Origin of the sequence: Rosistilla ulvae (assembly GCF_007741475.1) — a bacterium.
Classification (GTDB): Bacteria; Planctomycetota; Planctomycetia; order Pirellulales; family Pirellulaceae; genus Rosistilla; species Rosistilla ulvae.
The window spans coordinates 2,133,848-2,249,190 of record NZ_CP036261.1 but is presented as its reverse complement, the minus strand read 5'-3'; the positions used below and the strand labels follow the sequence as shown (position 1 = coordinate 2,249,190).

General features: G+C 58.0%; 80 protein-coding genes (2 of these 80 running past the window's edge). 26 read left to right on the top strand and 54 right to left on the bottom strand.

What is annotated here, in order from left to right; genetic code table 11:
* The 6 genes from EC9_RS08150 to EC9_RS08125 all read right to left on the bottom strand — a co-directional run.
* Window positions 1–1,809 carry the 5' portion of a bifunctional SulP family inorganic anion transporter/carbonic anhydrase gene (locus EC9_RS08150; RefSeq protein WP_145343936.1) on the bottom strand. 471 nt of this gene lie to the left of the window's left edge, so 1,809 of the gene's 2,280 nt are visible here — the first part of the coding sequence; the start codon lies at window positions 1,807–1,809; its stop codon lies beyond the left edge, outside the window.
* A 447-nt stretch (window positions 1,810–2,256) separates the two neighbouring features.
* Window positions 2,257–4,239: a polysaccharide deacetylase family protein gene (locus EC9_RS26905; RefSeq protein WP_246106019.1), complete on the bottom strand. Its 1,983-nt coding sequence runs from the start codon at window positions 4,237–4,239 to the stop codon at window positions 2,257–2,259.
* A gap of 486 nt (window positions 4,240–4,725) precedes the next feature.
* A complete protein-coding gene (locus EC9_RS08140; protein ID WP_246106018.1) occupies window positions 4,726–5,859 on the bottom strand; it encodes a leucine-rich repeat domain-containing protein in 1,134 nt (377 codons plus the stop codon).
* 137 nt (window positions 5,860–5,996) lie between these two features.
* The gene (locus EC9_RS08135) at window positions 5,997–7,532 is read right to left on the bottom strand and encodes a DUF6798 domain-containing protein (RefSeq protein WP_218934674.1); all 1,536 of its coding nucleotides are present in this window, start codon (window positions 7,530–7,532) and stop codon (window positions 5,997–5,999) included.
* A gap of 113 nt (window positions 7,533–7,645) precedes the next feature.
* Window positions 7,646–9,205 (bottom strand): AMP-binding protein, encoded by a 1,560-nt coding sequence (locus EC9_RS08130; RefSeq protein ID WP_218934673.1) that lies wholly within the window; start codon window positions 9,203–9,205, stop codon window positions 7,646–7,648.
* Between the two features lie 13 nt (window positions 9,206–9,218).
* Window positions 9,219–10,511 carry a glucose-1-phosphate adenylyltransferase gene (locus EC9_RS08125; protein WP_145343928.1) on the bottom strand — a complete coding sequence of 431 codons (1,293 nt, stop codon included), beginning with the start codon at window positions 10,509–10,511 and terminating at the stop codon, window positions 9,219–9,221.
* Between the two features lie 286 nt (window positions 10,512–10,797).
* Between EC9_RS08125 and EC9_RS08120 the strand changes: the two genes are divergently transcribed.
* A complete protein-coding gene (locus tag EC9_RS08120; RefSeq protein WP_246106017.1) occupies window positions 10,798–12,969 on the top strand; it encodes a Tex family protein in 2,172 nt (723 codons plus the stop codon).
* 73 nt (window positions 12,970–13,042) lie between these two features.
* Here EC9_RS08120 and EC9_RS08115 read toward each other — a convergent pair whose 3' ends face one another.
* Window positions 13,043–16,159: a WD40 repeat domain-containing protein gene (locus EC9_RS08115; RefSeq protein WP_145343926.1), complete on the bottom strand. Its 3,117-nt coding sequence runs from the start codon at window positions 16,157–16,159 to the stop codon at window positions 13,043–13,045.
* Window positions 16,160–16,365: 206 nt separating this feature from the next.
* Entirely contained in the window at window positions 16,366–18,366 is a 2,001-nt protein-coding gene (locus tag EC9_RS08110) for a hypothetical protein (RefSeq protein WP_145343924.1), read from the bottom strand.
* Between the two features lie 343 nt (window positions 18,367–18,709).
* On the opposite strand from EC9_RS08110, the gene msrA reads away from it, so the two are divergent.
* Complete coding sequence (gene msrA, locus EC9_RS08105; protein ID WP_246106016.1) at window positions 18,710–19,357, top strand: peptide-methionine (S)-S-oxide reductase MsrA; 648 nt, start codon at window positions 18,710–18,712, stop codon at window positions 19,355–19,357.
* 368 nt (window positions 19,358–19,725) lie between these two features.
* Here the strand turns inward: msrA and EC9_RS08100 are convergent, their stop codons facing one another.
* The 18 genes from EC9_RS08100 to rsmG all read right to left on the bottom strand — a co-directional run bounded on the left by EC9_RS08100 (window position 19,726) and on the right by rsmG (window position 41,350).
* Window positions 19,726–21,069, bottom strand: a complete 1,344-nt coding sequence (locus tag EC9_RS08100; RefSeq protein WP_145343922.1) for a mandelate racemase/muconate lactonizing enzyme family protein — start codon at window positions 21,067–21,069, stop codon at window positions 19,726–19,728.
* 46 nt (window positions 21,070–21,115) lie between these two features.
* On the bottom strand, window positions 21,116–21,970 hold the full coding sequence (locus tag EC9_RS08095) for a fumarylacetoacetate hydrolase family protein (protein ID WP_145343921.1): 855 nt from the start codon (window positions 21,968–21,970) through the stop codon (window positions 21,116–21,118).
* Between the two features lie 94 nt (window positions 21,971–22,064).
* Complete coding sequence (locus EC9_RS08090) at window positions 22,065–23,099, bottom strand: alpha/beta hydrolase family protein (RefSeq protein WP_218934672.1); 1,035 nt, start codon at window positions 23,097–23,099, stop codon at window positions 22,065–22,067.
* A 68-nt stretch (window positions 23,100–23,167) separates the two neighbouring features.
* Window positions 23,168–24,061, bottom strand: a complete 894-nt coding sequence (locus tag EC9_RS08085) for a cell division protein FtsQ/DivIB (protein ID WP_145343917.1) — start codon at window positions 24,059–24,061, stop codon at window positions 23,168–23,170.
* A gap of 40 nt (window positions 24,062–24,101) precedes the next feature.
* Complete coding sequence (murB, locus tag EC9_RS08080) at window positions 24,102–24,980, bottom strand: UDP-N-acetylmuramate dehydrogenase (protein WP_145343915.1); 879 nt, start codon at window positions 24,978–24,980, stop codon at window positions 24,102–24,104.
* Between the two features lie 167 nt (window positions 24,981–25,147).
* Window positions 25,148–25,492 carry a BBP7 family outer membrane beta-barrel protein gene (locus EC9_RS08075; RefSeq protein WP_145343913.1) on the bottom strand — a complete coding sequence of 115 codons (345 nt, stop codon included), beginning with the start codon at window positions 25,490–25,492 and terminating at the stop codon, window positions 25,148–25,150.
* Between the two features lie 57 nt (window positions 25,493–25,549).
* A complete protein-coding gene (locus EC9_RS08070; protein WP_218934671.1) occupies window positions 25,550–27,079 on the bottom strand; it encodes a DUF2961 domain-containing protein in 1,530 nt (509 codons plus the stop codon).
* A 117-nt stretch (window positions 27,080–27,196) separates the two neighbouring features.
* A complete protein-coding gene (locus tag EC9_RS08065) occupies window positions 27,197–29,995 on the bottom strand; it encodes a hypothetical protein (protein ID WP_145343910.1) in 2,799 nt (932 codons plus the stop codon).
* Window positions 29,996–30,186: 191 nt separating this feature from the next.
* A complete protein-coding gene (locus tag EC9_RS08060) occupies window positions 30,187–30,675 on the bottom strand; it encodes a carboxypeptidase-like regulatory domain-containing protein (protein WP_145343908.1) in 489 nt (162 codons plus the stop codon).
* 67 nt (window positions 30,676–30,742) lie between these two features.
* On the bottom strand, window positions 30,743–31,720 hold the full coding sequence (locus tag EC9_RS08055; protein ID WP_218934670.1) for a DUF1559 domain-containing protein: 978 nt from the start codon (window positions 31,718–31,720) through the stop codon (window positions 30,743–30,745).
* Window positions 31,721–31,888: 168 nt separating this feature from the next.
* Window positions 31,889–32,347: a hypothetical protein gene (locus tag EC9_RS08050; protein WP_145343904.1), complete on the bottom strand. Its 459-nt coding sequence runs from the start codon at window positions 32,345–32,347 to the stop codon at window positions 31,889–31,891.
* 55 nt (window positions 32,348–32,402) lie between these two features.
* Window positions 32,403–33,386, bottom strand: a complete 984-nt coding sequence (locus tag EC9_RS08045; protein ID WP_145349054.1) for a DUF1559 domain-containing protein — start codon at window positions 33,384–33,386, stop codon at window positions 32,403–32,405.
* Window positions 33,387–33,415: 29 nt separating this feature from the next.
* Window positions 33,416–34,834: a FecR domain-containing protein gene (locus tag EC9_RS08040; protein ID WP_145343902.1), complete on the bottom strand. Its 1,419-nt coding sequence runs from the start codon at window positions 34,832–34,834 to the stop codon at window positions 33,416–33,418.
* Window positions 34,831–35,379, bottom strand: a complete 549-nt coding sequence (locus tag EC9_RS08035; protein WP_145343900.1) for a sigma-70 family RNA polymerase sigma factor — start codon at window positions 35,377–35,379, stop codon at window positions 34,831–34,833. Before EC9_RS08035 ends, EC9_RS08040 begins: the two co-directional genes overlap by 4 nt.
* A 239-nt stretch (window positions 35,380–35,618) precedes the next feature.
* Window positions 35,619–37,187: a BBP7 family outer membrane beta-barrel protein gene (locus EC9_RS08030; RefSeq protein ID WP_145343898.1), complete on the bottom strand. Its 1,569-nt coding sequence runs from the start codon at window positions 37,185–37,187 to the stop codon at window positions 35,619–35,621.
* 304 nt (window positions 37,188–37,491) lie between these two features.
* Window positions 37,492–39,441, bottom strand: coding sequence for a sulfate adenylyltransferase subunit CysN (gene cysN / locus EC9_RS08025; RefSeq protein ID WP_145119469.1), 1,950 nt, complete (start codon window positions 39,439–39,441; stop codon window positions 37,492–37,494).
* A gap of 141 nt (window positions 39,442–39,582) precedes the next feature.
* Complete coding sequence (cysD, locus tag EC9_RS08020) at window positions 39,583–40,494, bottom strand: sulfate adenylyltransferase subunit CysD (RefSeq protein ID WP_145343896.1); 912 nt, start codon at window positions 40,492–40,494, stop codon at window positions 39,583–39,585.
* Between the two features lie 196 nt (window positions 40,495–40,690).
* Window positions 40,691–41,350, bottom strand: a complete 660-nt coding sequence (rsmG, locus tag EC9_RS08015; protein ID WP_145093424.1) for a 16S rRNA (guanine(527)-N(7))-methyltransferase RsmG — start codon at window positions 41,348–41,350, stop codon at window positions 40,691–40,693.
* A 230-nt stretch (window positions 41,351–41,580) separates the two neighbouring features.
* Here rsmG and tsaD point away from each other — a divergent pair, with 230 nt between their 5' ends.
* A complete protein-coding gene (gene tsaD, locus EC9_RS08010) occupies window positions 41,581–42,603 on the top strand; it encodes a tRNA (adenosine(37)-N6)-threonylcarbamoyltransferase complex transferase subunit TsaD (protein WP_145343894.1) in 1,023 nt (340 codons plus the stop codon).
* Window positions 42,604–42,705: 102 nt separating this feature from the next.
* On the opposite strand, the gene EC9_RS08005 is transcribed toward tsaD, so the two are convergent.
* The gene (locus tag EC9_RS08005) at window positions 42,706–44,412 is read right to left on the bottom strand and encodes an alpha-keto acid decarboxylase family protein (protein WP_145343892.1); all 1,707 of its coding nucleotides are present in this window, start codon (window positions 44,410–44,412) and stop codon (window positions 42,706–42,708) included.
* A 202-nt stretch (window positions 44,413–44,614) separates the two neighbouring features.
* Here EC9_RS08005 and EC9_RS08000 point away from each other — a divergent pair, with 202 nt between their 5' ends.
* Both EC9_RS08000 and EC9_RS07995 read left to right on the top strand, forming a co-directional pair.
* Window positions 44,615–45,910 (top strand): thymidine phosphorylase, encoded by a 1,296-nt coding sequence (locus EC9_RS08000; protein ID WP_145343890.1) that lies wholly within the window; start codon window positions 44,615–44,617, stop codon window positions 45,908–45,910.
* Window positions 45,907–46,338: a cytidine deaminase gene (locus tag EC9_RS07995; RefSeq protein WP_145343888.1), complete on the top strand. Its 432-nt coding sequence runs from the start codon at window positions 45,907–45,909 to the stop codon at window positions 46,336–46,338. The genes EC9_RS08000 and EC9_RS07995 overlap by 4 nt, the downstream gene beginning before the upstream one ends.
* Before the next feature lie 736 nt (window positions 46,339–47,074).
* On the opposite strand, the gene EC9_RS07990 is transcribed toward EC9_RS07995, so the two are convergent.
* Both EC9_RS07990 and EC9_RS07985 read right to left on the bottom strand, forming a co-directional pair.
* A complete protein-coding gene (locus EC9_RS07990; RefSeq protein ID WP_145343885.1) occupies window positions 47,075–48,481 on the bottom strand; it encodes an undecaprenyl-phosphate glucose phosphotransferase in 1,407 nt (468 codons plus the stop codon).
* Window positions 48,482–48,697: 216 nt separating this feature from the next.
* Window positions 48,698–49,075 carry a hypothetical protein gene (locus tag EC9_RS07985; protein WP_145343883.1) on the bottom strand — a complete coding sequence of 126 codons (378 nt, stop codon included), beginning with the start codon at window positions 49,073–49,075 and terminating at the stop codon, window positions 48,698–48,700.
* Between the two features lie 411 nt (window positions 49,076–49,486).
* On the opposite strand from EC9_RS07985, the gene EC9_RS07980 reads away from it, so the two are divergent.
* The 6 genes from EC9_RS07980 to araD all read left to right on the top strand — a co-directional run bounded on the left by EC9_RS07980 (window position 49,487) and on the right by araD (window position 56,220).
* On the top strand, window positions 49,487–50,815 hold the full coding sequence (locus EC9_RS07980; protein WP_145343881.1) for a lipopolysaccharide biosynthesis protein: 1,329 nt from the start codon (window positions 49,487–49,489) through the stop codon (window positions 50,813–50,815).
* Between the two features lie 42 nt (window positions 50,816–50,857).
* The gene (locus EC9_RS07975) at window positions 50,858–52,072 is read left to right on the top strand and encodes a glycosyltransferase family 4 protein (protein WP_145343878.1); all 1,215 of its coding nucleotides are present in this window, start codon (window positions 50,858–50,860) and stop codon (window positions 52,070–52,072) included.
* Entirely contained in the window at window positions 52,065–52,871 is an 807-nt protein-coding gene (locus tag EC9_RS07970) for a WecB/TagA/CpsF family glycosyltransferase (protein WP_145343876.1), read from the top strand. Before EC9_RS07975 ends, EC9_RS07970 begins: the two co-directional genes overlap by 8 nt.
* Before the next feature lie 228 nt (window positions 52,872–53,099).
* On the top strand, window positions 53,100–53,849 hold the full coding sequence (locus EC9_RS07965; RefSeq protein ID WP_246106015.1) for a uracil-DNA glycosylase family protein: 750 nt from the start codon (window positions 53,100–53,102) through the stop codon (window positions 53,847–53,849).
* 4 nt (window positions 53,850–53,853) lie between these two features.
* Window positions 53,854–54,420, top strand: a complete 567-nt coding sequence (locus EC9_RS07960) for a hypothetical protein (RefSeq protein ID WP_145343874.1) — start codon at window positions 53,854–53,856, stop codon at window positions 54,418–54,420.
* Between the two features lie 63 nt (window positions 54,421–54,483).
* Entirely contained in the window at window positions 54,484–56,220 is a 1,737-nt protein-coding gene (gene araD, locus EC9_RS07955; RefSeq protein WP_145343872.1) for an L-arabinonate dehydratase, read from the top strand.
* A 70-nt stretch (window positions 56,221–56,290) separates the two neighbouring features.
* Here araD and EC9_RS07950 read toward each other — a convergent pair whose 3' ends face one another.
* Window positions 56,291–57,262 (bottom strand): glycosyltransferase, encoded by a 972-nt coding sequence (locus EC9_RS07950; protein WP_145343870.1) that lies wholly within the window; start codon window positions 57,260–57,262, stop codon window positions 56,291–56,293.
* 722 nt (window positions 57,263–57,984) lie between these two features.
* Here EC9_RS07950 and EC9_RS07945 point away from each other — a divergent pair.
* Window positions 57,985–61,308 (top strand): beta-ketoacyl-ACP synthase 3, encoded by a 3,324-nt coding sequence (locus EC9_RS07945; RefSeq protein ID WP_145343868.1) that lies wholly within the window; start codon window positions 57,985–57,987, stop codon window positions 61,306–61,308.
* A gap of 277 nt (window positions 61,309–61,585) precedes the next feature.
* Here the strand turns inward: EC9_RS07945 and metG are convergent, their stop codons facing one another.
* The 11 genes from metG to EC9_RS07890 all read right to left on the bottom strand — a co-directional run bounded on the left by metG (window position 61,586) and on the right by EC9_RS07890 (window position 73,015).
* On the bottom strand, window positions 61,586–63,631 hold the full coding sequence (gene metG, locus EC9_RS07940) for a methionine--tRNA ligase (protein WP_145343866.1): 2,046 nt from the start codon (window positions 63,629–63,631) through the stop codon (window positions 61,586–61,588).
* 168 nt (window positions 63,632–63,799) lie between these two features.
* Entirely contained in the window at window positions 63,800–64,663 is an 864-nt protein-coding gene (locus tag EC9_RS07935; RefSeq protein ID WP_145343863.1) for a hypothetical protein, read from the bottom strand.
* 131 nt (window positions 64,664–64,794) lie between these two features.
* Window positions 64,795–65,535, bottom strand: a complete 741-nt coding sequence (locus EC9_RS07930; protein ID WP_145343861.1) for a hypothetical protein — start codon at window positions 65,533–65,535, stop codon at window positions 64,795–64,797.
* Complete coding sequence (locus EC9_RS07925) at window positions 65,532–66,083, bottom strand: RNA polymerase sigma factor (RefSeq protein WP_145343859.1); 552 nt, start codon at window positions 66,081–66,083, stop codon at window positions 65,532–65,534. Before EC9_RS07925 ends, EC9_RS07930 begins: the two co-directional genes overlap by 4 nt.
* A gap of 359 nt (window positions 66,084–66,442) precedes the next feature.
* Window positions 66,443–66,700, bottom strand: coding sequence for a type II toxin-antitoxin system RelE/ParE family toxin (locus tag EC9_RS07920; RefSeq protein WP_246106014.1), 258 nt, complete (start codon window positions 66,698–66,700; stop codon window positions 66,443–66,445).
* On the bottom strand, window positions 66,678–66,929 hold the full coding sequence (locus tag EC9_RS07915; RefSeq protein ID WP_145343854.1) for a hypothetical protein: 252 nt from the start codon (window positions 66,927–66,929) through the stop codon (window positions 66,678–66,680). The genes EC9_RS07920 and EC9_RS07915 overlap by 23 nt, the downstream gene beginning before the upstream one ends.
* A gap of 474 nt (window positions 66,930–67,403) precedes the next feature.
* Entirely contained in the window at window positions 67,404–68,609 is a 1,206-nt protein-coding gene (locus EC9_RS07910) for a nucleoside monophosphate kinase (RefSeq protein WP_145343852.1), read from the bottom strand.
* 64 nt (window positions 68,610–68,673) lie between these two features.
* Window positions 68,674–70,104 (bottom strand): oxidoreductase, encoded by a 1,431-nt coding sequence (locus EC9_RS07905; RefSeq protein ID WP_145343850.1) that lies wholly within the window; start codon window positions 70,102–70,104, stop codon window positions 68,674–68,676.
* Window positions 70,101–71,060, bottom strand: a complete 960-nt coding sequence (locus EC9_RS07900; protein WP_145343848.1) for a dihydrodipicolinate synthase family protein — start codon at window positions 71,058–71,060, stop codon at window positions 70,101–70,103. The genes EC9_RS07905 and EC9_RS07900 overlap by 4 nt, the downstream gene beginning before the upstream one ends.
* A 262-nt stretch (window positions 71,061–71,322) precedes the next feature.
* The gene (larE, locus tag EC9_RS07895; RefSeq protein WP_246106013.1) at window positions 71,323–72,144 is read right to left on the bottom strand and encodes an ATP-dependent sacrificial sulfur transferase LarE; all 822 of its coding nucleotides are present in this window, start codon (window positions 72,142–72,144) and stop codon (window positions 71,323–71,325) included.
* Window positions 72,131–73,015, bottom strand: a complete 885-nt coding sequence (locus EC9_RS07890; protein WP_145343846.1) for a class I SAM-dependent methyltransferase — start codon at window positions 73,013–73,015, stop codon at window positions 72,131–72,133. The genes larE and EC9_RS07890 overlap by 14 nt, the downstream gene beginning before the upstream one ends.
* Before the next feature lie 364 nt (window positions 73,016–73,379).
* Here EC9_RS07890 and EC9_RS26430 point away from each other — a divergent pair, with 364 nt between their 5' ends.
* From EC9_RS26430 to EC9_RS07880, 3 genes are all read left to right on the top strand, one after another.
* Entirely contained in the window at window positions 73,380–73,535 is a 156-nt protein-coding gene (locus EC9_RS26430; protein ID WP_197451695.1) for a hypothetical protein, read from the top strand.
* A gap of 109 nt (window positions 73,536–73,644) precedes the next feature.
* Window positions 73,645–75,327, top strand: a complete 1,683-nt coding sequence (locus EC9_RS07885; protein WP_218934669.1) for a proteasome accessory factor PafA2 family protein — start codon at window positions 73,645–73,647, stop codon at window positions 75,325–75,327.
* A gap of 311 nt (window positions 75,328–75,638) precedes the next feature.
* The gene (locus tag EC9_RS07880) at window positions 75,639–76,610 is read left to right on the top strand and encodes an Lpg1974 family pore-forming outer membrane protein (protein ID WP_145343842.1); all 972 of its coding nucleotides are present in this window, start codon (window positions 75,639–75,641) and stop codon (window positions 76,608–76,610) included.
* Window positions 76,611–76,994: 384 nt separating this feature from the next.
* Here EC9_RS07880 and EC9_RS26425 read toward each other — a convergent pair whose 3' ends face one another.
* Entirely contained in the window at window positions 76,995–77,243 is a 249-nt protein-coding gene (locus EC9_RS26425; RefSeq protein ID WP_218934667.1) for a hypothetical protein, read from the bottom strand.
* A gap of 218 nt (window positions 77,244–77,461) precedes the next feature.
* Here EC9_RS26425 and EC9_RS07875 point away from each other — a divergent pair, with 218 nt between their 5' ends.
* A complete protein-coding gene (locus EC9_RS07875; protein WP_145343840.1) occupies window positions 77,462–78,868 on the top strand; it encodes a hypothetical protein in 1,407 nt (468 codons plus the stop codon).
* Between the two features lie 100 nt (window positions 78,869–78,968).
* Here the strand turns inward: EC9_RS07875 and EC9_RS07870 are convergent, their stop codons facing one another.
* Together EC9_RS07870 and EC9_RS07865 are read right to left on the bottom strand one after the other, a co-directional pair.
* Window positions 78,969–79,832, bottom strand: a complete 864-nt coding sequence (locus EC9_RS07870; protein ID WP_145343838.1) for an Lpg1974 family pore-forming outer membrane protein — start codon at window positions 79,830–79,832, stop codon at window positions 78,969–78,971.
* Window positions 79,833–80,239: 407 nt separating this feature from the next.
* Window positions 80,240–81,343 carry a cis-3-hydroxy-L-proline dehydratase gene (locus EC9_RS07865; RefSeq protein WP_145343836.1) on the bottom strand — a complete coding sequence of 368 codons (1,104 nt, stop codon included), beginning with the start codon at window positions 81,341–81,343 and terminating at the stop codon, window positions 80,240–80,242.
* A gap of 323 nt (window positions 81,344–81,666) precedes the next feature.
* On the opposite strand from EC9_RS07865, the gene EC9_RS07860 reads away from it, so the two are divergent.
* The gene (locus EC9_RS07860; RefSeq protein ID WP_145343834.1) at window positions 81,667–82,842 is read left to right on the top strand and encodes an aminotransferase class V-fold PLP-dependent enzyme; all 1,176 of its coding nucleotides are present in this window, start codon (window positions 81,667–81,669) and stop codon (window positions 82,840–82,842) included.
* 865 nt (window positions 82,843–83,707) lie between these two features.
* Here the strand turns inward: EC9_RS07860 and EC9_RS07855 are convergent.
* Window positions 83,708–84,430, bottom strand: a complete 723-nt coding sequence (locus EC9_RS07855; RefSeq protein WP_246106012.1) for a protein N-lysine methyltransferase family protein — start codon at window positions 84,428–84,430, stop codon at window positions 83,708–83,710.
* Between the two features lie 215 nt (window positions 84,431–84,645).
* On the bottom strand, window positions 84,646–85,488 hold the full coding sequence (locus EC9_RS07850; protein ID WP_145343832.1) for a DUF547 domain-containing protein: 843 nt from the start codon (window positions 85,486–85,488) through the stop codon (window positions 84,646–84,648).
* A 440-nt stretch (window positions 85,489–85,928) separates the two neighbouring features.
* Here EC9_RS07850 and EC9_RS07845 point away from each other — a divergent pair, with 440 nt between their 5' ends.
* A complete protein-coding gene (locus EC9_RS07845) occupies window positions 85,929–86,702 on the top strand; it encodes a TVP38/TMEM64 family protein (protein WP_145343830.1) in 774 nt (257 codons plus the stop codon).
* Window positions 86,703–86,764: 62 nt separating this feature from the next.
* Window positions 86,765–88,321: a mercuric reductase gene (locus EC9_RS07840; protein WP_246106011.1), complete on the top strand. Its 1,557-nt coding sequence runs from the start codon at window positions 86,765–86,767 to the stop codon at window positions 88,319–88,321.
* Between the two features lie 47 nt (window positions 88,322–88,368).
* On the opposite strand, the gene EC9_RS07835 is transcribed toward EC9_RS07840, so the two are convergent.
* Window positions 88,369–91,149 (bottom strand): hypothetical protein, encoded by a 2,781-nt coding sequence (locus EC9_RS07835; protein ID WP_145343828.1) that lies wholly within the window; start codon window positions 91,147–91,149, stop codon window positions 88,369–88,371.
* 187 nt (window positions 91,150–91,336) lie between these two features.
* Here EC9_RS07835 and pilM point away from each other — a divergent pair, with 187 nt between their 5' ends.
* The 3 genes from pilM (at window position 91,337) to EC9_RS07815 (ending at window position 97,859) form a co-directional block, all read left to right on the top strand.
* Complete coding sequence (pilM, locus tag EC9_RS07830) at window positions 91,337–93,571, top strand: type IV pilus assembly protein PilM (RefSeq protein WP_145343826.1); 2,235 nt, start codon at window positions 91,337–91,339, stop codon at window positions 93,569–93,571.
* Between the two features lie 117 nt (window positions 93,572–93,688).
* A complete protein-coding gene (locus tag EC9_RS26420) occupies window positions 93,689–95,476 on the top strand; it encodes a hypothetical protein (RefSeq protein WP_218934666.1) in 1,788 nt (595 codons plus the stop codon).
* A gap of 94 nt (window positions 95,477–95,570) precedes the next feature.
* Entirely contained in the window at window positions 95,571–97,859 is a 2,289-nt protein-coding gene (locus EC9_RS07815) for a hypothetical protein (RefSeq protein ID WP_145343824.1), read from the top strand.
* Window positions 97,860–97,896: 37 nt separating this feature from the next.
* Here EC9_RS07815 and clpB read toward each other — a convergent pair whose 3' ends face one another.
* Together clpB and dnaK are read right to left on the bottom strand one after the other, a co-directional pair.
* Window positions 97,897–100,575, bottom strand: coding sequence for an ATP-dependent chaperone ClpB (clpB, locus tag EC9_RS07810; RefSeq protein WP_145343823.1), 2,679 nt, complete (start codon window positions 100,573–100,575; stop codon window positions 97,897–97,899).
* A gap of 261 nt (window positions 100,576–100,836) precedes the next feature.
* The gene (gene dnaK / locus EC9_RS07805) at window positions 100,837–102,768 is read right to left on the bottom strand and encodes a molecular chaperone DnaK (protein WP_145343821.1); all 1,932 of its coding nucleotides are present in this window, start codon (window positions 102,766–102,768) and stop codon (window positions 100,837–100,839) included.
* Between the two features lie 406 nt (window positions 102,769–103,174).
* On the opposite strand from dnaK, the gene pheA reads away from it, so the two are divergent.
* A complete protein-coding gene (gene pheA, locus EC9_RS07800) occupies window positions 103,175–104,221 on the top strand; it encodes a prephenate dehydratase (RefSeq protein ID WP_145343819.1) in 1,047 nt (348 codons plus the stop codon).
* A gap of 69 nt (window positions 104,222–104,290) precedes the next feature.
* On the opposite strand, the gene EC9_RS07795 is transcribed toward pheA, so the two are convergent.
* From EC9_RS07795 to EC9_RS07775, 5 genes are all read right to left on the bottom strand, one after another.
* Window positions 104,291–105,991 (bottom strand): 30S ribosomal protein S1, encoded by a 1,701-nt coding sequence (locus EC9_RS07795; RefSeq protein WP_246106010.1) that lies wholly within the window; start codon window positions 105,989–105,991, stop codon window positions 104,291–104,293.
* Between the two features lie 222 nt (window positions 105,992–106,213).
* Window positions 106,214–107,572, bottom strand: a complete 1,359-nt coding sequence (locus EC9_RS07790) for a hypothetical protein (protein ID WP_145343817.1) — start codon at window positions 107,570–107,572, stop codon at window positions 106,214–106,216.
* A 69-nt stretch (window positions 107,573–107,641) separates the two neighbouring features.
* Window positions 107,642–108,415 (bottom strand): DUF4339 domain-containing protein, encoded by a 774-nt coding sequence (locus tag EC9_RS07785; protein ID WP_145343815.1) that lies wholly within the window; start codon window positions 108,413–108,415, stop codon window positions 107,642–107,644.
* 152 nt (window positions 108,416–108,567) lie between these two features.
* Window positions 108,568–109,509: a cytochrome c gene (locus EC9_RS07780; RefSeq protein ID WP_145343813.1), complete on the bottom strand. Its 942-nt coding sequence runs from the start codon at window positions 109,507–109,509 to the stop codon at window positions 108,568–108,570.
* A 281-nt stretch (window positions 109,510–109,790) separates the two neighbouring features.
* Complete coding sequence (locus tag EC9_RS07775) at window positions 109,791–110,495, bottom strand: GDSL-type esterase/lipase family protein (RefSeq protein WP_218934665.1); 705 nt, start codon at window positions 110,493–110,495, stop codon at window positions 109,791–109,793.
* A gap of 245 nt (window positions 110,496–110,740) precedes the next feature.
* Here EC9_RS07775 and egtB point away from each other — a divergent pair, with 245 nt between their 5' ends.
* The 3 genes from egtB to pckA all read left to right on the top strand — a co-directional run.
* On the top strand, window positions 110,741–112,060 hold the full coding sequence (gene egtB / locus EC9_RS07770; protein ID WP_246106009.1) for an ergothioneine biosynthesis protein EgtB: 1,320 nt from the start codon (window positions 110,741–110,743) through the stop codon (window positions 112,058–112,060).
* 141 nt (window positions 112,061–112,201) lie between these two features.
* A complete protein-coding gene (locus tag EC9_RS07765; protein ID WP_218934664.1) occupies window positions 112,202–115,300 on the top strand; it encodes a c-type cytochrome in 3,099 nt (1,032 codons plus the stop codon).
* A 17-nt stretch (window positions 115,301–115,317) separates the two neighbouring features.
* On the top strand, window positions 115,318–115,343 hold the 5' end (the start) of the coding sequence (gene pckA / locus EC9_RS07760; RefSeq protein ID WP_145343807.1) for a phosphoenolpyruvate carboxykinase (ATP). Its footprint extends 1,564 nt past the window's final position; only the first 26 of its 1,590 coding nucleotides appear in the window; the start codon lies at window positions 115,318–115,320; its stop codon lies off the right edge, out of view.

The window sequence follows — 115,343 nt, the reverse complement described above, 5'->3', positions numbered from 1 at the left end:
GCCGAGATCGAAGACCAGCTCGGCTGGAACGCGTGAATCGATACAATTGAGAACTGCCGCAAGCGGGCTTTGCCCACCGGCGGTTGTGTCGATTGGCCGACCGTAGCCACGTGAAATTCGACGATCCGTATGAAACCGCTTGTTACCTTCGGCAAGGATTTCAAGCACTTGCGTTGGAGTCAGGCGATCTTGGACGGCTCCGGGTGAGAAGTCGGCGAACTGAGTTTCATCGGGCAGAGCGTACTTGTCTCGGAAACCTCGCAAGCGGACACTCACGCCGCGGGTCGGACCGGTTTCCTCTTTGAATTCCCGGATCAAACTCAAGACATCGGGATCAATGTAGTCGGACTCCGACGCGTCCAGAAGCATCTTCGACCCTGGCTTCGCTTGATTGAACATCGTGTCCAGTGCCGCACGATTCAGAAAGCTCACTTGATTCGCCAGTTCGACATGCACGACGTCGCCGTCGATGTGCGGCTCGACGACGCGACGAATCGGACGTCGCAAATTGCTGTTCAGAATAAATAGGACACTGACAGCCAACCCAATCAAAATTCCAATCAGCAGATCGCTGAAGATGATGGCGACGACGGTGATGATGAACGGTGCAAACTGATATCGGCCCTGTTTCCACATGTCGCTGAACAACTTGGGGCTCGCCAATTTCGACCCGGTGTAGATCAAGATGGCTGCCAGCGCCGCCAACGGAACCATGTTGAGATAGACGGGAAACAGCCCAACGCAAACCAGCAACAAAACACCGTGCAGGATTGCAGAGAGCTTGGAAGCCGCCCCCGCGTTGATGTTGACCGAACTGCGGACAACGACCGAGGTCACCGGGATACCACCGATGAATCCGGCAACCATATTTCCCACCCCTTGCGCCCACAACTCTCGGCTGCCGGGAGAATTGCGGCGACGCGGGTCCAGTTTATCTGCGGCTTCGAGATTGAGCAGCGTTTCCAAAGAGGCGACCATGGCAATGGTCACACCGGCCACATAGACCGCCGGATTCGCCCACTGAGAGAAGTCGGGGAACGTCAGAAAACTGCCAAACTCCGAGAGACTTTTGGCAATCGGAATCTGCACCAAGTGGCTTGTGTCAATCGACCATCCGCTGCCAAACCGCGACAACATGAACTGGAACGCCACCCCGACCAACACGACAACAAGCGGGGCGGGAATGCCTGAATTTTTGAGTACTTTCATTCGCGCCCAAAGCACCATCAACGCAAGCGATGAGAACCCGACAACGGCCGCACCGAAGTGCACCTCGCCCTGGAAGATCGTTGCGATCTCCGAAAAGGTATTTTCGTGGTCTGGCTGCGAAAACGACATCTCACCTTCGGGATCATTGTCGTGGCCAAGCAAGTGGGGAAGCTGCTTGAGAATCAGGATCACTCCGATCGCGGCCAACAGTCCTTTAATGACACTGGACGGGAAGAAGGCCGATAGCGCTCCCGCTTTGGCGATCCCAAGCCCGATCTGAATCACTCCACCGATAACGACAGCAAGCAACAACGCATCAAAGGCCCCCAGGTTTGCAATCTGCGCGGCGACCACGGCGGTCAGACCTGCCGCAGGACCACTCACGCTTGTATGCGAACCGCTCAGGGCGCCAACCACAATCCCGCCAACGATACCGGCGACAATTCCAGAAAACAGTGGCGCTCCGGAGGCCAGGGCGATGCCAAGACACAACGGCAAGGCGACGAGAAAAACAACTAACGATGCTGACAAATCTCGAAACACGTTGTTTGCCAGAGAGTTGCTTGCCGGTGATGTGGGATCGGGTGTGTTGTCCTTCATGGATTCCATCGTCTGTCCGTGTTAACGCCGTGTCGATTTATGTTGCCGCCGGAATAGCCACGGCGGATCTTCCCGTTTGTCCCAGCGGCGAAACGCACAGGCTGGAAACGTAAAAAGGTGTCGGACAGTTTTGCTGATCCGAACACCTTTTCGCTCCCCAGTTTAGCCGATCGACCGCATCTTAGTCTATAGAGTGCGCCGCTTCGAACAAATCACCGATCGTGAAAAAGCGTGCGAGACCCGATCGGCAAACGTTGCCTCGCGCTGTTCGATGCGGTGTGACTTTCGTTGTTGTGATCGCCAGCCCCATCACTCACGTTGACCACAGTCTGATTCTCGCGGATGCCACGGTGCTGGGCCATAACGCAGAAATAGCGTCCCGGCTGCCCACTGTTTCAGTCTTTGGCTGGTAGGACGCGCGGCAAACTCCGAAAGTCAAATCCGATGCTACGGAAGTTCGTCAAACGTGTAGAACCGTAGTCCCAGTTCATTCGCTTTGCGGAAGACGTGAGTGAGTGCTTCGGGAGTTACAAAATGGCCTCTGCCCGATTCGCTGATCCGGTGTGCGTATAACACGATGATTTCTCGGTTCTCCGCAGCCCGCTGAAGCGCTCCGTCAAGCTGTTCGTAAGTGCGGTCGGGACGCAATGGAGCATAGTCGATTCCCTTGCCGTACAGGGTCCCGTGTTCCCCGATCTCCGCAGCTGGAACAAAAAAGGCGTCGTCTTCGCGGAGTCGTTTGTCCGCAGCAATTCCTTTGCCCGTCCGCAGGTGCCGAAACACTTTCAGCAGCGCCGCGTCGGTCGCGGCGTTGTTGCGACTCATGGGGTACGCAAACGACACCGGCGCAACGCCGGCTGCCTTGAACGCTTTCATCTGCGGATCGATTTCGCGTTGCATAAACGCTTCCGACGATTTCGTCTCAAAGTACTCAACCGCTCTCAAGTGATTGACACTGTGAGATCCAATGGCATGTCCACGATCGGTGAGTTGCTGGATGGCTCGCCGCGCGGGGCCGTCAATCTCTCCACTGATGAAGAATGTCGCTTTGACGCCAAATTCATCGAACAACGGCAGAGCCTTCACCCAGTCGTTGAAGTTGCGGTCGTCGAAGGTCATCACAATCCCGCCTTCGGTTAACGTCGCGGGCGTGCGAACCGTAGGCGTCGTGTTGAGCACGGTTTTCAGCCTCGGAGTATCCAAGGTGCGAGTGATTTGAAAAACGCCAGCCGGACCGTTGGGATGGCCGGCATAGATGAACACGTGCTGCACGCCGCGTTTGACATCAACCACAGCTCCGGCCGGATGAAAGCCGTCAGCCGTTGAATAAAACGCTCCCTCTCTGGCCAGCAGGCGACATTCGCGTCGCCAATTCCCGGTCCCCCAAGCGTCTGGAGCCATGCTCCAGAGCCATAGTTCCATCCGATGCCGTTCGGATCGCACCATTTCGAATCGCTTCGTGACCGGATTGAAGCTGAAGTCGACCGTGTCGACCAGTCGTGGGTCTTTCAGATTGGTGTTCACGATCGTGGGTGGGCTGTTCGTTGACCAGTCCATTTGCTTGTGGGCTCGGACCTGTGTCTGGTCGCGGGTAACCGACAGGAAGCGGTCTTCGTGCATCAGGACCGACGGTTCGTACTGGGGAAACCCAACCTCCTGTTCTTCAACCGACCAGTTGGCTCCTCCATCTGCGGACGCCAGCGTCACCAATTTGTTGCTGAGCTTGTGGTATGTATTGGCTTCTCCGAACCAGTTGCCGAATGCCATCAGCCCGCGCTGGGGATGATCCAGAATTCGAGGCCCGAGGTTCACGATCTCGTGTGGAAAATTGTCGTCGCGTAACGCTTTCGGAAAATGTTTCCACGTGCGTCCCTGATCGTCGGATCGGAACACACCATGGTTATTGATGGCCACAACCGCTCCGTCGCGGGTTGTGCCAATCGCATGCAGATGAACCTTGTACCCAAGCGTTGACTTGTTGGTCTTGTCAAATTTGGCTCGGTGCGACAACGGCACAACGCCTCCCCGCAAACGATCTTCCGGAGCCATGCAATCGCGTAAGTCATATGGCGGCGACCATGTCTTTCCACCATCATCGCTTCGCAGCACAATGCCATAAGACATCTCCGGACTCGGGCTGCCCGCCCCCTTGGCCTTGTGACCTGGAATTCGGCGATGCATGACCACGATGGTCTCGCCGGTCATCGTCGCAATGGGCCAGCCCAGGTGATTGCAGTCACCTGCGGAATCCGTCGGCAGATGCACCGGCGCGATCTCCATCGCCCCCATCGCGTGAGCGTGCTGCAATTGGGTTGAGGCTTCCGCCGTGAGCGCAAGAAGTTCTTCAGGCGTTGGCGGCACGACGTCGTCTGCTTGGACGGACGTCATTAGAACAGTGGCGACCAGAAACCAAGAGAAAACTTGATGCATCACGATATCCTTCAGCATGAGCCGGATGTTGTTCAAAGACTGGCGGAGGTTTGCAATCGGATTGATCGCTTGGTCGCTGCTAACCACTCAGGCCAAACACTTTCAGCGCATTGTGTTGATACAAGCTTATCAGGCTTCCGCCTGCGAACGCCGGCCGACACCAGGGCCTGCGACGCACAGCCCTCTGGGCATGCGGTTAAACGAAATTTAGCGATGACGTTGGATCGTTTCAGTGCGGTGGCAATACTAGTACGAAGCGAACAGCATTGGTCCGGACACCGTTTTATCTTCTCGCGGCCGATCTCATTCCGTTTTTGCTCCGCGCCTTCGTGCCTCCGTGCCTCCGTGAGAGTCCTTAAGTTCCCAGCATAAGGCCTCTCACAGAACCAACAAGGCAATACGATAGACCACGCCTGAGCAATTCTCTGCGCGTCGAAGCAACCGCGAGATAGCATCTCACGGCTTAAGAAACTCAGCACGTTCGGATTATTGGTCGCCCAGATATCGCAGCTGGATATCGGTATTGGGCAGCGATGGCTTGAGCGCGTCGACGCCCTCTTGAGTGACTGCGGTCCGGGTAACCTTCAAGTCTTCGAGCGACTTGAGATTCTTCAACGGATCCAGCCCCGCATCGGTGATCAAGGTCGAACCGAGATGCAGAAATAAAAGCTTCGACATTCCGCTCAAGTACGGCATCCCCGCGTCGGTAAGACGCGTGTTGTCGAGGTTCAACCATTCCATATTCACGAGCGTATTGAGCGGTTCGATCCCCGCATCGGTCAGGTTCACACGCCACAGGTTCAGCTTCTTCAGCTTGGTCAATTCTCCCAGCGGCGGCATCGCGTCGTCCAAGATCTGCGAACATTCGCTGAGATCGAGTTCTTCCAGGTTGGTCAGTTTTGGCATGTCAGCCAATCCCGAGGCATCGATCTGGTTGCGGGCCAAACGAACCTTCTTCAGCTGAGGGAATTGAGCCAGTTTGGCGATCGCTTCGTTCCCGATCGTCGTTTCGGCGAGGTAGATCTCCTGCAGTTGTTGTAGCGGAGCCAACGCGTCGAGCCCATCTTCACTGACCCACAAGAAGTCGAGTGCCAGGACCTTCAGGTTCGGGATCTGAGCGACGTGAGCCATCCCGTCGTCGCCGACCGAACAATCGCCGCTCTTGCCCGACAGTCGCAGAGCTTTGAGTCGCCTGTGTCCGACCAAGTGTTCCAAACTGGAATCGTCGACCGCTGTATCGCGGAGATCCAGGTTCTCCAACGATTCGATCTGCGCCAACGTCGTCAAGGCTTCACCGGTGATCGGCGTTCCAAGCAGCAGCACCGAACGCAGCCGCGGCAGCTTGGTCAGCGGAGCCAGATCGGCGTCGGCGACCGACGTGCCACGATAATCGACTTCGATGATCAAACCATCGCCATCGCGGCGTACCTTTTCGGTCACGTTCATAATCGCCGCAACCGCTTCGGGATCGTCCTTCGGTGTCGGCGCAGGCTTCGGCTCCGCCGCGGCGGTCGCTGCCGCATCGGGCTCGCCGCCAGCGGAATCTGCCGCGGGTTTCGTGCTACACCCGGTCAGGGCCAGAATCAAAAGAAACGCGGAGGTGATGATCGAACGGTGCAAAACAGGTGTCTCCCAAGGCAGGGGGAAAGGCGGGATAAGGTGGGTATCGATGGGCAGTGTAACAGATCTTAATCATCCGCAAAGTAGCAAATTCATCGGCTGGCGGTTTGGATCTGCCCCATTGCTGGCCTGGATGGTCAGCGGGCTTCCACCACCTCGGGCAATCGGTAGACGCGATAGGTCGCGTTCTCTTCGCTGCCGGTCGGGTAGATCATCACCAGCGGAAGGTTTCCCGGACTCAACCGACGGTCGACGATCATGTATTCGGTTTTATAGCGCTCGCGAAATTCTCTCAGCTGGTCGTAGCGGATCGTCACCCGTGCACCGCCCAATCGCCGCGGAAAGATCTCCGCCATCCGCCGCTTCCACTCGATCAAGCTCGGCGCGTCTTGCGGGACGTCCTTCCAATTCACCACTTCGGCCCGCTCGGCAAACCATTTGAAGGTCTGTTGATGGCGAGGGCTCAGAAACACAGCATCCGGCGGCGTGTTGTCCCGCACCCAATCGCAAACCTTGCGCCAATCGGAATAGATCCGCATCTGATACTCTGGCGACCGGTGGTCACCAAAGCTGGTCAACGACTGTCGGCACGCATCGGGCATTACCGCCCGCTGACGCTCCAAAAACATTCTGCTGAAGACCAGCATACAGAAGACCGCCACAATCCCGGTTCGCAACGCAACTGCTCGAGAGACCTGGGGCCTCGCCAACGCTGCCGCCAGACACAAGCCAGCGGTCAGCGGAACAATCGAATCGGTCAATCGGAACCAATAGTAGCGAAGCAGACTGGCCGCCAGGTCGGGAGCGACCGCGGGCAACATCGCGACAAACATTCCCGCCACCGTGATCGAGACCGCACCGACAGCGAACCACAACAAAGGTCGCAGCACCGGATCGCGTCGCAGCGGCCAAGCCAGTCCAATCGTGATGGCGATCAGCAACAGATGACCGATGTAACGCCGCGGGGAAAAACTGGCTGGGTACAGATGATGCGAGATCCGTTGATAGGTGTAGATCGACGCCGCCTGCTTTGCATCGGCCGGGTCGACGCCTTGCATCGTCGCCATCCCAGGCGCCACGCCTAACATCGCGATCGCGCCGCCGATCACCAACGGAATCACCTGGCGTCGGACTTCGGCAAGCGTCCATGGCCGCGTCGCCAACAACGCGACCATCGCCGCGATGACCGACCAACCGCCGACCAGGACGTGGAACGCGCTGGCAGCACCCAACAAAGGCCAGACCATCCACCATCGCTGACGAACCATCGCCTCCATCGCAAACAGCACAAAACCGTAGGCAAAGACCTTCGCTTCGATCCCGCCAATTACCCACTCGCCCGCCAGATGCGCTTTTGCGATACCAACGATCCAGACTAGTCCGACCAACAAACTGGCATACCGCACCGGAGCGATCGACCACGACAATCGCTGCAACGCGCACGCGATCATCGTCCAACCAAGGACCCGGCCGATCCAAGCGGTGGCTGACAGCGACGTGAACTTGGTCAACCATCCAACGGTCAGGTAGAACATCAGATGGGCTTTGCCCGACGTGACAAACATGTCGCCGGCGCACCAAGCGGGATCCCAGTAGTTCTTCGCTTTCGTCAAATAATGCGCTTCGTTGATTCCCGGCGGCGGGTCGCCCGCGTGCACAAAAAACAACAACATCAACAGCGACACCTCCCACAACCGTCGTCCTATGGGCAGGCGGGGCGTTGCGAGTTCGGCCGTAGACGAATCGGTTGCGGCAGTTGAAATGACAGGCTCCATCGGATTTGACTCTACACGGGTTCAAAATGCGACATCACGACGCTGCGGCGAACGGTCCCCTTGGCCGTCAATGTTCCACTCTCGACCGCCAACGGAACGTCGATCGCTCGGACGACGCGCGGGATCGCATGCGTCGGCAGATCGCTCAATCGGTCGGCAATTTTTTCTCGCCACCGGACCGCGGCGGCTTCGGTCAACGAAGCGGATTCGGTCGCGATCCAAGCCGTCAAAACCGGCTGGCCATTTCCCGATACGATCGCATGCGTGATCCCTGGCAATTGGCAGATCCGCGATTCGATCTCCGCCGGCATCACCTTCCGTCCCGTGCTGAGCACGATCAGGTCGTCGATCCGGCCGAGGACTTGCAAGCGTCCCTCCGCGTCCAGGCGTCCCAAGTCGCCGGTCTGCAGCCAACCATCATCCATCCGCGCGGCCATCGCAGCGTCTTGCTTGTAATAAGTTTTTGCGAGCCCCGTGCCGCGGCAGAGGATCTGGCCGCGAGCGTCCAGTTTCAGTTGCACGCCAGCGACCGGGCGACCGACGACGCCGGGGGCGGCATCCTGGGGAGTCGCCGAGCAGATCACGGGAGAGGATTCGGTCAGGCCGTAACCTTGAATGACAGTGATTCCCCAGTCGCTGTAGTCCTTAAAGGTTCCCGGGGGCATCGCGGCGCCGCCACATCCCAACAGCCGCAACCGATCCAGCCCCAGGCTGGCGAGTCCTTGCTGTGGCGTTTCAGCAGCTCGCGCGACGTGAGCAATCTTTTCGGCAAGATGCGGAACCAAGTTCATCGCGGTCGGCCGAACCACCGGCGCCAAACGCAAAAGTCCCTGGTACCCGTTGTCGGCAGCGAGCACCGATCGGCTGAGAATCCAAGTCCCCACGTCGCAGGTGCGGGCATAGGCGTGGGAGATTGGCAACAGCGTCAGCCGCCGGTCGTCGGGTTGCTGCGGCACGGCGGCTAGTTTTCCAGCGGCGTTGCTGGCGAGGTTGCCGTGCGACAGAACAACGCCTTTGGCATCGGCGGTTGTTCCCGACGTGTACATGATCGCTTCGGTCTGTGTCGGGTCGAGATTGGCCGCCCAGTCGGCGGCGCGCTGAAGCGTCGCGGCGTCTTCCACAGTGGCCTGATTCGGGGAACAGATCGTATCGACGGCGATCGCGCGGCAATCGGCGGGCATGGGGATCGACCTGTCGCCATGCGTCGAGCCGATCAAGACAAACCGAGCGTCGCAATGTTCGATCAACCGCGCGACGTGAGAATCGGGCAACCGCACATCGATCACGATATCGACGGCGCTGCGTGGCGGATGATCGTCGTCGGAATAGAGACCGACTAACCGCAGTGCTCCCAGCAGGACAACCAACTGACGGCTGTTGTCGCACAGGATCGCGACATGCTGGCCGGGGGAGATTCCCCAGGCCGCCATACGCTCGGCGGCCTGGAGTGTTTGAATGCCGATGTCCGACCAGCTGAAGGAGCGGGCCGACGCGTGATCAAACGCGTCGATCCAAGCCAAGGCAGCGGGATGTTCGACTGCATTGGCTAACAGTTGCTCAATCAAAGACATCGTCGCAGACTCTTTACGATAGCTTCCAACCGTCGGGGAGCGATGCGTTTTTGCAGACGATCGGAATCCCGTCGCGGACCGGGCACTCTTCGTGCGTGTCGCTCTCTTGAACGTTCGCATCGTTGACGATCCGCACGTTTTTGCCGACGCGGCAATTTTTGTCCAGGATCGCACCCTGAACCACGCTGCCAGCACCGATTCCGACGGGCGGTTTGCCCTGAGACGCAGCGGTTTGTTGGCGGGTGGAGCTCTCGTAATCGTCGGCACCCATGATGATGCTGTCTTTAATGACAACGCCTTCACCGATAATACAACGCAAACCAACGACACTGTTTTCGATCACAGCACCTTTTTCGATGCGGCAACCGTCGGCGATCAGACTGCCCGTCACTTGAGCGCCTTCCATGAAGGTTGGCGGCAAGAAACGAGGGCGGCTGTAAACCGGCGACTCCGAATCGTTGAAGTTATAAGGCGGGGTACGCTGAGCCAAACTCAGATTGCATTCGTAAAACGCCTTGATCGTTCCGATATCTTCCCAGTACCCATCGAACAGGTGCAATTGAACCTTCCGCGATCGAATCGCGGCAGGGAAGACTTCGCGACCAAAATCCTGGTACTGCGTCTTTTGCAGGAAATCGACAAGCGTGTCGCGATTGAAGATGTACAAGCCCATGCTGGCAACGCAATCGCGGCCATGGCTGGGAATACCTTGTTTGTCGAGCCACGCCGGATCCATCTTGACCATGTCGATCTCTTCGGGCGTCTGCGGTTTCTCAAGGAACCCGACAACGCGCCCCGAATCGTCGACACGCATCACTCCCAAAGCGTGCGCGTCGTCGCGGGAAACGGGAATGCCCGCGATCGTCACGTCGGCTCCCGATTCGATGTGCGTCTTCATCATGTCGCCGTAATCCATGCGATACAATTGATCGCCCGACAGGATCAACACATGCTCGACGAAGTCCTGTTGGATGTAGCTGAGGTTCTTGCGGACCGCGTCGGCGGTGCCCTCATACCAGTCCTCTCCAGAGCCCTCGGTCTGCTGTGCCGCCAACAACTCGACGAAACCGCCGTTGAAGTTATCGAACGAATAAGTCTGCCGAATATGACGGTGCAGACTTACCGACAAGAACTGTGTCAGGCAATAGATCTTGTTCACGCCACTGCTGATGCAGTTGCTGATCGGAATATCGATCAGGCGGTACTTCGCAGCCAAGGGAACGGCGGGTTTCGCACGAATCTTGGTAAGCGGAAATAGACGTGTTCCGCGGCCACCACCTAAAATCAGCGCAATTGTATTACGCATTGTGTCTCCAAAACCAAAAGGCTCAGCTCGAATGCACACCAAACAGCAGACTGTGCTTGACGCAATTAATGAGATGAGAATATATCAGACTTTGACTTGACGGGCACTCACCCCACCCAACGCATTTTGACCATTTCCACGCAACCCGGACCGTCGGGTTCCGTCTCGTGGGGTTGGGAAAGAGGCGACTATCGTACGCATCAGGCGTATAGTAGCCGATACGGTGTTCCTTTCCGGCCAGTCCTCCATAATTTGCCTCCGCATCCTTCATCGAACGATAATCCGAATGGCAGCAAAAAACGAAGTGGCATTTGATCGCAAGCAAACGATTCAGGCAATCGCTGCGGAGTTGAACGTTCCCCCCCGGCAGATCGAAGCGGCTGTCGACCTGTTGGACGAAGGCAATACGATCCCGTTTATCGCTCGGTATCGCAAAGAGGCGACCGGCGGGCTGGACGAAGTCGCGCTGCGAGCGATCGAAGACGCTTTGGAAAAAGCGATGGCGTTGGCCTCGCGAAAAGCGACAGTTCTGAAGACGATCGACGAACAGGGAAAGCTGACCGCGGCGCTGCGTCGGCAAATCGAAGCGTGCAACGACTTGCAAACGCTCGAAATTTTGTACCTTCCCTACAAGCCAAAACGTCGCACGCGAGCGACCGTCGCCAGACAGAAGGGGCTGCAACCGCTGGCCGATCTGCTGCTCGATCCGTCGGCGTCGAAGAAGTCCAAAGATGAAATCTTGGCGGAGTTTGTCAACGCGGAACTCGAGGTCCCCGATCGCGAAGCCGCACTGCAAGGGGCGTTGGATATCGTCGCCGAACAGTGGTCCGAAAACGCCGAGACCCGCACCTGGATGACCAAGCAGGCGTTTGCCACCGGCCGGATTACGTCGCAGGTCCGCCGCGGCAAGAAGGACCAGGCCGACAAGTTCGAACAGTACACCGACCATCGCGAACCGGCCAAGAAGATCCCTTCGCACCGTCTGTTGGCGATGATGCGAGGCGATTCCGAAGGCGTTCTGCGGATCGGAGTCGAACTTGACGACGACCATCTGCTTCGCGACCTGAAACCCAAACTGGTCCCCGGCCGCCAATCACCGTTTCAAAAAGAACTACTGGCGACGGTCGACGACTGCTACCAACGCCTGCTGATGCCGGCTACCGAATCGAGCGTTCTGCAAACGCTGAAACAACAAGCCGATGAAGAAGCGATCGCCGTCTTTGGCAAGAACCTTCACGAACTGTTGATGTCGCCTCCGGCGGGTCCCCGCGTGACGATCGGGATCGATCCCGGATTCCGCACCGGATGCAAAGTCGCTGTCGTCGACGGGACGGGCAAATTCCTGACGAACACGACGATCTACCCCACGCCTCCCAAGAGCGACCTGGCCGGCGCCGGGGCAACGCTGCTGAAACTGATCCAGAAACTTGACGTCGAATTGATCGCGATCGGCAACGGAACGGCGTCGCGCGAGACCGACGCCTTTGTCGGCGACCTGATCAAAAAACATAATTTGGCGGTGACGAAGGTCATGGTCAGCGAATCTGGAGCGTCGATCTATTCGGCCAGCGAATTGGCGGGCAAAGAGTTTCCCGACCTCGACATCACCGTCCGCGGCGCGATCTGCATCGCTCGGCGGTTACAAGATCCGCTGGCCGAATTGGTTAAGACCGATCCCAAATCGATCGGCGTCGGCCAATACCAACACGACGTCAATCAATCGCAGCTGCGAAAGTGTTTGGATCGCGTCGTCGAATCGTGCGTCAATAACGTTGGCGTCGATCTGAATATGGCTAGCGTTCCGCTGCTGTCGCACGTCGCTGGGATCGGCCCCAAATTGGCCGAGAACATCGTCGAATATCGCAACGCCAACGGTCGCTTCACCGATCGCAAACAGCTGACCAAAGTGCCGAAGCTGGGGAAGAAGGCGTTCGAACAAGCTGCCGGCTTTTTGCGGATTCGCGATGGCAAACAGCCGCTGGATAATTCAGCGGTCCATCCCGAAAGCTACCCGATCGTCGATCGGATGGCGAAGCGATTGGGATCCGATTCGAAGTCGCTGGTCGGCAACGCGACGCTCAGTCAAAAACTGAAGCCCGAAGAATTTGTCGACAACAAGGTCGGAATCCCCACGATCGCCGATATCATCAGCGAGCTGGGCAAACCGGGACGCGACCCGCGCAGCGAATTTAAAGTCGCGCAGTTCGATGATTCCGTCAACGCGATCGAAGATCTCAAACCGGGATTGGTTCTCGAAGGAGTGATCACCAACGTCACCCACTTCGGCGCCTTCATCGACATCGGCGTCCATCAAGACGGGCTGATCCATATCTCCCAGCTATCGGACACCTACGTCGAGGACCCCAGCGATATCGTGTCGGTCGGCGACGTCGTCAAAGTGAAAGTGTTGGAGATCGATATCCCGCGGAAACGAATCTCCGTCACGCGAAAGTTCTAGTGATCGCCGGCGTCGTACTCGCAGGCAGAACCCGAGATGAGCTCTGCCGTTGCGTTTACCTATAACGCGGCGATCATTCGTACTTCTGCGTCTCTTTTCCCGCTTTGTCGACGATCTTGGCATTCCCGTCGGCTCCTCCCAGAACAAACAGCGTCCCGTCGCGGTTGGACGCCAAGGCGTACAGATAGCCTTCGGCCACCTTGGCGTTTGTCTCGCGGCCGCCATTGTCGGTGCGATAGACGCGGAAGTGGTTGTCGCCGCTGACAAACCCGACGCGGTCATCGCGTCCGACGTAAACCAGTCGGGTCAGTTCCCCGGTCAATCCACCGATCGTTCGCTTCGCCTGCCCCGTCGACACATCCCAGATCTTGACGGTTGCATCGGCCGATGCGCTGGAGAGTTGCCGGTTGTTAACGTTCCAGGCGATCGAGTTGACGTGATGGGTGTGCCCTTCGAGCGTCTTCAGCAACTCGCCCGTCTCGATATCCCACAATTTGATCATTCGATCCGAGCTGCTGGTCGCCAACGTCTTGCCATCGGGAGAGAAGCGTGCGCACAGGACGGTGTCGGTATGCGGGTTATCCAACGTGCGGACCAGCGAACCGTCGGCTAGATTCCAGATCTGCACCTCGCCGCTTCGCGAGGGTTCCCCGCCGCCAGTGACCAACCACTTGCCAGTCGAATCGACGTCGACCGTCAGCACGCGGTCGGAAAACGGACTCTCGCCGCTGGGCGAACCGATCATCCGCTCTTGGCCCCACAGAGTCTTAGGCAAGCGATAGGCTTTGACATTGCCGTTGTCCCCCCGAATCAAGACGCTCTGCGATCCGGCGGCGACAAGCTCGCCTCCCTTGTCCAATGCCGTGATCCAGTCTCCAGCCGCAGTCCACAGATTCCACTGTCCCGACGCGCTCGATTGAGTGACCAGGAACTTGCCGTCATTCAGAACCGCCAGCGCCTTGTCGGCAGCCAGCGATTGATCTTGAGCCGCTTTCGCAGCCGCTTCCATCTTCTTCCGTTCTTCCTGCTCCGCCTTCGCCGCCGCAACCAGCTTGGTTTGCGAAGCGACTTCTTCAGTCGACTCCGCGGCACGCTTGGCCGCTCGCGATTTGGACTCTTCGGACAGCGAGACCGCAGTCTCGGCCTTCTTCAACGCCTCGGCTTTCGCCGCAGCATCCTTCTGAGCCTTGTCCGCGGCATCTGCAGCTTTCTTGACCGCCGCAGCCAGAGCGGCATCGTCGGGGATCGCCTTCAATTCCGCAGCCGCTGCGGTTTTGGCAGCCGCTTCGGCGGCGATCTTCGCCGCGATCGCTGCGACTTTGGCTTCTTGATCCGCTTTCTGTTTTGCAATCGCCGCCGCAGCAGCCTTCATTTCATCGAGCTTCTTTTTCATCTCAGCCTCGACCGCCGCGATCTCCGCTTGCATCGCGGTCATCTTCGTCGCGACCTCGGCTGCCGCCGCCGCGACCGTCTCTTTTTCTTTGACCATCGCCGGCGCTGCGTCATCCAATTGCTTGATCTTCGCCGCCAAAGCGACTCGCTTCTCCATCATCGCTTTCTGCTTGGCCTGTTCGGCTATCAAAGCTGCCTGCGCCGCGTCGGCCGCTTTTTTCGTATCCTCAGCCGGCTTCTTGGCTTCATCGCGAGCCTTCGCCTTGGCCGCCACATCGGCTTCCGAATTGGTGAGGTTCTTCTTCTCAGCGGTCTCGTTGGTCTGCGCGGTCTTCAATTCCGCCTCGGTCGCGGCGACCAATCGCTCGCCGACCAAGACGGTCCAGTTCGCTTGAGCGTAAGCTTCAGCCTGGACCGGATCGAACTTCGGCGATTCGGCCAACTTGCCCGATGCGATGTCAAACATGCCAAAGACTCCCGAATCGAGCGTCGTCCACAGCCCCGCGCCGTCGCGCGTTGGCGAAACAAACTTCGCCGCCGCAGGCAATTGTTTGGTTTCTTTGATCTTTGTCTCCGCAGCATGCCACGATGCGATCTTCCCCGCAGCATCGACAGCCATCAGAACCGCCGCTCCTTCGACCGGCACAACAAGATGCAATACCGGTTTGTCTCCCATCGATTCGGTGACCGGCTTGAACGACTCTCCTTCGGCGATCCAGAACGTCACACCGCCACTCTCGTCGCCGGTGACCAGACGCCCGTTGCGATCCCAGACGATCGAAACGATTGGTTTTCCGGAGGTCAACGTCACGGCTTCCGCCGCGTCGGACTTCACGATCCGCAGTTCTTGCTGCCAAGCGATCGCAGCGGTCTTGCCGTCGGCAGCGACCGCTGTCACCACGGCGGGAGCCGCGTCGCCAGCAAACGCCTCGGGCAATGCGATCTTCTGAGTCCACTGCCACGCATCGGATCCGATCGCCGCAACTTGCACTTCTCCCTGCTTGGTATAGTTGGCAACCTGACTTCCGGTGCGATCGATCGCCAGCGACAAACTGGCTGCCGGATCGAAGCTCGGCAACGCGATCGCTTGCGGAGGGTTCAGAGTCCAGGTTTTGACATTTCGGAAACCGGCCGAGACCAAACGGTTGTCGACCGGCGAGAAGGCGAGGTCTTGGACGAAATCGAGGTGCGGCGGCGTCGGCTTGCCCGCTTCGTCGACACTCGACAATTCAGCGATCGGCGCCGACGAGCTTTTTCCAAAAACGCGGATCTGATTGCCAAAGCTGGCTGCTGCCAGGCGACCGTCGGCCGACATCGTCGATGCGTAGACTGTACGCAAATGGGCGGGCAACGCTTGCCACTCGTATTTCACCATGCCCGGATTGGCGACGTCGACCTTGGCTCCTTGATCGATCCAACGCTTCAACAACGCCAACTCCATCGGACTCAGCGGTGCCGCGCCGACTTCGTTGTCTTCTGGGGGCATGATCGGTTCTTCGATGTGAGCTGCCAGGAGAAACAACCAGCTGGTGTCCGATTTTCCCGCGACCAACAGCTCGTCACTGTCGCTGGCCAACATTTTTTCGACCGATTCCAAATTCACACCGCTCTCATCGCGACTGGCGTTGTGACAGGCGACGCAGTTTTTCTTTAAGACCGGATAGATGTCGGTGCTGTATTTGACCTCGCGCTCTTCCGGCAATTCAGCAACCGGCAACTGTGCCGACGCGGTGAGCCCCGAAATGCATGGATAGGTCAAAACCAGCGTGCAGATTGCACGAGCAAAGCGTCTGTTCATAGCGTTTGAGTGTGCTGAGGAAGCTGAGGCGGGGAAGGGCCGTGCGATCGATTCGCGACCGACCGACAGCAAACATTCTAATCGACGGAGTCGGTCGGGTCTGCATTACGACACTGAAAAGTTATCGGGTCGGCCGAATCGCCGTCGCGGTTGCATCGCCGCCGATCCGAGCCGAAAAAACAGGGCAATCGAGCTGATGTCCGCTTCTACTGCGGCGCGGGCGATTCCGGAAAAAACATCGCGTCGACCGAGGCCTGCCCCTGTTCGGCATAAAACCGCGTCAAAAGCTGCTGCAGCTGGCGGCTTGAAAGCTTTCCAGCGGCCGCGTCGGCGAACCACTGCGGATGGTCTGCCTTCAGCTGCGCCAGGACCTCCGTCAACCGAGCCGCCTCTTCGGCCGAGGCTTTGGCGGGCACGCGTTGTCCGCTAACCAAGGTCATCGCATCGCTGAAAGCTTCCGACTGCTTGTCGGCGATCGCATCCAAATTCTCGACGATCGTCGCCACGCGTCCGGCAACGACTAGATCCATCGCGGGGCTGACGTCATTGACTTGGGCGAGCGCCGCCCGAACCCAGCTGTAATCGCTGCTCAGTTCGGCTAGCTGTTGCCGCAACCGCTGCGCCGATGTCTCGTGCATCTGGAACTTCCGTTCGGAGATCCTGCGGGCGAATTGATCGTAGACAGCTTCGCGGATCTGATTGTCGGGAGCGTACATCGGTGGCCGGGCGCCGACGATTTGCATATCGGGCGAAAACAGCGGGCCGCTGGGAGAGAGGAATTCGGTCATCGTCAGCCCCAGCGATTTCAAGTTCTCGCCGCACCGGTCGTTGATCGGTCGTTCGACCAGCGGAAATAATTGCTCCCACGACACACCCGCCTCTTGAGCGCACAACGCCAAGAATCCAGCGCAATAGGTCCGCACGGCTTCGTCGGGGCGATCGACGATCCCGCGTTGCTCGTGAACCAACGCGGTATTAAAGGTCAGATCAAACTCGGACGTTCGACCAGCCAGTTTCGCCGCGACGCGTCCCATCGCCGCCGCCGACTTGGGATCGCGATGACGCAACACGATCCAGTGCAGGCTGGTCGAGACAAATTCGTCGGCGGTATCGGCTTCGATTTTGGTGCCGGTTTCGGGAAGATCGACGATCACGATCCGGCGGACTCCCGTTTCGTCGGTTACTTCCGCCGCGATCCCAACGTGAGTGAACAAGCCGGGGGAAAGATCGGTGAAGCGATTGTATGGCGATGGATTGCGTTGCAAGACCCAATCGCCGGCTTGAATTTCCACAGGCCCCCAACGGAACGTCGGGCCGCTGACTCCCTTGTCGGCCAGGCGGGCGAGCCACGCCAGCAGGTCGATCCGCAGTTGGCGATCGTCAACCGAAAGCGTTTCAGTTGGCATCTGCTGGACCGCGTCCAACAACTCTGCCGGAGACAACCGATCGCTGTCGGTCAAAGAGGCTTGAGAAATCCCGATCGATCGCAGCGTGTTCAATAGATGCAGTTGCAGCCAATCGGGCGTGTGGGGCCAACGCAAAAATTGGTACAGCGACGCGGTGGCATCGATCTCGTGAGTCGATTGGATCAATCGAAGCAGATGACGCCGCGTAGCATCATCAAACGGACGAGCCCTGCTGCCCGGCGGCGGTTGAACCAACACAAATGCAATCGCCGGAGCGACGATGCCAACTCGATGACGCTCCGCCAAAGAGATCAGTCGCCCGACATCGGGACGCGACAAACGCCGCACCGTCTGACGAGTCTGTTCGCGCGTCGCGTAACGCAGGCGTCCAGAGAAATCGACCCAGGCGGAGATCGTCTTCAAGAAAGCCGCAGCCGCCGGACGAGCCTCGGGCGAATCAGCCGCAGCGCCGATCTGGCCACTCAACGTCCAGAGCGCATCGATGCGTTGCCGCGTCGCCGCGTTGAGTGCAAAGATCTGATCCGCTTTGGCTAGCAGCGACACCGCATCGTCGTCGGCATCGATCTCCACTGCATCCCACTGCGCCTCTAAGACCGAGGTCAATTGATCCTGCAGCGCCGCGAGATCGGTCTGCGCAAGCGTCTGCCAATTCGCTGGCACCTCGGGCAGCACAATTTCGCGAGCCACAGCCGATTGGGCGGCCAAGACGATGCCGAAGAACAGGCAGGCGAAAAGTTGAAACGATCGACAGCCGAGGTGGATGGCAAGTGGAGAGATCATCAGCGGAGAGCAACAGCGGGGGTGGGATTACGAAGCAGAAAGCCTCATCTATGGTAATCCCCACCCGCCGCCGAATCTTGCCTCAGAGCGCGAAACGGCCGGCACCGACGCTCGTTTCTGACGGTTGTGCGCTTGAAACGTCTCGCCGCGCCGCCGAAATCGCCGCGATGTGGTGCACGCAGTGCTGGGAATCGATCCCGACCCCAAAGGGGCGACGGAGGCCATGCAGTCGCTGACAGGCAAGTAATCTTTCGCCTCCAGTCGTCGGATCGCTATACTATACAGGGATCAGCCGGAGTGAGAACGTCGGCCTTGAAGACCACTGAAACGGAGACAGACCACGATGCGTAATTTAATCACAATGGCGATGTTGATCGCGGTGACAGCGGGTGTCGCTCGGGCCGATGAACCACAGAACAGCAGCGAACCGGCTGCCCAAGCAGGAACAGACAACATGCAAGTCGCAACCTTTGGTGCCGGGTGCTTCTGGTGCGTCGAAGCGGTATTCCAACGACTCGAAGGAGTCGAAAAGATCGTCTCGGGCTACATGGGTGGCCGGGTTCCCAATCCGACTTATAAGATGATCTGCACCGGCCGCACCGGCCACGCCGAAGTCTGCCAGATCACCTTCGACCCAGCGAAAGTCAGCTTTGACACCTTGCTGGAGGTGTTTTGGAAAACGCACGACCCCACGACGCGAAACCGTCAAGGGAACGACGTAGGCACCCAATATCGCAGTGTGATCTTCTATCACAACGACGAACAAAAAGAGATTGCGACAAACTACAAGCACAAACTGAACAAGGCGAATGCGTTTCCCGGCGGTCCGGCGGTTACCGAGATCAGCGAAGCGGAGATCTTTTACCCTGCCGAAGACTATCACCAGGACTACTTCAATCAGAATCCTGGCCAAGGGTATTGCCAGTTTGTCGTCGCTCCGAAGGTAAAGAAGTTCCAAGAGATCTTCGGCGACAAAGCGAAGAAAGAATAAGCGACGTTCGCCACCGGCGTTAGCAAACCGTGGCGGTTCGATGCGAACCGCCCATGCTGCTTAACATCGCTCTTCCCGCTACCGCGATCGCGAATTTGCCGATCGCAAATTGACGGGAACCTTGAGGCACCCCCGAATCGCTTAGAGCCGGACAGAAAACCGAGTTTTAAAGATGCGGTGCCAATCCGACCAGAGGTTTTCTGGCCGCTTCTAAAGAAGTGTCTTCTCTGCAGCTCTGCGTTAAAGTTTCCCCTTTTGCGACACGCGGCGATTCGGCGTGGGGAACGAGGTGATTGAAACGCGGAGCCACCGAGATCGCAGAGGCTTTGCAAAGGGAGCATCGGCAGACTTCATCGCTTGCTCGCTTCTCAGTACCCCAGCCCTGGTCCGTTGAGCAGGCCGGTTTCGACGGTCCCGTCGGTGATCTCGAACATCCCTGGGAATTTCTTTTCCCAGCCTTCGTTTCCGGCTGGGCAATACTGGCGACCATTCCCTTCGATCGCGGCCACGGTTGGGATGTGAGCGGCAAGCGATGCGGAGTGCAAGAAGTTGGCACCGATACAGGTGAGGTCCTGGACACACAGGAACAGCTTGTAGTGCTGCGCCGCGGCTCCCATCAGCAACGCCTCAGCGTGCCCCTTGCAAGCTTTCAGCGCGATACCGCTGTAACCCAACTCGCGCGACAGGTGCAGACTTTCCAGATCGACCAACGATTCATCGATCACGACCGGCAACATCTTCGTCACCTCGTGCATCGTGTTTTCGGGGAACCGAGCCAGATCGCGATGCGTTGGCTGTTCGATATATTGGATCCGTCCGTTGGCATCATCGCTGACCTTGGCGACGCCTTGCAGCATGTCGATCACATACTGTTGATTTGCACAGCGTTCGTTGAAATCGAGCGAAAATCGCCAATCGGTCGTCGCCCCGCGGGAACTCTCGCTGGCCACGCGACTGACGCGAGCGACGCGGTCGATATCCCAGTCCAGATCGTCGCCCGCCAGCTTGATCTTAAGATGGGTCAATCCATCGGCTTCGATCCAAGCAGCGAGCGTTTCGGGATGCCCATCGCCGACCGGTTGGTCGACATCGACGTCGGTCAACGGATCCAAGGCTCCGACCAGATGGTAGATCGGCATGCTCGATTGCGGCTGCGGGCTGACAAATTCATCCAGGTAGTGCCCCGCAAAATCATTGCCCAGATAGGGCTGCAGATCGGAGTTGACGTAGTCTTTGCCCAGCAGGCGGTAGCTGCTGGTTCCAAGCGCCTTGCCCTGAGCGTCGAACAGCGCTGCTTCCAACGGACTGGCAGCCAACAGGCAGGCCAATTGCGGCATCGGTTCGGAAAGTTTGGCATCGCTGACGACATCGGCCGCCAACGGTTTTAATAGCTTCGCCAACGTGTGGCAGATCTCCAACGGATGCCCTTCGACTTTCGCTTCCATCGCCGCTGCGGCATGGCGTTGGGCAAGCGTCTCGATCGCGGCCAAGGTTTGGTCGGACGATACGGTTTGGCTGGGCCAGGACCACGCGTTCCCCATCGTCATCGATCCGAGGCCCTCGGCGCGGCGTCCGCTTTTGGTTTCCACGGTGCAGCGGACATCTAACACATCGACCCCCGACACCACGCGACCGCCGAACTTCATCGGCGTGCGATAGGGATTTTGAGTGATGTTGGTTTGAAGGTCGCAGATTCGGATGTTGGAAAGCATTTGCAGGCAGGCGGGGAGAGAGAGTGAGGAGGGTGAGTGCGGGGATTTAGCCTTGAACGATAGAATTCGTCAACGTGCCGATACCGGCAATCGAGATTCGAACCACATCGCCAGCAGCCAGCGTAAAGTCGGTTCCTGGGACGATGCCGGTTCCGGTCATCAGAAACGCCCCATTGGGAAAGCTGTTGTCGCGTCCCAACCAACTGGCCAAGTCTTCAAAGCTGCGAGCCATCTGATCGGCAGCGGTCGATTGCGAGAAGACGGTCTGCCCATCGCGGTCGATTTGCAGATCGATCGTCATCTGTTCGCGCGGCGGCATCGCGGTGCTCAACGTGATCCAAGGTCCCAGACCGGCACATTGGTCATAGACTTTGGCTTGTGGCAGGTACAGCGGATTTTCGCCTTCGATATCGCGAGAACTCATGTCGTTGCCGATCGTATAACCGACGATCTGCATCCGACTGTTGAGCACCAATGTGACTTCGGGCTCGGGAACGTTCCAGGTCGCGTCGGTGCGGATCCGCAATTCCTGGCCATCGCCGCGAACGCGGTGCGGCGTCGCCTTGAGAAACAACTCGGGGCGATCGGCGACATAGACGCGGTCGTAACACGACGCCGCCGCTTCGGATTCTTCCATCCGCGCCGTTTGGCTGCGTTTGTACGTAACACCCGCCGCCCAAACCTCTTGGCGATCGATCGGCGGCAACAACTGGACTTTGTCCAAAGAATGCGGGTCGCGTTTGGGCAAATAATCGACAGCGGCCGGAATGTCTTTTGCGTCTAACAGATCCGATAGCGCTTCGAATTTGCCCGCCGAGAGGTCGAGTGCTTGGATCGCATCGCCGTCGACAATGCCTGCCGCGACGAGCCCGTTGGGTTGTTTAAATTTTGCGAGTTTCATGAGCGTAAGGATAGCACTTGGATGTGGCGTTTGGGAGATGGGGAAAACTGGCAATGGCGGGTCGCGCCCCGCGCACCGTTTCACGGCACAGCGGTTACGAATCGGACTTCAACGCCGCCGGGATGGCATCGGCGGGCAAGCTTTGGCGAACGATAAGATCGATGATCGTCGGAAAATAGAGGATCGCCGAATAGTGATTCGCCGGAACGATCACGTGATGTTCCGCGGAAATTTTCGCTGCCTTGGCCAGCGCCTGGGCATTGGCCATCGGCACCACGCGGTCCTGTGATCCCGTGAACATCCACGTCCGTTGAGGGTCCAAGCGATGCGCGATCCGCAGCGGTTCGACCTGTTGGACCAGTTGCCGCAATTTTTCACCGGTGTACCCAGCGTCGGCAAGCTTCTGGCGCATCTTGGCCGCTTCGTTAACGCCATTGGTCAACAGACTGTGAAAGTCGCCTCCGGCCAGCGTGATGTAGACCTTCTCAAATCCGTCGTCCAGACTTCCCGACAGGGCCGCGACAAAGCCGCCTAAGCTGGTTCCTTGCAATCCGATATGCGAAGCATCGACATCGGGCAGAACGGCGATCGCATCGCGGCCGCGGCGGACATCGACGACTGCCTGACGCATCGTTTTGACCACGTCTTGGTCTTCCGGCTTGAGCGTCCGATCGCGACGGTCCCCGTAATGTGGCAAGTGGATCAAGAAAGCATGTACGCCGTACAGTGAAAGCGTTTTGGCGACCAACCGGCCAACGGTCATCCCCGATCCCGATTCATGGGCCACCAAGACCGCGGGGCGATTTAATGTCTCGCCTTGAGGCCCCTTGGCCACATACCATTTCATCGTCACCCGATCATTGATTGGGTTGCCGGTATCCAACGGCGATGGGAACCGCACGCTTCGCGGCGAAGCATCGCCGTCGACCGTTTCAACAGTGACGTCGAAGTTCGCCGTGGGCCAGGCAAAGCCTTCCAGACAGGCCGTGGCGTCGGAGCTAGGATCTTGCAAGGCGGAGAGCGTATCGCGGGCCGCGAACGTTTCCAGCGTCCCCGCATCTTGGGCCCCTGCCCAATTCGCGATCAAAGCAAATAGGATCGCTGTTGTGGTACGAACCGGTCCGCGCATCTTTTGTTCTCCCGCCTGGCATTTTGAGCATCCCCAACCGCAACCATTGCCGTCGAAGCAATCGCAGCCTAGCGTCTGGCCGGGTCGGCAGCCAGCGGTTGAGCAACGTGCAGATCCCGCAAACCTGTGTTGGAGTCTTTCAACAAGGCTTGCAGTTTAACCGATGCGTGCGGTTCGTTGTTGAGTTCTTTTCCAGGAGCGCTCCCCCAGACGATTTGTTTCCCGTTCTTCAGGACCAAGTTCAACAGCTGCGGACGTTCATCGTGCGGCGACCGCTGCGTAATCGTGATCGCTTCGATTCCAAGCGTTTCGCGATACGGGCACAGCAACATCGCCAGCAGAGCGGCGTCGGTTACCTTTGTATCGCCAAACTTCGACCCGACACCGCTGATCGGATAGGTGTCCCGTTCCACGACGATATGGATGTAATTCAGCGTGTCGGCTCGCGAAAAATCATCCGTCGGCAACAGCACGCTCTGCCCGTCGACGGGAAAAAACGACATCCCATCGACTTCCGGATGCCGACTGACAACCTTCACCATCGCCACCGGGCGGCGATAAGCGACGTGAACGTCGACATTGCCGGTAGAGGTTTTTTGAACGCGGCGAACGCTTTCGATCCAGGGACTGGTAGCAAACGCGTTGGCGATTTGCGCGGTCGCTTGCAGGTCCATCAAGGAGACCTTCGTCAGATCGGTCGCCCGAAAAACCGATTCGATCACATTGGATCGGATGTACTCTGGAGGGGGAGAAATCTGCACCTGTTCGATGTTCAGGGCGTTGTAGCGACGGTTGATCTGGTCGGCCCCCCAGCGATGCCACGCCAAATAGCCACCGGCCACCAACAGCACTGGCCAGAGAAAAGCGAGCGCGGCGGGGGCTTTGATCATGCCCCCGAGGGCGCTACCCAACGTCGATCGACTCGATGCCGGCTTCGCTTCTTTGTGCTTCTTTCCGCCCATCGGCCAATTCCGTACATACTGTGATCGGTGCGAAGCAACGCTACCAGATTTTCAGATTCATTTGCAAGTCGATCCCGGTCTGCAAGGAGACCTTGTCGCGAACATTGTCGATCAACGCTAGCACATCGTCGCTGCTAGCACCTTCGCCAGCGACCAGATATTTTGGTCTCAGCGGATCCAAGCTAACCGCTCCCTGACGCATCCCCTTCAATCCGGCTTGTTCGATCAAATCCGAAGCGGTCGCGCCGTCGGGATCGATAAACGGAGTGATCACGCGCGGTTCATCCCGAGGACGTTCGCTGCGTCGCACGATCCACAATTTCTGCATCCGCTTAGTCAATTCGATCGGGTCGCCCGCTTCCAATTGAAAGCAAGCCGAGAGCACGATCGTGTCGCCCAGATCGCTGTGACGATAGGAAAATTGCAGATCGTCGCGGGTCCGGTGGCTCACCTCTCCCGCAAACGACAGCAGTTCCACCGATTCGATCGCCTGGGCGATATCGCTGCCGCCAGCGCTCGCATTGCCTTGCAACGCTCCGCCAACGGTTCCGGGAATCCCGATCAGATGCCCGATTCCGGCCAGCCCTTTGCCAACCGCCATCGTGACCAAATGCGACAATCGAGCGCCACCACCGGCTGTCAATTGTGTCCCATCGACGTGGATCTCCCCAAGCGAAGCGGCTGACAGCGACAACACGAGTCCCGGGAAGCCCGATTCGCGAACCAGCAGGTTCGATCCGCCACCGAGCACGCGGATTGGGATTTCGGCGGCATGGGCGGCGCGGACCAAATCGATTAATTCGTCGCGCGACGTCGGCTCGGCGAAATAGCGGGCCGGTCCACCGATCCGCAGCCAGGTGTAAGGGGCCAACGATTCATCATTGCAGATCAAATGCTGCAGGTGTTCAGGAAATGCCATCGATTAAGTTCTGCCAATCGCGAGAGAAACCACCATGGTGAAAGGACCTAATGTCGCACATCGAGCCCCGTTTCGACAAGCCGAGACGCCGGCAAAACCAACCGCTTCGTCAAGCGTTTGCTATGGCGAGAGGCCCGAGAGAAGCCCATTTTGCTGCGGCAAATACTTTAGAACCGGATGTCGGCACCAAAATTGGCACCGTGAGCCCAGAAATCGGTCTCGCGGAATTCGAATTCGGGACGCAGGACCGAGTCGACCAGCGGCATTTGTTCGGGCGGGAACAGGTTGGGGTTCAGATCGGTATCGATCTGGTCTCCAGCTCGGACAACGTTGCTGAGATAGAACAGCGAATATCCGGCGCGAAGCGTGACGTAACGCGTCACCCGAGCGCCGAGGTTGAAGGTCAACTGAGGCAAGACCGCCAGTTCGTTCCGCTTGTATTCGCCGATGTTCGTCCGCTGGGCCAGCACGCCGAAAGCGTTAAGCTGGCTCTTTACAAAAGAACATGACACCCCTCGCCACCATCAAAGCCCCCATCCTAACACCACAAGTGCGTAAGAAATCCAGGTTCAATTGGTACCGGTGTCGGCCAGAGGCAACAGCTGGTCACCTGATTCGGTCGTCAACTTGAAAGCATAAGCCCAGCCGCCGTGGTTGGTGCCGGTCGTGTTTGACAGCGTGAGCTGAATGAGGTTGTCCCCAGCCTGCAGCTGAATTGGAACCTCTCGTGAGCGAAAGGCTGTATGGTTGCCAAGGTCAACAGCCTGCTCTTGATTCACGTGCAACACCGCATGGTCATCGTAAGCGAGTCGGAGCACCGCTTCGGTTGGTTTGTCGACGGTAAAGATGGCTTGAGCCTGTCGGGCCGCGGGTTGATAGTGAACGCCGACGCCGTATTCGTGGGGGCGTTCGGATAAATTGAAATCCACAAAACCATGAAACGCCCGGTAAACTTCCCAATCTTCCGATATACGCGAATCCTGCAGACCGACTTGCAACGCCTGCTCGATCGCCACGTTGTCCTTGTTAGGCAGCACCTTCCCCAGTCGCCAGGCACCACTGTGATGCTCGATCACATCCATCTGGCCGCCGGCCAATGGCGTGTCGGGCAACAGCGTCTTGAAGTCGGGCATCTTCACAAACTGCTTCGGTTCCCCTTTTTGGTACCAGTAGACCATCGAACAAACATTGTTTTTCATCGTTGCAAATCGCATGTGTATCGATTCGCGGAAGGGTATTTGGTCTCGCGTGAAGAAGCGATAACCGACCAAACGCTGGACACGCCGGGCCTCCCCAATGTCTTCGTGTTCGTAGTAGGGAATGCCGGCATCCAGGTGTGTCTCGGGAGGATGGTGCGCACCGCCGTAGCTTGTCCCGAAGGTGTCTTCCCCGCCGATTCCTCGAATATAGGCCGGGTACTCGCCTTGGCCGTCAATATAGATATTGTCCGCGCCGGCATGACTCCAACGATCCACATTGTCGATCAAACGCAAACCATAGAAAAAGCCAACCAATTGGCCTTCGCCTAACGCATCGAGCATCAAATAGTCGCTGGAATAGCGTTTGGTTGGGTTCTCTTTTCGCCATCGCGCACAAAATCGGCGTTGCTCTTTCATTTCCTGGCCTGGGTAGCGATGCCAATCGACCTGGATAAAGCAGTTGTTTGCTTCTTCTCCCGTTTCGAGCTCGATTCGAGCGTTCTTCGAAAACGGCATATCGAAGTAACAATTGTAGCCAGAATACTGCTTTACGCTGATGAAGGGCGTGTTGATATCGTAAGCGTCTTCACCATGCATCACGCCAAAGAAGTCGCCAACGGGGGCTTCGACATGAGGTGTTTCGGCATCGTCAAAAAATATGCGAATCACCAATTTGCGGTTCGCCATGACGCTCTTTGCCGGATGCTTGAGCGTGATCCAGATGTGCTTGATGCAGCCGGGGCCTTCCAAGACCGCCCGGGTATCGGTTTGATGCGGCGCAATCCAACGTTTCACGGCAACTCGATCGGCAACCGGATTGTCGGGCAGTTGAAGCTGGAACGGGTTGTCGCCGATCGCCGACGCGGTTGCCGAGCCCCCGAGCAGGAATGCGGCAGACATTACAATCCGCCACTGTAATCCACGGACGTTCAACCAGCCTAAATTGCATTTTGGTAGTATCATCAGATGTTCATCAAGACTTTTAGGAGTTATCAAAGGGCAGCGTCGACCTAGCGACTAACGTTCAGTTACAGGAACGACAACATACGGCGTCTCCAAATTCCACTTTGGCCAGAAGCTGCCGCCGGTTTCGTGCTTGGCTTCTAGATAGTATTGAAAGTCGTAACTGGGATTGATCGCTTCGGCAGGTATAACGGCTTGGTAGGTCCCGCTATCTCCCTGTCGTTCCATCTCAATGCGTTTCCAGCTCATGGTCTGATTGAGTGGTCGGAAGTAGACCGACACCTGTTTCAGTGGTTTGTCACAGGAAACGCTCGCGTTGATCGTGATTGCTTGGCCCGCTCGGATCGACTCAAGACGTTGATGGGAAAAGCGAATCGGTGTGGTACTTGGCACTTCGCCCACGTAGCGCTGCATCGCCTCGCCTTCCTGCGAGGTCAATTCTTCATCGACAATTTTATTGTCGGCGAGCAATTTTGTTACATAATCGACATCGGCCTGAACATCGTCCAAACGATCCTTCCAGTGCCCAACGTGTTCATGAAGGCGCGACAAGAAGTCGGAATGATGCTCCTTGGAGAATCCCAGCACAAGATCGTCATAATATTGCCCATCGGTTAGTGCAACGATCTGTTGCCAATGCCGCTGGGTTTCAAGAATATGACGCCGTACGAGCTTCAGACGTGTCGGGTCCTTGGTCTGTCGGAAAAACTCCAGATGGGTCGCCGCCAGTTTCTTGTCAGCATGGTAGCGTGCCAGTAAAGCCAGAACTCTCAAGTCGATCACTGTTGATCGCAACTCGTTATCGTCTGGATTGGCGGAATCGCGGACGGTGGACGCATCTTCCACTGCGTCGAGTTTTTCATCCGTCGCATCAGCTAATTGGCGTAGATACTGGCTGACTTGAATCGGTGTCCACTTGGAATTGAGGTTGTTGTTGATCGCATCTTCAACGTAGCTGGAGTGTTTCGATGCCCAGCCTTCGCCACGCCAATGATTTCCCGATTGAAAAGGAGCGATTGCATAGAATTGAGAATAATCACTTGGTTGAATTCGGCGGTAAGCATCCAGATGCATGCAGGTCATCATCTCAGGCCAGAATCGAAAGCCGCCGGCGCTGAACTGGGTGGTTGTGGTTATCAATGGCAGGATCCGGCTTGCCGAGCGTAAAGCGGATCCAATTGACTCTGCTGTGCTTTGCTCATAACGATTTCTGAACTCTCGTTCCCAGACTTTCAGCGAAGTATCGGGGTTGTAGCCCCAGCGACCGAAGGCGAGATAAAACGGCCAGTATCTCTCCTGTTCCCAGCGATAATGCTCCAACGATGTGTCGGCCAACACGCGCCATTTACCGGGTGCATCCCCATAGCCCTGGTAGGACAGTGGCGCAAAGACCTCAAACCCGCGTCCTCCACCCAAAGTACAACTTTCGGCAAATCTCGCAGCAAAATCGGGATCTCCCCAAAGCAGCAGGCGAGACGTGCCGACATTCCACAACCGATACGTGACGCTGTAGTTGCGGTTGTGATGCAACATGCTTCCAAATCCATAGCGACTGGCGGCGTATGCGCGATCCTCCCAAGTCGGGTGATAGGGCAAGCCCATGTGTTCACACCAGTGCTTCGTTGACACGTTGACATCCAACCCTGCTTGTCTGGCCAAATCGATTGTGTGCTGGCTGAGGCTCTTGTATCGCAAATCAAGCTTCACCGGACGTCCACACGACGCGATTCCATCGAACAGCGTTTTGTAGTAGGTCTCTTGCTGGTCATGCGGAATGCCACTCTCCAAATTCATCCTCAACTGTACGCCTGAGATCTTGGGACAAACCTTCAACAGTTCCGCCAATCCCACCGCGCAGTACTTGGAGCGATCGCCCCCTTCCGGAAGGTTGATCACAGGGGACTTGCCAAAATCCAGTCCCTCGCGAACTGCAACCACAGGTAACTGGGTCCAAAGCCCAAGCGTGAAATCCACGCCATGTTCATCGGCGATTTCTGTAATCCTTCGAAAGCGATGCAGATGCGCGTTGCGATCTTGATCCGTCATCCCTTGGACCCCGACATCGGCATACTCCGGCGTCTTAACCATCCATGCATAGGGCGGGATCATGTAGTTTGTATTGTGCCCAAACGTCATGGAAAAATTGTTCAATCGGCACTTCGCCATCATCCCAAAGTACCAATGCCAAAACGCTTCACTTTCGTACCAAGCGCTTTCCAGCTCGCGATTAAACATCTGCTGCGTTACGCTACGAACGGCCAGGTGGGGCGACTCGCGTTGCTCGACGATCAGCTGACTCAACGGCTTATCGTCCTCTCCCGAAGCAATCGTCTGCGCGACTTCCAAAACGGCATAAGCCGTGCCACGCACATCTCTTCCGACCAGCAGGACATCGCACCCCGAATCATGGCCCCGTTTGGCGATCAACAGCGACTCCGCTTCGTCCGCGACCGACAGCTGGTATTGGTCGAGCATCCGGTCTAAAGCCTGGTGTTCACCCGGGCTACCGATCACAAAATTCACGTCCCATGACGCCTCTTGAAGCTCGCCTTCTCGGATGGTTCTCCCACTCTGTACCAAAGCGTCCTCCAACTCCTTGATCGCGTGCTGCACCGGCGCTGCAACACGGTTGGCAGTTGTGATCACAACCGATTCGGGGTGATCGGAAACGGCTTCTTGGCCACTGCAGATCCCCAAGGCAAATAGCGCGATAGCGCACCTGCTCAGACGTGCAATAATGCGTGAGATGGGTTGATCGAATGCTCCGCCGCGATCGCGCGGAGAAAAGAAAAAGATTCGGGAAAGCATGGTGAGGGTCTCGGCAGTCGAATGAAAGTTCTTCGGTGGTTGCATGGGAAATCGCAGTGTTTACAAAGCGGTTTTTCCGTTGCGCCAACCATCTGGTGAGCGCGTGTGATATTCAGTTGCAGCGGAACGTGAGAGCTTGCGCACGAACAGCCGGACAGAGCTGGGCGTTGGAATCCAGCCGAAAGGAGTGGGCGACCTTGGTCGCTGAGAGAACGGAGGAACGTGGACTAGACCACTTATTTCAAGTCAATGACCAGCGGATCGTTGTCCCCCTCTCGCACATCAAATTCGAGTTCGCTGGTCGAGCTGGAGCCATACTTTTCTGGGAACGGCAACTTTGAGTCTTTGATGTCCAGTGTGGCATACGCGGTCGGGTCGGGCTCGTTGCTGCTGGCCTCGGCCGCTTGCCCTGCGGTCACCTGGATTCGGTAATGGGAAACAGGGATTTCATTGGATCCACGAAACATCAAATTGAAGTGCCCCTCGGCATCTGTCGTTCCCGAGGCGGCAAACCCTTCCGCGGAGATCAACGTGATGGTCGTTCCCGAATCCAAGGGCTTACCTTTGCTGGTCAGGCTTCCGGCGACGGTGCCGGTTGGTCCTGTGAAACCTTGTGGTGAACAGCCCGACAGTGACAAAGCCACCAACACGATCAGGACAACAGGCGGGACAGGACGTACAGTTATCGCATCCATCTGATAGAAAAACTCCCATGCATTCAGCATTCGGAAAGGGTTTGAAAGGGCAGTGGTTCTTGCCGATACAAAGACCGGCAGGACTCGCAGAACACAGTTATTTCACGACCTGCCCGTCGTCGCGAACGCTCAAGAACGTCAGCGTATTAAGGTCGATCGTTTCAGACAGGAACTGCACGCTTCCATCCACTCTCGCAACCTGCACGCCACCAGGGTGAGCCGAAGCTAACGGCGTGTTTCGACGCCCACCCCCTTCAGCTGTCACCCCACTCGAACCCAACAAATCAGAGTTGGGGGCGTAGCGGACCGTAATCGTCGCCGCATTGACTTTTACAAATGCAGCCCCCTTCAATGTATCCACCGCCCCCATTTGCCAGCCCCAATGCAATCCCGGGCGAAGGTCTTCTTTGCTTGTGCGATTCGCATTGAAAATGTAGTTGGATATTTCCCCAACGATAATGGTATTGGATGTACCGTCGGTGCAATGATTCATCCCGACAAGCTCATTGATAGGTAACATGCCGCCAGAGCTATAAAGGCCATTGGGGTTTGTCCCCGTTGCATTGGCACGAACACTCGCGACATAATTTCCATCAGGACTGCTCTCGGCCCCTGAAATACCGTAGTAGCTAAATAGAAACAACTCATCGCCGCTATCAGCCCGAAATTCGTCCATTGGCGATGAAGGGCATTTACCGAAATCGACAGAAAAGCCATCGATCTGATCGCGATTCGCATTGCCGCTTGTCGTACCTGTCCAGCCGTGTCCAGGACCAAAGGTCCATCGATCATAGATTGCGTTCTGCTCACAGAATGGCATCAGGCGCAATCTCCAGTTGCTTCCCCATCCACCTCCACAGACACCTTCATCTCCATAAGGAAATTTGTGATAGGTGTCGTGGTAGTTCTGTAATGCCAGCCCCATTTGTTTCAGGTTGTTGCTGCATTGCATTCGACGGGCTGCCTCGCGTGCCGCCTGAACTGCTGGTAGAAGCAGTCCAACCAAAATCCCAATGATCGCGATGACGACTAAAAGCTCAACCAGAGTGAAGCCGGAACGATTTCCCGTGCGCATAAGTATGATTCCTGCAGAAAATGAATGGAAACGTTGTATGTGACAACCTGTGGCGTGAACCCAATGTTGCCACCACGCAACCATTTGCCTGCGATGGAGTGTTTCTTTCACACAAAATGCATTCTTTGGGAAATTTGATGCACATTGACGCAATTCGGCGAACTGCCACTATTCGATGTCAATAATCAGCGGCAGGTTGTCCCCCTCCCGAACTGCAAATTCGAGATCGCTGGTAGCGCTGGCACCGTATTTTTCAGGGAATGGACACGCACGAGACTCTTCCTTTAGCGCCTTCCGCAAATCAGCATCCATTTCAAAGTGCCCGCTTTGATTGATTCGCGCAGGGGCCAATTGAATCCGATAATGAGACACCGGAATATTTTCTGCACCGCGAAACATCAGCTGAAATGCCCCGTCGGAATCGGTCTCACCCGACGCTGCGAAACCTTCAAATGAGACAAAGGTCACAATGGTTCCAGCATTCAAAGGAACGCCTTTCCTGGTCAGCTTTCCCTGCACGGTACCGGTGGTTCCGGCAAACCCTTGTGGAGAACAGCCGGATTGCAACAACACGACAAGCAATCCAAGCACGTTGCAAATCGCCACGCTTCTATAGGAAGACAACATCTGCGGGGAACCTCTTAATACAACCCGAGAGTATTCGCTGGAAACCGTCGGAGGGCTACCGTCCCCGGATCGCCTGACCATCATTACGGACGCTTAGGTAGGTCAACGTGTTGATGTCAATCCTCTCATTCACAAAGTAGACACTGCCGTCAACGCGGGCCACTTGAGCGCCGCCAGGGTGCGCCGATGCCAGAGGCGTATTGCGTCGCCAGCCCCCCCCCACACTAGCTCCATCGGCCCACAAGACATTTGCATTAGGACTGTAACGGACGGTGACGGTCGCAGACGTCACAAACGCGCTTGCCCCTTTACCAGGCTTGGCTGCCCCCATCTGCCAGCCCCAGTGAAAACCAGGACGCAGATCTTGTTTTTCGATTCTTGCCGCATCGAGAATATAGTCCGATATTTCACCAACGATCAATGTATTCGACGTTCCATCGGTGCATTGGTCGATCCCGATCATTTCGTTCACGGGTAACATTCCATCGGCGGTGTAGATACCTCCGGGGTGATTGTCGGCAGGAATTGCCGTGTTGCGAGCGCTGGCAACATAGCTCCCATCTGGACTGTTCTCTGCACCTGAGATGCCGAAGTAGTTGAACATGAATAGTTGATCGCCACTGTCCTCCAGAAAGTCTTGCAGTGGCGAAGAGGCACACTTCCCCCAGCCGATGGCAACGCCGTCAATCAGCTGGCGATTCTCTTTGCCGATCGCGGTGAAGATCCACCCATGCCCCTTCCCATATTGCCATTGATCGTAGAGTGCGGTCTGTTCGCAATACGGAAGCAAACGGATTCTCCAATTGCTTCCCCAACCGCCGCTCACCCCTTCATCACCGTATGGAAACTTGAGATGACTATCGTGATAGTTGTGTAGCGCCAATCCGATCTGTTTGAGATTGTTACTGCACTGCATTCGACGCGATTCCTTGCGCGCAGCCTGAACGGCAGGTAGCAGCACGCTTGCGACGATCCCGACGATGACCAAAGAGGCCAGTACCTCGGTCATGGTGAATCCCGGATGGCGGTTCGAGCGCATCGGTCGTGTTCCGAAAGGGGAGTTAAAAATCACAGCGGCGTAACCACAATCCCATACATGCTGAAGTCGTTCGTTTTCTCTTCGGAAGCGTCCAGCTTTTCAGCGGAACTGCGGCGTGTACCGACTCCCCCTAGACGTATCGTTCCTGCTTGCGGCACTTCGCGTTGCCAAACGACGTGGCACCCGTCAACGCTCTCACCCGATCCCGCACCAAGATCGGTATGTTCGAGCTGATCGACCTGCAACCGCTTGTCGAAGTACGGCCCTTTGTCCAACCCAACTTGGAAACCGGTCTCAGTGAAGTCGCGTCGCAGCCAATCGGGAGCAGCTAGATTTTCATCGTACAACACATAAACGATCGCCGGCTTTCGGAGCGCAAGATCAATCTGTAATTTGGCCCCGTGATGCCGATCGTAATCCATGGTCATCACGTATTCTGCCCCTCGAAGTGGCAAGGGAATTGCCTCGCGTCCTATTCCGTTCCATTGGTGGTTGCGATCGACAAAAGCCGGCACATCTTCAGAGAAGGGTTGTTCCGCGACTCGGTAGGCCCCGTAGTCAGAATTGTCGATGATGTTGTCGTCGACGTACCTTATCAACCCGTTGGTATTCGATGTTCCATCGATGTCCAATTCATCTGGAAACAGCCCTGCGGCGATCGATGTTAGTGGAGTGACTTCACCAGCGGCATTGATGCTAACCGCATCGCCCTGTTGCAACAGGTGAGAATTGCGAACTTGCGACACCCGCATCTTCCCCTGAAAGACTGCGATGCTGTCGGGTTGGCCCGCGATCGAGGCTAACCCAAATCGGCCGCCGTGGTCGTTCACCTTGCAGAACGGTGTCTCGATAGAGATTGGAACGGCGTTTGGATGCGCGTCGGCAATCAGCCGCCCCGACAGTAAACGCAGTTGATTGCTCGCAACAATTTCCAGTTCCGCGGGCCCTTCGATCACAAGATCGACGTTGGCCAATAGGGTCAAGCCGATGGAACCCTCTGAAAATCGCAGCTTTCCAGGCCCCGTAAAGGTGCGTTCGGCGTAAACGCCATCGATTTCCAGGTCTTGCGCGGTCGAGAACGCGATCCGCGCCGTCGGCCCGACTGCGTTCCATTGCTTCGCAGCGAACAGCAGCAGCAAGAGCACGGCAGCAACCAAGACAAGATTCGATTGACGCGTTCGTCGACGGTCAACAATCGCGGGCACTCGCCCTACAGGGGCGGCCACAACCTCATCGCTGGGTTCCATTGCCATCGATTGCAATGAGGCATGCAATTGGGCGCAAGCGGCGTAATAGGCAAGCACGCGATCGTCGGTCTGCAGAAGCTGGTCCAGCTGTGCCCAATCGGCCTCAGAGCCGGCTCCCAGCAAACACAGATCGACCAACTGGGCGGTTTGTGGATCGATCTCTGGCAATTCAAACGGATCGTTCTCTTGAGGTAAACTCATGCAAGCGTCCTCATGCGAGTTACGCTGAATTGAACGCATTTCAGCAAATGCCTGCGAATTCGATGCATCCGAACGTAAACCGTGCTTGGCTTGATGTCCAGCTCCTGCGCGATCAGGTCAACATCCGACGCCGGTTGGTAGAACCGATTCAACAGCTCGCGTTGTCGATCCGACAAGCCTTCGACACAACCACGCAAGGCAACCAATTGGTCATCCACGACGTGCTGATTCGCATCGACACGCGCAATGATCCGTCCTACCGATTCCATCGACAACTGCTTCGGTGCGGTCGACTGCTGGCGATAATAGGCAAGCACCTTATTTCGAGCGAAGCCGCGCATCCAATACAGGAAGTTGCGATCGGGGTCGTACTGCGCTCGATTCATCCACAGCGCAGTCATCACCTCCTGAAGAACATCCTCAGCATGCGTCCGATTGGAGACCAGTGAAAAGATATAGTGGAGAACCTGTTCGCGACAATCGCTCAGCTGTTGCGCAAAATCGTCATCGGTGAAGCGGTTGTCGTCTGAACGCGTTGACTCCATCGCTGGTATTCCCAGGCAGGCTAGCAGACAGGCTCACGGCCCGATGATTTTGGGATTGCGACACGAGCAAAACCTCACGCTACCAGTTAAACCAACCAGACAGAATCTTTCGCAAAAACTTGTGTGTTTTGCGATTTAAATGGTTGGCACAACACCTCCTGCACAACCGTGCACTGAAAAAAGTGTTGACGCGCGCTCCGGCGATTGCTCAGGCAACTTTTTGATTCAGGCGGATTCGCCTAAAACCGGATGTCGGCACCAAAATTGGCACCGTGAGCCCAGAAATCGGTCTCGCGGAATTCGAATTCGGGACGCAGGACCGTGTCGACCAGCGGCATTTGTTCAGGGGGGAACAGGTTGGGGTTCAGATCGGTATCGATCTGGTCTCCAGCTCGGACAACGTTGCTGAGATAGAACAGCGAATATCCGGCGCGAAGCGTGACGTAACGCGTCACCCGAGCACCGAGGTTGAAGGTCAACTGAGGCAAGACCGCCAGTTCGTTCCGCTTGTATTCGCCGATGTTCGTCCGCTGCGCCAGCACGCCGCCGGGGAAGCGTTCCAGAAAACCGGCTTCGACGATGTCGCTGTAGCCATCGATCTGGACGGTTTGTTTGTTGTTACCCGCGGCGACTTTGGCGACCAGTTCGGTCGTAAACCGATTCCAGCGGCCGTGATAAGCCATGCCCAGCTCGATGCCGTTGAATTCGTTTTTCGTTTGGAAGCTCTCCCGAATCTGGAACGATCCCGGATTGGCAACGTCCAGACTGCGCAGGTCTTCCGCAAACACCAGGCTATCTCGCAGGTTGGCGTATCGATATCCAAACAGGACGTCGAACCGACCGATCTGCATGCTCAACGGACTGTTGATCGCAATCACATCGCATGGGCCAGGCGTTGGGCAAGTCGCACCGCGACCGTAGAGACCAAACGAGCTGAGCTTCGATTCCGCATCGACGCTGATCCGGCCGGAGACGAGGTTTTCGTAGGAGATCAATTGAGCGGTTTCGCGACCGTTGATTAGATCGAAGAACGGCCGACCGATGATGTTGGTCGGCGCGACTTGATCGTCCGAGGCGGCCGAAAAGGATTCGTTGCGGTCGAAGATCTTTAAGTAGTCACCTTCGAGCTGCCATCGCAAGTTGGGATCCAAGGCAAAGCCGGCGGTGATTCGATAACCACTCTGCCAACCACCGTTGAGGTCTTGTTGGCCAAACAGCACCGTCGTTCCGGTGCCGCCCAAGAAAGCGGCTTCGTTTTGCGGCGTCCCCGAAGGGCTGGAGGTGACCAGAGCGGGAGTGCGCATCCCTTCGGCGGACCAATATAAATAGTCGGGGTTGACCCAAAAGCGGCCGGTGCGGCGGAAGGGTAACCAGGTGCTAAACGTTCCGCCAAAGTTGGTGATCTGATTTCGAAACGCCGTCGGCAGGATGGCATACGGATCCTGGTCGCCATTGGCCGCCAATCGCGCATCGGCAATCCGCTCCGCCGCTTCGTTCTCTTGCAGTTCGTCTTCGAAATCTCGGTCCGCCAAATCTCGATTGTCCGATGGACTCGACGCTTCACTGGGGATCACGATCTGAGAATCGGCCAGCGAGGGGACTTGGATCCGCGACGGCTTTTTGTATGCGGGCTTCGGTGGGAGCGAAGCGACATCGACGCGATCGGTTTGCGATTGGCTCGACGTCTCGGCACCGTTGGATTCGGGAAAGCGAAAACGCCACGACGGACCGGCTGTCTCTTGTCCAACGACAAGCGACGCAGCGGGGACGCAGCATAAAGCGATCAGAATAACAACGCGAGCGAACAACGGATGACTCCCAACTATTCCGAAGAAAATCGAGCGAATTGCTCAAGTTTCCTGGAAGCGACGGGATCATCCGATATTTCGAACCCAGCGGTCAATACACATCCAGGCCGCTAGCGGCCTGTTTATGTAGGACTTTTCGGGAATTTTAGCTCGTCCACTGCGCCGCCGATCGATCGGCCGCGGATTCAACCATCGCGTGGCAGCAGATGCCAGCATTTAAAGAGAGGCTGAAATCGTGACAGCCAACACCCGGGCCTCGATGATCGAGGCCTTTGCATCAGATGTTCGGATACCGCCGGAGGTTTTAGCGGATGAAGCCGCGTTGTTTCAGCAGATCGATCACCGCGTCGACGCAGGCATCGATGCTTTGCGTATCGGTGTTCAGCGTCAGGTCGGCCGCTTCGGGAGCTTCATAGGGAGCGCTGACGCCAGGGAAATCTTGCAGCTTGCCCGCATCGGCGTCGGCGTATTGTCCGGTGGTGTCGCGCGAGCGACAGACGTCGATCGGTGCGTCGACGTGGATCGTCAAGAAGCGTTCCTTGCCGATCACGCTGGCCACCTTGTCGCGAACCGAAGCGTTGGGGGCGACAAACGATGCGATGCAGATCAGCCCCGAATCGTTCACCAGGTGAGCCGAGTAGGCGGCGCGGCGAAGGTTTTCGCTGCGATCTTCAAAACTGTATCCGAGGTCTTTGCTCAATCCGCGACGAACCTGTTGCCCATCGAGGACCGAGACCGAACGGCCCGAATCGAACAGCCGGCGTTCGACGGCGCGAGCGATCGTCGTTTTGCCGCTGCATGTCAGTCCAGTCAGCAAGACCGTCGCCGGCTTTTGGCCGTAACGGGCTTCACGTTCTTCGGAGCTGACTTGGCTCAACTGGCCGCTGCTATCCTCTTCGCCCGTCGATTCGGCGAGGTCTTCTTCCCAGATCGCTTGGCTCTTACCACTGGAGCTGCGGTCGAGGATCATGCCCGCGGCAACGGTTTCGTTGGTCAATCGATCGATCAGGATCAAGGCACCGGTCGCTCGGTTGTTGCGATAGGCGTCGAAGCAGATCGATTCGTTCAGCGACAATCGGCAGCGGCCGATCTCGTTCAGGTTCAATTGCGGCGATAGCGTTCGGTGGACAGTGTTTACATCGATTTGATAACGCAGCGTTTCGATCGCTCCGGTGACCGTTTGCGTCGCGTGTTTGACGACGTATGTCTTTCCGGGAACCATCGGGCTGGCGCTCATCCAAACCAGAATCGCTTCGATTGCGTCGGCGGTTTGCGGCACGTTACCCGGACGGACGATCATGTCGCCGCGGCTGCAATCGACTTCGTCAGCCAACGTCAGCGTGACCGATTGCGATGCAAACGCCTCTTCCAAGTTGCCGTCATGGGTCACGATCTCCTTGACCTTCGTCGTCTTGCGACTCGGCATGATCATGACCTCATCCCCTTGGCGGATGATGCCCGATGCGATCGTGCCGCAGAAGCCGCGGAAGTCGAGGTTGGGGCGATTGACCCATTGCACGGGGAAGCGGAAATCCTGCAGGTTGCGGTCCGATCCGATGTAGACCGACTCCAGGAAATTCATCAGCGTGCTGCCGCGGTACCACGGCGTGTTCGGGCTCGGTTCGACGACGTTGTCGCCATTCAGAGCCGACAACGGGATGAAGTGCAGATCGGGCAGGTCCAAGCGGACGGCAAACGATTTGTAGTCGGCGCAGATCTCGTTGTATTTCTCTTCGCTGAAATCGACAAGATCCATCTTGTTGATCGCGACGACAACGTGCCGGATGCCCAGCAGCGAAACGATAAAACTGTGCCGTTTGGTCTGTGTCATCACGCCGTGGCGGGCGTCGATCAGGATCACCGCGAGGTCGGCCGAACTGGCACCGGTCGCCATGTTCCGAGTGTATTGTTCGTGGCCGGGAGTGTCGGCAATGATGAACTTCCGCCGCGCGGTGCTGAAGTAGCGGTAGGCGACGTCGATCGTGATCCCCTGCTCTCGCTCCTCTTTCAAACCGTCGGTCGCCAGGGCCGGATCAAATTCACCGCCGGCAGCACCTTGGGTTTTCGAATCGGCTTCCATCTTGGCCAATTCGTCTTCGTAGAGCATCTTCGAATCGAACAACAGCCGCCCGATCAGCGTGCTTTTGCCATCGTCGACGCTACCGCAGGTGATGAAACGGAGCAGTTGCTTCTGCTCGTGCTGCTTCAAGTAGGCGTTGATGTCTGTCGAAATGAGGTCAGATTGATGCGACATGTCAGTTTTTTAAGGGCTTGGTGCGCCGTCAGGATCGATCGATGGCGAGATGGACGACGGAATGAAGTCTCAATGATTAAACAACGGATACAGAGTTCGAATTCCGGCGGACGCCCTGCGTCGTGGCGACCGCCGAAACGATTAGAAGTATCCGCGTTCCTTTTTCTTCTGCATGCCTGCCCCCCCCTCATCCTTATCGATCAGGCGGCCTTGGCGTTCGCTGGTGCGAGTTAGCAACATTTCTTGGATGATCTCGGGCAGTGTTGTCGCTTCGGATTCGACAGCGCCGGTCAACGGGTAACAGCCCAAGGTGCGGAAGCGGACCATCTTCTCCATCGGCTTTTCGCCCGGACGCAGTTGGACCCGGTCGTCGTCCAACATGATCAGCACGCCATCGCGCTCGACCACTTGGCGGACCGCCGATTTGTACAGCGGAACGATCGGGATGTTTTCCAGGTGGATGTATTGCCAAACATCCAGCTCGGTCCAGTTGCTCAGCGGGAAGACGCGGATGCTCTCCCCTTTATTGACCTTGGTGTTGTACAGGTTCCACAGCTCGGGACGCTGATTTTTCGGGTCCCAGCGATGGCGGCGGTCGCGGAACGAAAAGACGCGTTCCTTCGCTCGGCTCTTCTCTTCGTCGCGGCGAGCCCCACCAAAGGCGGCGTCGAAGCCGTATTTGTCCAACGCCTGCTTGAGGCCGTCGGTCTTCATCACCTCGGTGTGCTTTTCGCTGTCGTCCAACGGGTGGATCCCAAGCTCACGCCCTTCTTCATTGACGTGGACGATCAAATCCAACCCCAGTTCATCGCGAACGTAGGTATCGCGGAATTCAATCATCTCGCGGAATTTCCACGTCGTATCGACATGCATCAGCGGGAACGGCGGCTTGGCAGGATAAAATGCCTTCAGGGCCAACTGCACCATGACGGCCGAATCTTTGCCGATCGAATAGAGCATCACCGGGTTCTGAAACTCCGAAACCACTTCGCGGATGATGTGGATGCTCTCGGCTTCGAGCTGTTTTAGATGCGTTAAGTTGTAATCAGTCATGGATTTTTGTTAGCTTTTGTCCGGCACCGGGAACAGAAGTTGGGGGGCGTTGGTTCGCCCAAGCGGATCGAACCCCAGGGCGAAAACGGGGACCGATGGATGGCCCACGCGATCATCTGGGCGTTGGCCAGACGAAGTATAAACGACTTCGTCGTAAACGTTTAGCCCAGGCGTTGCCGGGCTGGAGCGTGGGAAATTACTTGCGAACCACGGGGACGCCGTGCTTCCAAATCTGCAGGATCACCCCTTCGTTTTCGGTCTCAGGCATTTGATAGCTGGCGACCTTTCGCAATTGCAAGCCTTTCATCACGCCGTGATGACGGGCTTCATTGCGTTCTTCGACCCACTTGGGGCCTTTGACTGCGAGCACCTGGCCGATCGAAGCCCAATGCGGCTCCAACCAAGTGCACAGTTTGCGAAGCGAGCCGACGGCGCGGACAACGATCGTGTCGAATCGCAGATCGTGCAACAGATCCTCGGCGCGGGCCGCGTAAACGGTGATCGGCAGGTTCAGTTCGGAAACGATATCGTTGAGGACTTGGGCTTTCTTGCCGACCGATTCGGCCAGCGACACCTGCAGGTCGGGGCGGACGATCGACAGCGGAATCCCGGGGACGCCACCGCCCGAACCGAGGTCGAGGACTTCGTGGTCGTCGGGGATGATGTTGGCCAGTTGGGTGACGTCGAGCATGTCGCGCGTCCCAAACAGCTGCCACGTCGTGTGCCGCGTCAGATTGACCTTCTCGTTCCATTCCCACATCAAACGGGCATAGTCTTGCAATCCCTCGAGTTGATCGTCGGGCAGGCTGATCTTTTCTTGAGCGAGTGCCTGCAGGAATTCGGGTTCAACGGTCATTCAATCTCTTTGTCTTGTTGTCTTTTGGTTGGTCTTCTGTAAACCAGATCGCGCGTCGGGTAAGCTGGTCGATCGCCTTGTTCGCGGATCGTTCGCGGCAGAAGCTGCGATCGTTGGGCTGCACCGTGGCGGCCTTCACACGCCGCGGCAACGGTTCTCAAGCACCTTGGTTTCCATCGGTCTTTGAGTCGCCGATATCGTAATGAAAGTCGCTCGGGCCTTAAGCTGCAATGATTATATTGACAATCGAATCAACGTGCGATGAGACTGCCGCTGCGGTGATCGCTTCGGGGCCCCACGTTTTGGGGGCCGCCGTCGCCACTCAGACCGAATTGCACGCCCGATTCCAAGGCGTTGTCCCCGAGGTCGCCGCTCGCGCTCACGTCCAACGTATCCTGCCGGTGATCGACGAAGCGATCCGACAAGCCGACATCGATCCGGCCGATCTCGACGCGATCGCCGTCGCAAACACCCCCGGTTTGGCGGGGTCGTTGATGGTGGGGCTGACCGCCGCCAAAACCTTGGCCGTTGCTTGGAACAAGCCGCTGGTGGCGGTGAACCATCTGCAGGCCCATATCTACGCCTGCCAAATGTCCGATCCCGGCGAGATCTATCCCTGCGTGGGACTGATCGTCAGCGGCGGGCATACAAGTCTATATGCTTGCCACAGCGCAACCGAGCTGGACTATCTGGGGGGAACGATCGACGACGCCGCTGGCGAAGCGTTCGATAAAGTTGGTGCGATGCTCGGTTTACCCTTCCCCGGAGGGCCGTCGGTCTCTCGCGCGGCAGCCGATGGAAATCCGAAAGCGCACGATTTCCCTCGCTCGCTGGTCGGCGAGGACCATTTGAATTTCAGTTTTAGCGGTTTGAAGACCGCCGTTCGGTACTGTTTAGTCGGTCCGGGGAAGCAAGATTTTTCGCAGCTGCAGCTATCCCAACAGCAGTTGGCCGATCTGTGCGCCAGTTTTGAACAGGCGGTCGTCGACTGCTTGGTCGCCAAGAGTCGCCAAGCGATTCGCCAAACCGGTTTTTCCAAGCTGTGCGTCGGCGGCGGCGTTGCCGCCAACGGACGTCTTCGCGCCGCCTTGGCCGAAGCGGCCGATCGGGACGGATTTGGGCTGGTGATCGCGCCGCCGGAACTGTGCACCGACAATGCGGTGATGGGAGCGGTGGCGCTGGAACAGATCGAACGCCACGGCTACGCCGAGCTCGACGTCGATATCCACCCCGGCCTACAACGCGGCTACTAAATAGAAGAGACACTGCGTTGCCGAAGGCTCGCGGCCAAGCCTCCTTCCTTCTCTTCCCTCAACATGGCACCGACCGACACGTCGCGGTCGCGCCGACAGGGCTCAGCGTCCGGCAACCTTTTCGCCCATCCGTTCGCCCAATCGCTTGAGGGTTTCGCTGGCGTCATTTTCGACCAGCCGGGCTTGGATGATCGTCGGCTGAGATCGATCGTCCCAAGCGGCCGACAGCGCGGCGTCGAATTCCGCTTCGGTGTCGACCAAAAAACCCTGGCCGCCGCCGAGCAGTTCGGGCATCTTATGATAAGCCCACGGCTGGATCTCGTTGTATTCCCAGTCCCCCGCTTGAAGATAGCGCTCGGTTCCGTAGCCGTGGTTGTCCAACACGATCACGATCGGGCTGCAACCATTGCGGACCAAGGTCGACAATTCGCATCCGGTCATCTGAAACGCGCCGTCGCCAACCAATATGACGACGCGATGGTCGGGCCGCGCCGCCGCCGCACCAACCGCCGCCGGGACGCTGAATCCCATCGACGTGTAATAGGCCGGGCTGAGGAATTCGCCGCGATCGTGGGTCACCAATTCCGTGGCGGCGAAGAGCGCATCGCCGACGTCGGCGATCACGACGGTGTCGAGATCCAAGCAGGTGTTCAGCCGCGACATGATACGGCTGATTCGCAGCGGCGCTGCCGGTTCGATCTCAAACGGTTCGCGGTCGCGGTGGAAGGTGATCGCATCGGGAATCGTTCGCTTCGTCGGCTTCAGATCCAAGGAGTTCAATCGATCGAGGAACTCGCCCAACGCGACGTTGTGAAAATGATGATGCGAGATCTGCAACGCTTCGCTTGTCGCGTAGACACATTTGTCGAGATCGAGATTGGCGGTGTAGATGCCTAGATTGATGTCGGTCATAAATGTGCCCAACAGCAGGATCAGATCGCTTTGTTCGACAAACGAGGTGACTTCGTTGCGGCCGATCGCCCCCTCGTACAATCCGACAAACAGCGGATGGTGTTCGCTGATCACACTTTTGCCAAGGATCGTCGTGGCGATCGGGATCTGCGTCCGCTCGGCCAGTTCCACCAGTTGGTTCTGCAAACCGAAGCGATGCAGTTCGACACCCGCGACGATCACGGGACGCTTTGCGGCGGCGATCCGCTGCGCCGTTTCAGCCGCAGCTTCGGCGATCGCTTTTAGATCGGACTCCCACGCCGGCTGGCGGAACGAATGGGTGATCGGCGGGACGGCGTGGACCATGTCGCGCGGCAGTTCGATATAGACCGGGCGTTTGAAGCGGTCGGCGGCATCGAGCGCCCGATCGATATCGGCAAAGGCGGTTAACGGATCGGTCAGCTCCACCGCATCGATCGTCACCTTTTGGAAGACTTCCAATTGGGTGCGGAAGTCGCGGACCTTGTGGTGCAGCAGGGGATTGTTCTTCCGTTCGTTCATCCCCGGTGCTCCGGAGATCACGACGACCGGCGACTTTTCGGCATACGCACCGGCGATGCTGTTGCAGACGCTCAGCCCGCCGACTGAATAAGTCACGCAGACGGCTCCCATGCCATGTAGTCTCGCGTACGCATCGGCTGCGTATCCGGCGCAGTCCTCGCGGGTGCAACCGATCACCTTCAAGCGACTCTGTTCCAACATGCTGTAGAACGACAGGATGTAGTCGCCGGGGATCCCAAACAGATGTTCGATTCCGTAATCGCTGAGCCGCCGGATCAGATATTCCCCGATCGACAGGTTGGCCATCGGTCGCCGTGACTCCGCCGCTCCGTTGTGATTGGACTCCGCTTTTGACATCGTTGTACCAGCCTTTCGGTTTTCGAGAAGAGACGATCTCTGGAGTGCATTTTATGCCACTTGCGATCTAGAGGGCAATCTTTTGGGGGCCGCCAACACGCTTGGCGTTCATTTCTCGGCGTGCGAAACGAACGCGAAGCGTGGTATAACGGGTGCTGGACAGGCTGCTGAATCGAGTCGATTTTACGATGGAGGCAATGGATTGATCCCCGCAGTATTGATCGCGAAGAAACGAGATGGACATCCGTTGAACGACGCGGAGATCGCTTGGTTCATCGAGGCCTTCATGGGCGGTGAGGTCTCCGATCCGCAGATGTCGGCGATGGCGATGGCGATCTGTTTGCGAGGCATGACGCCGCAGGAGATCTCGGCGTTGACGGCGGCGATGTTGGCCAGTGGCGAAACCTTGCTACGCGACTCTTCCTCGTTGCCGCGAGTCGACAAGCACAGCACCGGCGGCTTGGGAGATAAGGTTTCGTTGATCCTCGCTCCGCTGTTGGCCTGCTGCGACGTGCAGGTTCCGATGATCAGCGGCCGCGGGCTGGGGCTGACCGGCGGCACGTTGGATAAACTGGAATCGATCCCCGGGTTTCGCTGCGATCTCGATCTCGATAGATCCGCTGCCGTCCTGAAGTCAGTCGGCTGTCATATCGTTAGCGCCAGCGAACGACTTGCGCCAGCGGACCGTCGGCTGTACAGCCTTCGCGATGTCACGGGGACGGTCGAATCGGTCGCGTTGATCACGGCCAGCATCTTGAGCAAGAAGCTGGCGGCGTCGTTGGATGCATTGGTGATGGATGTGAAAGTCGGCTCTGGAGCGTTCATGAAATCGCACGCCGATGCGCTGAGTCTGGCGACTTCACTTGTCGAGACGGGAAGCGAAATGCAGCTGCCGGTGACGGCGTTGATGACCGACATGGATCAACCGCTGGGCCGCGCTGTCGGGAATGCGTTGGAGGTGAACGAAGTCCTCGATCTGTTGCGCGGCGAGGGGCCAGCGGAAGTCCGCGAACTGACGCTGCAGTTGTCGGCGCAAGCCTTGCTCGCCGCCGAGGTCTGCCAATCTCGCGACCAGGCCCTGTCGCGTCTGCGGCGCGTTTGGGATGATGGTTCGGCGAGGGAGCGATTCGAAAAGATGATCGCCGCCCAAGGTGGCCGGATCTCCGGCCATCTGCCCGTCGCGGCAAAGCACCCTATCGTGGCGCAGCGGGGGGGATTCGTCAGCGCGATCGAGTGCTCGACGATCGGCCAATGCGTGGTCGAACTGGGAGGCGGCCGTCGCAGCGCCGGCGACTCGATCGATCCGGCGGTTGGTGTGCAAGTCGACATCGCGATCGGCGAACGCATCGAATCGGGCCAACCTCTCGGTTTCGTCTTCTGCAGCGATACCCAAGCCGAACGCTGGACGAAGGAACTGCAGCAGGCATTTATTGTCGCCGACGAAGTTGTCGCGCCGCGGCCATTGATCATTCAACGCATCGAATCGAAGAAACTATGAATCCTAATGACACCAAGCCTGCCGCCGAAGATCCCGATCTGCTAACTCAGTTGATCGACGTTGCTTGCGACGTCCGACAACAGGCGTATGCGCCGTACAGTAACTTCCAAGTCGGTGCGGCTCTGCTGGCCGAATCGGGAGCGATCTATCGAGGTTGCAACGTCGAAAACGTTTCGTTTGGACTGACCCTTTGCGCCGAGCGAACCGCCGCCAGTGCAGCGGTTGCCGCGGGCGAGCGTGCATTCGAAACCTTGGTGCTGGTCACAACCGGCAGCGTCTCGCCGTGTGGCGCCTGCCGACAGTTTCTGATCGAATTCGGACCGGCGTTGGAGATCGTGATGGTCGAAGCGTCGACTCGCCAAATTACCCAGCGGATTTCATTGGCGGAATTGTTGCCGAGCCAGTTCAACGATTTTCGCGAGGGTTGAGTGCCGTCGTTGGTAGTCCCACAAGCTCGATCGAGACCAATCGTTTAACCGCGGTGGCAACGCCCCACGCGACCAAGCCTCCAACACGCGGCCTCCGTTTAAACGAAGTTGGGGGATGGCAATACTAGCACGAAGCGCAAGCGAGTGATTCGGTTCGACGATCGCGAATTCACTCGCTTGCGCTTCGTGCTGGTATGGGCGAGCGCACTTTCGCGGAGCGAAAGGCGACCAAGCCTCCGGCGCGCGGCCCGTTGGGCACGCGGTTAAACGAAGTTGGGGGATAGCAATACCAGCACGAAGCGCAAGCGAGTGGTTCGGTTCGATGGTTGCGGATTCACTCGCTTGCGCTTCGTGCTGGTATGGGCGAGCGCACTTTCGCGGAGCGAAAGGCGACCAAGCCTCCGGCGCGCGGCCCGTTGGGCACGCGGTTAAACGAAGTTGGGGGATGGCAATACTAGCACGAAGCGCAAGCGAGTGATTCGGTTCGACGATCGCGGATTCACTCGCTTGCGCTTCGTGCTGGTATGGGCGAGCGCACTTTCGCGGAGCGAAAGGCGACCAAGCCTCCAACACGCGGCCCGATGGGCACTGCGGTTAAACGAATTTTGGGTGGCGATACCAGCACGAAGCGCAAGCGAGTGATTCGGTTCGAGGCTGTGAGATCACTCGCTTGCGCTTCGTGCTGGTATTGGTGCTCGTATCGATCGAGGCGACCGAAACGGTGTTGCTCGACGGCTTAATAGGCTTCGGGTTGTCGCCAGGCGACAAAAAGCGTCTTAAATAAGATCCGGATATCGAGCCACAGCGACCAGTCGCGGATGTAGCGATGGTCGAAATCGACGCGGCGTTGCATCTTGTCCAACGTATCGGTCTCGCCGCGGCAGCCTTCGACTTGCGCCAGGCCGGTGATTCCCGGTTTGATCTTATGTCGCAGCATATAGCCGCGAATCTGGCCGCGATAATGTTCGTTGTGAGCCGACGCGTGAGGGCGTGGGCCGACCAGCGACATCGAGCCTTCGAGGACGTTGAACAATTGAGGCAGTTCGTCCAGCGAAGTCTTGCGGAGGATCGCTCCCAGCGGCGTGATCCGAGCGTCTCCCTTGGTCGCTTGCCGAACGACCGATCCGTTGTCGCAGGTCGTCATCGAGCGGAACTTCCAGACCAGGATCTCGCGTCCATCGACGCCATAACGTCGCTGCCGGAAGAAGACTGGACCGGGGGAGGTCAGTTTGATCGCGGCGGCAATCATCAACATCGGGATCGCCGCGGCGACAAGCGCCGAGATGGTGACTGCGATATCGACCAGCCGTTTCGAGACGCCATCGACGCCGTACAGCGGCGATTCGAACACGCTGACCGCAGGGATTCCGCCCATGTTGGTCCATTGCGAGTGCATCAGTTCGAAGACGAAGAAGTCGGGAACGATGTAGACCGACGCGGTCGAATCACTCAGTTTTTCCAGGATGAATTTGATCCGCTCCTCCGCCCGCATCGGCAGGGAGATCATCACGATATCGAATTCATTGTTCTGAGCCGCGAGGATCAGGTCGTCGATCTTGCCGAGCAATTGCGGATCGTTGGGCCCAAGTTCCGATCGACGCTCGGGATCGCGATCGTCGTAAAACCCGGTCAACTGAAAACCGAGACCGGGCGATTGTTCAATGTTCCGCGAAACCTGCAGGCCAAGCTCGTTTAAGCCGGCGATGGCAACCCGCCGAGTACCGATTCCTTGTTTCAAAAGCATCCGTTGGCAAACCCTCCAAATCATCCGGATCAGGCAGATCATGACCGGTGCCATAATGCACCAACCGAGAACCACCGAACGAGCGAAATGTTGTCCGTAGCGAGCGAAGAACGCCAACCCAGCGATCACCGCCATGGTCAGCACCCACGTCGTCGTCACGCGGACAACTTCTTGATTCGCCGTCATGTCCAGACCAGCGCGATACAGACCGGTAACGTGTCCCAGCAACAGAAAGGCCAGGATCGCTGTCAGTCCGGCGACGATCGCTTGGTTGTCGAACCAACCGGGCGAAAGTCCTTTGACGATGGCCAGCGTGCCGATGATGGCACTGCCATCGACGATCAATCGCAAGAATTCAATGGATCGCTGGCGGGGACGAATGGGAGTTAGCGATTGCATGGATCGGATCGATAATGACGGAAGGTTCGTGAAGTCGCGGCCGACCACTCACACTGCGGTGGCCAGCTAAACACGAAACTCTAGGTCAAAACCAAGCTTGCACCAATAAAAACAGAGCCGCCGCGATGATGGTTCCAACGCCTGGGTCGTTGCGTTGGTGGCCCGACTGACAGTCGGCTCGATTTCGAAGAGTGGGAGCGGTTTGCACTGCCACGCTTAGCGAGGCGATTTGGGATACAAAACGTTCTCGAGGTTCGCTGGCAAGACGCGGCGTGGTTCCAGTCCCGCCGAGACAAACAATCGGCTGACACCCGTCATCAAACGGTGCCATTGGTCCAAGAGCATCGGCACTTCGAACTGCCCCGCGTCGCTGCGGCCGAGCCCACATTCACTGACTCGCACGGTCGAACTCAAGTGGAGCAACGCTTCGAGGCTCAGGTGGTCGCGACGGTCTTGTTCGCTGAGATCCGCGTCGTCGTAGATCCAAGCGTGAGCTGCCATGGCTTCGTCCATCAATCGCATCGCAGCGAATTCCGCGGTTGGAGCCGAGATGATGAGAGTTTGAGATCCGCAGCTTACGTAGAACTTTGCCATCGCAGTGTCATCCTTGAAAGGTGGATTGGATGTTGCCATCCGGTCGATTAGGAGAGTCGTTTGCCGAAGTGAACTGTTTCGTTCCCCTCGACACCACTAATCATCGCGACCGGTAGGGACAACTTAGGTCACGCAGCGGAAAGGACTGGAAATTTACTGCTCGGCGGCTGCGAGAGTCGCCAATAAGTCTCTGCAGCGGGGTGACAAGTAGCCTGCCCCCCCGGATGTTCCCCAGTGGAAATTGTTAGCTAGCTCACGTTCGCCGTAGTGGCCGCGATAACCCGGCCCGCGGTCCGTTTTTTCTGCGTTAGACCGTCTGTTTAGCGTTGCTATGGCCATGTTCTCGGTTCAATCTATGGGTAAACTCACAGCAGCTAGTGCCCAGCCCAACAGTTCGGGTTTACCGTCAGAATAGGAACACTCGTTATTTCGTCCGAAATCTCCGCCAGTTCTTCGATCGAGTCTCCCGAATCGGAAGCGACGACGACCGATGGGAACGTTCTTTCGAAGCGGCGTATTCGCTCGCTCGCCAGCGCAATCGCCGCAGCGTTTGGAACCTTTGGATTCTTCGCGATCCAAGGGATCCTGCTCGCGCGCCTGCTGGGGCCCGAGGGACGCGGAGCCTACGCGACGATCGTCGCCTACCCTCAGATGTTTTTGTACATGGGTTTGTTGGGATCGGCAGATATCTTCGCCCGCTTGGCAGCCAAGTTGCCAGCGTCAGCCGGCGACTCCGCGGCCAGGCGTGCTGCGATGCGTTACGGTCTCACGACGGGAATCGTCACCGCGGCTGTCTGCGTCCTGTTGGCCTGGTTCGCGTTGCCCGTCGACAAACGCTACCTCGCTCCGTTGGCTTCGTTAGTCGCACTGACTTTGCCTCTGCAGCACATCCGCTTGGCGGTTCAAGGCGTCGATCATGGCCGCGGCTACTTCTATCGCCTAAGTTCGCTGCGAGCCGCGGCGGCCGCATTTTTTCCGCTGCTTCTTTTGGGCATGTGGCTGGCCGGATGGAGCGAATTGCGCGACGTGACCTGGGCGTTTGTCGGCTCCTGCGTCGCCGGCCTGTTATTGTGCCAAGTCGGGATGCGAGGCAGTTGGTTCGGGCCGCCGCAGCAATCGGTGCTCGAATCGCTGAGCGAAAATCGCGGGCTGGCGATTTCGCAGATAGCCGCCGAACTGCTGGATCGGGCCGACCTTTTCCTGATTCTGTTTCTCGGAACGCTGACCGACCAAGGCTTCTACACCAGCGCGATCCCGATCGCCAGCACGATGATAATCGTCCCCAATGCGTTGGCGTTGTTTTCGTTCCGGCATGGTGCCGATCCCAATACTCCGTTGACCGCGGCGGGAGTCACACGTTTTATCGCGTTAATGTTTGCGGGGCAGATCGCGACCGGATGCCTGTTGGCGATCGTGATCCCCTACGCCGTGCCGATCCTATACACACAAGCGTTTACCGGCACCGTGATGTTCGCCTGGTACCTGTTGCCTTCGGGCGGGCTGCGAGGAATGCTGATGACAGCCGATGGGTACCTTCGCGGCCGCGGAATGCCCACGCCAGGAATCATCGGACGAATCGTGGCGTTGATGATTCTGATCGGGTTGACGTTTGCCTTGCAACCGCGGATGGGAATCTGGAGCATCCCCGTGGCGCTTGCCGCCGGGCAATTCGTCTGCTTGGTGATCGTCTTCTTCGCGATGTACCGCCAAACGCAAGCGAATTCACAGAACAAGGTCTAGGGAGAACGTGCAGGTGCAACGCACAGGAAAGACGTTTCGATCATGAATACGGAATTGCAATCGCATCCGAAACCAACGCGCTGCGACGCTCCGGTCGTCGATGCGCGCGTGGTTTTGTTGACGCATTACATTCCGATCTACCAGCTGCCGATCTATCAAGAGCTGTCGCGGCAGATCCGCGACTTCCACGTGCTGTTGTCGACCGATGTCGAACCGAACCGGCACTTCCAGCCGCGTTGGGAAGGGCTGGACGTAACATTGCAGAAGACGCTCACGCTGCAACGCCGTTGGCGACATTCGGCCGGTTTTGACGACACCTTATATGTTCACGTCCCCTACGATACCGGCCGCCAGTTACGGCGGCTGCAGCCCGACATCGTGCTCAGCCTAGAGCTTGGGTTTCGCTCGTTGGCCAGTTCGGTGCATCGGATCTTGCACCGTCGCAGTAAGCTGATTCTGTGTACCTATATGTCGCAGCATACCGAACAGGGACGGGGGATGATGCGAGCCACAGCTCGGCGATGGCTGATCGGCCGCGCCGACGCGATCACCTACAACGGCCCCAGTTGCTTCGACGTGCTCAGCGACCTCGGCGCCGATCCCAAACGACTGTTCCACTTTCCTTACGCGGCCAACCCCGACAGCATCTACACTGGGCCGCTGCAACCCTCCGGTTCGCCAAGCGTCACGCGGATGTTGTACATCGGCCAGATGACGCAGCGGAAAGGAGTGGAGGCGATGGTCCAGCAAGTCGTCCGTTATGCGCAGCAGCATGCGGATCAAGAGTTCCAGTTAACGATGGTGGGTGAGGGACCGTTGCGTGAGCCGCTGAGTGCTGTCGCGACGCCGGCGAATTTGGCGATTGAATTCACCGGGAACTTGCCCAGCGAGCAATTGCCGACGCTGATGCCGGCGCACGATCTCTTGATCTTTCCGACGCTAGCCGACGAATGGGGCTTGGTCGTCAATGAAGCGTTGCATTCGGGGCTGCCAGTGATCGGCAGTCTGTTGGCACAGGCAACCACCACGCTTTTGCAAGACGATCGCAACGGCTGGCGGTACGATCCCCGCGACGACAACGGTTTGTCTGGCTGTTTGGATCGCTGGCTCGCTTGCGACGCGGCGGCTCGCGCGTCGATGGCCGAGGCCTGTCGCGATTCGGTTCGCGATCGAACTCCCGGGTTTGCGGCCTCCGGTTTGATCGACGCCTGCCAATTTGTAATGGGCCATTCAACAAACGATCGATGCGATGATTGATTCGGGAAAACACAGTGTGATCGGCGTCAATGTCGACGCGGTCGACTATGAAGCCGCCGTTGCCAAGATCATGCATGCAGCGATCGGGCGACAATCGATGTCGGTCACGGCGCTGGCGGTGCATGGCGTGATGACCGGCTATTTGGATCGTGAGCAGAACTATCGGCTGAATCGATTCGATCTCGTCTGTCCCGATGGGCAACCGGTCCGTTGGGCGCTGAACCTGTTGCACGGCTGTGGGCTCAGCGACCGCGTCTACGGTCCCGAATTGACGCTGCGGTTGTGCCAGGCGTGCGTCGAACAACAGCAATCGATCTTCCTGTTCGGTGGGACCGACGAGATGAATGCTGTTTTGATCGACAAGCTGGCCGAGAAGTTTCCTGGTCTGAAAGTCGCCGGCGCGCGAGCCTCTCGTTTCCGAACGCTCTCCTCCGAGGAGTGTTCCGAACTGGCCGACGAGATCAACGCCAGCGGTGCCAGTTTGTGTTTCGTCGGGATCGGATGCCCACGACAGGAAACGTTTGCGTTTGAAATGCGCGATCGGATCTCGATGCCACTGATCGCTGTGGGGGCTGCGTTTGCGTTTCATGCCAACCTGTTGCCGCAGGCACCTTCATGGATGCAGCGTGCCGGGCTGGAGTGGCTGTTTCGTCTCGTCAAAGAGCCGACGCGACTGTGGCGCCGCTATCTGTACCTCAATCCGCTGTACCTAAGCTTGTTGGCCTTGCAACGGCTGGGTATCTTCAAAGGCCGTACCGACGACGGCATCCCGCCCCAGCAAGAGGTGTTGTTTGGGTGACCGTTCAACCACGACCATACTAGCACGAAGCGCAAGCGAGTGAAATCGTGAACGACGCGCCCAATCACTCGCTTGCGCTTCGTGCTAGTAAGAATTACGTTCGGGCGCGACGCATGCGGGAGGTCGAAAATGCTAGGCGTTCCTGTCGACGTGGTGCCGCAAAAAACTAAACCATCCTATTAAAAGATCGATCCCTTCGATCGTGTTCCGCAGCGATTGCGTCGCTGCATGGCGAGACGTTGGGCCGACATCAATATGCCCAATAAAACCGCTACTCGATTGATCGAATCTGCCGCGAACCTGGCCGACGAAGTCGACCGATTGTCGTTCGCCGAACCGGTGACGCACGTCTACAACCCGCTGCGGTATGCCGCTGCGGCGCACCGGATGTATCTGTCGCGATACGCCAAACCGACCTGCAAGGTTCTGCTGCTGGGAATGAATCCCGGGCCGTGGGGGATGTCGCAGACCGGTGTTCCGTTTGGCGAGATCGGTGCGGTCCGGAACTGGATGAAGATCGAAACCGAAGTCGAAAAGCCCGATCCCGAACATCCGAAGCGGCCGATCGAAGGTTTCGCTTGCCAACGCAGCGAGGTCTCCGGACGGCGGCTGTGGGGACTGTTTGCCGAACGTTTCCCCGATCCCAAAGATTTTTTTAAGACGCACTTTGTGGCAAACTATTGCCCGCTGGTCTTCATGGAAGCGTCGGCTCGGAACGTGACTCCCGACAAGTTATCCAAAGCCGAACGGGGCGCGTTGGAACAGGTCTGCGATGCGCATTTGGCTGAAGTGATCGAGGCTCTCGATCCGACTTGGGTTGTGGGAGTCGGTGCGTTTGCTGAAAAATGTGCCGGCCGCGTGCTGACGGGAGATCGCAAATTGGCGAAAATCTTACACCCCAGCCCCGCCAGCCCCGCTGCCAACCGAGGCTGGGCCGAAGCGGCGACCAAACAACTCGAAGACCTCCAGATTTGGTGAACCGATGATTTCCATGACCGAAGATTTTTGTTCGCTGCCGCTGCCGCAGGAACTCGTCGACGCAATCGCTGCGTCGCAATTGCCAGGCCTGGGCGATGGCCCCACCAATCCGGCGATCGTCGATTGGATCAGCGGCAATCGGCTGCAGGATTCTCAAGGAAAACCGCACGACCGCGACGCGGCCGCCTGCTGCGACAGCGGGTTGTGGTTGCTGGCGGGCGATCTCGACCGATCGCACTCGATCAGCCAGGATATCCACACCGCCGACGGCAGCTTTTGGCATGGCATCATGCATCGCCGCGAGCACGATTTTGGCAACGCAAAATATTGGTTCCGCAATGTCGGAACCCATCCAGCGTTCGAGACCTTGGCCGAGGCTGCGACGCCGCTGGTGACCGATCAGACCGCGTCGCTGATCGCCGACGACCGCTGGGATCCCTACGCGATGGTCGACCTGTGCCAGCAAGCGGTTCGCAGCGGCGGCGATTTGCAGTCGCAGTGCCAGCAGCTGGCTTGGCTGGAGTGGCAGGTGCTGTTCGCAGCCAATTTCCGCTACGCTTTTATGGACTGATCCGCAGCGTTTGAGTAGCCATTTATAGCTGCATTTCTTCCGCCTCCAACCAAGCAACCGATCATGAGTGAGCGACCACGCAAGACGCCCGAACAACTCCGCAGCTACCGCTACTTCGGCCCCGACGACCTGCGTTCCTTCGGGCATCGGTCGCGTCAGAAGCAGGCCGGGTTTGCAACCGAGGAGTTTAAAGACAAGCCGGTGATCGGGATCTTGAACACCTGGAACGATCTGATTTCGTGCCACGCCCACTTCCGCCAACGAGCCGAAGACGTCAAGCGAGGCGTTTGGCAGGCGGGTGGATTTCCCGTCGAGATTCCCGTGATGGGACTCAGCGAAACGTTCATGAAGCCGACCTCGATGTACTATCGCAATCTGTTGGCGATGGAGACCGAAGAGACGCTGCGGACCTATCCGTTGGACGCGGTGATCTTGATGGGAGGCTGCGACAAGACGACGCCGGCGATGTTGATGGGAGCTCGCAGCGTCGATATTCCCAGCATCTTCATGCCGGGCGGGCCGATGTCGCGGACCAGTTGGCGCGGCGAACCGCTGGGGAGCGGCAGCGACGTTTGGAAATATTGGGATCAACGCGGCGCGGGGCGTCTGTCGTGCGAAGCCTGGTGCGAATTGGAAGATCACATCGCCGCATCGCCCGGCCACTGCATGACGATGGGAACCGCATCGACAATGACCGCGATCGCCGAAACGATGGGGCTGTGCCTGCCCGGATCCTCGTCGGTTCCCGCGACGCATTCGTCTCACTCGCGGATGGCATCGGCCACCGGATCCCGCGCCGTCGAACTCGCTTGGCTGGACATCAAGCCGTCGGAGTTCATGACTCCCGAATCGTTCGACAATGCGATCACCGCGTTGATGGCGATCGGCGGATCTACCAACGCGATCGTTCACTTGATGGCTTTGGCTGGACGAGCCGAGGTGCCGTTGACGCTGGAACGCTTCGACGAGATCTCGCAGAAGACGCCTGTCGTCGGCAACTTGCGGCCAGCTGGAAAATACGTGATGGCCGATCTGTTTGATGCCGGCGGGCTGCAGGGGCTGTTGCATCGGATCGGCGACCTGTTGAATCTCGATTGCCCCAATGTCGCCGGAACGACGCTGGGCGAAGCGATCGAGGGAGCGGAGGTGTACGACGAGGATGTGATTCGTCCGCGCTCGAATCCGCTGAGCGAATCGAGCAGCTTGGCCGTGCTGCGCGGCAACCTGGCTCCCGACGGTTGCGTGATCAAACCGCCAGCGGCTGAGAAACATTTGTTGCAGCATCGCGGGCCGGCAGCCGTCTTCAAGAATTACCCCGATCTGAAGGCTCGGATTCATGATCCCGCCTTGGGGCTGACCGCAAACCACGTGATCGTCTTGCAAAACGCAGGTCCCTTGGGCGCTCCGGGGATTCCCGAATGGGGCATGCTGCCGATTCCAAAATATCTGTTGGAACAGGGCGTGACCGATATGGTCCGAATCTCCGACGCGCGGATGAGCGGCACCAGTTACGGCGCGTGCGTGCTGCACGTGGCACCGGAATCGTTTGTCGGCGGACCGCTAGCGTTTGTGCAAGATGGCGACATGATTCGTTTGGATGTCGCCGGACGGCAGATCGAACTAGAGATCAGCGACGAGGAACTCGCCAGTCGCCGCAGCGGTTGGACGCAGCCGGAGAACAAGTTCACTCGCGGTTACGGCAAACTGTACTTCGAACAGACGACGCAGGCCGATCTCGGCTGCGACTTCCGCTTCTTGCACGCCGACGGCAGCAAAGACAAAGATCCCGAGATCAATTGATCGACCGGGTTGTCTAGCGAGAGGAATTCGAACCGAGCACGCGGGCGATCGATGGCGACGCCCGCGGTGACTACTGCAACAGTTCGAGGAACAGCTCGCGAGCGCGGGTTTCAAATTCGACTTCGTTGGTTTCGAACCAGCCGCGAGCGGCTTGGCCTCTTTCCTCGAGCGAAGCGGTTTCGGTCGCCAAAATCTCGTTGATCACGCGTTGCAATTCGGCGGGGTCGACAAAAAAGTCTGTCCCCAGATGCCGCGGCTGCGAATGGTTCCAAGGGACCAGGAAGCCACGCGACTCATCGACAAGCTCGTTCATCGGCGGAGCGTCGGTGGTGACGACGACCGCGGCGCACGACATCGCTTCGACGATGTAATGTCCCCAGCCTTCGGATCGCGACGGGCACAGATGAATCCCGTGTTCGTTTTGCATCCGTTGCAGGACCGCATCGGTCAGATACTCCTTGAACAGCGCGACGTTTGCCGGAACCGTTTCGGGAGCGTGTCGCGGATGTTGGACGATCGTCAGCGTTGGCCACTGCGGATTCTGGCTCCACAGTTCCAGCAGCATTTGTGTGCCCTTGAGCGTGCTGCTGCCCGCCAAGTGGAAGAACTTGCCGTAATCGGGAGCGACCTCGGGCAGTCGCCGATCCAACGACGTGAAGCCGATGAAGCGGGCTTGTTTGGCGTGCCGGCTAAAAATCTCTTCGGCATGCCGCGACTTGCACAACACGATGTCGATGTCTCGCAGCCGATGCAGCAGACGTTTGGGGAACCGTTCTTGATTGGGCAGCAGAACGCTTTGCCCTTGATTCTTCACCCAGGCCCATGGGACCCGTTCGACCAGCACGTTCAGCGGCAGAGATCCCGGCGCGGGGGAGCAGCAGAGCGATTTGAAGCGGTCGGCGATCGAAGCGAGCGAGCGGACCGAGTAGTTTTCGACGAGCGTTCCCGGCGGCAGCGTGCTTTGCAACAGTTGAACGTCGCGATCGAGCCCGACACCGTTTTGGCGAGCGACGATGCGAACGGGCCGCTTTCCAGTCTCCATCGATCATCTCGCGCAGCCGTGTAAATCAAGTTTGAGCAAACGAAGCTGGTGCTGCGAACCAGAATTCCATTTGATAGCGAGCCACTTCCGCCGAGGTCGCCTACGCCCGACGCATGCTTCTTTGCTTGCGACGGGGAAGGTTCGCCAATGATATGGAACGCGAGGTATCTTTGCAATCGAAGCCCGACCGATGCACCGGGCGATTCAGTGTTTGTGTCTCGGCAAATCTGCCGGGACGTATTCGCGTCGCGTTCTTGGGGAGAACCGGATGCTATCGCGTGGCGGCTGATACTTGATTTGTTGACACTGATTCGCACTGCCCCGAGTGCTAGCAATGACCGCCGCAAACGCCGCGGAAAAATGACTCTACGGTCTATCGAGGCTCAAATTGTGGGCAAGCTGGTCTCGCTGAAATATCTAGAATTCCCAGCTTCTCAGGCGGCCGCGCGATGTGTCAGGATGTCGTTGAAAACTGGCAAGGTTTGTATTGCATTAAATTGCGATTTGTCCGACCATTCGTTTGGCTCGCTATAACTCCGAGAATCCATTCATGAGGAATGATCGTCCGGCGTGCGAGATCCGATACAGAATTACAGGCGATCGCTTTTCCCGCATCGCTAGTCCCGCCGGTTGTCCCGACCCGAGCGACTTTGATAGCAATGTCAGAGAGGTTCGAGTCGCGACAATCGATATTGCTCAGTCCTCTCGACCGGAATATTTCGATGGATCGAAATCAACTGCTGTCGCTTTATAAGTCGCTGTTCACGGCCCGCGAAGTTGATCGTGTTGAGCAGGAACTCACCCGCCGCGGCGAGGCCTTCTTTCACGTTTCGGGGGCCGGCCACGAAGCGCCGGCAGTCCTCGCGCGTCATCTGACCAAACACGATTGGTTGCATCTGCATTACCGCGACAAGGCGTTGATGATTGCTCGCGGTGTGACTGCGCGCAAATTCTTCGATGCGTCGCTGTGCAACGACACCTCGCACTCTCGCGGCCGCCAGATGTGCGCCCAGATGAGCGATGCCGACCTGCATATCCTCAGCCTCGGTGGCCCCGTTGGAAACGCCGCTCTGCAAGCGGTAGGCGTTGCTGCGGCGACCAAGGAAAACAAAAACAAACCGGTCACGATCTACTGCATCGGCGACGGATCGACTCAAGAAGGCGAGTTCTTGGAAGGCGTTGCCGAAGCGGTTCGCTTGCAAGTTCCGCTGATGATCGTCATCCAAGACAACCAATGGGCGATCTCGACCGAGACGCGCGGGCAAACCTTCTTCTCGCGCCCCGATGGCGATGCCGATTCCTTTTATGGTCTGCCGCTCCACCGCGTCGATGGCCGCGATATCATTGGCTCCGACGAAGCGATGGGCGACTTGGTTCAACAGGTTCGCGAATCGCGCGGCCCGGCTTTGGTGCTGTTGCAAACCGAACGGTTGAGCAACCACACAAACGCCGACGATCAATCGATCTATCGGCCGACCGAAGATATCGAAGCGGCTCAAAAAGAACGCGATCCGTTGGTCCGTTTCGAGCAACAGTTGCTCGAGCGTGGGATCAGCGAAGCCGAACTGGCAGCGATTCGCGAGACCGTCGTGGCCGAAGTGGCTGCCGATGAAAACGACGCGATCTACGCGGCTCAACCCTCCGCGACGCACGAAGCCAAGAAACCATTGCTGGTCGAATTGACCCATCCCTCGCGCGAACAACGCGGCGATCGGGAGGCCGACGGCCAATTGACGATGAAAGACGCGATGCGTTCGGTCCTGCGTGATCGCTTGGGCAACGACGACCGCGTCTTCCTTTACGGTCAGGACATCGAAGATCCTAAGGGTGACGTCTTTGGCGTCACGCGTGGACTCAGCACCGCGTTCCCCGGACGCGTCTGCAACGCTCCGCTATCGGAATCGACCATCCTGGGAAACGCCATCGGCCGCTCTCTCGTCGGACAACGACCGGTTGCCTTCATTCAGTTCGCCGACTTCCTGCCGCTGGCCTACAACCAATTGACCAGCGAACTGGGCAGCATGTACTGGCGGACCAACGGCACTTGGGAATCGCCAGTGATCGTGATGGTTCCATGCGGCGGATATCGCCCCGGCTTGGGCCCGTTCCACTCGCACTCGTTCGAATCGGTCTGTGCTCACATCCCCGGCGTCGACGTCTACATGCCCAGCACCGCCGGCGATGCGGCGGGAATGTTGAACGCTGCGTTTGAATCGGGACGTCCCAGCGTCTTCTTCTATCCGAAGGCGTTGCTGAACGATCCGAGCCAATCGACGAGCCCCGACACCGCGAAACAGTTCACGCCGATCGGAGTTGCACGCAAGGTGCGAGCCGGCCGCGACATCACCTTAGTCGGCTGGGGAAATACCGTCGGCCTGTGCGAAAAATCGGCGACCGCTTTGGAACAAGCTGGGATCGAAGCCGAAGTGATCGACCTGCGTTCGCTCTCCCCTTGGGACGAAGCGACCGTGCTGGCGTCGGCTGAAAAAACAGCTCGTATGATCGTCGTTCACGAAGACAATCACACCTGCGGAATCGGTGGCGAAGTCGTCGCGACGATCGCTGAAAAGACCCGCGTTCCCGTGGCGATGCGACGTGTGACGCGAGCGGACACTTTGATTCCGTGCAACTTCGCCAACCAGATCGAAGTCCTGCCATCGTACAAACGCGTTCTGTCGACAGCGGCTGAGCTGTTGAACATGGACATCGAATGGATTCCGCCGAAGGAACTGGAAGTCGGCATGGCGGAGATCGAAGCGATCGGTTCGGGCCCGTCGGACGAAAACGTTCTGCTGGTCGAACTGAATATCAAGCCCGGCCAACAGGTGTCTCGCGGAGACATCGTCGCATCGTTGGAAGCGACCAAAAGCGTCTTCGATCTGACAAGTCAAATCGACGGCACGATCGAAGAGATCTTTGTTGCTGAAGGGGATACGGTTCCCGTCGGCGATGTGATCGCCAGCGTCCGTTGTGCGACCGACAACAAGCGACCGAAACCGGTCACTACCGAAAACCCAGGCACTCCGGTCCTGCGTCGCCGCGTGACCGATCCAAACCGCTTGCTGGTTCCTCGCCAAACGATCGAGCGTCGGCCGTTCGATGTCGGAATCTCCAGCGTCGCAACGGTTCAAGGCAGCCGGTTGATCACCAACGAAGAACTTGTCGAAGGCAAGTCGATGTCGCCCGAAGACATCATGCGTCGCACCGGAATCCAATTCCGTCACTGGGTGCAAGGGAGCGAGACCGCTCAGAGCATGGCCAGTCAGGCGTGCTGGGAAGTCTTGGACAAGGAAGGTTTGATCGTCGACGACATCGATCTGGTGATCTGTGCGACGACTTCGCCAAGCGTTGTCACCCCGTCGATGGCATGCCAAGTCCTGCACCAACTGACCGGCGGTGCCAGCGAAGCGATGATCCAAGCCTACGACATCAGTGCCGCCTGCTCCGGTTATCTGTACGCTTTGCAAGCCGGTTACGACTTCTTGCAAAGCAAACCGCACGCTCGCGTGTTGGTTGTGACCGCAGAGGTTCTTTCGCCACTGTTGGACCTGGGCGACCTCGACACCGCAATCCTGTTTGGCGATGCCAGCAGTGCGACCGTGTTGTACGGCGAAGATCACTTCGGCCAATCGAAGGCGCGGCTGCACCGTCCCGAGCTGTCGGCTCGAGCCGACGATGGCAGCACCTTGTCTGTACCGTCGCAAAACAATGGCTTCATCAAAATGAAGGGCCGCAAAGTGTTTGCCGAAGCGGTTCGCGCGATGATCGGCAGCATGACGCGAGTCTGCGATCAACAGGGTTACGGCATCGACAACCTCGATCTGATCATCCCGCACCAAGCGAACCAACGGATCATCGATGCGATCCAGAGTCGCGTGTCGTCGTCGGTCTTCAGCAACATCCGCGAGCACGGCAACACGTCCTCGACCAGCATCCCGCTGTGCCTGGACGAAGTCCTGCCGAAGATGAAACCTGGCGAGCGATTCGGCATGTGTGCCTATGGTGGCGGTGTCACCTTCGGTGCCGGCATCCTGGAAAAGAACTAGGTTGCGACGCTCGTAACCGCGGGGCTGCCTAGTCGCAAAGCGACGGCATGCGGGAACCTGGAACGCAAGTTTCAGGCCTCCCGCTCGACCCGGCATTGCTCAGTCGCAAAGCGACGGCATGCAAAAGCCTGGGACGCGAGTCCCAGGACCAACCATCTAATCCAATGCCCTCCCCGAAAAACTTGCTAAACGCACGTTTTTCGACCCTCCCAGCTTCGTCGGGCGGGTGCAGGTTGGCGGCTGTGAATCGGCGGCTTGTAAACCTTGCCGCCGGCGATCAGTGGGCGCGTTGGCCGGGGAGAGCTCCTTCGTCGACGCCGAGCACAAAGACTTCGGCGCCGCCGGGACCTGCGGCGGTGACCATGCCTTCGCTGAGTCCAAACCGCATCTTGCGCGGCTTCAAGTTGGCGACCATCACGACCAATCGGCCAACCAGTTGCTCGGGCGTGTAAGCCGCTTTGATGCCAGCGAAGACGCTGCGGGTCTCATCGCCACCAAGGCTTAGAGTCAGGTGCAGCAGCTTGTTTGCTTCAGGCACCTGTTCGGCTTTGATCACGCGGGCGACCCGCAGATCGACTTTGGCGAAGTCGTCGATGGTGATCTCGTCGGCCAGCGGTTCGTCCTTCAATGGTTGATCGCTGTCGTTCCATTGGTTCGCGGCGGGGGCTTCGGATTCGGTTGCGGCGGATTCGTCTTTGCTCTCGTCGATCATTTTTTGCAGGTCCTTAACTTCGATACGTTTTAACATGTGTTTGAACTTCGCCACCGGAGTTCCCAGCAGCGGCGATTGGCTCTGCTGCCAACCGGTGATCGGATCGCCCAACAGTTCGCCACACTTCTCGGCCAGCGATGGCAAGACGGGCGCCAGGTAGACGCACAGCTGGCGGAACAGGTTCAGCCCGACGGTGCAGACGTCGCGCAGTTCGGCTTCGCGGGCGGGATCCTTTTTCATTTCCCACGGCTTGGCGTGTTCGACATACGGGTTGGCGCGATCGGCCAGTTCCAAGATCAATCGCATCGCTTTGCTGTAGTCGCAAGCTTCGTACGCCGCGGCGATCTCGTCCCCCGCGTCGGCCGACTGTTGGAACAGACCGCCGTCGTCGGGATAAGCTTCCGATAGGCCCAACTGATGCGCGAACTTGGCGACTCGCGACGCAAGGTTGACGACTTTGCCGACCAGATCCGAATTCACCTTCTCGGCAAACTCGTCCAACCCCAGGTCGAGGTCTTCGACGCGCGAGGTCAGCTTCGATGCGTAGAAGTAACGCAGGTAGGTCGGATCAAAATGTTCCAGGTACTTTTCGGCCGAGACCAACGTCCCGACACTCTTGCTCATCTTATGGCCGTCGACCGTCAAGAAGCCGTGGATATGAACCTTCGTCGGCAGCGTGAAGCCAGCCGTCTTGAGCATCCCCGGCCAGAAGAGCGTATGGAAATAGGTGATGTCTTTACCGATGAAGTGGTGGATCTCGGTGTTCGGGTTCTGCCACCAATCCTCCAGCTTTTCGCCGTTGGCGTTGCACCATTGCTGGGTGCTGGCGACGTAGCCGATCGGCGCGTCGAACCAGACGTACCAGTAGTTGCCGGGGCTGTCGGGGATCTCGAATCCGAAATAGGGAGCCGGGCGGGAGATGTCCCAGTCGCGAAGGGCATCGCTGAGGAAGTGGCCTAACAAGTAGTTCGCCGTCTCGCTCTGCAACGCTCCCGATTCCTTGACCCACTCGGACAGGAAGCTGTGCAGTTGTTCCAGTTCGACAAACAGGTGCGTCGCTTCGCGCAGCTCCGGTGCCGCACCGCTGAGCGTGCTGACGGGATCGATCAGGTCGGCGGGGCTGTAGGTGTGACCGCAGGCCGAGCAATTATCGCCCGGCTGGTTGGGGGCATTGCACTTTGGGCAGGTGCCGCGAACAAAGCGATCGGCCAAAAACGTCTGCTCTTGCGGATCGAACAACTGTTGAACTGGACGCTCGACGATCAGATTGGCGTCTCGCATCGCTTGCCAGAACCGACCGCACAGCTGACGATTTTCATCGCTATGGGTGCTGCCGTAATGATCGAACTGGACATCGAAGCCGGCGAAGTCGCGTTGGTGCGATTCCTGCATCGCCGCGATCAACTCCTCTTCGCTGCGGCCTTCGCGACGGGCTCGCATCATGATCGCGGTGCCGTGTGTATCGTCGGCACAGACGTAGATGCAGCGGTTGCCGCGGAGCTTCTGGAAACGAGTCCAGATGTCGGTTTGGATGTATTCGACCAAATGCCCGATGTGAATCGGCCCGTTGGCGTACGGCAAGGCGGCGGTGACCAGGATCTGTCGCGTCATTTTAAGTTCAAGTGCAGTTTGCTGGCGAAATGGATGGCGAACAACCATAGAGGCCAGCATTGTAAAGAAAAGCTGCACGACGCGAAGGGCCTGGGGTGAGGTCGCGTGATTTGCGGGGCGATTCCGCTGCAAATCACGCGGTTCCTCGAATTCTTCCCGGCTGTGGACCTACAGTTCAGCCTGCTTCTTCATCGCAGCGACCTCGGTTTCCAGCTTGTCCAGCCGGTTCAGGATCCGATCGAGTTTCTCGTGCATCGTCTTTTGCTCGGCTGCCATCGCTTTGGCGGCGGCGGGCAATCGGACCTGCTGTTGAGCTCGGTTTCGCAGCGTCTGAACCTGTTTTTCGATCCGCTGTTTCGCTTTCATCAGTTCGACAGCGACGTCGGCCGGGATTTCGACTCCCGATTCGATGATCGCTTGTTCGATCGATTTCGCCAGTTCCTGACCGGCGGGGGCAAGTTCCTCGAAGTCGAAGTTGAACTCCTTGCCGTCGGGACCGATCACTTGGATCTCTCCTTCGACTCCGGCATCCGAAGTGATGCTCTTGCCGATCAGCGTGCTGATCGTGACCGGCAGCGCGTCGAGTTCCTTCAGAATCCCATCGTCACCCAGTTGCATGATCTTGCTGAGATTCAAAACGCGGCGACGCTTGATGCCACGACGCGGCGAATCGCCGTCGACCTCTTCCCCCTCCGCCACTTCGGCGCCGGGCAGGTCGCTGACATCGACTTGGCCGCCGGGGCCGACGTGGATCACTTTACCGAAGCTGCGAACGACGATCGTCGTCTCGCCATCCTTCGATTGGACCTTCACATGGGTGCCTGGCTTGCGAGTCTCAGCGTCGGCCGGTTTGGCCGCCGCATCTGCCTCCGCTTCCGCTGGGGCGTCGGCGTCGGGGGCGGCTTTGTCGTCGCTTGCGGCGGGAGCCGGAGGGACAGGAATCGCTGGAGCCGCACCGTCGTCGGCGTTTGCTGTGGGAAGCGATGCCGTAAACAGCAACGCGGCGATCGTCAAAGAGTACATCGATTTCATTTCAATTCTCCCAAGGAAGTTGGATAGCAAATTCATTTTGGCAAAGCGTGGTCGCGGTCGGTGCGCAGCGTCCAACCGGGAGACCACGCCGCAAGTGGTGGATCGTTCGAGTTCAGATCGCTGCACCGCAGCTAGGGTTTGACGTAACGCAGGTTCGCGTTGTGTGTCGGTACGGCGTATTGCTCACCGTCGTCGGTGCTGAAGACATAGATCAGCGGCTTCTCTTCGACTTCCCAGCCATCGCTGCGGAGCTTCGATTTGGCTTGGTCGCTGAAGATCGGCTCGCGTTGGGCGCCGCGGAACAGTTCAGCCAACAGGCTTCCCAATTGGCGAGCGGCTTGGTTTTCGGGAGTCTCCGAAAGATCGGCCTCCGACTCCGGAGGCAGCTCCACAAACCGAGGATCATGTTTGGGGCTGGCCGCTGGATCGGCGGGACTCTCGTCCTGCTGTAGCGCGATCTGCGAGTTGTCGCCGGTCTGCGGTGGAAGCTGCATCGGCGGTGCGATCACCTCGGTCGCTGTCGGTTGCGATTCGGCAAACTCACGGTTCACCGCATCGTCGCGGCCGATCGTCCCCAACAAATAGCCGCCGACGGCGACCGCAGCGATCGTTGCGGCGAGAGCGAACGCGAGACCGCGGGACCTCGTTGCCGGGGGCGTCGGTGCGGATGCAGTCACCGGCGTCGGTTGGCTTTCGGGAAACGAAAACTGAGCCAACGCGTCGCTGATCCGGCGGTGTTCGACCAGCGCCAACGCGGCAGCTCGGTAGCGAGTCGGTTCGATTTCGCAGCGTGCCAGGAAATCGTTCTCCTCCGCAACACTCATCTCGCCGGCGGCAAAACGTTCCAAAGTTTGTTCGTGTTCGGGATTCATGACAGATCCTCTTGGTCGATTCCACGCTGGGTCAACATTTGCCGCAGGCGTTTTTTCGCCTGGGCGACTCGGTACTGCACGACATGTTCGGCGACGCCCAGTCGCTGAGCCAATTGCGGGTAGGTCAGCTTCTCGACGAACTTCGCCAGCAGCACGCCGCGGACCTCGGGCTCCATCTCGTGCAACACCTGGCGGACCAGATCGCGTCGTTCCTGGTCCATCAACCAGAAGATCGGATCGTTTGCGGCGGGGCTGTCGGGCGACTGATGGGCGTAATCTTTGTTCAATCGATCGCGACGCATCGCCGTGCGGTTGGCCAATGCGGACTGCCGGATGGCGATCTTGCACAACCAAGGAGCGAGCGAACTGTCGTCGCGCGGCCGATGATCACTCTTCGCGATCGCCAGCAGAACCTCCGAATAAACATCTTCGACGGCACTCGCTAGCGTGGTCCGCGACTGGATCACCCGCAGCAGCCAAGGGCGATGCCGGTCCAGCAGTTCGTGGATCTCGTCGGCGATCATGCTCACGCGGTCTACCAGCAACAAAGGTGTGAAATCGGTCGGTTCACAGCGATTATTGCCGTCGCCGACAAACCGCAGACAAGAAATTGAAAAAAAGTTTCCCTTGCCTTTTCGCTTTCCGCGTGGCGACAGGTCGATTAGAGGACTCAAACAAAGCCAGTGAGCCCGACTTAGGTGCTCCGATCGCAAGTCGCTCGAAACGTCGTTCCTCCATTGACGTGTCGTCTGTGCGAGGAAGTTCAGCCCGGACGAAATTGCCGTGTACCCTACGCGTCACGTGGGGCTTGCGGCCGAACTTGCACCGTTCCTTGGTGTTGCGTGAAGGCCATTGGAAATGTCGAATTGCATGCTCCAGAGGCCGAAGATCAAAAACAGGTTGTCGGTCACTCCGCACTGCCGAGGTCGCGTTCGTCGAAGATTTGCGAACTGTGGAAAACGGCGAGGATATCGACCCGCCGCTCTGAAACGCGATAGATGATGCGGTAATTCCCTTGGAGCACTTCACGCAAGTCTTCGCGTCCAATTTCCGGTACAACCTCACCGGAGCACGGGAATTGTTTCAGACGACCAACGGAATTTCGGAGTTTACGAACATAGGTCATCGCGGTTGCCGGAGCGTCACGCGCGATATGATCGCGCACCGAACGGAGATCTTCGCGCGATTGTCGCGTCCAGAAGATCTAATTGTTGGGCATCTTCCGCCTCTAGTTCATCCATGAAAGCGTCGTGCTCCATCACATCACCAGTATCGGCCTGGACAATTCCAAGTTCGATTTTGCGCAGAAGGTAAAGTCGATCGATGACATCGTCGATCGAGACGTCATCGTCAAGATTTTGAATGAGCGATATCGCCTTTTCTTTTGAAGACATTGAGTGTCCTTTGGTCTGCGTGAACGAAATGAGTGACTCTGCGTACGCTAAATTGCACCAATTCGAACGCCCGTTTCAAAAGAGCGAAGGTGAGTCGAAGGGGTTTGCGTAAACAACATCTTGGGAGTCTCTTGAATTACGGAAAACGCCCCAGCTTAAAAGACGTGCAAACCAACGGCCCAAGCAGCGGGAGATTTGAATCTACGAAAAACCCGAATCGAAAGCGACGGTTTCGTGTCTTTCGTAGCTGACTTCAGAAGTCCGCGCCAGCTGTGCACCGAAAGCCCAACGGGCTGTGCACGACACCCCATCACATCTGCAGGTGGTCTGTTTTCTATCTACCCCAAATTGTCGAGGGTGAAAGAGGCTCGGGCAAGTGTTTAGGGTTCAAAAATGGTCGCGCGATCGCTTTCGCTTCGCTGCAGTTTATCAGCCACAGTGTGTTCAACTTGCTCTGCCGATAGGACAGCAAGCCTAACCGCGGCGGATCTCCGATCCCTTGAATGAGATCTTCGTGCGGATGATCGTCTTCAAGCGGTTGTGGATCTGCCCGGTCTCCAGATCGATTCGCTCGGGCGTCGCTTGGATATGTTTATCGACGACGGCGTGGTAGCCGCGTTCGGAGAAGATATCGATCAACATCCAGAGCGCCAGCGGATCGGTGAACAGTTCGTCTTCGGAGTTCACAATCGCTTGGCCCGAGAGGGCGTGGCGTTCGATGATCGGCATAAATTTCCGATCGATCGTGTCGACGGTGCGAATGAACAGCTCGCGGTGTTCCAGTTCGTAAGAATCGAGCCGGCGGACGAGTTCCTGCCGCGCGTGGACGGTGATCTCGCTCGCTAGCGGCAAGCCACGCAGCCGATCGTAGGTGCTGGGATCGAGTTCCAACGAGCTTTGGTACGCCAATTCGCCGATGATGTTCGCTTCGACTTCCGCGATCGGTCCCTCGGCGTTGATGAAGTGGTAGTGATAGATCTCTTTGAGTGACTGCAGCGCGTCCCACGTCATCTCTTTAAAGACGCGGTAACGACGCTTCGCCTTTTCCGGACTCAGATCGGTCGATCGCAATTCGATCGGGCGGCCGATCCCAGTCTCGGCGACTTCCTGATTGTGCGCTTCGATCTCGCGGCCGCGTTGCAGTTGGCGGCTGATGCTTGTCGCTTCGCTGATGAACAACAGCATCGCGTGGATCGTGGGGCGACGGAAGTTGACGGCTAGTTCGGTCCCTTGGAACTCGGCGTGCAGTTGCGTGATCTTATCGACCAACAGCTTCAAGCATTCGACTTGAACACGCGTCCGCGGAAAGCCATCCAAGACCGCTCCATCCCGAAAGATCGGTTCCAACAGCTTCCGCAGCAAGATCCCGATCACTTCGCCATCGCCGACGATTCCCCCCTGATCTTTGATTCGTTGTGCTTCGGGAGTGACCAACAGATCGCTGACGACGATCGGCGGGCAGGTCAGGCCGCGAGCCGCCATGATGAACTGCGTTTGCGTTCCCTTGCCCGCACCCGGCGCACCGCCCAGCAGGATCAGCTCTTTCGGGAACCGCAGGTTCTCGTGGCCGACCTCCTGTTCCAATTCTTTCCACACCGACTTGAAGATGACTTGAGCATCTTTGATCTCCAAGTCGATCGGCTCGTTGACGGGGTGGGCGGATTCGTTATTGGACTGCATAGGTGTTGATCGCTGATCTGAATTGCACGAGGTGGGTTCGGCCCAGTGTCAGCGACCAACGCCATCATGCTCTGGTCTGCTGCTTCAGGGCCATGATCTGCTGGCGCTCGGGCATCGCTTTATAAAACGGATCGAGAGGGAAGCAACCCGAGATCATACCATTTCGCGGCCCGGTTGTGCATTCGCTGAACGTGCGACAAATTTTCTTCCGCGGCATCGTCCGCCCGGCGATCACGTCGGCCGGAAGTTCGGGATACGAAAGGACCATCCGTCCCAGTCCGATGAAGTCGGCCAGGCCTTGCTGGACGACCGCCTGCCCAACATTCGGCAGCCAATCTTGCAGGTAGGTGTAACCCGATCCGACAAACAGCAGATTCGGATGCGCTCGCTTCAGCATCGCCGTCGCGTTGATCTGACGAGCCACGCCGACCAAGGGATCCTCCGGCGGAGCGTAGCCGTCGGAGGGAGGGAAGATCGCCGGCCGCTGGATGTGCGGACAATAGTAAGGACTGCCAACGGTTGAGCAGACGAGTTGGATCCCCAGTTCTTCCAACAGCTGCATCAATCGCGATGGTTCGGTCAAATCGTATCCGACGCCGGTCCCATCGCCACCGAAGGCGCTCCGGTATTCGCCGGTGCGACTCGGCCTGCCCAGCCCCTCGGGGCCCGGTTCAAACGGGATGAAGTCGAAGATGCTGATCCGCGTGCCGATCTGCAGCCCAGCCGCTTCGCTGCGGATTCCGTCGACGATAGAACGCAGGAATCGAGTCCGATTCTCGAAGCTGCCACCATATTTCCCAGGCCGATCGTAGCCCGAGAGGAGTTCGTGCCCCAAGTAGCCGTGGCAGTGTTTGACATCGACAAACGCGTATCCGGCCTGCTGAGCGAGCTTGCTGGCGGCGACGAAATCGTCGACTAAGCGATCGAGTTCGTCGTCGCTCAAGATCGCCGCATCGCTGTCGACGCCAAACTTTGCATCCAACACCTGATGGCGATAGGCGACGCGCGGTTCGAGTCGCTTCTTGTCGTTAGGACGAGCGAAGCGGCCGGAGTGGGTCAGCTGCAAACCGACTAACAAGTCGTCAACTTGGCCAAAATGCTCCCGATGCGTGTCGACAAGCAGCGTCCGCAAGGCTTCGATCTCGGCGAGATTGTCCGCATTGATCACCAGTTGATTCGGATTGGCGCGGCCGTCGTGACGGACCGCCACCGCTTCGCCACCCCAGATCAACTTCGCTCCGCTGAGTCCAAAGTGCTTCCAACGACGACGCGTCAGATCGGTCGGCCGCCCGTCGGTCGTGCCGTCCCAACCTTCCATCGGCAGGATCGCAAATCGGTTCCCAATCGTGCCGCCGTTCCAATCGCACGACTGGGCCAACGGCGCCGCGTCGCCACTTTGCATCGCGGCATCCAAGGGGATCTGGATCTCCAGTTCATCGAGCCGCGATTGGAAAGCGTCGAGGGTTTTTAGGCTGTTGATTTTTGGATAGTTCATACGTTGCCTCCCTTGCCCAGCGAGATGCCTAGCTGCCGCGCGACGTCTTCCAGGATTGGCAGGTCGCTGTCGGGACGCTGCGGGCTGCCGGGATAGGTTTTGTTGGTCGAGATCCAACCGCGGAGATGCAAGAACATCGCGGCGGAGTGTTTGTAGCCCGGGACCGGCTGGCGGAAGGTCAAGAAGCCCAGATACTGCAGAGCGTCGTTGAGTTCATAAAACGCCGGATCGCCCGCGGCCCAATAGGCATCGCGTCGAGCGAACAGATCCGGAGCGAAGGTGCTGAGTCCCAGCAGATAATCGCTGCCGTACATCACCATGTCGATCGCCAGATCGTTGCCGGTGAAGACTTTGAATTCGGGACGCAGTTGGTCGCGAAGGGCCAAGCGTTCCCATTCCGCCGCGCGGCTGAGCGACGAATGTTTTGCACCGATACACTGCGGCAACAGCATCAATTGGCGATAGACGTCGGTCGAATAGATCTTGCCAAACGGCAGGAAACATTGCCCCAGTTCGAACCCGATAAACTGGTCGCACGCTTGGCCGATCTTCTCGTAACTGGCAACGATCTCGGCGTCCCCTTGATCGGTCAGGCCGTAGGACTGGAAGATCACCGGCGTCGCTCCACGCGCGGTGATCTCGTCGATCCGAGACTTGTAGGCATCGAGAGCCAACGTGCTGCCGGGCGTGTCGCCAACAAAAGCTCCCGCGACAAACGGTCCCGATCCCAGAATCTCTCGCGTCACGTCCAGGACCTGCAACCGAGTCGCTTCGTCGATCAAGTTGACATAGCCGGTGTCCATGTTCACGGCGGGAGTCAGCCCCGCGTCGGCGGTCCGCAATACATGCTGACGAAAGGCGTCCCAATCGACTTCGTTGTTCTCGAGCAACGGCAACAGAATCGCCGAGATCCCAGTGATCTTGCGTCGCGGACGCAGCAGTGTGGTTGGATCCATGGATTTATCTTCTTTGTGTTATGAAGGTCGCCCAGGATAGCGCATCGCTTCAGGGCAGATAAGTTGAGGGTTTGTCCCCTTTTGCTCCGCAAAAGTGCGTGGTACATCCGCACTTTCGCGGAGCGAAAGGCGACCATCTCGTCGAACGACGTCGGTAGGGCGAAGTATAACGCCGCAAGCGGATGCGGGCATTGCAATCCGGGCGAACCGAATTCGCAATTCGGGCAACTGCCAAGCTAGAAGGTTTGTCCGCGGCGAGCGATCAATTGCCGATCGAGACCAATTGATTCAGGTTGCCCGAACGCAGGCCTTCGATATCGACGGTGATGAACTGGAAGCCGAGCGAGCGGAAGTGTCGGCTCATCCGCTGGCGAAACTCCGGCTGCACCAAATCAGCGATCCGCGCGGCGGGGACTTCGATCCGCGCCAGCTGTCCCGGATGCAATCGGACGCGAAGTTCGGCAAAGCCTTCGTCGCGGAGCCAGTTTTCCGCGCGATCGATCCGTTGCAGCTTGTCGACGGTGACCGGTTCGCCATACGCGATCCGGCTGGCCAAACAGGGCCCTGCGGGGAGATCCCAAACCGACAATTCCCAGTGCTTTGCCAGCTGGCGGACCATCGTTTTGGTGATCCCAAGATCGGCCAACGGCGTCTGCACCGCTGCGTCGCGACCAGCTTGGATCCCCGGTCGGTGATCGCCTAGATCGTCGGCGTTGGTTCCGCTGCAGATCACGCTGTCGCGGTGCTCGTCGGCGATCGTCGCCAGCGTTTGATAGAGCGTCTGTTTGCAATAGAAGCAGCGTTGGCCATCGTTGCGTTGGTAATCGGGACGTTCGGTTTCGTGAGTTGAGATCGTTTGTAGATCGATCCCAATTTCCGCAGCCACCTGCGCCGCCAATTCGCTCTGCCGCTCCGGCACGCTGGGGCTGATCGCCATCACGGCCAACGCCTTGTAGCCCAATGCTCGCTGCGCAGCGGCGGCGACCACCGCGCTGTCGACTCCGCCTGAAAAAGCGACGACGACGCGAGGATGCCGCTGCAGTTCATCGATCAAACGTTGGGCGATCGCTTCAGTTTGCATCATCACTTAAGTCCATGGTGGAGGGACTGTCCAAGTGCCAGGTCGCGCGAACGAAATAGCCGGCGTCGAGCGAGCGACCCGAGCTGTCGGGGATCTTGCAACGCCCCTCCTCGATCTCGAGTCCCGCCGGTTGGTTCTGTCGCAACCAGTCGCTGATATCCGAATCGCAGATCGTATCGGAATGGCCGGTGATCAACATCGCCGCGCGAGGCGTCAGCAGCGACAGACAATCTTCCAACAGCGGCCAGAGGTCGCGTTGGATCCGCCACGAATCCCCTTTGGTTCCGTGACCGTAGGCCGGCGGATCCAGCACGATCACGCTGTGCTTTCGGCCGCGGCGAATCTCGCGAGCGGCAAACCGGCGGGCGTCTTCGACGATGTAGCGAATCGCCGCGTCGCCCAGTTCGCTGCGGCGGGCGTTATCGCCGGTCCGCGCGACGCTCGGCTTGGACGCATCGATATGGGCGACGCGGAATCCGACGCGAGCAAGAGCCAGCGTGCTGCCGCCGGTATACCCAAACAGATTCATCGCGTCGCGACAGTCCACTGGCAACCGATCGGCCAAACTCGCCAGCCACTGCCAATTCGCAGCCTGTTCGGGGAAAAAACCGATGTGCCCAAACGGCTTCGGTTCCGCAGCCAATCGGAATCCGCCCGCGTCGAGTTCCAGCGACTCGGGCCACTCGTTGAAGATCGTCCAGGACGAACCATCGTAGACGGCATCGGCTTGTTGCCAGGCATCGGCCTGCGCAGGAGCATCCCATTCCGCCGCGGGACTGGGGCGGTCGAGCTTGTAGCCGTCGATCGATTCGAGTTTGCGACCGTCGCCAAAGTCGATCAGTTGGTAATTCTGCAGCAGGGATTCAGCGGACATAAATAAAAGGGGATCGGATTGTGTGAACAGGAGTGGTGGTTGGAAGATCAGATATAAAATTGGTGAACCATTGCGTCGCGGAACTCGTCAAGAGTTTCGGAAGGAAGACTCGCCGTGGATCGAAAGTCTTGACGACTTCCGCTACGGCCGAGAACCGGCATCCTCTATAACGAAAAACGCTTTGCGGCGTTGCTCGATGGGGGAGAGCCTGCTGGCAAGATTTGCCCAGTTCGCCCAACGCCCCACACCGCGAAATCACTTGATTGTGACCCGCAAATCTTTCTTCTATAATCAAGCGAATGGAGTGGGAACGATTCCGCATCGCCCATTGTATCCGATCACCTATCGATTCAGGAGCGCCCCTGTGAAGACGGACACCATTCTCGAAGCACCGCAGACCAGCGAAACGTTGCCTCAACCGCAAACCTTGGAACAGATCATCGACCGAGTCGCCGTCGATGCCCAAGATCAACCGCAGCGATATCTGGACGAGGTTGTCGTTCCCGACGGCGGCGAATAAATCGATCGGCGAATCTTTTAAAGGGTGGGGCGGCGATCGATCACCGCCCGACCGAATCAGCCCGTCGGGGCGTGCTGTTTGAATTTGCGCACCCCGGCAGGCGAAGCTCTTGAAAACCAACGCTCCAATCTTTCAACGCTTACTGGGGCTGGAGACCGAATACGCGATCCGCTTTCGGCCGCACCAAGACGGGCCGCCCGTCAAACAGATCGAACTCTATCGCTCGCTGTTGGAGAAGTTCCGGGAACGATTGCCGACCGCGACCGGCAGCGTCTTGGAAGAGAAGCACTTTACAGCCAACGGCGGCACGATCGGTTTCGAACGCGTTCTACATGCGGGCGGTTTTGGTCTGATCGAAGCGGCGACGCCCGAATGCCAAAGCCCACGCGATGCCTTGATATGGCAGCGTGCTCAAGATCGTTTGCTGAGCGAATCGGCGGCCAGTTGTCGCGACGACGGCGAGATGGTCTTGATCAAGAACAGCCGCGACAGCCAAGGGAACGCCTACGGCACTCACGAGAACTACGAGATTCAAGTCACCGGCTGGCTGGGGCTCGCGTGTTGGCGTGGCATCTTGTTGTTAGCGGCGACGATCTGTCTACTGTTTTGGGTAATAATGGTCCCGTTGGTGATCGTCGCGATCCCCGCGTACCTGTTGATTGCTGTGGCGGTCTATCCGTTTGCTGTGATGCGAACCGACAGCGGGCAGCGTGCGGAATTGTTCCGTAAGTTCTTCGGTGATGGATTCGACACATCCGAAGATGCCACGCCGATCCCACGCTCGGTCGAACGAGCGCTCAACCGCGTGGCGATGATCGCGCTGAGCCCAATGCTGTTGACGATCATCGTCGCTGCTAGGTTCTGTCTGTATCGTCGACATGTCCGAATGTTGACGCCGTTTTTGGTCAGCCGATCGATCCTCTCGGGAAGCGGTTGGGTTTCCGATAGCGGTGATTTCCTGTTGGCTCAGAAAGCCCCCGTGCTGCGATTTATCTTTGGACCGCTGGGAAACCACGCTTATCCTTTGTTCAGCGTCGCCCATCTGATGGATGCTTGCCTGATCGGATGGTTTAATCCGATGGACCTCTTCAGCAACCTGGGTTCACGCCAACGGATGCAAGTCTGTTTGGGAGACTGCAACATGGCGGAGGAGGCGGAATATCTGCGGCTCGCCACGACCACATTGATGATCGATGCGATCGAAGCGGGCGCGATCCAAAATCCACCGCGCGTTCGGCGACCGCTGCGCGCATTGCAAGCTGTGGTTCGGGACGAACCGATCGAGCGTGCGATCGCCGTCCACAACGGCCGACCGATGACAGCACTCGACGTCCAGCGATGGTACCAAGCCGCTTGCCGCCGATTTGTGGAGTCGAACAAAAATCGGCCCGACGAAGCGTATGAAGTGCTGCAGCGGTGGAGCGATGTGCTGGATGGATTAGCCGGTGATCGCACGATCCTTGTCGGCCGCATCGACTGGGTGACCAAGAGGATGTTGTTGAAACAAGCGGGCCCGAACCTGCCGTTGCCGGCCAACCGCAAGCTCGACATCAAGTACCACGAACTCTCATCCGACGGGTACTACTTGCTGCTGGAATCGGCGGGTGAGACCGAGCAGATTGTCAGCGAGCAGGAGATCCTGCGGGCGATGCGACAGCCGCCTCCCACACCACGCGCGATGCGGCGTGGCAGTTTTATCCGCGAATTCTCCGGCACCGACACTCCCGTGCATGCCTCGTGGAACAGCATCCGTCTGGGCAAAGCCTTCGGCAACCGCCGCGTCCGACTGTAGATCTCGGCCGCGTGACGCAAAATTCCCCTCTCGCTATCGCAACGAATCCGAACACTTCTTGCAACGCATGCCGACCGAGCGCACGTGCCAACACGCATCGCTAAACCATGCCTCCGCAAGGAATTACCGCCGGGCTGCCGAGTTAGTCCTTGCGGTTTATGTGGGTTCCCCCTCCTATTGAGGGAGCTTTTCTCGAGTCTTTGACCGTTGGCGGAAAAATGGAAGGAATTCGGCAACGAAATACTCGATAGCCATCCCAACGGGAACGCAAAAAACATTCAGACGAATGCTAACGAACGGAATCGATAATCATGCTGAAGTTCCATCGAAAACGATTTCAAGTAGCTGCTTGGTTCCTCTTGTCGATGGGGCTCACTTCCATCGCGCAGGGACAATTTGAATGTGATGCCTCAAGTGGTTGTGACGCCGTTGGATGCAGTGCGCCGGCGAGATGGAGCTTTGGTGCCAAGGCATTGTTTTTGGAGCGGGTCGACGACGACAATCGAATTTTCTGGGGCCCCAACGGCAACTTTGATTCCAACGAATTCGATTTGGGATTTCAGGCAGGCTACGAACTCAATGGTCGCTACAACCTAGATGCTTGCACTGCGTTGACCGTGCGATGGATGAGTGTCGATCAATGGAGTGAAAGCCATCGCGATCTGGTCGGACCGGCAAGCGTCGCAGTCCTGAATGTCCCCTTACCGGTGGCCTTTCCCGATGTCACGTCGATCGAAGGCGTTCACACATCCGACTTGCATAGCCTGGAACTTGGAATCAGTCGGCGGTTGACTGAATCGCTCCGCTTCACCACAGGACTTCGATATCTGGAGATCGACGATCGGATCGGCTTTGGTTTTGAATCGGGAGGGACGCCAACATCGATCGATACCGCGGCGCAAAACCGTTTGTACGGCGGACAGGTTGGCCTAGAATCGAACCTGTTTCGTAGAGGGAACTGGTCGCTTGACGGCTTTAGTCAGGTCGGTCTTTTCGGCAATGCCGCGAAACAATCGACATTGTACGACACGGGAATCGCTCAGGCTCGTGATGCGGGGAACCGTGGGAAGCTCTCTTTTCTGGCAGAACTGGGGCTAAATGCACGCAGAAGTCTGACCAGCCAGCTGGATTTTGTGGCGGGCTACCAAGTCATGTGGGTCACATCGGTTGCCGTCGCCTCGGATGAACTGGTCCATTCGAACTTCCTCGCCCCGCACGGCGTCGACGCCTCCGACAGTGTCTTCTACCACGGAGCAACTGTGGGACTGGAATATCACTATTAACCACCGGTGCAAAACCGGTGGTTGCCGCCGAGGCCCCCAGCGAAACTTGTCACGAACCAAGCGACGCGACCGAGGTGAGGTTTTACTTGGACGTCACCGTCGACTTCATCGATCGCATCTTGCACGCTAGCCACCGTAAAACCTTGTGATTCAAACGGTGCCCGCCTCAAAGGTAACCGTCTGTACCGTGCTGTCGCGATCGACGCGAGGTTCCAACGGTAAAGTTGACAGCCAAATTCACTGCGGTGTGGATAGGAATGTCCAACGAAACGGTGACGAGCCCCCGTCCCCCTTCTTTAATCGATACGCTTTCGCCGGCAAGGGTTGTCGAGTCGTCTTCAGTGATCGTTCCCGATGTGGTGGCGATCGATAGATCGTGGCCGTTCAGATCGATTGCTCCTCAACCGAAAACGTTTCGCTACCAGCGTTACCAATCGAAGCGATGTCTGTCGGCTGGACATCGAGCCCCAACGTGTTGTTCGAACCATTTGACGTGGCACCAGCGAACAGCTTCACCGCACTTTCAAAGATCTTGCAGTCGCTGCACGCGATGAAGATCGAGCGATTTCCGTTCCCGCTGCAAAGTCGTTCACGTTGGTCGGGCGAAACACGGCTGTCGGCAAGACAAAGCAAAGGAATGAAGCTGGAGCATACGGCCCGCCGGAAACGCTGCAGATGCTCGACGCGTGTTGCCCATCGGCAGTCGCTTTTGCATACCGGCTGATAAATCAGATCGAGCCACGATTCCCCCACCAGTGGCGAAACACTTGCCTGCCACACTTTGTTGTCGAGCGTGTTTATAATGACACCGTATTCTCTCCCGCCTCCTTTCCCGCCTGAATCTCTCTCCTATGAAAAATCTATTTCCTCAAGAACTCAACCGTCGTGGTTTCATTTCGGCAACCGCCGCAGCAACGCTCGCTAGCGGTATCGCCCCGCTCCCCGCACTAGCCGCGGAATCGGCTGGCAACCTTCACCTGGGAACCTTCCGTTTCGACGTCACGCCGCCGATGGGACATTCGCTGTGCGGCGGCTGGATCAAGCCGGTCGTCGGGGTCGACGATCCGCTGGAGGCGATTGGGTATGTGTTGTTGGGTGCAGGCAAGCCGATCGTCGTCTGTGTCGTCGACTGGACGGGGCTGCTGAATTCAGCTCACATCCAGTGGCGGCAAGCGTTGGCCGACGCTGCCGGCACGACGATCGATCGCGTCGCGGTTCACTGCGTGCATCAACACAATGCCCCCTTTGCCTGTCTGGACTCAGAAGAGATCGTGTTGGCACAAGGCGATCTGCCTCACATCGTCGAGCGCGACTTCTTCCTCGAGTGCTTGGACGCCGGTCGCGAGGCGGTTGGCAAAGCGATGAAACAGACGACGCCGGTCACACACGTCGCTCGCAGCCAAGCAAAGGTCGACAAGGTGGCGGGGAATCGCCGACTGATCGGTCTCGACGGCAAGGTGATCTCGCAGCGTGGCAGCAGTTCGCGATCGCCACAGCACCATGCCTACCCCGAAGGGCTGATCGATCCGATGCTCAAGACGGTCGCGTTTTACAACGGCGACAAAAAGCTGGCGGCGTGTCATTATTACGCCTGCCATCCGATGAGCTACTACGGCGACGGACGGGTCAGCGCCGACTTCTGCGGGTTGGCGCGGAAGCAGATGCAGAAACAAGAACCCGACTGCACCCACATGTACTTCAACGGGTGCGGCGGCAATATCGGAGCGGGGAAATACAACAACGGCTCCAAAGAGATGCGACCTGTCTTAACCCAGCGGATTCTCGACGGGATGGTCGCCGCTCAAGAGACGTTGGTCCCCGAAGCGATCGAATCGATTCGCTGGGAGACCGAAGACATCCTGCCGCCGATCAATCCGGCTTTCGATGAAGAGGCCCTGATGCGACAGATCAACGACAAGACGCAGCGCGTTGTCCATCGCAACCGGCCATCATATACCGTCGCGTGGATTCGCCGGATCCAGGCGATGGTGCCGATCACGCTCAGCTGCATGCATATCAACGATGTCTCGTTGGTCCATCTGCCGTCGGAGAGCTTTATCGAATATCAACTGCGGGCTCAGGCAGCGGCGCCCAATCGTTTCGTCGCCTGCGCCGCCTATTCCGATGGCGGTCCGTGGTACATCCCCACCGCCGACGCCTATCCGCAGGGCGGCTACGCCGTCAGCGTCGCCCATTGCGCGGCCGGTATGGATCCGATCTTGAGTGGCGGAATCGCGAGCATGTTGTCTCGCGTCTAAGCGTCTTAAACCGCACCCCGCAGCACGCTTCCCGCCGATCTGATCGGCGGGAAGCGTGTGGCTGCAAAAGTCAAACGATCCGCTGGGGAGATGCGGACGTTTAACGTTGCCAAGTCAGCGAGAAGACGGGGCCGGCCAAGGCGAGATCGACATCTTCGGGATCGATCGATCCAGCCAAACCGCTGAGGCTGCTGAATTGCTGATGTTCGTAGCCGACACCCGCGATCAGTTTGTTGCCACCGGCAAAGACGTGTGCGTATTCGGCACCAAGGCGTAGCTCGGTGACGGGGACAACGACGTTGTCGAGTCGGTTGCCATTGCTGTTTACGGTTTCACCGTAGAGCATGCTTTGGCGGAAGCCAGCGACCAACGAGAATCCGTGGGCAACATGCCGTCGCACATCGGCACCCAGCGTGAATCCGAAGCCATCGAAATCATTGTATTCAAGTCCGTAGCGGGACTTCGAAAAATCGATCGAACCCCAGCGGAGGCCGCCAAATCCCTGAATCTTCCACTCACCCAGCTTGAGGTCGGTGGTCGCTTCGAGATCGTAGGTTTGCACGCCAAAACTGCTCGGCGGCGTGCTGTTGTTCGTCGCATCAAAATCGAAGAAGCGAAACCGGAACCCCATGATGCCCGTCGTTTTATACGCAGCGGTGACTCGCAGTGCAGCTTCTGTATCGTAGCCGTCGCTCCAAGTACTGGACGATGCGTTTAAGCCATGATTGGCATAGGTCGACAGCAAAGGCAGTTCCGCCCCGACGGAAAAGACACCTCGCGGTCGGAACTTCTGCAACTGGCTGCCGATGGCGCCAACCGATTCGTATCCGACCAATTGAACCGGCTCTTGATCCGCGATCATCGCCTCTTCATACAGACTTGTCACAACCGCCTGTTCCGCCGACGCCGTAACGCCACAGACCAGCCCAACAGCCACGCCAACATGTTGCAATAATTTTTTCAACTTCGATTCCTTTGTCATTTCGCTCATCCGCCCTACGGCGCACCCTCCCGGTTCGCCTCGCAAGATTTCATCGACGCGCCGCAGACGCAAGTCGTGGCATTCCGACCGAGTGGGACGTGGTGGAATCTTCGGAAAAGTCGGCGTGAATTCTCTAGAATCCATCACAATGTGTGGACATGACACCACCATCCCTTCACGCACCTTTGAATCCTCGTTGGAGGTGTCCTGTTGCAGTCTGGCAGCGTTTTGTAAGTCGGTACGCGATGGTGCTGGCGTTCAAAGGAACTCTGGGTAGGTGTGCCGACTGCATCCAGTGGATCCGGTCAGGCACCTGACTTGGTGGATGCGATAATTGAAAATCCATCCTTATGGAATACGTAGCACTGATCACATGAAGGCCGCTCGACTTACAGAACCTCGAGAACCACAGGACCGATGACATCAAAATGGGGAGTGATCCCCAAGCCGGGAGCATCGCTCGCTTTCATGAATCCGTGCTCCCGTTTCGGTGCCCCGTCGGCGTTGCAAACGGTGACGTAGCTGTTGAAGTCGGTGCTGGTGAAACGCAGTGTTTCGGGAGTGCTATGCGCCAGATGGGCGATCGCGGCGGTCGTGATGTCGCCCCCCCAGCTGTCTTCGATCGTCATCGCGATCCCCATCGAAGCGCAGACGTCGCGGGCCTGCCGGGCTTTCGTCAGTCCGCCAAGTTTGCTGATCTTCAAGTTGACGACGTCCATCGCCAAGTCGGCTTTGGCGCGGAACAACATCTCCAGCCCGTCGATGTTTTCGTCCAGGATAAACGGATGCGTTGTGTTGCGTCGTACCGCCAGACACTCTTCGTAAGTCAAGCATGGCTGTTCGATGTAGACGTCCAGATCAGCGACCGCGCGGACGACGCGTTGCGCTTCGTGCTGCGTCCATCCAGTGTTGGCGTCGGCGACCAAACGATCCGACGGACGCAAGACATCCCGCGCCGCGCGGATCCGCTGGATATCGGTGTCCGGGTCGCCGCCAACCTTCAATTGAAAACGCGTGTAACCCTGGTCGCGATAGCTGGCGACGTTTTCGGCCATCGCGTCGGGAGCAATCTGCGAGATCGCGCGATACAGTCGCACGCTCTCCCCAAACCTGCCTCCCATCAACATACAGACCGGCAGCCCACTGGCCTTCCCCAACAGATCCCAACAGGCGATGTCGATTCCTGACTTCACGTACGGATGCCCTTTTAAAGCTGCATCCATGCGTTGATTCAGGACGCCCAGTTCGCGCGGGTCGAGTCTGATCAAATGCGGTCCCAATTCACGCAATCCGGCCCGCACCCCTTCGGCATACGCCGGCAAATAGAACGGTCCCAGCGGACAGACCTCACCGTACCCGACCAATCCCTCAGCCGTCTCGACAGCGACGATCGTGCTGTCGAAAACGTTGACCGATTTGCCACCCGACCAATGATAAGCCCCTTCGATCAACGGAAGTTCGACGCGGTGGGCGGAGATCCGGGTGATTTTCATCGGCAGTGTTCCTTTCCGTTATCGGTACCAAAAGCCAGTTTTCAGGCGATCCTTACAGGCCATCACGATACCCGATGCAGAACTCCACGTCCGAACCTTCAACGAAATTTTGGGTCGTGCTTGTGTGACAAATGATGGTACCGAGGCATACCAGCACGAAGCACAAGCGAGTGTTCCGGGTGCAATCACTCGCTTGCGCTTCGTGCTAGTATGGTCGCCTTTCGCTCCGCGAAAGTGCGTGCACCGATCTTAACTTTCCATCCGCACTTTCGCGGAGCGAAAGGCGACCATCTTGGATTCGGACCGATTCAAAAAGGAACACCATGAACGATAGCTCGACCGGGCAACATCGCCGCGAGCATTGGCGGCTGAATCCGGCGATCGACTTCCTCAACCACGGTTCTTTTGGAGCAACACCGACCGTGGTCTTGGATGCCCAACGCCGATTCCGCGATGCGATGGAAAGCGATCCGATCGAATTCCTGGCTCCCGAACGCGAGCTGCTGCCCAAGTTGGATCGTGTTCGCGAAGTAATCGCACAGCGTGTGAATGCCGACGCACGCGACATCGCCTGGGTCCGCAATGCCACCGACGGCGTCAACGCGGTCGTGCAATCGTTCCCCCTGAAACCGGGCGACAACGTCGTCGTGACCGATCACGGTTACAACGCGTGCAGCAACGCCGTTCGCTACGCCGCCGAGCGCTGCGGCGCGGAGGTGCGAGTGGCTGAGATCCCGTTTCCGATCGCAAGTCCCGACGAAGTCGTCGACGCGATCGAGCGGGCGATCGACGACGCCACACGGTTGCTTTTGATCGACCACGTTACAAGTCCGACCGGCTTGGTCTTCCCGATCGAAGCGATCGCCGACGTCGCCCGCCGACGCGGCGTGCGTGTGCATGTCGACGGCGCTCACGCACCGGGAATGCTCGCGATCGATCTGCCGCGACTCGGCGTCGACTATTACACCGCCAATCACCACAAATGGCTCTGCGCGCCAAAGACCTCCGGATTTTTGTGGGTCAAGCCAGAACTGCAGGCACAGGTGCGGCCGACGGTGATCAGCCATGCTGCCAACCGTGCTATCGATGGCCGCTCGCGCTTCCTCAGCGAATTCGATTGGACCGGCACGTTTGATCCCTCGCCCTTGCTGGCGGTCCCAGCCGCGATCGAGTTCCTCGACTCGCTGTATCCCGGCGGACTGGCGGAACTGATGCAGTCGAACCACCGCTTGGCATTGCAGTCGCGCGATCGATTGTGTGAGGCGCTGGAGATCGCCCCGCCGGCTCCCGATTCGATGCTCGGCAGTCTGGTCGCGCTGCCGTTGCCGGCCTCGGACGCTCCGCTGCAACAGATCCTCCGCGATCAACACGGCTTCGAATTCCCGATCTACCCCGGCCCGAAACCCGACACGCGGCTGATGCGAGTTTCGTTGCAAGCCTACAACGACGTCGATCAGATCGATCGCCTAGCCGATCTGCTGCCGAAGCTGCTGCCATGAAAGTACGATCCCAATCGTTTAACCGCGGTGGCAACGCCCCGCGCGTCCGTAACGAACTCTCGAAACGCGCGGCCCGATGGGCACGCGGTTAAACGAGTTCGCACGCCGACACAATCGTTTAACCGCGGCGGCAACGCCCCGCGCGTCCGTATCGAACTCCCGAAACGCGCGGCCCGATGGGCACGCGGTTAAACGAGTTCGCACGCCGCCCCAATCGTTTAACCGCGGTGGCAACGCCCCGCGCGTCCGTAACGAACTCTCGAAACGCGCGGCCCGATGGGCACGCGGTTAAACGAGTTCGCACGCCGACACAATCGTTTAACCGCGGCGGCAACGCCCCGCGCGTCCGTATCGAACTCCCGAAACGCGCGGCCCGATGGGCACGCGGTTAAACGAGTTCGCACGCCGCCCCAATCGTTTACCCGCGGCGGCAACGCCCCGCGCGTCCGTATCGAACTCTCAAAACGCGCGGCCCGATGGGCACGCGGTTAAACGAGTTCGCACGCCGACACAATCGTTTAACCGCGGCGGCAACGCCCCGCGCGTCCGTAACGAACTCCCGAAACGCGCGGCCCGATGGGCACGCGGTTAAACGAGTTCGCACGCCGCCCCAATCGTTTAACCGCGGCGGCAACGCCCCGCGCGTCCGAGTCTCGCTCCAAAAACGCGCGGCCCGATGGGCACGCGGTTAAACGAATTCGCACGCCGACACAATCGTTTAACCGCGGTGGCAACGCCCCGCGCGTCCGTATCGAACTCTCGAAACGCGCGGCCCGATGGGCACGCGGTTAAACGACTCGGGTAGCGCCCTGTGCGTGATGGTCGGCTGAAGCCTTGACTCCAACGCGTCACGGTAGGTGCGTTATTAGGCTAGGCGCAGTTGCATGATGCGGATGCTGCGGTGGGCGTCTTGGCAGTGTGGCACGTGACTCTCGCTGTACGACCAGCCGCGCGGCCCGATCCAGTCGCGAAACTCATTGGCGATCAAACGGCAGGGATCCGAGAACAGGATCACTCCGCCGGGCTCCAGATGTTGCCGCATCGCAACTTCCAATTCCGTCCAGAACTTGCGGTTGTAGGTCACGTCGGAACCGAGGATCATTGAAAACTTGCGGTCCAATTGCTCTTCGCCCCATCGCAAGCGGCGGACGTGGCAATTGGGCAGATCCCAAGTCGACAGCTGAGCCAACAACAGCGGGTCGGTCATGCCGTCGGTGATCGTCACCTCCGCACCACGGAGCGCCGCCGCCAGACCAGCGCGGCCCGTTCCGGCTCCCAGTTCAAGCACCTGGCAGCCGGGCAGATCGAGCGTTTCGATGAACCAATCGAGTCCCACCGCCGCTTGCCAAACCGTTGCCCAAAACGGTTCTTCGACTCCCTGTTCCCCCGCTTCCTGTCGCTTCGTCGCAGCAACAAGGAGATCGTCGGGACAGGTTGCCGACGCAAACAGACGTCGCTTGCCCGCCGCCATGACCGGTTCGTAGTGCCAGGCGTAACGAGCCGACGCGCGGGCTTCGAGCTTGCGAATCCAAGCCGCGTTGTCGCCATCGACTTGGTTGGCAGGGCGATTCAAAACCGATGGCGTCAAGCGAGTTCTCCGAGCGGACCGTTCCGAAATCTATTTGTCGCTCAGATAGACATAATCCAATCCGAACATAAAACCTTTCACCGCGTCGGGATGTGATCCCACAATCGACACCTGCAACGTATTGTCCCCCTGATTCAAGCGATGTCTACCCTGGGAAATCGAGCCGGTCAGATTGCGAGGGCGATCGAAGCTATGCTCCCAATCGAGCGACGCGTTCAGCGACCTGCGCTCTGGGCGTTGAGGTTCCAATTGTAGTCGAGGTAGCTGACCCGAACGGCGTTCTGCCGGGCCGCCTGTTGCGCGGCGGGACTGGGGAGCCAAGGGGCGATTTTTTTCAACTGTGTCGCTTGGTCCCCACCAAAGTCTTCTCCGAACCAGTCGAGAATCGACGACAGTTGGAACTTGCGAGCAGGCGCATCGTAACGGAAGTTTTGCGACCGCGAGAAAAAGTCCTTGGCGTTTGCATCCAATTGGTCTTGGATTCGCTCGGCAACGTAGGCTTCGTTCAACAACCGCGGACAACCGATCGACGCACAGACGATTGCAAAGTGGATTCGCGGCTCACCTTTCTTGCGCAGCACCTCGTGCTCCATCTGGTCCAATGAATAGGGCTTGCCACCAACATATAGTTGAAGGTCTTTCCAAATGTTGTATCCCCATAGCTTGGCGGTGTGATTGCGGATGCTGGACGTTGGGTACTCGCGCAAGATCCCTTGCACGGTGACGGCGTTATAAGCGTTGATCCAAAATGCCAACGTCGAACCGGGCGTTGCCGGAGCGTTTGGATTTGCAGAGGACAACCGATTCAAATAACGGGACAAAGCTTGTCGATCCGCAGCGGAAGCTTTTAGCCCCTGATAGTTCACCATTCCATTGGCGTCGACGTACTTCCGCAGGATCGTGTCCCATGTCGAATGGTCGATTTGGTCGATTGAAACCTGTTGGTTCGCAGCAACGCGAGTGCCGACGTAGACGGGCGATCCAGCCGATGCGACAGGGTCGCTAGCAACAATGAAAAGGAAAGCAACGACTGCGGATTTCGCGTATTTGTTGAGCATCTGAATTTCCTGTGAGTGCGGTGAACGAGTTCCATTGGTCGGTTCATTGACTACAAACCAAGACGCAGCCCGCACCACAACCTTACAAAATTTCGCTCGTTAATTCTTGGGCAGGTGATCCGCAACGAGACAAATCCTTGTGTGCGTTTCGGTAGATCGGTCTCGATGCGGTAGCTCACGGTTCCTTTACAAACCGGACGCTATCGCATGCCCGATAGCCTAAAATTAGAACATCGATTTGCCCTTGGCGTTCCGACCGAGATGATCGACTCGCGACGGAGCGTTCGAGACGAGCCATTCCGCAACGCCGAATTTTGGAGGCTGCCGATTCAGGGAAACTTTGTAAGGAAGTCGACATAGACGCGTCACAACGGTATGCCCACATGCATGGCGTGGAAGCTTTAACCACACAGCCCAATCTCGAAAGCAAAGGACAAACCATGTCGAGCGAAACTCCACCCTCCGAAGTCCCTTCGACGTCGGGAATGGCGAAGAAGATCGGACTTCTGGTGGTGGTTGCGGCGATCATTGTTGTTGCCTACACACAATTCGGCGATCTGTTGAGCCTGGAAAACCTTGCCAAGCAAGAGTCCGAATTGCGAGCGTTTCAAGCCGACCATCCCGTCCTTGTTTATGGCGCCGCGTTTGCGGTCTACGTTGCCGTGGCCGGATTGTCGCTGCCCGGTGCGGCTGTCCTGACGCTAGTCTATGGATGGTATTTCGGACTGGCCCGCGGGCTCGTCTTGGTCAGCTTTGCATCGACCGCCGGCGCGACAGTGGCGTTTCTGTTGAGTCGATTTTTGTTTCGCGATTCGATCCAACAACGCTTTGGCAGCCGACTGGAGAACTTCAACCAATCGCTCGAAAAGGAGGGCCCCTTCTTTCTGTTTACGCTGCGATTAATCCCAGCGGTTCCCTTTTTTGTGATCAATGCGGTGATGGGGCTAACCCCGATTCGTACTCGAACTTTTTGGTGGGTCAGCCAACTGGGAATGTTGGCGGGGACCATCGTCTATGTCTACGCCGGCTCCAGCGTCCCCAACCTCCAAACACTGGCCGAAAAAGGGATCGGTGCTGTCTTCACGCCGCGACAATTGTCCCAGATCGTGAGTGCATTTGTCCTGTTGGGCCTGTTTCCGTTGATCGTTCGCTACGCGATGAAGTTCTTGCACCGCGACAAAACGGAACCAGTGCTCGACAACCACTCCCAATGAATTCGATCGCAGGCCCGTCCCGAACCGCAACCACCCACGACAACTCCGAAAGCCATACAACGATGAACACCCCACTGATCCAATTGCAGCCCAGCGACCAATACAATCAAGACCTCGAATCCAACGTCCATCCGCAGCATTGGACCAACCCGACGCCGACCAAGCCGTATCAATTGGTCGTGATCGGAGCGGGGACCGCCGGGCTGGTGACGGCAGCGGGAGCGGCCGGGCTGGGCGCACGGGTCGCTTTGGTCGAACGTGAGTTGATGGGGGGCGATTGTTTGAACGTCGGATGTGTTCCCTCCAAAGGGGTAATCCGCGCGGCGCGGGTCGCTGCGGCCGTCCGCGATGCGGAACCCTTTGGCGTGAACGTCCCCGAGGGGTCCGCGGTCGACTTTGGCAAAGCGATGCAGCGAATGCGGCGACTGCGGGCCGAGATCAGCCCCAACGATTCGGCGCAACGATTCTCCGAAATGGGAATCGATGTCTATTTCGGCAAAGGCGCGTTCATCGATGACAGCACGTTGGGGGTGACCGCGTCGGATGGATCGGTCGTCGAATTGAAATACAAGAAAGCGGTGATTGCATCGGGCGCTCGCGCCGCAGCCCCGCCGATCCCTGGACTCGACAGCGTCTCCTACCTGACGAATGAAAACCTGTTCTCGTCGACCGAACTACCGAAGCGCTTCGGAGTCATCGGCAGCGGACCGATCGGCAGCGAGATGGCGCAGACCTTTGCTCGATTCGGAAGCGAAGTTTTTCTGTTTGAACGGAGTGAAAAGCTGCTGCCGCGCGAAGATCCCGACGCGGCGAAGGTCGTGCAAAAGCACTTCGAAAAAGATGGCATCCAAATGCTCTTCGGTGCAAAAGATTTGAAGGTGAGTCCCGCCGAGGGCGGAGCGATCTGCGTCCAGATGGTTCAGGAAGGAACGCCGCGGGAGGTCGTGGTCGATCAATTGCTGGTCGCCGTTGGACGGGCCCCCAACACCGACAGTTTGAACTTAGAAGCTGTCGATGTGAAATACGATCGATCGGGCGTCGATGTCGACGATTTCTTGCAAACCAGCAATCCACGGATCTTTGCTGCCGGCGATATCTGCTCGCAATACAAATTCACGCATGCCGCCGATTTCCAGGCCCGGATCGTGATCCAAAACGCGTTGTTTGCCGTCGGACCGTTTGGCAAAAAACGGGCCAGTGGTCTGACGATTCCCTGGGCGACCTACACCTCCCCCGAAGTCGCTCACGTCGGGCTGTACGAACACGACGCGAAAAATGAAGGTATCGAAATCGACACCTACACCCAACACTTCAGCGACGTCGACCGTGCGATCTTGGAAGGACAGCAAGATGGATTTGTGAAGGTACACACGCGGCGAGGGACCGACAAAATCATCGGCGCCACGATCGTTGCGGAAAACGCGGGAGACATGATCTCCGAGATCACTCTAGCGATGACCGCGGGACTGGGATTGAGCAAGATCGGCAGCACGATTCATCCCTATCCCACCCAAGCCGAAGCGATTCGCAAGCTGGGAGACCAATACAGCCGAACGCGGCTGACCGCGTTTAGCAAAAAAATATTGGACCTACTGCGACGGATGAACGTCGGCAACTGAACTCCCTCGCAAATCGCACCGCCAGCCCGGCGGTGCGACATGGGAAGCTAAGCGTTCGCAGCCAATTCGACGCGGACGGTGAGGATTTGGTGTCCCGTCAGTTTTAGGTTGACCGAATCGCTGGCAGGCTTCAGGTCGCGAATCTTGTTGCCCAAGAAGTCGACAAGACTCGCCGCCGCGATATCGGTAAAACAGCTCAGCGAACAGTTCGACGATCTCCCCATCGTTTCGACAAGGCGAATCGACACGAACCGTCGGTCTCCCTCGAGTGTCGTTTTCCAATCGCTGATGATCACTGTCGGCGAATCGATATGGAACAACCAACCGGTGTTCAGCGAACCGGGACTCTGGCATCGGTGCTGCGTCGGCGGAGCGAGCGATTGACGCGATGCCGCAACGGGATTCTTGATATCGAAACCGTATGACAACGAAAACTTTCGTTGCGACTCTCCGGCAACCACCAACAACGTGTCCAACATGTGCTTGCCAACGCGACGATGAGCGGGCATGCCGTCGGCCAAGACGAGCGTCGATTGTCCCGCCTCGTCGATCCAAACACCCTGCGGAGCCAGCAGATGCCGTCCAACGCCCGGTTGGATTTGATCGCGAACGATCAACTTGGGCGTCGACGCTTCCATCGCCCAGGCGATTCGCGCGCCGATGTAGGATTGCCAAGCCTGGGGTTGGAGATCTTGCAGCGGTTCGACGTCGATATCGACATGCAACTGGCGCGAACCAAGCTGCAAGCGGTAGGTGATCGAAGCGTTGGCAATCGGATCGCCGCTGGACGAAAGGATCTCGACGTCGTTGCAAACTTCACCGCAAGTCGTATCGGCGCGAAGCACTCGGCTTTTGCGAAGCTTCATCGACGAACAATTCTCCCCCGCGTTCTCAGGCTGGGCGTGAACCAACTGCATCGAAAATCGATTGCTTCGCATCTGGGGCGTATGAACCGACAGGATGCCGCCCGATTGTGGATGCAGCGTTACATCGAAAAAATCGTTCCGCAATCCCTCCGCATCGGCCAACGGCTTAGGACCGCGGAACCATTTTTGACGCGGCTCGCGATCCCCCGGCGTCGCGACGGCAAATCCACAACTGGGCACATCGACCACGGCGACCGAACCGCTGGGGGTCGCGTGCCCCGCGTAGATCGGACCGCCGGCGGCGGGCGGCAACCCGTCGACAGGTACATGTCGGCGAACCGCGGAGGAGTGCGGATTGACCACCACGGTGGCAGATCCCTGTTCGTCGTCGGCGGCCAGTTTGATTCCCAAGGTCTCGCAAAACAGGCGGCTGGCTACCGCGGCATCGTCGCCAAGCGCAGCTGAAGAATCGGACGAATCGTTTCCGGCGCCGGCCAGCGGTTTGCCAGCGACCGCAACAGCCAACGCTTGCAGCGTCATCGTCGTCTCCCGCGCGATCTGATCGCGTGTGATTCGAGCCAACGACGACAGCGGATCGTGAATCTTCTCGTCGATCAACTTCGCTAGCCATTCGCCGCCGCTGCTCCCGGCGGAGGGCTGAAACGAATGATACGGCCGCTCGCTTTCGGCAAAGTACTCGCCCAGCGTTTGGAACTTGCCCAACGCCAGTCCCCACGTGCTAGCGCGTCGCAGATCATCGTAGGCAAAACACTCCTCGCCGGGCCAATGGACCAATAGCGCCGTCGAGATCTGCCCCGCGTCGACAGCTTCGCCCAAACGGGGCCCGAGCCCCAGGAAGACATGCGGATCGGAGGCATCCAAGGGGGTCGAACAGATCGCCTGGATTTCAGCATCCCCCGACTGCCACATCAATTTGGCTTCGTCTTGTCCACAATCAGTTCCGCCAGCAAAGTCGGCAAAAATCGCTCCTTCGTATCCCAGTTGGCTGAGCAGCACCGGCAGGTCGCCGGGCAAACCGCCGGCGAATCGGCCAAACGCGTGTGGCGGCTGCCCCAACAGGTCGACATACCGTTGCCTCGATTCGCTCAGATACTCGATCGCCGAGGTACAGGTCAGCAGGTCGAGCGAAAAATGGTCGTCGATCGTCCCGCCGGCCAACCCGATCTTCCCCTCGCTCAACCGCGACTTCAGATCCTCGAAGAGCGCCGGATTTTCGCTGCTCAGTCGGTTCAAAAGGTTGACATTCGCAAGCAAATTGGTGGGACGTCCGCCCTCCAAACTAGCGGCCAACCCTGTTCCCAAAGTTGTTTCGGCCAACAGCGTCAAATCGATCAGATAGGGATCGGCGGAGAAGGAGTGATCGCGTTCTTGGGCGATCAAGTCGAAGCAATTGTGTAGCGCATCTTTGGTTGCGTCATCGTCGCCGGCTTGCCAAGCCAAAGCCGCGGTGGTCAGTTGCAAGGCAAAATAGGCGTCGTCGAGATTGCTGCTGTAACGCAGCTGCCGGGTCATCAACTGGACCTGCAAATAGGCGTATGCCAAAGCGTAGAAATCGGCGACGCGATCGGTTTGCGGCAGCGGCTGGTCCAGCAAGCGATCGGCGATTTCGCTGCGACTGTGCCCGGCGACGGACAGCAATAAGCAGTCTTTGGCCGCGCCAGCCCGATCTTTCGTTCCTGTCGGCAAATCCGATTCAGACGCACTTGGGACGATCACGATCGCCCCCGAGAGGTCCTCCGGCGGCGTGTCGGCGCGATGCCAAGCGGGCATTTTACCGGTCAGCGCAATGATGGCTGGATGCCATAAAACGGACCATCCAACCAGCAATCCATTAGCGTCATCGCCTGTCAATTGGGTTGGGAAGTCTTCGAGGCTGTGGCAGGGCAACAGTACAAAGGCATCGCGTGGCGCGTGCGTTTTGGAAAAAACGGAATTAGTCATCTGAGAAAATTTGACATGGGGACGGCGGCCTCGATAAAGTAAATAAGTCGGGTGCAATGTATTTTACTCTCATCTTTTACGCACCCGTAGGATAGACTTAGCTTTTCAATCTTTTCCGACACAATTACGCGACCGTTCTGGGCCCCCGCCAATTCGCTGGTCGGCGGCCGATCGAGGATATTAACACATGGCCAGCAATGCGAGTGTATGGGGCATCGAAGTTGGACAGACAGCTTTAAAGGCCCTGCGCTGCGAAATCGAAGGGGGCGAAGTTGTCGCCAACGCATTCGATTACATCGAATACCCGAAGATCTTAAGCCACCCCGAAGCCGATCCCGAAGAACTGGTTCGCGATGCGCTGCAGCAGTTTTTGGAACGCAATGAAACCCGTGGCTATCGGGTTGCGGTCAGCGTGCCGGGACAGAGCGGTCTGTCGAAGTTCTTCAAGCCACCGCCCGTCGAAGCGAAGAAGGTCGGCGACATCGTCCGGTACGAAGCGCGGCAACAGATCCCGTTTGATCTCGATGACGTCGTCTGGGATTTCCAGATGATGCCTGGCAGCACGATCGAAGAAGGTTACGCGTTGGAGACCGAGGTTGGATTGTTCGCGATGAAACGCGATCAAGTCTACAAGCAACTGAAGCCTTTCGACGTTGCCGAACTGGAAGTCGATCTGATCCAATTGGCACCGATCGCGATGTACAACATGCTGGCCTACGACCGCATGAACGATCGCTTGGAGGCAAACGATTTCGACGTCGACAATCCGCCAAGCTCCACCGTGATGGTCTCGTTGGGAACCGATTCGACCGATCTGATCATCAGCAACGGTTTCCGGGTTTGGCAGCGAAGCATGCCGCTGGGTGGCAATCACTTCACGCGCCAATTGACCAAAGATCTGAAGATGACCTTCGCCAAGGCGGAGCATCTGAAACGGAACACCCGCGACGCTGAAGATCCCAAGTTGATCATTCAAACGATGCGGCCTGTGTTCAACGATCTGGTGACCGAGATCCAACGCTCGATCGGCTTCTTTCAATCGATCCACAAAGAAGCGACGATCGACAAACTGTTGTTGACCGGCAACACAGTCAAGTTGCCCGGGCTGGGACCGTATCTCGGCAAGAATCTCGGCTACACGTTGGAAGTGCTCGAAGGCTTCAATCGCCTGCAAGGTCCCGAAGTCCTCGCATCCCCGGTTTTCAAAGAGAACCAGTTTACCTTTGGCGTCTGCTATGGGCTGTGCCTGCAGGCATTGGGCCTGGGACCGATCGAAACCACCTTGGTCCCCAAGGAGATCCTGACCGATCGGATCATCCGCGCCAAAAAGCCTTGGGCGCTGGCATGTGCGGCAGCTCTAATGGCCGGTTTCGTCGGGCATTATTTGTTTGTGCAACGCGACTGGTCGGTCGTCCGCCAAGAGCGGTGGGATTCGGCACTATCGCAGTCGTCGCAGCCGCAATCGTATGCAACGACGCACAAGAGCACCGACAACGACTACATCAGCAAACTGGCGTATCTGAAAAACGTCGGCCAGGAACTCTCCGGAAACGGCGAGCGGCGGCTGATCTGGATCGAGTTTTTGACGATGCTCGATGGGTTGATGCCACATCACCCCGATTACGAATCGCCATCGCAATACCCCACGCCGTTGGAACTCCCTTATTCGAAGCGCCCCGATATCTACGTCGATTCGATCGAAACTCAATACTTCGATAACCTGGCCGATTGGTACTCCGAAAGCATCGCCGAGCGTTATCGCAGCGAAATGAGGAACTGGTTCCGGATCACGCGCGCCGACAATGCGACCAAAGAACAACAAGCCCAGTTCGCAGAGGAATTGACGGCGCTGACCGGTCCCGAAGGTCCCGGCTGGGTCATCGAACTCAAGGGTTTCCACTACTACAACGACATCATCGGTGAAGAGGGTGGTAACCATGTTCGTAAGTACCTCACCGAGCGTTTTTTAAACGGTTCGGTCAACATCCCGCTCTCCGATTCAAACAACTCGATCAGCCCCGAAACGTTCACCACCAAGGAGATGGGCATTTCGTATCCCCTGCTGCTGAGCGATCCCGGTTTGCAGGAGATGAAGATCCCCAACCCCGAATACGATGGACCAGCTCTTGCGCAAACCGGTGCGGGGGGCATGATTGCCGGAGCAGGACCAACCAGCACCAACGTGTTTGGCGAAGTAGAAGCCCGCCCGGCACCGAAAGACAAAGCCGCCGAGGATGCCGATCCCAAACAGCCCCCCTCGTTCGATGCAAAACGATATGAAGTTACGTTCCAGTTCTGCTGGCAACCAAAATCTCGATCGGTAAGACTGCAGTTGCGGGCCGAGGCGGCAGCCGAAGCAGCCGCTGCGGCAGCCGAAGAAGAAGCCGCAAACGAAGCGGCCGAACAAGCTCCAGAGATCTAACGGATCAAAGATTGAGCGGTTGGCGTTTCCGATCGCGCCGATCGAAATTGCATGCGATTCGAACAAAACACGATGTCCGACAGCGGGCACCCGCGTCCCCAATCCGAGCACTGAGTTATGGACAAGCTGAAAGAAAAATTTGGACCCGCGATCAAGTACGCCTTCTGGGGTGTCTGGGCGTTGGTGATGATCGTTTCGATCGCCATCTGGTGGGTCGCGACATCCTCCCTGATGGCGAACACCGAATCGCAGAAAACGGCGATCAATGGCGCCTACAGCACCCTGACTCAGATTCGCGGAACCGCCTCAACACACCCCAATCCCCATTCCCACACGGAAATGGAAAAGCGTGTCGACATCTTGCAGCAAGATGTTCTATCGGCGTGGCAGCGGCAGTGGGAATACCAAGAGAAAATTCTGGTCTGGCCAACCGAATTGAACATGCAAGGCAACAGTGACTTTGTCGATGCGTTCAGCAAATACCTGCCGATCGAAACGACGACCGAATTCCCGATGCCTGAGCTGGACGAAGTCGACCAATTACTGCGTCACCGTTACAAGCTGTACATCGAACGCCAATTGCCCGGCTTGGCAGAAATTGTCGGAGCCAAATGGACTGCCGACTTTCAAGCGGCATCCAATGCTGCCGGCATGGGAATGGGCATGGGAAGTGAGATGGGCATGGATATGGGCATGGACATGGGGATGGGAAGTCCGGGCGAAGGAGGGATGGGACCTCTGGTCAGCAAGGAACCCGACACCCTGGTCAAATGGTCGACTGGCAGCCAAGCGATGCTGTTGGAACAAGTCTTCCCCTGGCGAACCAAAGAAGCTCCGTCGACCCTGGATGTGCTCTATTCCCAGGAGGATCTGTGGGTCTTGAAGAACCTGCTGGAGATCATTTCGGCAGTCAATGGGAAAGCGACCAAACCGTTCCAGGCGACCATTCACGAGATCGTGGAAATCCAACTCGGACGCGCCGTCGCAGGGCGCGTTGGCCGTGTTTCTCGCGGCGCAGCGCAAATGGGTGGCGGCGATGGCATGGGCATGGGCATGGATATGGGCATGGGCATGGGAAGCGAGATGGGGATGGGCATGGACATGGGGATGGGCATGGACATGGGAATGGGGAGCGAAATGGGCATGGGCGGGGGGATGGAAGCTGTCGATCCAGCTGAAAACCGCTACGTGAATACCGCCTACGAACCGATCTCAGCCAGCGAACTGCGCTCGGCGATGGAGAGTCCCAGCCCAGAAAACGCTTTCTTGAACGTCGCCAAACGCTTGCCGGTCAAAATGACCTTGAAGATGGATCAACGCAAACTGCCCCAACTGCTGACCGCATGTGGTAACGCCCGCTTGATGGTCGAAGTCCGCCAGGTCCGAATCAACACCTCCGGCGGTGGCGGCAACGCTGCGGCGGGCGGAATGGGGATGGAGATGGGGGGCATGGGAATGGACGCGGGAGCCGGAATGGGCTTCGGCGACCTCGGCATGGGAGGATCGGAAATGGCTGGCGGGCCGATGCCCGGCGGGCGAGCCGACGATTTTCCATTCGATCTCCCGATCGAGGTCTATGGAGTGATCTACATCTACAACCCGCCCGATTTGGAAAAATTGGGCGTCGAAGAGGTCACGACCGAAACGGTCGTCAACGATCAATCGATCGGCGAGGCTCCCGCCGCGAGTGCCGTCGCAGCGAATGAACCTGCGGCGCCCGCGGCCGATCCAACGCCAGCGGCGGCGGCCGATCCAGCTGCGGCCCCGGCGGCCGCACCGCCAGCAGCTCCAGCAGAAAATCCTGCACCTGCTGTTGAGAATCCAGCACCAGCCGCAGCAGTCGCCGAGCCAGCCCCTGCAGAGAATCCAGCGGAAGCCGCGGCGCCAGCACCGGCAACCCCCTAGTTTCGCAACACCCCAGCGGGGCGATTGGAATTTCGCCCGCTATTGATACCCCACGACCAAACGACCGACGGCAGCAGTAAAAGGGAGATTTATTATGAAAGGCAAGATGGACGGCGACGCGATTAAAAAGTTCGCCATCAATCATGTGGAAAAGCTAGTTCTAGGACTGGTCGTTGGCGTGTTTGGGCTGTTGGTCTACAAGGGGCTGAGCATCGAACCATTTGCTGAAGCGAAAAGCCCCGACAACCTGACGTCGACAGCCAGTCAGGTGATGACGGAACTGGAATCCCCGCATTGGGAAGCTATCGAGAACGAAGAAACTCGTGTGGCGACGGTCAAATACGAAAAGAATGTCGAATTGAGCCGCGATTCGATCGACGCCGGGCTGCAATTCAAAGAGAAAGGATTCCCCAAGAGCCGCTCGAAAATCAAACGTCGCGATCCAGAAATCGATGCTCCTGAGTATGCCCCCCAAAACATTCAACTGGTTTCCGTCCTGGGAGCGTTCAGCCTGAATCCGCCCAATGGGACGCCCGATCCATTCGAAACGCTCGAAGATGCGCCCAAGATGGAGGTCGAAGAGGAGAAAAAGCCGAAGCGGCGCAAACCTCGTCGTGCACCTCGCGGAGGCGAAGGAAGCGCGATGTACGAAGGGATGATGGACAGCCCCGAAATGATGATGCCAGAGATGGGGGCGGGCGAAATGGGGATGGGAATGGGGGTAGGAGGTGCCACCATGGCCCGAAAGCTCGATCCCAAATACGACCGCGGTTTCCGTGGTGCCGGAATGGGGATGGGGATGGGAATTGAAATGGGCGGCGGAATAGGAGGCCAACGCGGCAATACTGCCCAAAGGCCGATCGCTTACACCCATCAATTCATTGCCGGTACTGCGGTAATGCCCAATGAACTGTTGAACGATGCGTTCCAAAGTGCGTTGGGCGATGCGACTGGATTCGATCCCCGCCGCGATCGCCCCCGTTACATCGCGTTCCGCGTTATTCGCGCCGATGTTACCAACCGCGAGGTCGATGCGTTGGAAGAGCCCGACGATGCCAAAATCTTGGCCGGCGAAGGGGACTGGGTCGTCACCACCAGCAACAACTTCATGAATAACATGTACGTGAAGCACTGGGCCGGATTTGCTCCCGAAGTCATCTCGCCCGAATATATGGATTCGGTTTTGACGATGCCGATTCCGCCACTGTTGATTCAAGACTATATGAAATTTGCAGTCCATCCCCAGGTGCCGCTGGCAGGGCAGAAAAAGCGTGATGGCAGAGAAGTTACCGAAGAAGTTGTCGAAGAGAATGTGGACATCACCGGTCCCGCTACCGGCACCCGTCTCGACCTGAACTCGCTTCAAAACAGAGGCGCCGGCGCCCGACGAGGCCCGGGTGGCATGGGCAGCATGGGAGCCGAAGGGATGATGGATTCTGAAATGATGATGGGATCCGAGGGGATGATGGGGTCCGAAATGATGATGGGATCCGAAGGGATGATGGGATCCGAAATGATGATGGGTCCAGGCGGGATGATGGGTTCGACCGTCGTCGTCGCGTCGGAATACAAATTGATTCGGTTCTACGATTTCCGCGATAGCCCACGCCGGAACAAGTTTGGGCCTCAACCGGGGCGCAAGTACGTCTACCGGATCCAAGTGGCGATCGAAGATCCCAACTATCCACTCAACGGTCGGTTTGCACCGCCACTGAAAACCCTCGATGCCGATGCGCTCGAACGGATTCAAAAACGAACGGCTGAGGATGCAGTCCTCACCAAGCAACAGGGTTCGACATACCGCACCGGGTATCTCTGGTCTGCTTGGAGCGAACCGAGCCCACCAGCATCGCTCCCCGAGCTTTCGTGGTTCGCTGGCGGACTGACCAAACCCGAAACGACGACGACTCTGGAGGGCAAGACCTTCCAGAAATCGCCGCCAACGGCCGACATCGTCTCGGTCAATTGGGACTGGGGATTTGCAACCGAACGGACAGCCCAGTTCGAAGCGGCAACCCGCGGTTCGATTTTGGATAAAACCTCGTTCACCGACGAGATCGTCAATCCATCGACGCTGGAGATCAAACAGCTTGAAAATGCGTCGGTGAAGTCGCGCGGAGTGTTGATCGATATCGCCGGGGGCGAAAATCTTGCCGTCCTGGACGACGAGGAAGAACCGATGCTGGCCCCTGGTAAAATGCTGCTGTTCGATGAACAGGGAGGCCTCGTCGTGCAACACGAAATCGAGGATGCCTTCCGTTTCCGCCGCTATACGTTTGCCGACGAACGGGAAAAACTTCTCAAGGCAAAAGCCGCCAGCACCGTCCCCGAAATGGGCATGGGCGAAGGCGCCATGCCCGAGTTCTCCTTTGGCGGCGAATAATACGCCAAAGGATTCGAAGTCCTCGTCGCGTCGCGGATCAGTCCGCCGCGACGGCGGCAGCGGCGGGAATCATTTCGAACGTATAGTCCGAACCGGCAAAGTCGACGCGGACCGCAGATCCAGGTTCGAATTGATTCTTTAGCAACTCGGTTGCTAGCCGATTTTCGAGGCTGCGTTGAATCTCTCGCTTCAACGGTCGCGCCCCATAGGTCGGATCGAAGCCCCGGTCGGCGATCGCGTCGACCGCTGCATCGGTCACCTCTAACCCAATCTCGTTGGCTGCCAATCGCGCGGCCAACGCGTCCAATTGGATGCGAACAATCTTGCGGATCTGTTCCAGCCGCAACGGGTGGAAGACAATCGTATCGTCGATACGGTTCAAAAACTCGGGCAGGAAGCGAGCCTTCAACGCCTCTTGAACCGCTTCTTCCAAGTTGGCGTCCGAACCGCCAGCCGATGCGACCTGTTGAATCGCCTGACTGCCGACGTTGCTTGTCATCACGATCACCGTGTTGGCAAAATCGACTGTCCGACCTTGGCCATCGGTTAAGCGACCATCGTCGAGAACTTGCAACAGCACATTAAAGACGTCGGGGTGTGCTTTCTCCATCTCGTCCAACAAGATCACGCAATACGGGCGCCGGCGGACCGCTTCGGTCAACTTACCTCCCTCCTCGTAGCCGACATATCCCGGAGGGGCTCCGATCAATCGGCTGACACTATGTCGCTCCATGAACTCGCTCATATCCAACCGCACCATCGCGTTGGGGTCGTCGAACATGATCCGCGCCAATGCTTTGCAGAGCTCGGTTTTCCCAACACCCGTCGGGCCCAGGAACAGGAACGAACCGATCGGTCGGTGTGGATCTTGCAGACCGCTGCGGCTGCGCCGGACGGCGTTGGCCACCGCCGCGACGGCGGCATCTTGTCCAACGACCTGTTGATGCAAACGCTCTTCCATCACCAACAGTTTTGCCCGTTCGGTTTCCAACATCCGTTGGACTGGAATCCCCGTCCATGCGCTCACCACTTCGGCGATCTCTTCATCGGTAACATCCTGTCGCAACAGACGTCTAGCGCCATGCGTTGGATCGTCCGCCGAGACCTCTGTCTGCGACTGTGCCTCGGCTTGCTGTTCGGCCCGAGCGGTCAATTCGCTGCGGCGTTTATCCAATTCATACAGCTGTTGGAACTCGGTTTCCGAAACCGCTTCGCCACTGGACTGTTTGCGTCGGATCTCACCGTCCAAAGTACGGAACTCATGATCGACCTCGTCGATCTGTTTGCGAATGCTCTGCACATCGTCGAGCCCCAGCTTTTCGGCTTCCCATTGTTCGCGAAGCGATGCAAGTTCCGCCTTTTGCTGCTGCATCTCTGCATTCACCTCGTTCAACCGCGTCCGCGCCGACGCGTCCTCTTCGCGTTCGAGCTGGCGAGCGGCGAGTTCCAATTGACGCAAGCGTCGTTGGACCTCGTCGATCGGTTCGGGAACACTTTCCTTTTCCATCGCCAACCGGCTGGCCGCTTCGTCAACCAGATCGATCGCCTTATCGGGCAAGAAGCGATCGGCGATGTAGCGATGCGATAACTTCGCTGCCGCGACCAATGCCGAATCGGTGATCCGCACGCCGTGGTGCGCCTCGTAGCGAGGTTTTAAACCACGCAGGATCGCGATCGTATCTTCGACATTGGGTTCGTTGACGAAGACGGGCTGAAAACGCCGCTCTAGCGCTGCATCTTTTTCGATATGCTGGCGATATTCGTCCAGCGTCGTCGCACCGATACAACGCAACGAACCGCGAGCCAATTCGGGTTTCAGCAAGTTCGCGGCATCCGCCGATCCCTCCGCTTTCCCCGCTCCCACGACCAGATGCAATTCATCGATAAACAGGATCACGCTGCCAGCGCTCTCTTTGACCTCCCGCAAAACCGACTTCAACCGCTCCTCAAAGTCCCCTCGGAACTTGGCACCAGCGACCAATGCCCCCATATCCAACGAGATCACCCGTTTGTCCTTGAGGCTGCTGGGGACATCGCCTTCGACGATTCGCAGCGCTAACCCTTCGGCGATCGCCGTTTTCCCGACCCCCGGCTGACCGATCAACACCGGGTTGTTTTTCGTTCGTCGCGAGAGGACCTGGATCACGCGGCGAATCTCCGAATCGCGACCGATCACCGGATCCAATTTGCCTTGGACCGCCAGTTGCACCAGATCGATGCCATATTTTTCCAACGCCTGGTAACTATCCTCGGCATTCTGGTCGGTGACCCGTGCGGTACCGCGAACCTGTTTCAGGGCCGCCAACACGTCGTCGGTGCCGACGCCAACCAGCTGCAGCAGATTTTTCGCTTTCCCCTCGGTATCGGTCATCGCAAGCAACAAATGCTCGCTGCTGACGTATTCGTCTTTCATCGTCTCGGCGCGTCGCGCTGCGGCTTCGAACGCCTTTTGCAGCTCGGGACCGACGCTCGCCTGCCGACCGCCGGAACTCTTGGGTAACCTCCCCAACTCTCCCGCGACCATCTCCGTCAATTGGTCGAGATCGACGCCAATCTTTTGCAACATCGGGCGAACGATTCCCTGTCCGGTATCGAGCATGCTCGACAGTAGATGCAGCGGAGTGATCTCCGGGTTGCCGGCCTCGGTCGCCAATCCCTGGGCTTGGCTGACCGCTTCCTGAGACTTGTGTGTCAGTTTGTCAAATCGAAATGCCATGTTCTACGCTCCTGTTCTTGAGAGAGTCCGGCCAGCCGGAAGATCGACGGCCCGAGGTTGGTACCGAAAAGGCCGCCGCGAGGGCTGCGAAATAGTGTTGAGCGGTGATTCACTTGCGATCAGCGCACGAAAAAGCCACAGCCGTTGAAGACACGCTTGCAACCGATTGGTCACTATCGCGTGTTGGAATAATCGTCTGTGGCCCGCGTTAAAATCGCCGGTCGGATCGAACCGACCGGCGATCGATAATCTAAAGACCGATTACTTGTCTTTCACTTCGAACTCCGCATCGATTGCATCGTCGTCCGCGCTGGCGGTTGGTTCGGCATCGCCGCCTCCGGCTGCTGCAGCGCCATCCGCGCCCGTCTTTTCGTAAAGCACCTTGCTGAATGCCTGCCAAGCTTGCTCCAATTCGCCGGTAACCGAAGTGATCGCCGCCGCATCTTCGCCAGCGACTGCATCGCGAACCTTTTTGATCACCGCGTTCATCGGCTCCTTGTCCGCATCGGTCAGCTTCTCCTCGTTCTCCTTGAGCTGCTTTTCCGATTCGTGGATCAGGCTGTTTGCTTTGTTACGAGCTTCCGCCAATTCAAACAGCTTGCGATCTTCATCGGCATGCTCTTCGGCATCCTTTTTCATGCGTTCGATCTCGGTATCGTCCAGGCCGCCCGATTCTTCGATCCGCACGTTGGCTTCCTTACCGGAATTCAAATCCTTCGCGCTGACATTCAGAATACCGTTCTGGTCGATGTCGAACTTGACTTCGATCTGAGGCATGCCGCGAGGTTGTGGCGGGATCCCTTCGAGGTTGAAATCGCCCAGCAAGCGGTTTTGTGCCGCCATCTTGCGTTCGCCCTGGAAAACACGAACCGTGACAGCGGTCTGGTTGTCCGCAGCGGTGCTGAACGTGTTCTTCTTTTCCACCGGAATCGTCGTATTGCGTTCGACCAACGGCGTCATCACGCCACCTTCGGTTTCGATCCCCAGAGTCAGCGGGCAGACATCCAGCAGCAACACGTCAGTACGATCGCCAGCCAAAACGCTACCTTGGATCGCCGCTCCAATCGCCACAACTTCGTCAGGGTTCACGCCCTGATGAGGCTCTTTACCGAAGATCTCTTTGACGACTTCGCGAACCTTGGGAACGCGTGTGCTACCACCGACCAAAACGATCTCGTCGATATCGCTCGGTTTCATGCCGGCGTCTTCGAGCGCTTGCAAGACCGGTTTGCGACATCGCTGAATCATGTCGGCGATCAATTCTTCAAACTTCGCCCGCGTGACCTTTTTCGTCAGGTGCTTCGGACCGCTTTGATCCATCGTGATAAAGGGCAGGTTGATGTCGGTCTCTGGCAGCGAACTGAGTTCCTTCTTCGCCTTTTCGCAAGCTTCTTGCAAACGCTGCAATGCCATCGGATCGTTCCGCAGATCGATTCCGTTTTCCTTCTTGAACTCACCGGCAACGTAACCGATCAAGGCTTCGTCGAAGTCATCGCCACCAAGGTGCGTGTCGCCACTGGTGCTGACCACTTGGAAGACGCGGCTGGAGCTTTCCTCGTCGCCGGAATCGGCAACTTCCAAAACCGATACGTCAAACGTACCGCCACCGAGATCGAAGACGATGATCTTTTCATCCTTCTTCTTGTCCAAGCCGTACGCAAGTGCCGCCGCGGTCGGTTCGTTGATGATTCGCATCACCTCGAGTCCCGCGATCTGGCCCGCATCTTTGGTCGCTTGGCGTTGGCTGTCGTTGAAGTACGCCGGAACGGTGACAACCGCTTTGTTGACCTTGTGGCCGAGGTACGATTCGGCAGCTTCTTTGAGCTTGCGAAGCACCTTGGCCGAAATTTCTTGCGGCGTATATTCCTTGTCCCCAACCTTGATCTTGACGAATTCCGACTCCGCACCGGTCACTTCGTACGGTACGATCTTCTCTTCGCTGTGGACTTCGTCGTGTCGACGGCCGATAAATCGCTTGGCCGAATAGATTGTTCGCGTTGGGTTGGTGACCGCCTGGCGACGCGCAGGTTCGCCGACAATCGTTTCTGCTTTGTCGGTAAACGCGACCACGCTGGGGGTCAAACGGTTGCCTTCCGCATTGGGAATCACCTTGGGGTCGTTACCTTCCATAATGGCAACGACGCTGTTGGTGGTTCCCAAGTCGATACCAATAATTTTTTCGCCTTGTGCCATGGAATCTCTCCTCCAGTCATATCGTCAAAATTTTAGTCTATTCGCTATCCGGGAAATCGCTCAGCATCTTGCGTTTGCTGTCGTTCCGGCTCTCGTTCGGTTGGCGACATGATTGGCCGTCACGCGAACAAATGTTGGTAAATGCAAAGGCCGTGCCAGAAACAAACACCCGCTTCCAAAAAACGGCATTTCATGTACGTTTCGGTAGGTCTAGCATCGTTTTTTCGCCTGGTAAGGCGATTATTCGTGGCCAACCGCAGTTGCAATTTGACTTTTGATGTCGTTTCGGCTTCGATGGGCATTGCGTTGCCGGTCAAAATGACAGACCTCGCCCGAACGACTTTTGCTGTGCTGCGGGACGATCCTCGACTCAGCCATCCTGACACCCCCGAAGAGCAATCCCCCTATGGCCGGCGATTCCGAACGTCTAATGGAGATCGATCGCGCGATCCTCGATCTCGTCGCGCAACGCGTCCATCTGTTGCGGGGGGCTAACACAAACGCCCCGGTCGAGGAGCTTGGTGCTCGGATCGGCCCCTCGGTCAGCGAAGTCGCCACCGCAGCGCGGATCGATGCCGAACGGTTGACGATGCTGATGCGGCACGTTGCCAGCCTGTCGAACGCCGAGCTGGAAACCGGCCGGATCGCCTACCTCGGCCCACAACACAGCTACAGCCACCTCGCCGCGATCAAATACTTTGGCGACGCGGCGCTGCTGACTCCCGAATCGACGATCGCCGCCGTCTTTGATGCCGTCGTTCGCGGCCAGGCGACGATGGGAATCGTGCCTGTCGAAAATTCGACCGATGGACGGGTCGTCGATACGCTGGGGATGTTCGTGCAAACGCCAGTGAACATCTGCGGCGAAGTCCTGCTGCCGATTCACCACTATCTGCTCAGCCGCACGCCGCGCGATCAGATCGTCGAGATCTACAGCAAACCGCAGGCGCTGTCGCAATGTCGCGGTTGGTTGGCCCAGCACATGCCCAACGCCCAACTGAAGGAGTTGTCGAGCACAGCGGCGGCAGCCAAACTGGCCGCCGAAAATCCGGGTGTCGCTGCGATCGCAAGCGAAGCAGCCGGGCGCGAGTATGGCCTGAACGTGATCGCCGCTAGTATCGAAGACAATCCCAACAATGTCACGCGGTTCGCCGTCTTAGGCGAACGCGAGCCGGAATCGAGCGGCGACGACAAAACCGCGTTGGTGTTGCAGATCATCCATCGCCCCGGCGCACTAGCCGACGTGATGAACGTTTTCAAAAAACACAATCTGAATCTGACCTGGATCGAATCGTATCCGATGCCCGCCGGCCCCAATGAGTATCTGTTTTTTGTCGAACTGGAAGGCCATAAGCATGACGCTCCCGTGATGAAGGCGATCGAAGACCTCGAAGCCTTGACGATTCGCCGCGATATCCTTGGGTCATACCCCAAGGACCGCAGTCGCAGCTAACGCTGAAGTCGTCGCGAAACGACGTCCACCGCAGCGCGGCTCAAGCCGCACTGTCGATGCCAAGGGGCTCTACCACTTCAGCCCAAACTTGGCTCCGCCCGCGTCGGCATCCTTACCACCCTTGAGCGGACCGACGTGACGTTTCTTGATGTACGGCTCGGGAGCTGGTTCGTCAATCTCCGCCGCAGCCTCTTCGGCCTTCTCTTTTTCGGTCTGCGGTTTGACCTGTGTCGCTTTCAACGACAACCCGATCCGCTGCGAATCGGCGTCGACTGAAAGGATCTTGACCTCGATTTCATCCCCGACCTTCACCACGTTGTCGACTTTAAAGACGCGATGGTGGGCGAGTTCCGAAATGTGGATCAACCCTTCGATTCCGGTCCCCAAACGAACAAAGGCCCCAAAATCGGTTGTTCGGGTGACCGTGCCGGTAACCGTCGATCCGATCGGGAATTTCGAGTCGATATCGTCCCACGGTTGCTCGATCAGATCGCGATACGAGAGTCCAATCTTGCCCGTGTTCTCGTCGATTTTGTCGATTCGAACCTTGACCTTTTGCCCCGCTTCGATGACTTCGCTGGGGTGTTTGATCCGATCCCAGCTGAGCTTGCTGATATGGATCAGTCCTTCGACTCCTCCCAGATCGACAAAGGCACCGAAGTCCAGGACGTTTCGCACGGTCCCTTCCAAGACGTCGCCGACGGCGATCTTGGCCATCTGTTCTACACGCCGCTCCTCGCGTTCCCGTTCTAGGATCGCGCGGTGGCTGAGTACCAAGTTCTTGCGACGCGGGTTGCATTCGTTGACGACGCAAAGCAGTTTCTTGTCGACATATTCCGCCGCATCTTCGATCCGAAACTCCGACAACTGGCTGATCGGAATAAAACCGCGAATCGATCCTACTTTGACATCGACGCCGCCGTTGCAGACCGATTCGACGTAAGCTTCGACCACGTCCCCTTCCTCGAGTTCATCCCAATCGCTGGCGTCGAGAGCCTGGCCTGGCAGGGCCAGCATGAACATGCCATCGTCGTTGCTAAAACCGCGAACGATGACTTCAACCGAGGCACCGATCTCGGGCTCTTCTTTAAATTGTTCAAACGCGACCGAACCTTCGTCGGGTCCCCCCAACGAAACGAAAACGGCATCGACGCTCTTCTTAATCACTTTTGCCTGCACCCGCTGGCCTTCGACAAGCGCTTCGCGCATCGGCATTCCAGCTTGGCCACCGAGAATCTCTTCGAGTCCCGAACCGGCCAGTTCGCGAGCGAGCATCTCTTCGAGGTCGTCCGACAGCGGAGCGCGTTTGCTGGGGACCACGATCTGCGGCTTCGGCGGCGGAACGATCTGTTTACCGCGTGGCGGATGCTTATCTTTCCCTTCCTTTTTCCCCTTCGCTGGCTTTTCCGTTCCGCTCGCTGCGTCGGCCTTAGCCCCTTGACCTGCGGCGGCGGCTTTCATCGGACGCTGTGGAACGGGAGGTGGCGAACCGGGGCGTCCAGCCGATGGGGGCGGAGAGCTTGGCCCGTTGCTTGGTTGTCGCCGCGCCAGCGGTCCGCTGGGTCGCCCGGCCAGCGCCCCATTGCCTGGCTTCGCCGGCTTGGCATCCGATGCAGCTGACAATGCCGCAGCGGCGTCGGACAGCGTCGCATCGTCGGCGGCAACAGCTGGCGCCGCTTCGGTCGCGGGATCGCTTGGAGGTTGTGCATCGGCTGCAAGGGATTGCGGCGGAACAGCGTTTTCAAGATTTTCAGCGTTAGATTCGTTCATCAATCAGACCGATTAAGCACAGATTCAAACAAGAGGGAGTTAGGATGTTGCGCGTGTCGCCCCGCGGCAACGATTTCGACTCGAGCGTCGAAAACAGCGGGACTCAAAGTGGCGCAGACATTAAGGTTCAAGCGTTGGATTCTACCATAAAGAAGGCTTGCGGCTAGGATCATAACCGCCAACAGCCGTCAACTCGGGGTGCAAATAACTCGTCTTGGCAGGTTATTCCGCCAACACCCGCGTCAGTTTCTCGCGAATGATCGCTTCGCAGCCTCGACCGACCCAACGCCAGCTGTGGCCGAAGCCTTCGTCGAAAGCCTGTTTGGTGGGGATGTACCCGGTCCAGCTTTCGCCAAATCCAACCGCCATCACAAACGAATCGGGCCGCAAACGTTGAGCCATCAACTGATATTCGACAAACGATTCCCCCGGCATCAGAACGATTTGAGCAATCCCTAAATCCAGGCATGGCAGATCGATCGGCTGACCGCTTTCGATTCGATTCAACGAACTCAACCCCATCGCGGCCAAGATCCGATCGCGTTGGCTCGCATTGTCGTCGCGCAACATCGCCGTCATCGCATCGCGCGAAAACTCCTCGCCTTCGTGAAACGGCAACTGGAACGTTTCGCAGCGGAAGCCGTATTCGGAGATCGGTTGTGGCTGGGCCTCCGCCGCGGCGGCGACCATCGCCTGATACAGTCGGTCGGCTAGGATGCCACGTGTGGCTGGCGCTCCATCGTTATATTTCCCCGCGGTCACGTCACCGCTGCAACCGGTCATGTAGATCTGCATGCTGCCATCGGTCTCCACCTGCCGCCGTCGCCGGGCCATTCCGACGAAATCGGCCGTCACGCCTCCGCGTCCGTAATAGCTCATCGGATGCGTCGCATACGATGTAAGCACCGCCAGTTCGCGGTCCTTGTTATAAAAATGAATCGATTTCAAGAACGGATCGATCGCCCCTTCATCCGCTTTCACCTGAGGCGAATCGGGTCGCATGCTGCTGCCGCGGTCGTAACCGACCCTGCCGTCGGGATATTCGACTCGCCGCGTCGATGCAATCCGATCGACCTTCGCCTGACTGGCGGCAACATGGGTTAGCGGTTGGGCGACAGCGATCGCCTTCCGAACCGCCTCGGCCACGCGAGCGATGCAGTCGGCGTGGAAAGCGACATCGTATAATTCCCCCTGCAGACCGACGCTGTCCAATAACGCTTGAGCGCCGCTGTCGGTGACCGGTGCGTCGTGCTGATGCAACGCGCAAACGAGCACTCGATTGCGGACCGTCCCGGCCGCTTCGGCAAGTTGATCGCGCCACTGGTCGTACGCTCCGTTGCGGACCTCACACCAATCCAATGCCACCAAGACAACCGGCTTGCCCGCCCCCAACAAAACCATCCCACGGGCTTCCAGAGGGTCTTCGATCCGCAGCGCTTTGGTTGGCAAGATCCCCATGCAACGATGCCCCAGCGGGATCGTGATGTCTTCGGAAAACGTTGCCAACCGCAAACCGGTTGGCTCGACGGCAAAAACGGCACTGCTCAAGGCGAGCCACAACACAAAGGAAGACCGGAACATAGATTTGCTCATCGCAAAGGTGGGAGAGGATTTAGAGGAGGTGGGATTTCGTGGAGGAAAGGAGGGGAATCACGCGTCGCCGCTCTTGCTGAGTACAACAAGAATTATCACGACGATCAAAAACAGACTGATCCCCGTTAGCATCGCGATCATGCGGGTTCGGCGTTTGCGTTTGGCCAGCTGGCGACGCTCGAATTCGGTTGGCGTGGTCTTCGGTTCGGATTCCATAGGGTCGACGAACCGATTGGGTTTGGCGGCCGATTGTGAACCGGCAGCGATTTCGGGCAGATCGGCATTCAGGTCGATATCGGCGACTCCCGAGCTGCCAAAGTCGCGGCCAAATACATCCTCGGCCGCTTGCCATTGCGCCCAACCATCGCGCCAAACCAACGATCCAGGAACAACGCGATGCTCTTGAATCCACTGCTGCATCAACGCGCCTCCAGCCGGTCCATACTGCCCGCCGCTGGGCGGCCGCACATACCAAACGACGTCGCTCGCAGCTGCTAACGGCGACGATTCGTCCTGCGACGTCTCGTGCTGCGAAACATCGGGAGGAGAATCATTGGTTACTTCCACGCGGGGCTTCACCGCAGCGACAGCAAGCGGGGTCTCGGGCTGAGGCTCGGACGCCGTTGGTGCTTCCACCGGCGAATCGACCGACTGAACGGCCGTCGACTCGGGCTGCATCGCTGATGCCGCGGCCCCCAAGTCGGTCTCCAAAACGGGGTTTTCTTGGGGCAGGGGGACGGGAGCCTCATCGGCCGCCGGACCGATCCGGCTCGGCGATGGAGAATCGATCGGGATGGACAATTCTTGATCGCCGATCGGAATTCGAAACAACGTGTTGCAACGAGGGCACTTCCCTCGCTTTCCCGCCAAAAATTCCTTGACGTTTAATCGATGCCGACATTCATGGCATTGAAACCGAATTCCCATTGATCACCCAGGGATTGCTGCGTTGGCCGTGCCCCGACGTTCGCTCGACGCTCGATCTAGCGATACTGTTCGTGACAGGCATCACACGATTGGTTGACCATGCCGACCGCCTTGCGAGCGGCATCGGGATCTCCCTGCTGGGCCGCTTGGCCGATCAGCAGCGCCGCGTCGAGCATCTGCTTGGACAACGCCACGTATTCTTCGTCGTCGTATTCGTCCATCCCCTCTTGGATCAAAACGCTCCCCACAATCGCCACCATGTCGCCGAATTGCTTCACTTTGTCGGGGCTCTCTTTGACGCCGCTATCGTCGTTCGTCAACGCCGGCAGTTCTTCTTTGGAAAGCGTTTCCAGATAACTCATCAAGACCGAACGGTCGGCGATCATCGACCAGTCCGACTGCTCTGCGGCTGGCGGGCTGGAGAGCGACGCGCCACGCAGCAGGTCGTCCAGGTCCTGCTTGCGACTCTTGCATTCATTAAAGACCTGGATCGAACCGGAATTGCAGTTTCCGGCTGTTCGAGCCAATACGTTTCGAGCCGCTTCGGCTTGTTCCTTCCACCGAATATCCCCTTCGTAAGATGCGACCACACCAAACAAGGTCGCCAAGATCGACAGCTCAGTTCGGGCGTTGACGTATCCGCCACTCTTAAACGCCCCCGGCTGGGCAACGTCGGCATCGAACTTCAACTTCTGACGCTTGATCTCATCTTCGATGCTCTGCGCGCTGGCCAGTTTGCTCCACTGACCGCCCGGCTCCGCACTCTCTTCTGCATCGTCGCCACCAGCGGCGGCTCCCGCCACTTGCGGCCGGATCCCTCGCAATGCTTGAACACTCGGCCGCGTTGCCGCAACCGACTCCGAGAGATCTTCGAAGAACACTCCGCGAAAAGAATCGGCACCAAATCGTGGAGGTTTTGCGCGTCGCTCTTTGGCCATCGCCGGGACGACAAGAAGCCCCAGCAAACAAACTATCTTTAAAGCTTTCGATCGATACATCAATTCGTAGATCCCTACGCGACAGGCCGGTCAGGCCTTTCAACAACGGACTCATCGCAACGCAGCCGTTCAACGTGAACCTATTATGAAGCGAACTCCGTCGCCAAACAACATCCGAATCTCCGTAAGACGACTCGATGAACGCTTTGAGTTGTTCGGATCGCCCATCGACCGGCGGATAACTATTCTAATCCCCCCAAAACCACTCCTGCGTTCTGGACTGATACCTTGATCCATAGGTGACGGTATCGCACGGGGAGTCAATTCAGCCTCCCGGCGCCTCAGTTCCCCTCGGTTTCACCTGGGGCAGTTGCGTGGGTTCGGGCGAGAAGTGGTTGCAGCGTTTGCAGCCACCGTTGAGCCATCTTCTTGGCACCGGAGGAATTCGGATGGACGCGATCAGCGACGGTGTCGGTCGTCCAATCGAATCCAGCAGCTTGGTTTACCAAGTAAACATCGATCCCCCGCTCCCGCATTCGGTCGACGCTCCGGGCGATCTCTTCGTTCAATTCCGGGATGTACGCGTACTTCGGAAGCTTTCCGCTGGGGATTACTTGGGCCACCAGCACGATCACCTCGGGATTGATCTCGTGCAGGGTCGCAAGCATCTGTTCGGTTGCCCGAATGATTCCAGCAATCGGTTTGTCTCGGCTGAAGCTATTGTGGCCCGAATGCAACAGCACGATATCGGCCGGATATTCACGGGCAACACGCTCGGCGATGCGGTTCAAATAGGCGGTGTTCTTGCCACCAAACCCGCAGTGACGCGAGGTTGCATCTTGTTGGGGACCCACAAATTGTACCGATGCCCCCGATTGAGATAGCATCGGAAGCAGGTATTCGCGGTAGCACGAAAACCCACCTCCCCCTTGAGTGATGGAATCTCCAACCGCCATGATCTTCAGCGGCCCGTCCGCGACCAGACAACTCGGTGCGGCTGCGCACAGCATCCAACATGCCAAGCTCAATAGCAGGCGACAGCTCATCGGGGCGGCTCCCTTTTCGAAACGGCCGGAAGGTGATTCGAGCAACCGTCGCAGTATAACAACCAGCAACAGCATGCTCGTTAGGAAATGGTCGCACGAGTTGCACAACAACGCGGACGTTGGAACGCTAAACTGAGTGCATTGTTCCACGGCGTCGACGGTGGTCTCGCCGGCAGATTGGAATCGATCCCCCGCCCGAAGGCCTGGGATTGCATCGGATTAAAGATAGCACGACGAGGTGCGGATTGAATCTTTCGACATCCAACAGCGACCAAGCGACGTCACCGTTGGTCGAGATGAGCGAATTGGCCGAGACGTTTCGGGAAACGCGCGCCTTCACCGCCACGCTGTGCGAGCCGATGGAGATCGAGGACATGGTCGCTCAGTCGATGCCCGATGCCAGTCCCGTCGTTTGGCATCTGGCGCATACGACTTGGTTCTTCGAAACGTTTCTACTGAAGCCGTTCAGCCCCGGATACGAACCGTTCCATCCGCAGTTCGAATACCTGTTCAACTCCTATTACAACGCCGTGGGTGAGCAGTTCACCCGCGCCGACCGTGGGCTTCTGACGCGGCCGACCGTCGCTCAGGTGCGTCGGTATCGCGAGTCGGTCGAGGGCTGCGTGAATGAATTTTTGGCGGCCGGTAGGTTCGACGATGCCGCGTCAGTGCGAGCGACGGTTGAACTGGGAATTCAGCACGAACAACAACATCAAGAACTGATCCTGACCGACCTGAAACATTTGCTCAGCCGCAACCCGTTGGCCCCCGCCTATCGCTCGCTTCCCGATGTCGCCCAATCTTCCAATGGCACGGCGACAACAAATTCCGTCGCGACGGCGGCTCCGATTCGCTTCGTCGATTTCCCGGAACAGCTCGCTTGGATCGGATACGACGGCGACGAATTTGCCTTTGACAACGAACGGCCTCGCCACCGCCAGTTTGTCGAAGCGTTTGGCATCGCCAATCGTTTGGTGACCAATGGCGAGTATCTGGCGTTCATGGAAGCGGGCGGCTACAAACGGCCGGAACATTGGTTGTCGATGGGCTGGGCGGCGGTCAGCGAAAACCGATGGCAATCGCCGCTCTATTGGACGCAGCGCGATGGGCGATGGTGCGAATTCACGCTCGATGGGATCCAGCCATTGCAGCTGGACGGTCCGGTCTGTCACATCAGCTATTTCGAAGCCGACGCTTACGCGCGGTTTGCGGGTATGCGTTTGCCGACGGAAGCCGAGTGGGAGATTGTCGCGAGCCAGACGCCTGTCGAAGGTCACTTTGCTGAATCGCTGCGTCTGCATCCCGGTCGGGCGACTGGCAACGACGGGATCGATCAGATGTTCGGCGACTGTTGGCAATGGACCGCCAGTCCCTATGTCGGCTACCCCGGCTATCGGCCTCCCAGCGGTGCGATCGGTGAATACAACGGCAAGTTCATGTGCAACCAATACGTGCTGCGAGGGGGGAGCGTCGCGACCAGCCGATCGCATATCCGAGCCAGCTACCGCAACTTCTTCCCGCCGCAAGCGCGGTGGCAGTTCACGGGAATCCGTTTGGCGAAGTAGATCCGCATTTCGCGATTTGGTTCGCAAGGGCCGCGAAAATCTCTCCGCCCCCACCCCAATGGCATTTGCGACACTATACTGTGGCTTCGAACTTCCGATCCGCTTCCACGTCTTTGACCTACCTCGATGAACATGCTTGCGATGAATAGACTCTCCCTGCTTTCTGCCGTGCTGATGTGCTGTGCGGTCTTCGAACTCTCCGACGCATCCGCTCAAGGTTCCAAAAAACTTGCCTGGTTGAAAACCAAGCCGGAGGCGCAGTGGATTTGGTCTGAAGGGGAGATCACCGCGCAGCAACCGATCTATGTCCGCAAATCGTTCGAGATCACCGGTCCGGTGAAATCGGCGAAGGTCTTCACGACCTGCGACAACCGAATGACGCTGTGGATCAATGGCAAGGAAGTCGGAAAGAGTCCCGATTGGCCCAATCCCATCCACAAAGATGTCACCAAGCTTTTGAAGTCGGGTCGCAATACCATCGCGATCGCGGGGCAGAACAACGGTGGGACCGCGGCGTTGGTTTTCAAGCTCGCGATCAATGCCGAAGCTAAAGGCAGCTCGCAAACCATCGTTTCGGATGGATCGTGGAAGCTTTCGAAGGCGGCACCCGCCGACGGATGGACCGACATCGCGTTTAACGATTCCGGATGGGCCGACAAGGTCAAAGTCATCCGGCCGCTTGGTGGTGCTCCTTGGGGAATCCCAGGTGCCAACGGTTCGCCCGCGGCTGGCGAAGTGACGGCGCCGGAAGATCTGAACGTCGCCGACGGATTTGCTGTCGAACTGATCTACACGGTTCCCAAAGACGAACAGGGCTCTTGGGTCGTGTTGGACAAAGGGCCCGACGGTTCGCTGATCGCGTGCGACCAGGGGGGCAAAGGGCTCTATTCGATCCAGATCAAAGAATCGACCGACGGCCCGCAAGCCGATGTGCAACCGATGAACATCGCCAATCCCGACGGCAACGGCACGCTTTCGGGATCTCAAGGTTTGTTGTGGGCGTTTGATGCGCTGTGGTTCCACAAAAATGGAGGTCATCTGTATCGGATCACTGACAGCGATGGCGATGGCCGGCTGGACAAGAGCGAGCAGCTGCCAAGCAAGACCGGCGGCGGCGAGCATGGCAATCACGCGTTGATCCTGAGCGAAGATGGCAAGTCGATCTACATGGATGGCGGCAATCATGCTCCGTTGCACGACGTCACTCGCCGGCGGGTGCAATCGTGGCAAGAGGATCATCTGCTGACGCGGATGTGGGACGCCCGTGGGCACGCCCGCGGCGTGATGGCTCCCGGCGGCTGGGTCACTCAGCTCGATCCCGTCAGCCTGCAACAGGAACTCGTCTGCATTGGCTTCCGCAACCAATACGACATCGCGATGAATCGTTTCGGCGACATCTTCACCTTCGATGCCGACATGGAATGGGATCTGGGGATGCCGTGGTATCGCCCGACGCGGATCTGCCATGTGGTCAGCGGCGCCGACTTTGGCTGGCGCAGCGGTACTGGCAAATGGCCAACCTATTATGAAGACAGCTTGCCACCGACGCTGGAGATCGGCCCCGGTTCGCCGACCGGTGTCGCGTCGGGCGTGGGAGCAAAATTCCCCGCGAAATATCAAGATGCGATCTTCGCGTTGGACTGGACCTTTGGAACGATCTACGCGATCCATCCGACTCCGGAAGGGGCCAGCTACACCGCGACCAGCGAAGCCTTTGTCACCGGCGTCCCGTTGCCAGTGACCGATGCGACCGTTGGCGTCGATGGGCACTTGTACTTCACCGTCGGCGGACGCGGCACCCAATCGGGGCTGTATCGTGTGCGATACGTTGGCAGCGAAAGCACCGCCGCGAATCAAACCGAAGCGTTGCCAAGCGACGTCGCTGACGCTCGGGCTATTCGCAAGCAGTTGGAAGAATTTCATGGGCGTCACGATGCGGCAGCTGTCGACACGGCGTGGCCTCATTTGAGCAGCACCGACCGTTTCATCCGCAACGCCGCCCGAGTTGCGATCGAATCGCAGCCGACCGACCAATGGGCTGAACGGGCGATGAACGAATCCGATCCGCAAGCTCGGATCACCGCCGCCGTGGCGTTGGCGCGCATGGGCGACGCTAAACATCAGCAGCCATTGATCGAAAGCCTGTTGGAGTTGGAGCCCGCCAAGCTTTCCGTATCGCAAACGCTCGGATTGTTGCGCGCCTACGCGTTGACTTTTATTCGCATGGGGCGCCCGACGTCGGAGCTCGCCGATCGCGTGATCGATCGCTTGAACCCGCATCTGCCGAACAAAAACGCAGACATCAACACGGAACTGGTCCGCGTCTTGACCTATCTCGAAGCGCCCCAGATCGTTGCCAAGACGCTGCAATTGATCGAGGATCGCGCGGCGCCGGAGGTTCCCGATTGGTCGGAACTGGCCGACCGCAACGCTGGCTACGGCGGCACGGTTCGCGCGGTTTTGGAGAACCATCCGCCATCGCGTGAGATCGGGTATGCCCTGATGCTGCGGAACCTGCGCAATGGTTGGACCGTCGACCAGCGCCGCAGCTACTTTGAGTTCTTGAACGCCGCGGCGAAGGGATCGGGCGGTGCGAGCTTCCCCGGATTCATGACGAACATCCGCGAGGAGGCGTTGGAGAATTCGACGAACGAACAACGGGCAGCGGTCGCCGATATCACGGGGGAAGATTTTAATCCCGTTCCCGATTTCGAGATCAAGCCGATCGAAGGGCCTGGGAGAAAGTGGACGACCGAAACCGCGATCCAACAATCGGCGAACAAGTTCAATCAAGCCGATTTCGAACGCGGCCGCAGCCTCTATTTCGCAACCAGTTGTGGCAAGTGCCATCGCGTCGGCGGCTTGGGCGGCAGCATCGGTCCCGATCTGACGAGCATCCGAAACAAATTCGATGTCCGCTACTTGGTCGAACACATTATCGAACCAAGCAAGGTGATTTCGGATCAATACCAATCGTCGGTCGTGCTGACCCTGGATGGGCGTTCGATCACCGGATTGGTCTCCGAGGAGGATGGGAAGCTGGTGATCTTCCCCGCCGACGCCAATGCCGACCCGGTGGTTGTCGATGCGGACGATGTCGATGAAGTCCGGTCTTCACCTGTGTCGCAAATGCCGGTAGGCTTAATCGACGGCTTAAACCCCGATGAGCTTCGCGATCTGCTTGCTTATCTAATGAGCGGCGGCGATCCGAAGGAGACCAAAGTCTACGGAAAACGCTAACGATTGGATTGACGGGCATGACCACGATCGACCTGAAGGAACT

Bases quoted from the DNA above. Each gene is read 5' to 3' on its own strand.
- EC9_RS07795 (WP_246106010.1), bottom strand. From the start codon at position 105,991: ATGAACGAATCTAACGCTGAAAATCTTGAAAACGCTGTTCCGCCGCAA.
- EC9_RS07845 (WP_145343830.1), top strand. From the start codon at position 85,929: ATGTCGAGCGAAACTCCACCCTCCGAAGTCCCTTCGACGTCGGGAATG.
- EC9_RS08035 (WP_145343900.1), bottom strand. From the start codon at position 35,379: ATGGAGTCAACGCGTTCAGACGACAACCGCTTCACCGATGACGATTTT.
- pilM (WP_145343826.1), top strand. From the start codon at position 91,337: ATGGCCAGCAATGCGAGTGTATGGGGCATCGAAGTTGGACAGACAGCT.
- EC9_RS07775 (WP_218934665.1), bottom strand. From the start codon at position 110,495: ATGAGCTGTCGCCTGCTATTGAGCTTGGCATGTTGGATGCTGTGCGCA.
- EC9_RS07975 (WP_145343878.1), top strand. From the start codon at position 50,858: ATGAATACGGAATTGCAATCGCATCCGAAACCAACGCGCTGCGACGCT.
- EC9_RS08085 (WP_145343917.1), bottom strand. From the start codon at position 24,061: ATGGGCGGAAAGAAGCACAAAGAAGCGAAGCCGGCATCGAGTCGATCG.
- EC9_RS08055 (WP_218934670.1), bottom strand. From the start codon at position 31,720: ATGCGCACGGGAAATCGTTCCGGCTTCACTCTGGTTGAGCTTTTAGTC.
- EC9_RS07960 (WP_145343874.1), top strand. From the start codon at position 53,854: ATGATTTCCATGACCGAAGATTTTTGTTCGCTGCCGCTGCCGCAGGAA.
- araD (WP_145343872.1), top strand. From the start codon at position 54,484: ATGAGTGAGCGACCACGCAAGACGCCCGAACAACTCCGCAGCTACCGC.
- EC9_RS07860 (WP_145343834.1), top strand. From the start codon at position 81,667: ATGAACGATAGCTCGACCGGGCAACATCGCCGCGAGCATTGGCGGCTG.
- EC9_RS07935 (WP_145343863.1), bottom strand. From the start codon at position 64,663: ATGAAATCGATGTACTCTTTGACGATCGCCGCGTTGCTGTTTACGGCA.
- EC9_RS07790 (WP_145343817.1), bottom strand. From the start codon at position 107,572: ATGTTCCGGTCTTCCTTTGTGTTGTGGCTCGCCTTGAGCAGTGCCGTT.
- EC9_RS07970 (WP_145343876.1), top strand. From the start codon at position 52,065: ATGATTGATTCGGGAAAACACAGTGTGATCGGCGTCAATGTCGACGCG.
- EC9_RS08050 (WP_145343904.1), bottom strand. From the start codon at position 32,347: ATGTTGTCTTCCTATAGAAGCGTGGCGATTTGCAACGTGCTTGGATTG.
- EC9_RS07910 (WP_145343852.1), bottom strand. From the start codon at position 68,609: ATGCAGTCCAATAACGAATCCGCCCACCCCGTCAACGAGCCGATCGAC.
- EC9_RS08090 (WP_218934672.1), bottom strand. From the start codon at position 23,099: ATGCGCGGACCGGTTCGTACCACAACAGCGATCCTATTTGCTTTGATC.
- clpB (WP_145343823.1), bottom strand. From the start codon at position 100,575: ATGGCATTTCGATTTGACAAACTGACACACAAGTCTCAGGAAGCGGTC.
- cysD (WP_145343896.1), bottom strand. From the start codon at position 40,494: ATGACTGATTACAACTTAACGCATCTAAAACAGCTCGAAGCCGAGAGC.
- pheA (WP_145343819.1), top strand. From the start codon at position 103,175: ATGGCCGGCGATTCCGAACGTCTAATGGAGATCGATCGCGCGATCCTC.
- EC9_RS08115 (WP_145343926.1), bottom strand. From the start codon at position 16,159: ATGAACAGACGCTTTGCTCGTGCAATCTGCACGCTGGTTTTGACCTAT.
- EC9_RS08040 (WP_145343902.1), bottom strand. From the start codon at position 34,834: ATGAGTTTACCTCAAGAGAACGATCCGTTTGAATTGCCAGAGATCGAT.
- msrA (WP_246106016.1), top strand. From the start codon at position 18,710: ATGCGTAATTTAATCACAATGGCGATGTTGATCGCGGTGACAGCGGGT.
- EC9_RS07815 (WP_145343824.1), top strand. From the start codon at position 95,571: ATGAAAGGCAAGATGGACGGCGACGCGATTAAAAAGTTCGCCATCAAT.
- EC9_RS07850 (WP_145343832.1), bottom strand. From the start codon at position 85,488: ATGCTCAACAAATACGCGAAATCCGCAGTCGTTGCTTTCCTTTTCATT.
- EC9_RS07990 (WP_145343885.1), bottom strand. From the start codon at position 48,481: ATGCAATCGCTAACTCCCATTCGTCCCCGCCAGCGATCCATTGAATTC.
- EC9_RS26905 (WP_246106019.1), bottom strand. From the start codon at position 4,239: ATGCATCAAGTTTTCTCTTGGTTTCTGGTCGCCACTGTTCTAATGACG.
- EC9_RS08060 (WP_145343908.1), bottom strand. From the start codon at position 30,675: ATGCTGAATGCATGGGAGTTTTTCTATCAGATGGATGCGATAACTGTA.
- EC9_RS07930 (WP_145343861.1), bottom strand. From the start codon at position 65,535: ATGAATCCCGAACACGAACAAACTTTGGAACGTTTTGCCGCCGGCGAG.
- EC9_RS08065 (WP_145343910.1), bottom strand. From the start codon at position 29,995: ATGCAACCACCGAAGAACTTTCATTCGACTGCCGAGACCCTCACCATG.
- EC9_RS08045 (WP_145349054.1), bottom strand. From the start codon at position 33,386: ATGCGCTCGAACCGCCATCCGGGATTCACCATGACCGAGGTACTGGCC.
- murB (WP_145343915.1), bottom strand. From the start codon at position 24,980: ATGGCATTTCCTGAACACCTGCAGCATTTGATCTGCAATGATGAATCG.
- larE (WP_246106013.1), bottom strand. From the start codon at position 72,144: ATGATGCAAACTGAAGCGATCGCCCAACGTTTGATCGATGAACTGCAG.
- EC9_RS07965 (WP_246106015.1), top strand. From the start codon at position 53,100: ATGGCGAGACGTTGGGCCGACATCAATATGCCCAATAAAACCGCTACT.
- EC9_RS07865 (WP_145343836.1), bottom strand. From the start codon at position 81,343: ATGAAAATCACCCGGATCTCCGCCCACCGCGTCGAACTTCCGTTGATC.
- EC9_RS07880 (WP_145343842.1), top strand. From the start codon at position 75,639: ATGCTGAAGTTCCATCGAAAACGATTTCAAGTAGCTGCTTGGTTCCTC.
- EC9_RS07900 (WP_145343848.1), bottom strand. From the start codon at position 71,060: ATGGATCCAACCACACTGCTGCGTCCGCGACGCAAGATCACTGGGATC.
- EC9_RS07915 (WP_145343854.1), bottom strand. From the start codon at position 66,929: ATGTCTTCAAAAGAAAAGGCGATATCGCTCATTCAAAATCTTGACGAT.
- EC9_RS07875 (WP_145343840.1), top strand. From the start codon at position 77,462: ATGAAAAATCTATTTCCTCAAGAACTCAACCGTCGTGGTTTCATTTCG.
- tsaD (WP_145343894.1), top strand. From the start codon at position 41,581: ATGATTATATTGACAATCGAATCAACGTGCGATGAGACTGCCGCTGCG.
- EC9_RS08100 (WP_145343922.1), bottom strand. From the start codon at position 21,069: ATGCTTTCCAACATCCGAATCTGCGACCTTCAAACCAACATCACTCAA.
- EC9_RS07905 (WP_145343850.1), bottom strand. From the start codon at position 70,104: ATGAACTATCCAAAAATCAACAGCCTAAAAACCCTCGACGCTTTCCAA.
- EC9_RS07835 (WP_145343828.1), bottom strand. From the start codon at position 91,149: ATGACTAATTCCGTTTTTTCCAAAACGCACGCGCCACGCGATGCCTTT.
- EC9_RS07950 (WP_145343870.1), bottom strand. From the start codon at position 57,262: ATGGAGACTGGAAAGCGGCCCGTTCGCATCGTCGCTCGCCAAAACGGT.
- EC9_RS26420 (WP_218934666.1), top strand. From the start codon at position 93,689: ATGGACAAGCTGAAAGAAAAATTTGGACCCGCGATCAAGTACGCCTTC.
- EC9_RS07780 (WP_145343813.1), bottom strand. From the start codon at position 109,509: ATGTATCGATCGAAAGCTTTAAAGATAGTTTGTTTGCTGGGGCTTCTT.
- EC9_RS07765 (WP_218934664.1), top strand. From the start codon at position 112,202: ATGAATAGACTCTCCCTGCTTTCTGCCGTGCTGATGTGCTGTGCGGTC.
- dnaK (WP_145343821.1), bottom strand. From the start codon at position 102,768: ATGGCACAAGGCGAAAAAATTATTGGTATCGACTTGGGAACCACCAAC.
- EC9_RS08070 (WP_218934671.1), bottom strand. From the start codon at position 27,079: ATGTCTGCCGCATTCCTGCTCGGGGGCTCGGCAACCGCGTCGGCGATC.
- rsmG (WP_145093424.1), bottom strand. From the start codon at position 41,350: ATGACCGTTGAACCCGAATTCCTGCAGGCACTCGCTCAAGAAAAGATC.
- EC9_RS08125 (WP_145343928.1), bottom strand. From the start codon at position 10,511: ATGCGTAATACAATTGCGCTGATTTTAGGTGGTGGCCGCGGAACACGT.
- EC9_RS08005 (WP_145343892.1), bottom strand. From the start codon at position 44,412: ATGTCAAAAGCGGAGTCCAATCACAACGGAGCGGCGGAGTCACGGCGA.
- EC9_RS08130 (WP_218934673.1), bottom strand. From the start codon at position 9,205: ATGTCTTTGATTGAGCAACTGTTAGCCAATGCAGTCGAACATCCCGCT.
- EC9_RS08110 (WP_145343924.1), bottom strand. From the start codon at position 18,366: ATGATCTCTCCACTTGCCATCCACCTCGGCTGTCGATCGTTTCAACTT.
- cysN (WP_145119469.1), bottom strand. From the start codon at position 39,441: ATGTCGCATCAATCTGACCTCATTTCGACAGACATCAACGCCTACTTG.
- EC9_RS07840 (WP_246106011.1), top strand. From the start codon at position 86,765: ATGAACACCCCACTGATCCAATTGCAGCCCAGCGACCAATACAATCAA.
- EC9_RS07945 (WP_145343868.1), top strand. From the start codon at position 57,985: ATGGATCGAAATCAACTGCTGTCGCTTTATAAGTCGCTGTTCACGGCC.
- EC9_RS07995 (WP_145343888.1), top strand. From the start codon at position 45,907: ATGAATCCTAATGACACCAAGCCTGCCGCCGAAGATCCCGATCTGCTA.
- EC9_RS07890 (WP_145343846.1), bottom strand. From the start codon at position 73,015: ATGTCCGCTGAATCCCTGCTGCAGAATTACCAACTGATCGACTTTGGC.
- EC9_RS08135 (WP_218934674.1), bottom strand. From the start codon at position 7,532: ATGTTGTTGTTTTTTGTGCACGCGGGCGACCCGCCGCCGGGAATCAAC.
- EC9_RS07985 (WP_145343883.1), bottom strand. From the start codon at position 49,075: ATGGCAAAGTTCTACGTAAGCTGCGGATCTCAAACTCTCATCATCTCG.
- EC9_RS08120 (WP_246106017.1), top strand. From the start codon at position 10,798: ATGGCAGCAAAAAACGAAGTGGCATTTGATCGCAAGCAAACGATTCAG.
- EC9_RS08095 (WP_145343921.1), bottom strand. From the start codon at position 21,970: ATGAAACTCGCAAAATTTAAACAACCCAACGGGCTCGTCGCGGCAGGC.
- metG (WP_145343866.1), bottom strand. From the start codon at position 63,631: ATGACGCGACAGATCCTGGTCACCGCCGCCTTGCCGTACGCCAACGGG.